This is a genomic window from Streptomyces sp. NPDC052036, assembly GCF_040680495.1.
Classification (GTDB): Bacteria; Actinomycetota; Actinomycetes; order Streptomycetales; family Streptomycetaceae; genus Streptomyces.
In genome coordinates, this window is sequence record NZ_JBFAWW010000005.1 from 1 (window position 1) to 113,615 (window position 113,615).

The following is a 113,615-nucleotide window of genomic DNA, read 5'->3' on the forward strand; positions in this document are numbered from 1 at the left end:
CATCGCAAGGCGGAGGGTCGTCCGCGTACTGGGCGTACGCGGACGGCCCCGACAACGCGGCGAGGTGCCGTGCCTGGGGGCACCTCCCAGCCGCCGGGCTGGGGGAGTCGCGGGCCAGACGGGACTTTCGAAACACGCCCTAGGGGCCCCGTCCTGCGCGGTGCGGCGCCCGTGACGGGGTGCCGCACCGGCGGTCGGGGCGGTCAGGCCAGCCCGCGTCGTGCCACCGCGGGCGGGCGGTGTCCGGCGATCGACGCCACCATGTCCAGCACCTGCCGGGTCTCCGCCACCTCGTGCACCCGGTACACCTGCGCACCCAGCCACGCGGACACCGCCGTGGTCGCCAGAGTGCCCAGGACGCGTTCCTTCACCGGCCGGTCCAGGGTCTCGCCCACGAAGTCCTTGTTGGAAAGCGACACCAGCACCGGCCAGCCCGTGGCGACCATCTCGTCCAGCCGGCGCGTCGCCTCCAGGCTGTGCCGGGTGTTCTTCCCGAAGTCGTGCCCCGGATCGATCAGCACCGACTCCCGGGGCACCCCCAGCGCCACCGCCCGCTCCGCGAGCCCCAGCGTCACCTTCAGGATGTCCGCCATGACGTCCTCGTACGTCACCCGGTGCGGACGGGTCCGCGGCTGTGCACCCCCCGCGTGCGTGCACACCAGTCCCACCCGGTGGCGGGCAGCGACCTCCGCGAGCCGGGGATCCACCCCGCCCCAGGCGTCGTTCAGCAGATCCGCGCCCGCCTCGCACACCGCCTCGGCGACCTCGTGCCGCCAGGTGTCCACGCTGATCACCACCTCGGGGAAGCGGCGCCGCACCTCGGCGACGAAGCCGACCGTGCGCCGGGCCTCCTCCTCGGCCGTGACCTCCGCGCCCGGCCCGGCCTTGACCCCGCCGATGTCGATGATCGCGGCGCCTTCCGCCACGGCCTGTTCCACGCGCGCGAGGGCGGGTTCGTCGCGGAACGTGGCCCCCTGGTCGTAGAAGGAGTCCGGGGTCCGGTTCACGATCGCCATGATCACCGGCTCGTGTGCGCCGAATTCCCGCTTGCCCAGCCTGAGCATCCGCTGTGACCTCTCCCGGTGCGTCCTGTTCCTCGGCCGCCTGCGACCCTAATTGTCAGCGTCGCATGGCACGATCGGACCCGGAGACATTCGACAGCTGCACTTCCGTTCCCGGCGCACTCGGCGCCGGCACCGAGCGTGGGGACCTCAGTGATGCTCATGTTCTTGTTCCTGGTCGTCGCGCTCGCCGTCGTGGTCGCCGCGGTGACACTCGCCGTGGTGGGCGGCGGCGAGAGCACCTCTCTGCCCGAGGCGGAGCCCGACCGGTTCGACGACCCGCTGCCGCCGGACCGCCCGGTGAGCCGCGCGGACGTGGACGCCCTGCGCCTCCCGCTCGCCGTCCGCGGGTACCGCATGGCGGAGGTGGACGACGCGCTCGGCCGGCTCGGCGCCGAGATCGCCGAGCGGGACGCCCGCATCGCCGACCTGGAGTCCGCGCTCGCCGGGGCCCGCGCGGCCGGACACGGCCACGACCGGCCGGCCGAGGGAGACCCGCAGTGAGCCGCGCGGCCGAGGCCGGGCCCGACGGTGTGCTGCGCTGCCCCTGGGCCCTGTCCGCCGAGGAGTACGTGGCCTACCACGACGAGGAGTGGGGCCGCCCGGTCCACGGCGACGACGCGCTGTACGAGCGGCTGAGCCTCGAAGCCTTCCAGTCGGGCCTGTCGTGGATCACGATCCTGCGGCGCCGGGAGGGCTTCCGGGCCGCCTTCGCCGACTTCAGGATCGTCAAGGTGGCCGCGTTCACCGAGGCCGACCAGGAGCGCCTGCTCGCCGACACCGGCATCATCCGTAATCGCGCCAAGATCGAGGCGACGCTCGCCAACGCGCGGCTGCTCGCCGAGTGGGCCCCGGGCGAGCTGGACGAGCTGATCTGGTCGTACGCCCCCGACCCGGCCTCCCGCCCCGCTCCCCGGACCCTCGCCGACGTCCCGGCGGTCACCGCCGAGTCGACGGCCCTGTCCAAGGAGCTGCGCAAGCGCGGTATCCGCTTCGTCGGCCCGACGACGGCGTACGCGCTGATGCAGGCGTGCGGCCTGGTCGACGACCATCTGACGGACTGCGCCGCCCGGAGCAGTTGACCGCGACCGACGCGCACAGTCCGTATCCGTGTCGGCGCTTGTCGGTCGCGGGGTTGCGGGCCCGCGCGCGGGCCGGACGGCCTCAGCGGCCCCGATAGACGGGCTTCTCCTTGTTCACGAACGCCTGCACCGCGATCCTGTGATCCTGAGAGGCCCCCGCGCGCGTCTGGAGTTCGTCCTCCTTCTCCAGGGTCTCGTCCAGGGAGTGGGAGAGCCCGTAGGCGAGAGACTCCTTCAGCGCGGCGTACGCCAGCGTCGGCCCCTCGGCCAGCTGCCGCGCGGTCTTCTCCGCCTCGGCGCGCAGCTCGGACTGCGGGACCAGCCGGTTCGCGACGCCCCACTCGAACGCCTGCTGGGCGCTGATGCTGCGCGGGAAGAGCAGCAGGTCAGCGGCGCGGGAGGGGCCGACGACCCGCGGCAGGGTCCAGGAGATCCCGGAGTCCGCGGTGAGCGCGACGCCCGCGAAAGAGGTGTTGAAGGCCGCCGTGTCCGCGACGATGCGGTAGTCCGCGGCGAGCGCGAATCCGAAGCCCGCCCCGGCCGCGACCCCGTTCACGGCCGCGACCACCGGCTTCGCCGCTCCCGTGAGCGCCCGCACGATGGGGTTGTAGTGCTCGTGCACGGTGCTCATCACCCCGGAGTCGGAGCCCGCGTCCTGCGTCTGGAGCAGACCGATGTGCTCCTTGAGGTCCTGGCCCACGCAGAACGCCCGCTCCCCGGCCGCGGTGAGCAGGATCGCCCGTACGGCCCCGTCGGCCGCCGCTTCCTGTGCCGCGTCCCGCAGGGCGACCTTGGCTTCGATGTTCATCGCGTTCATCGCCTCGGGACGGTTCAGCGTGATCGTCGCGAGTCCGTCGCTCACCTCGTAGAGCACGGTGTCGGCCATGGTGGTCCTCCGGTGTCACGGTCCGTCGTACCGGTCGGTACGTCCTGTGTCCGAGGGACAGCATGGCGGAGATCACCGGCCACGGCCCGGACCGGACGTGTGACCTGCGTCAAATAATGCCGGCCCGCCTCCGGCCGGCAGATCTCCGTGCGGTGGCGCAGTATCACAGCCGCATCGCCGAATTGAGTGGTTTTGGTCGGGCGTGTTGCTCAAGCGATGCCGACTGATGTTGGTCATCGGGTCCTGAGATGCGGGATAATGGCTTGGAAGCAATGTGTTCGATGCCGGTGTCGCGTGTCCCCCGAGGGGTCGCGTGCCCTTCTCAGGGCTGTCGGCTGACGATGAGCTGGTTTCAGGAAGGGGAACGAGCATGGCGGCCATGAAGCCGCGGACGGGCGACGGCCCGCTCGAGGTGACCAAGGAGGGGCGGGGCATCGTCATGCGCGTTCCGCTCGAAGGCGGCGGTCGGCTCGTCGTCGAGCTGACCCCTGACGAGGCCGACGCGCTCGGCGACGCCCTCAAGAAGGTCGTCGGCTGAGGCGCAAGCGACCCCGAACTCTCGGCTTCCCCGGCATCGTACGCGGTGCCGGGGTCTGCTTTTAGGCCCGGCTCGCCCTCGGCGTGCCCCGGGGCCTGTTCGTCCCGCTCAGCGCTTGACCGCGCACAGCAGTCCGTCGCCCACCGGGAGCAGTGACGGCACCAGCTCCGGGCTCTCGCGGACCGTGCGCAGCAGTTCCCGCAGCCGCAGTACCTCGGTGGGCTGCGGTCCCGAGTCCACCGTGCGGCCTTGGGCGAAGGCACCCTCGAAGACGACGAGTCCGCCGGGCCGCAGCAGGCGCAACGATTCAGCGAGGTAGTCGAGCAACTCCAGCCGGTCGCCGTCGCAGAAGACGAGGTCGTAACCGGCGTCCGCGAGCCGGGGCAGCACGTCCAGGGCGCGGCCGGGGATGAACCGGGCCCGGTTGCTGGCGAAGCCGCAGGCGCGGAACGCCTGGCGGGCGAACTGCTGGTGCTCCGGCTCCGGGTCCACCGTGGTCAGTACGCCGTCCGGCCGCATGCCGTGCAGCAGATGAATCCCGGAGACACCGCATCCGGTACCGATCTCCGCCACCGCCTTCGCGTCCACGGTGGCGGCGAGCAACCGCAACGCGGCGCCCGTGCCGGGCGACACCGAGCGCAGCCCTGCGTCGCGGGCCCGGTCACGGGCCCAGCGCAGCGCTTCGTCCTCGGCGACATAGGCGTCGGCGAACGCCCAGCTCGTCTGCCGGTTGCCGGTAATGGCCCTCTCCTGTCCCCGTGATTGCCTGGGCGTGACTGTATCCGTTGGCCCCGGGAACCCGCAGATGGGACCAGACGTTTGGAAGAGTGGGAAAGGCAGCGGGGGAGGGACGGGGGACGACCGGTGGGCCTGGACGTCGAGCAAGTGCTGACGCAGCCGCATCAGCGCACATCAAATTCTCGTAAAACCGCTTATCCGGAGCTAACGGGCGAGGTGGCTATGGTAGGGGCTCCACTGGACACCACCAGAGCCGACAGGGGAGGTGCGGCTGCGCCTGTGGATCGGGGAGGAGTGCTTCGGCGCCTTCTCAGGTCAGCGGGTGAGCCGAAATCCGTGACCGACATCGCTGACACGCACCACGCAGCAGACACCGCGCAGACCGCGACCTTCGCCACCGACGCGGACTCGCAGGCGTGGACTCCGCCCACCTGGGAGGAGATCGTCAGCATGCACAGCGGCCGGGTCTACCGGCTGGCCTACCGCCTGACCGGAAACCAGCACGACGCCGAGGACCTGACCCAGGAGGTCTTCGTCCGGGTCTTCCGCTCTCTGTCGACCTACACGCCCGGCACGTTCGAGGGCTGGCTGCACCGCATCACGACGAACCTCTTCCTGGACATGGTCCGCCGCAAGCAGCGCATCCGCTTCGACGCGCTCAGCGAGGACGCGGCCGAGCGGCTGGCCAGCCGGGAGCCCACCCCGCAGCAGGTCTTCAACGACGCGCACTTCGACGCGGACGTCCAGCAGGCCCTGGACACCCTCGCGCCCGAGTTCCGCGCGGCCGTCGTCCTGTGCGACATCGAGGGACTGTCCTACGAGGAGATCGCCGCGACCCTGGGCGTCAAGCTCGGCACGGTCCGGTCCCGTATCCACCGCGGTCGTTCGCAGCTGCGCAAGGCCCTGGCGCACCGCTCGCCCGAGGCCCGCGCCGAGCGGCGCACCTTCATGGCCCGGGTGCCCGCGCTGGGGGGAGGGGGCGCGACCGCGTGAGTGGATCCCGTCGCCCCACACCGGCAGAGCAGCACCTGGGAGACCGCCTCTCCGCCCTCGTGGACGGAGAGCTGGGTCATGAGACGCGCGAGCGGGTGCTGGCGCATCTGGCCACCTGCGCGAAGTGCAAGGCCGAGGCCGACGCCCAGCGCCGGCTGAAGAACGTCTTCGCGGAGGCGGCCCCGCCGCCGCCCTCCGAGAGCTTCCTGGCCCGTCTGCAGGGCCTGTCCGCGGGAGGTGACGTCGACGGCGGTGGCACGCCGCTCGGCGGGAGTGATTTCGGCAGAAGACCACCGTCGGCCGTCGGGCTGCCCCCGGCGACCGGCGTCTTCGGAGTGAGGGGTGAGCCCTTCGGCTATGTGCCGACGGGACCCCACGCGGCGCCGGCCCCTTCAGAGGACCGGACGTTCCCCGGGGACCGGGGCTTCCGTATCCATCACGTCGGACGCCCGGACACCGAGCGCCCGTCCTCACGCGGGCGGCGGTTCGCCTTCGCCGCCGCGGGCGCCGTGTCGCTGGCCGCGATCGCGCTCGGCGGGGTGTCGATGGGCGTCCCGGCGGACACGAGCGCGGAGGCACGCGGTTCCGGCACCGGAAGCAATGTGACCCCGATGCGTTCACCGGGCACCGGCAGCGGCGGCGGCACGACGCCCGACACGGGCCGACGCCGGGCCGTAGGGCCGCTGATCGGTCAGCGGGCGCTGAGCCAAGGTCCCGTCGCCTCCATGAGCGCGTCGGCCCCGCTGCTGCCCGGGGGTCCTTCCCCGGACGTGCGGGACGCCTCGGAGATCGGTGCCCTGACGGCTCCCGTGGTGGCCGGAGCCGCCGCGATGTCCCCGCTGATACGCCCGCTCACCGAGACCGCGCCGCTCACGCTGACCTCCTGGTCTGCGGCCCCGGGGGTCACGGCTCCCGGGCTGCTCATGGCTCCGGTGCCGGCCACGTCCGCCGGCCCGTCACCCTCGGCCTCCCCGCCGCTCGCCCACTGACCCGAGCGACTGCGCGTCGGCCCGCGGACCTGGTTGAATCCGTGGTGAACCGCGCCCGCGGACGAGTTCCGGGCGCGGCATCGACGTGTCAGCGGCGACCGGCGGCGCCGTCGTGGTGGGGGCCGGGTGTGGGGGGAGCATGAGCGAGGGGAAGCCGGGCCCGGCGGGCGGCGCCGAGAAGCGGGCGCCCGAGGTACGGGACGGTGAGGGGGCCCAGGGGCTCCCGGACACGCCGGGAAGCGGGCCGTCGGACGGGGACTTCGAATTGGAGCGCCCTGCGGCGGTGGGCTCCTGGGGAGCCGGTGCCGAGGGGGACTTCGAGCTGGAGCACCCGGCGGCGGCGTCCGGCGGAACCCGGGGCGAAGGCGACGTCGAGTGGGAACGTCCCGCGACCGTGCTGCCCGGGGGAGCCGAGGGGGACTTCGAGCTGGAGCGTCCCGGGGCGGTGGCCGCCGGGGCGGCCGAGCGGGAAGGTCCCTCCGAAGGCGACGGCTTGGTGCCCCGGGCGCACGGCGACGAGCTCGCCGCCCCGGACGGCCGCCTGCGGCCCTTCCCCGACTCCGACCCCTACGACACCCCGCCCTACGGCACACCGGGCCCCTGGGCCCCCGCCCCGCCGGTCCAGCACCCGGCAGCGGCACCCTCTGCCCTCACGAACGGGACGCCCCCGCCCCACAACACCCCGCCGGCGCCGGGCGCCCCGCTCCCGACCGCGCCCAGAAGCGAGACCCCCGCCTCCGCGTCCCCCGCCCCGGTCGGGGCCTCGCCCGGATACACCCCCTGGCAGAACTACGATCCCTGGGCCCCCCAGCCCTTCCGGCAGCACGGGCCCGTCGTCACCGCTCCCCAGCCACGGCGCAGGCGGCTGCGCAGAGGCCTCGTCCTCGGGGCCGTAGTGATCGCGCTGGTCTCCGGAGGAGTCGGCGGTGTCGTCGGCGCCGCCCTGGAACGCGACGGCGACCTGGCGGGCGACGTCCGGCTGCCGCAGGCCGGGAAGGAACCCGCGGGGCGCGCCCCGGACAGCGTCGCCGGGATCGCCGCCCGCGCGTTGCCCGGCGTCGTCACCCTGCACGTCAAGGGCGACGGCAGCGAGGACACCGGCACCGGGTTCGTCCTCGACGCACGCGGTCACATCCTCACCAACAACCACGTCGTCCAGCCCGCGGGAGCGAACGGCGAGATATCGGTGACGTTCAACGGCGGCGAGACCGCCAAGGCCACCGTCGTCGGCCGTGACACCGGCTACGACCTCGCCGTCGTCCAGGTCAGCGGCGTCCGGGGCCTGACGCCCCTGCCCCTCGGCAACTCCGACAACGTCGAGATCGGCGATCCGGTCGTGGCCATCGGCGCGCCCTTCGACCTCGCCGGCACGGTCACCTCCGGGATCATCAGCGCCAAGGAACGGCCCATCACGGCCGGGGGCGAGAAGGGCGACGCAAGCGATGTGTCCTACGTCGACGCCCTGCAGACCGACGCCCCCATCAACCCCGGCAACTCCGGCGGCCCCCTCCTCGACTCCCGGGGCCGGGTCGTCGGCATCAACTCCGCGATCCGCTCGGCCGACGACAGCACCGACCAGAACGGCCGCGCGGGGTCCATCGGGCTCGGCTTCGCGATCCCTGTGAACCAGGCCCGGCGCGTCGCCGAGGAACTGATCAACACCGGACGGGCCAGCCACCCCGTGATCGGTGTGACGCTCGACATGAACTTCACCGGGGACGGCGCCCGCGTCGCCGCCAAGGGCACCGGCGGCGGCCCCGCGGTCACCGAGGGCGGCCCCGGTGACCGGGCCGGCGTCAAGCCCGGCGATGTGATCACCCAGATCGACGGGGCGCGCGTCCACTCCGGGGAGGAACTGATCGTCAGGACCCGCGCGCACCGCCCAGGCGACCGCCTGGAGCTGACCGTGGTCCGCGGCGGCGGGCAGCGCAGGATCACGCTCGTCCTCGGTTCTGCGGGCGGCAACTGACCCCAGCCGCACAGGAACAGGGACGAAAACCGCTCCACAAGGCAAACATCCCGGAAAACCCGACGTGTACACGCGGTCGAGAAGGCGGGGACGGTACCGATCCGGCGGGAACGCCGGGTACCGTGGATTCGGCCCGGACCACGGAAGACCCGCCCCACCACCGAGGGCCGCGGACCGAGGACCTCGCAAGGAGCTTCAGGTGTTCAATGACATAGGACCACTCGAGCTGATGACGCTCGTTGTCCTCGCCGTGCTCGTCTTCGGTCCGGAGAAGCTCCCGAAGGTGATCCAGGACGTCACACGCACCATCCGGAAGATCCGGGAGTTCTCGGAGAGCGCCAAGCAGGACATCCGCAACGAGCTGGGTCCCGAGTTCAAGGACTTCGAGTTCGAGGATCTCAACCCCAAGACGTACATCCGCAAGCAGCTGGAGAGCGACGACCTGGGGCTCAAGGAGATCCGCAACGGCTTCGACCTGAAGAAGGAGATGGCCGAGGTCACGGACGCGGTGCAGGGCCGTGAGTCCGAGTCGCCGTCCGGTTCGTCGTCCTCGGCCGCCGGCGGTGCCGTCGACATGACGAAGAAGCCCGAGAAGCCGGGCCCCGACGAGCGCCCGCCGTTCGACGCGGACGCCACCTGAGCCCTCCACGACATCCGCGGGCGGCCGGTCGGCCGTCCGCGAAGACGTGCGGAGACATGCGCAGAACGTGACGCAGGCCATACGCCCTTCGGCGCGCGTGCGGCCGTATTGCGACGTCCAAGAGGCCGTATGCGCCGGGCGTTTCGCCGTGCTTCGGACCGCGGTGGCTATGCTGCCCAGTTGTTGTGCGGACCGATTTTCGGAGCGAGGACGCCCGTGGGGGGCGGGCCGCTCGGGTCCGACGAGAGCGAGGAGGCGTCCGGGCAGATGGAGACGACGAGTCGGGTGGGCGCGCAGGCGCCCGCCGCGGAGGGCGGAGTGCGGCTCCCCTACGCCCGGGGCACGGTCGACGGTTACCAGCAGGCGTCGTTCCCGTGGTACGGCCTCGACGAGGCCTTCACGGGCCCGCGCTGGCTGATGCAGGTGGCCACCGCCGCCGACGGGTCCGTGGAACACGGGTCGGTCGGACACGGCGACGAGCCCTCCGTGCGGCACGAGGCCACCGAGGACAAGGAGCGGTTCGCGGTCGTGGTGACCGTCGCCGCCAACCCCGTACGGCGCAGCGCCGACGGCACCGGGCTGCTGGAGGCCACCTCGGTCTCGTCCGCGGCCTGGCTGGCCGGTGTGGGCCTGCTGTCGTTCACCTGGCCCGGCCAGCTGGATCACGGTCTGCGGGACGACTGGCTGGAGCAGCAGACCGAGACGGCGTGGGTGCTCGCGGACGACCTGACCGGTCCCGACTGGTCCACCCTGTCCCTGCCCGTGGACGGTGTGCCGACGCCGTTCCACTATCGGGAGTCCGAGTTCGGCTGGGTCCTCGCCGGGACCACACAGGCCGGGGTGCACGTGGGAGCGTACGGCCGGGGCATGAGCGCCTACGGACTGGGCTTCGCGATGATCAAGGACATCCAGGCCTACGTCGTTTAGCCGGGTGTACGAGGAGGGGGGCGCCGTCGCGGTGACGGCGCCCCCTTCCTCGTGGCCGAGCCGGCCAAGCCGACCGAGCCGGTGCTCGTGGCGTCCTAGAACTTGTTCTTCGGGGTGATCCCCAGCGACAGGCCCGACAGGCCGCGCTGCCGGCCCCCGAGCTTGCCCGCGATCGAGCGCAGGGCCGAACCCGCCGAGGACTCCGGGTCCGTGAGGACCACCGGCTTGCCCTCGTCGCCGCCCTCGCGCAGCCGGACGTCGATCGGGATGGAGCCGAGCACCGGGACCGTGGTGCCCGTGGTGCGGGTGAGGCCGTCGGCGACGAGCTGGCCGCCGCCCGTGCCGAAGATGTCCACCATCTCGCCGCAGTGCGGGCAGGGCAGCCCGGACATGTTCTCGACCACGCCCACGATCTTCTGGTGGGTCTGCACGGCGATGGAGCCCGCCCGCTCCGCCACCTCGGCGGCCGCCTGCTGTGGGGTGGTGACCACCAGGATCTCCGCGTTCGGGACCAGCTGCGCCACCGAGATCGCGATGTCGCCGGTGCCCGGCGGGAGGTCCAACAGCAGCACGTCGAGGTCGCCCCAGAACACGTCCGCGAGGAACTGCTGGAGTGCGCGGTGCAGCATCGGGCCACGCCAGACCACCGGTGCGTTGCCCGGGGTGAACATGCCGATCGAGATGACCTTCACACCGTTCGCCTGGGGCGGCATGATCATGTTCTCGACCTGGGTCGGACGGCCGTCCACCCCCAGCATGCGCGGCACGCTGTGGCCGTAGATGTCGGCGTCCACGACACCGACCTTCAGTCCGTCGGCCGCCATCGCCGCCGCCAGGTTGACCGTCACGGAGGACTTGCCGACGCCGCCCTTGCCGGAGGCCACCGCGTACACCCGGGTGAGCGAGCCCGGCTTGGCGAAGGGGACCTCGCGCTCGGCCTGGCCGCCGCGCAGCGCCGTCGCCAGCTCACGGCGCTGCTCGTCGCTCATCACGTCGAGCGTGACGTCGACCCGGGTGACACCGTCGACGCGGGAGACCGCGTCGGTGACGCGCTGGGTGATCGTGTCGCGCATGGGGCAGCCGGAGACCGTCAGGTACACGGTGACCGCGACCGCTCCGTCCGCGCCGATCTCCACCGATTTGACCATCCCCAGTTCGGTGATGGGTCGCTGGATCTCGGGGTCGTTCACCGTCGCCAGTGCCTCGCGCACCGCGTCTTCCGTAGCCATAACCACGATGGTACGGCGCCCGGCCGGGCCCTCGGAAAGGCCCGTCAGCGGTCGTCTACATCACGTCCGCCCGCGCGTTCCGCCGGGAATACGCCGTGCCCGTCGGGACGCCGGTACTCCTCCAGCTCCCTCATCAGGTCCTGAAGTTCGGAGCGCATCCAGTCGCGGGTGGCGACCTCGCCGAGGCCGGTGCGCAGCGCGGCCACCTCCCGGGTCAGATACTCGGTGTCGGCGATCGACCGCTCGTTCTGCTTGCGGTCCTGTTCGAGGTTGACCCGGTCGCGGTCGTCCTGGCGGTTCTGCGCCAGCAGGATCAGCGGAGCCGCGTAGGAGGCCTGCAGGGACAGCATCAGGGTCAGAAAGATGAACGGGTACGGGTCGAAGCGCAGGAAGTGCGGGGCGCTGATGTTCCAGACCAGCCAGATGGCGATCACGACCGTCATCCAGACGATGAACCGCCCGGTCCCGAGGAAGCGGGCGATCCGCTCCGACATGCGCCCGAAGGCCTCGGGGTCCCACTCCGGCAGCACCCGGGTGCGCCGGGGCTGCGGCTGGTCGAGCCGGATGCGGGCGCGGGCGGCCGTCGCGCCGGCGGGCGTCTTCTCGCGCTCAGGTGCCATGCGCGGCCTCTTCGTCGCTCAGATCGAACTCCGCCTCGCGCCAGTCCTCGGGCAGCATGTGGTCCAGTACGTCGTCCACGGTCACCACGCCGAGCAGCGCGCCGGACTCGTCGACCACGGGCGCCGCGACCATGTCGTAGGTGGCGAAGAACCCGGCGACGATTGGGAGCGCGGCATCCGGCGACAGGGACTGGAGGGTGTCTTCGACGAGGGCGCTGACCAGGGTGTACGGCGGGTCGCGCAGCAGCCGCTGGAAGTGCACGGTGCCCAGGTACTTGCCGGTCGGCGTCTCGTCCGGCGGGCGGCAGACGTACACCTGGGCGGCCAGGGCGGGCGACAGATCCGGATTGCGGACCCGGGCGAGCGCGTCGGCCACGGTCGCGTCGGGCCGCAGCACGATCGGCTCGGTCGTCATCAGGCCGCCCGCGGTCTTCTCCTCGTACGCCATCAGACGGCGCATGTCGGCCGCGTCGTCGGGCTGCATCAGGCTCAGCAGCCGCTCCTTCTCGTCCTCCGGCAGCTCGGCGAGCAGATCGGCGGCGTCGTCGGGGGCCATCGCCTCCAGGACGTCCGCGGCGCGCTCCTTCTGGAGCTTGCCGAGGATCTCGATCTGATCATCCTCGGGCAGCTGTTCGAGGACGTCGGCGAGACGGTCGTCGTCGAGGGCCGCGGCGACCTCGGCGCGGCGTTTGGCGGACAGATGGTGCAGCACATTGGCTAGGTCGGCGGGCCGCAGCTGCTCGAAGGTGGCCAGCAGGCTCTCGGCGCCCTGCCCGTGCTCCTCCAGGGAGAACCCGGTGACGGCGGACCACTCGACCGTGAGCGTCTCGCCCTTGCTGCGCCGGAACGCCCCGCCCTTCCCCTTGCGCACGAAGACCCGGTCGACCTCCCACTCACGGCGGGCCGGCAGCTGCTGCACGGAGAGGTCGAGGACGGTGACCTCCTCGTCGGTCTCCACGAGCCTGACGCGCCGGTCGAGCAGATCCCCGAAGACCAGCCGCTCGGTGGGCCGCTGCTCGAAGCGCCGCACGTTCAGGACGCCGGTGGTGATGACCTGGCCGGACTCGATGCCGGTCACCCGGGTCATGGGCAGGAAGATACGGCGGCGGGTGGTCAGTTCGACGACCAGCCCGAGCAGCCGCGGGGGGCGCCGGCCCACGCGCAGCATGCAGACGAGGTCGCGCACGCGGCCCACCTGGTCGCCGCTGGGGTCGAAGACGGCGACGTCGGCCAGGTGCGAGACGAAGATGCGAGAGGCGCCAGCCGCCATGCCCGCCGCCTCCTGTTCCTGCCGTTCCGTCCGTTCGGCTGGGCTTCAGGCTAGTCCGTCCTGTTGTCGTACGCCCTGGCGAGAGGTGCGGACGGACTGACTCCGGAAGGCCCCGCGGGCACCGGTACTCTGCGGTAGGCCGACGAGGACTTCCGCATGAGAGGCAGCCCCACCCGTGACTGCAATCCCCCAGGGTCGTACCCGCAGGGCCGCACTGGTGAGCGCGATGTGCGCGCTGGTCGTGACGGGCGCGGGGCTCGCGGGATGCAGTGGCGGCGACCCGGACGCGGGGACCAACGGGGTGGGGAAGCTGCCGGCCGACAAGATCGAGAGCCGGACGCGTACGGCGGCCAAGTCCGCGTCGGCGCTGCGGCTGTCCGGGACCGTCGTGAGCAACGGCGCCACATTCACCCTGGACATGCGGCTGAAGGGCGACGGGGGCTCCGGATCGGTCACCTCGAAGAACGGCACGTTCCGGCTGCTGCGAGTGGGGGAGCACCTGTTCCTCAAGGCCGACGCCGCGTTCTGGAACCACGAGAGCGGCAAGGGGGACGGCGCGGGCTCGACGGCCGCCGCGAACAAGCTCGACGGGAAGTACGTGAAGGTGCCGTCCGGTGATCCGGCCTACCAGCGTTTCAGCGGGTTCACCGACAAGGACGTGCTGCTCGACGGGCTGCTGACGCTGCACGGCACGCTCGCGACGGACGGCCACCATGAGCAGAACGGTGTCCGCACGGTCCGTATCACCGGCGACAAGGGCTCCGGCGGCACGCTGGACGTCTCCCTGGAGGGCGCCCCCTATCCGCTGCTCCTGGTACGGGCCGGCAACGCGGGGACGCTGCGCCTGTCGGACTGGGGGAAGGACTTCGCGCTTCAGGCGCCCTCGAAGCAGGAGACGGTGGACTACGGGAAGCAGTTGCCGTCTTCCTAGCCGCCGTGCTCATGCGGCCCGGTGAACGGTCAGCGGCGCTTGCGCCGCAGCAGGCGCGGCAGGGCCGCCGGGATCGGACGGCGGGTCACCGCGGGGCTCGGCGGCGGGGGAGCGGCCTGGGAGTCGGACGGCAGCGGGAGCGTCGCGCCCCGCGGCTCCAGGCGCAGCACCCGGCACTCGCGGCGCCAGCGCTCGGGCATCTCCTCGCCGTCGGGAGCGTTCAGCCGCTTGCCCTTCAGCTCGGCGACCGTGGCCTCCCACTCCGGCGATCCCGGGGCCGGCTCCACCACGCGCGCGGGCCAGGTGACGATCCGGCCGCCCTTGTCCTTGCTGCGGACCGTGACGACCGCGTCGCCCCCGTCGGTCAGGCCGGGCAGCGGCTGCTCGCCGGGTCCGTCGCCCACCACGCACGCGGCGCCGTCGTGCCATACATGCCACAGCGCACGCGCGGGCGTGAGCTGGGTGTGCGCGCCGTCGGACGGCACGGCCTGGACCCAGATCAGCCCGGACTTCTTGGTGGCCTCCTCGACGAGGGCCCTCTCGAGCAGCTCGCTTGTCATGCGCTCAGCCTAGTGTGCCTGTCGGGGCACTGGTGTCCTGACAAAGGCGCTGGTCGGCCCCCTCACAGCCAGCCGTTCCGCTTCAGCGTGCGGTGGATGCCGACACAGATGGCCACGGTGATGCCCATGATCACGGGGTAGCCGTACTTCCAGTGCAGCTCGGGCATGTACTTGAAGTTCATGCCGTACACACCGCAGACCATCGTCGGTACGGCGATGATCGCGGCCCACGCCGTGATCTTGCGCATGTCCTCGTTCTGCGCGACGGACGCCTGTGCGAGGTTGGCCTGGAGGATCGAGTTCAGCAGCTCGTCGAAGCCGAGGACCTGTTCCTGCACCCGGGCGAGGTGGTCGGCGACGTCGCGGAAGTACTTCTGGATGTCGGGGTCGATCAGCCGCATCGGCCGCTCGCTCAGCAGCTGCATGGGCCGCAGCAGCGGAGCCACGGCCCGCTTGAACTCCAGCACCTCACGCTTGAGCTGGTAGATCCGGCTCGCGTCGGTGCCCCGGGGGGTTCCCTTCCGGCCGGGCGAGAACACCTCCGTCTCCACGTCGTCGATGTCGTCCTGCACCGCGTCCGCCACCGCGATGTATCCGTCGACGACATGGTCGGCGATCGCGTGCAGCACGGCCGAGGGGCCCTTGGCCAGCAGCCCGGGATCCTCCTGCAGTCTGCGCCGCAGCTGCCGCAGGGAGCCCTGCCCGCCGTGCCGGACGGTGATGAAGAAGTCCCGCCCGGTGAAGCACATGACCTCACCGGTCTCGACGACCTCGCTGTTGGCGGTCAGCCGGTCGTGCTCGACGTAGTGGATGGTCTTGAAGACGGTGAAGAGGGAGTCGTCGTACCGCTCCAGCTTGGGGCGCTGGTGCGCCTGCACCGCGTCCTCCACGGCCAGCGGGTGCAGTCCGAACTCGCTTGCGATTCCGGCGAATTCCGCTTCGGTCGGCTCGTGCAGGCCGATCCACACGAAGCCGCCGTCGCGCCGTACCAGCCGCATCGCCTCGTGCGGGGTCAGCGGATTCGCCGACTCCATCCGCACCCCGTCGCGGTAGACGGCGCAGTCGACGACGGCGGAGGGCGTTGCGGGGTCCCGCGTGGTGTCGTACGCGCCGGTCTCCTTGCGCAGTGCGGGGCGGGACGGGCGGACCGCGGCGCGCAAGTCACGGATCATGGACATGGCAGGCTCCTTCGCAACGGGCAACGAAGGCCTCGGCGACGGGTGGAACTGCCCGGAATGGGGACGTCCTGACGATTCGTCTCCGCCATTTCGACAGGAGAGGTTTGGCACGTCCACAAAGCGGGGAGCACCGCACCGTCGCGGTCTTGGGCTTCGCTACGGGTTCAGATCAGACAGATCAGGTGAAACGAAACGAAGTGCTCTTCCGCGGTGCGCGGCGGGATCCCGGGCGGGTCCCCCGGGGATCCGCACGAAAACGTGGCGCGCAATGGAGAGGTGGCAGCCGGCCAGAGCAGCTACATCAGCGGTCGGAAGAGCGGGTGGTACTGCACGGTCGACTTCGATCCATGCCAGCCCCACCTCCTCCGGCCGGTCCCTGGTGAGGGACGATCCATCTCCCGCAAGGGAGTCTCACGGTGTCGGGACTCGATCGCACCGCTTCTGCGGGCTGCCCGACCACCGGCCAAGAGTATCAGCCGACCGAAGTGTCAAGGTGCTGCTTTGCCTGGTACTGACGAGTTCTATGCTCGCCGCATGGTTGATGTTCTTCCTCTGGTCGAGGCCCGGTTGCGCACCGCGCTCGGCGAACCGGACGCCCGCGCGGCGGTCACCTTCCTCGGCACGGACCGCATCGAGGTACTGCGTTTCCGGGACGACTCCAAGGAAGGCGCCGTCCTGCGCTACGCCACTCTCGGGATGTCCGCCCAGCCGATGACGGACCCCGCCGCGATGCTCGCGGACCCCGTCAAGGGCCCCCGGGCCGAGCTGGTGCTGTCCGTCCGGGGCGGCCTCGCCGACACCGACAAGGTGCTCCGCCCCCTTGCTGTCCTGGCCGCGTCCCCGCAGGTCGAGGGCGTGGTGCTGGCCCCCGGCGCGTCGCTGGACGTCGGTGAACCGCTGTGGCCGGGCGCCCCGTTCAGCTCCGTCCTGGTCGCCGAGCCCGGCGGTCTCGTCGAGGACCTGGAGCTGGATCCGCCCCTCGACCCCGTACGGTTCCTGCCGCTGCTGCCGATGACCTCGAACGAGGCCGCCTGGAAGCGGGTGCACGGCGCTCAGGCCCTTCAGGAGCGCTGGCTGACGAACGGGACGGACCTGCGGGATCCGTCCCGCAGGTCCGTCCCTCTGGACTGACTCCACAGTGAGCAAGCTCACCCAACCGGTGGCCGGGAAAAGCCAGTTGGGTCAGCCGGTCAGCCGGTCAGCCGGTCAGCCGGTCAGCCGGTCAGCCGGTCAGCGGGTCAGTCGGCGAAGACGCTGACGCTGTCCTGTGTGGCGTGGCGCGGCTCCAGTTCCTCTATGTCGTGTGTGAGCGCGTTCCGTCGTACGAGGACCACGAGCGCGCCCAGGAGGGCGGTGGCCGCCGCCATCACGAACGGCAGGTGGATGTCGCTCCACTCCTCGATCTTCGGCGCGAGGTAGGGGGCGGCCGCGGCGGCGAACCACCGCACGAAGTTGTAGCCGGCGCTCGCCACCGGGCGCGGAGCGTCGGAGACCCCGAGAGCCAGCTCGGTGTAGACCGTGTTGTTCACGCCGATGAAGGCGCCGGACAGGATGGTGCAGACGACGGCGGTGGTGTGGTCGCCGTAGCCGAGCACGGCGACGTCGGCCGCCAGCAGCACCAGGGAGCCGCCGAGCACCTTCAGCGAGCCGAAGCGCTTCTGCATGCGCGGCGCCACGATCACCGAGAAGACGGCGAGCAGCAGGCCCCAGGCGAAGAACACGGCACCCGACTTGTACGGCGTCATGTTCAGTACGAAGGGCGTGAAGGCCAGCACGGTGAAGAACGTGTAGTTGTAGAAGAACGCGGAGACCGCCGCGGAGGCGAGGCCGCCGTGGCCGAGCGCCTTGACCGGGTCGAGCAGTGAGGTCTTCCGCGCCGGCCTGGGCTGCTCCTTCAGGAACGCCGTGATGCACAGGAAGCCGATCGCCATCAGGGTGGCCGTGCCGAAGAACGGGTAGCGCCAGCTGATGTTGCCGAGCAGGGCGCCCAGCAGGGGGCCGCAGGCCATGCCGAGGCCGAGGGCCGACTCGTACAGCAGGATCGCCGCGGCGCTGCCGCCGGCCGCCGCGCCGACGATGACGGCGAGGGCCGTGGAGACGAACAGCGCGTTGCCGAGGCCCCAGCCGGCCCGGAAGTCGACGAGCTGGGTCACGGAGTGCGAGGTGCCCGCGAGGCCCGCGAAGACCACCACGAAGGCGAGCCCGAGGAGCAGCGTCCTGCGGCCGCCGATGCGGCTGGAGACGAAGCCGGTGACCAGCATCGCGACGGCGGTGATCAGGAAGTACGAGGTGAAGAGCAGGGATACCTGGCTGGGCGTCGCCTGAAGGCCCTTGGCGATGGACGGCAGGATCGGGTCGACGAGTCCGATGCCCATGAAGGCGACGACGGACGCGCCCGCGGTCGCCCACACGGCCTTGGGCTGGCGCAGAATGCCGCCGGCCCCCGCGTCGAACGGATCCGCCCCGGCCGCCGGGGCGGCGGGCGCTCCTGTACTGCTGCTCATGAGTGTCCTCGCAGTCCTCGGTGATGGTCGGCCTGCCGGGCCGGCCCGGTGCCGGGCCAACGGTCGGCCTGATAGTTGGCTTATACACATATTAAGTTAGGGTGGCTAATAAATGCAAGCTGCATCTACTCCGGGCCGGTGAAGGGCGACGTGCGGGCACACGCCGGACGGGTGATCGTCCTTGACGCGGCGCGGGACGGGGAGGACCGTGGGGGCCTATGAGGGGCGAACCCAGTTGCCCGAAGTGTGGTGGCCGGGTCAGGGCTCCCGGACTCTTCGCCGATTCCTGGCAGTGCGATGTGCACGGGCACGTGCATCCGCTGCAGCCCGTGATCCCGCCCAGCGTCGAGGCCCTCAGCGTCGTGGTGCACCGTGCCCGGGTGCCGGTGTGGATGCCGTGGCCGCTGCCGGTGGGCTGGCTGTTCACGGGTGTGGGCTACGCAGGTGACGACCGCAGCGGCGGCCGTGCGACCGCCGTGGCCTGCTCGGGTCCCGGGCCGCTCGGCGGCGTGGGCGAGCTGATCCTCGTCGCCGAGGAACTGGGCGTGGGTCTCGGCGCGCGCTACGCGGGTGTCGACGGCCCCGATCCCGGCCCCTATCTGAACGTCGAGAAGCCGCCCCAGGCCAAGGTGCTGGCCGCCGGACGCCCCACCCCGTTGTGGCATGTCTCGGGCACCCCCGACGACCGGGCGGTCTTCGCGGGCGAGGCGCGCGGCCTGTGGCTGTGGGCGGTGGTCTGGCCCGAGCAGACGGGCATGCTGATGTACGACGAGCTGGTGCTGACCGATCTGCGCGACGCGGGGGCAGAGGTGGACCTGCTGCCGATAGGGGCACTGTCACCGCGCCTGCTCGAACCGTGAGAACCGGGTGGTGCGCGTAGGGGGCGCTGACCGGCTGCGGGTGTGACGGGGACGCCGAAAATCCCGTTATCCTTGAGCGTCCCCTTCCGTCCCGTCACCGCCTGGAGTCCGTGTCGTGCGCATCGATCTGCACACCCACTCCACCGCGTCCGACGGCACGGACACCCCGGCCGAGCTGGTGCTGCGCGCCGCCGCCGAGGGGCTGGACGTCATCGCGCTCACCGACCACGACACCACCCGCGGCCACGCGGAGGCGATCGAGGCGCTGCCCGAGGGCCTCACTCTCGTCACCGGCGCCGAACTCTCCTGCCGGTGGAACGGCATCAGCATGCACATGCTGGCCTACCTCTTCGACCCCGAGGAGCCCCGCCTGCTCGCCGAGCGCGAACTGGTCCGGGACGACCGCGTCCCGCGGGCCCAGGCCATGATCGCCAGGCTCCGGGAGCTGGGCGTGCCGATCACCTGGGAGCAGGTGTCCCGGATCGCCGGCGACGGCTCGGTCGGGCGCCCGCACCTCGCCTCCGCCCTGGTCGAGCTGGGTGTGGTGGACAGCGTCTCGGACGCGTTCACGCCCGAGTGGCTGGCCGACGGCGGGCGTGCGTACGTCGAGAAGCACGAGACGGATCCCTTCGAGGCGATCCGGCTGGTCAAGGCCGCGGGCGGAGTCACCGTCTTCGCGCACCCGGCCGCCTCGAAGCGGGGGCGGACCGTGCCGGAGTCCGCCATCGCCGATCTCGCCGCCGCCGGGCTCGACGGCATCGAGGTCGACCACATGGACCACGACCCGGCGACCCGGGCGCGGCTGCGCGGCCTCGCGCAGGAGCTGGGACTCCTCGCCACGGGCTCCTCCGACTACCACGGCAGCCGCAAGACCTGCCTCCTCGGCGAGTACACCACCGATCCCGAGGTGTACGGAGAGATCACCCGCCGGGCCACCGGGGCGTTCCCGGTCCCGGGGACCGGTGGACGCCGTGGCGTCCAGCCCTTCCGCAGCCCGCTGTAGCCCTCCGCAGTTCCCTCCACCCCCCTCTGTCCCGGAGGCACCCGGCGTCCGCCGCCGTGCCCCGCCCTGCCGCGCCCTCGGCGCGGCGACCGCCCCCAGCGGCCGTGGCCCGTCCCTTGCCGCGCGTCCGCTCCGAACCTCTGTGCAAGGCCCCCATGTTCGACGTCGCCGTCTTCGGCTCCCTGTTCCTCACTCTCTTCGTGATCATGGATCCCCCCGGGATCACCCCGATCTTCCTCGCGCTGACCGCCGGCCGTCCGGCCAAGGTGCAGAAGCGGATGGCGTTCCAGGCCGTCTGCGTGGCCGGCGGCGTCATCGCCGTCTTCGGTGTGCTCGGCCATCAGATCCTGAACTACCTCCATGTCTCCGTACCCGCGCTGATGATCGCGGGCGGACTGCTGCTCCTGCTCATCGCCCTCGATCTGCTCACCGGCAAGACGGACGAGCCGAAGCAGACCAAGGACGTCAATGTCGCCCTCGTGCCGCTCGGCATGCCGCTGCTGGCCGGCCCGGGTGCGATCGTCTCGGTGATCCTGGCGGTCCAGAGGGCCGACAGCGTGGGCACCCAGGTGTCCGTATGGGCGGCGATCCTGGCGATCCACGTCGTGCTGTGGCTGGTCATGCGCTACTCGCTGCTGATCATCCGGGTGATCAAGGACGGCGGCGTGGTCCTGGTGACCCGGCTCGCGGGCATGATGCTCTCCGCGATCGCCGTGCAGCAGATCATCAATGGGATCACCCAGGTCATCCGCGCGAGCTGAGCGACCGGGCGGGGCCCGGAACGCGCGAAGCCCCGTACGGACGTTCCGTACGGGGCTTCGAAGTCTGACCGTGGTGAGGTGTGCTTACGAGGCGGTCGGGTCGGCCGGGCGGATCCACAGTCGCTGCCCGATGGCGGCGGCTTGCTGAACGATCTGCTTGACGGAGGCGGCGTCCACGACGGTGGTGTCCACGGGCGTACCGTCGACGTCGTCGAGTCGCATGATTTCGAAGCGCATAGGGCTTCTCCCTTCGTCTGGTCATCCTCCTGAGGAGAACTACTGGTGTGCGGAGCGCGGGACGTCGTTGCCCGCGTCCTGATGTAGTCAACGGGGTGCGTGTTACAAACATTCCCTACGCTAAGGAAATTTTTCGAGTCGCTAATTACTGACCGGTAGGTCGGTGGAAAGATGCAGGTCGCGGTGGTGGGCCTGGATTCATGGGACACCGATCGGGACCGGTTGTGTTCGCAGCGTGACCGCCAGGACAATGGAGGCATATGAACGACGACCTGGCGGCGCTCGGCGCCCGTATCGACCGCACCAACGAGCTGCTCCAACGCATGCTGGCCGAAGTGGCGAAGACGCCCTCGACCCATGCGATCTTCGTCGACGCCGGCTATCTGTACGCGGCGGCGGGACGGCTCGTCGCCGGGACCGAGGACCGCCGGGCCTTCGACCTCGACGCCGAAGGGCTGATCGAGGCCCTCATCGACAAGGCCCGCTCGATCTTCGCGGACAGCCGACTGCTGCGCGTGTACTGGTACGACGGCGCGCGACGCCGTATCCACACCGCGGAGCAGCAGTCCATCGCCGAACTCCCCGATGTCAAGGTGCGGCTCGGCAACCTCAACGCCAACAACCAGCAGAAGGGCGTCGACTCCCTGATCCGGACCGACCTGGAGTCGCTGGCCCGGCACCGGGCCATCAGCGACGCGGCCCTCATCGGCGGCGACGAGGACCTGGTGTCGGCGGTCGAGGCGGCGCAGGGGTACGGGGCGCGGGTGCACCTGTGGGGGATCGAGGCCCCCGAAGGCCGCAACCAGGCGGAGCCGCTGCTGTGGGAGGTCGACAGCCAGCGCACCCTCGAACTCGAATTCTTCAAGCCGTACGTGACCCGGCGGACGGCCGCGGCGTACGAGGCGTCCTCCGCGGCCCGTCCCACGCGCGAGGACGTCCGCTTCGTGGGCGCGCAGATCGCGGCGAAGTGGCTCTCGGCGCGAGGCCGGGAGTCACTGGCGGACCTGCTGCCCGGACACCCGTATCTGCCGGGCTCCGTCGACCAGGATCTGCTGGTGGAGGCGGAGGGTCTGCTCCAGTACTCCCTGCGCGGCCAGTCGGACCTGCGGCGCTCGCTGCGGGACGGCTTCTGGGAGTACTTGCAGGGGCAGTACTGACCTACGTCGGCCCCCGGAGGGCGTCCGCGGGCGGAAACCGGCCGTTATGCGTGCCGGTCCCAGAAGGCCGCGAGGGCCTCGGCCGTCGGTTCGGGCCGGTCCGTGTTGGGGGAGTGCTCCGCGTGCGGCACCACCGTGCGACGGGCGCCCAGCCGGGCCGCCATGTCGTCCAGCAGAGGGATCGGCCAGGTGTCGTCGCGATCGCCGGACAGGACGTGCACGGGCAGGCCGACGGCGGCCAGCTCGGCCACACGGTCGGGCTCCTCGCACAGCTGCCGGCCCGTCGCCAGGAGCTGGGCGGGGCTGTTGCCGAGCCAGCGGCGGCGCAGGTCCTCCCCGTCGGCGAGTCCCTCGTCGATGTCCGAGGCGTCGGCCTCCCCAGGGGGGTCCATGGCCTGGACGGCATCCCAGACCTGGGCCATGTCCAGGAGGGCGAGGGCCTCCCGCAGCTGCTTCACACGCTGCTGCTGAGGGACGGAGATCTCGGCGGGGCCGGACGCCATGAGGGTGAGCGAGACGAAGGGAGAGGCGTCCAGGATGACGGCGGCCCTGGCGATCTGACCGCCGAGGGAGTGTCCGAGGAGATGCACCGGCGCACCGAGGGCGCGCGCCTGCGCGAGCACGTCCTGGGCCAGCTCGCTCTGCGCGTACGGGGCCTCGTCGTCCCGGGGCCCGGGGGACTCGTACTGACCCCGCCCGTCGACGGCGACCGTCCGATACCCGGCCGCCGCGAGCAGGGGCTGCACGACGATGAAGTCCTCCTTGCTCCCGGTGAAGCCGGGGAGCAGCAGGGCGGTTCCCTTCACCCGCGAGGTCGCCGCGTCCGCCGTGAGCACGGCGAACTCGCCGCGCTCCGTGGCGAGCCGGTGGGCCCGGACACCGGGGGGCGGGACAAAGCTGGGGGGACGACTCATGGGGGGAGGCTACCGGGCGCTCGGGGGACGGCGGGGGCGGGGGCGGGAGACGTCCAGGTGTACGGGGCGGCAAGAACGCCGATGGCCCGCCCCGGTGTGGGGACGGGCCATCGGCGTTTCTGCTGTCCGGCTGTCTCAGCCCTCGGCGGCCTCGGCGGTCTTGCGCGTACGGCGGCGCGGCTTGGCCTCCGCGTCGTCCGCCTGCGCCGGGATCTCCGCCTCCATGGCTGCCGCCGCCTTGCGGGTCCGGCGCCGCGGCTTGGCCTCGGCCTCCTCGTCCGCCTGCGCGGGGATCGCGGCCTCGGCCTCGACGGCCTTGCGGGTGCGGCGGCGCGGCTTTGCCTCCGCGGTCTCCACAGCCTCGGTGGCCTCGGCGGGAGCCGCTTCCGCGGTCTTGCGGGTGCGGCGGCGCGGCTTGGCTTCCGCGGCTTCCGCGGTCTCCACCGTCTCGACGACGGCCTCGGCCGCCTTGCGGGTACGGCGCGGCTTGGCCGGAGCCTCGCCCTCGACCGTGTCGACGACGGCCTCGGCCGCCTTGCGGGTGCGGCGGCGCGGCTTTGCCTCCGCGGTCTCTACAGCCTCGGTGGCCTCGGCGGGAGCCGCTTCCGCGGTCTTGCGGGTGCGGCGGCGCGGCTTGGCCTCCACGGCCTCCACGGCCTCCACGGTGTCCACGGCGACCGTCTCGGGCGCGGCCTCGGCGGTCTTGCGGGTGCGGCGGCGCGGCTTGGCCTCCACGGCCTCCGCGGTGTCCACAGCGACCTCCGCCACAGCGGCCTCGGCGGTCTTGCGGGTGCGGCGGCGCGGCTTGGCCTCCACGGCCTCCGCGGTGTCCACAGCGGCCTCCGCGGCGGCGGGAGCGGTCTCCGTGAGGTCGGCGGGGGCGGCCGGAGCCGTCTCCGCGGCCTTGCGGGTCCGGCGGCGGCGCGGCTTCACCGGCTCGGTGGTGGCCACCACGGCCTCGGCCGCCTCCGGTACCGCCGTCGGCGTCACCGCGACGGTCTGCTCCACCGTCTCCGTCACCGCGACGGTCTGCTCCGGCGTCGCCCCGCCGCGCGTGCGGCGACGGCGGCGCGGTGTGCGCGACTCCACGGCCTCGGCCGTGTCGTCCGGCGTGCTCGTGACCTCCGGCGCGCCCGTGGCGGCCGACGGGTCCAGCGGCGTTCCGCCCCGGGTACGACGGCGACGGCGCGGCGTACGCGCCGGACGCTCCTGTTCCGCGGGCGGGCTCGAGGCGCGGCGACCGCGCGGCCCACGGCCGCCCGTCTCGCCGAGGTCCTCCAGCTCCTCCGCCGCGAGCCCAGCGCGCGTGCGCTCCGAACGCGGCAGCACACCCTTCGTGCCCTCGGGGATACCGAGGTCGGCGAAGAGGTGCGGGGAGGTGGAGTAGGTCTCCACCGGGTCGTTGAAGTTCAGCTCCAGCGCCTTGTTGATCAGCTGCCAGCGCGGGATGTCGTCCCAGTCGACGAACGTGATCGCCGTACCCGACGCGCCCGCGCGGCCCGTACGGCCGATGCGGTGCAGATAGGTCTTCTCGTCCTCGGGGGACTGGTAGTTGACGACGTGCGTGACGCCCTCGACGTCGATGCCGCGCGCGGCCACGTCGGTGCACACCAGCACGTCCACCTTGCCGTTGCGGAACGCCCGCAGCGCCTGCTCGCGCGCGCCCTGGCCCAGGTCGCCGTGGACCGCGCCCGACGCGAAGCCGCGCCGCTGGAGCTGCTCGGCGATGTCGGCCGCCGTCCGCTTCGTACGGCAGAAGATCATCGCCAGTCCGCGGCCCTCGGCCTGCAGTATGCGGGCGATCATCTCCGGCTTGTCCATGGAGTGCCCGCGGTAGACGAACTGCTTGATGTTCGCGACCGTCGCGCCCTCGTCGTCCGGCGCCGTGGCGCGGATGTGCGTGGGCCGGGACATGTAGCGGCGCGCGAGGCCGATGACCGCGCCCGGCATGGTGGCCGAGAACAGCATGGTCTGGCGCGTCGGGGGCAGCATGTCGATGATCTTCTCGACGTCGGGCAGGAAGCCCAGGTCGAGCATCTCGTCGGCCTCGTCGAGCACCAGGCACTTCACGTGCTTCAGGTTCAGCTTCTTCTGGCCGGCCAGGTCCAGCAGGCGGCCCGGGGTGCCGACGACCACGTCCACGCCCCGCTTCAGGGCCTCGACCTGGGGCTCGTACGCCCGGCCGCCGTAGATCGCCATGACCCGCACATTGCGCGCCTTGCCCGCGGTGAGCAGGTCGTTGGTGACCTGTGTGCACAGTTCGCGGGTGGGGACGACGACGAGCGCCTGGGGGGCGTCGGTGAGGGCCTCGGGCTTCGCGCGGCCCGCCTCGACGTCCACGGGGACGGTCACGCGCTCCAGGAGGGGGAGACCGAAGCCGAGCGTCTTGCCCGTGCCGGTCTTCGCCTGGCCGATGACGTCAGTGCCCGAGAGGGCTACGGGGAGCGTCATCTCCTGGATGGGGAAGGGATGGATGATGCCGACGGCTTCCAGGGCCTCGGCCGTCTCGGGAAGGATTCCGAGTTCTCGAAAAGTCGTAGTCAGGGTGCTGCCTCTTCTGTGTATGCGGTGCGAGGCGAGCGCGGGGGTCGTGACCGTGCCGGATGACGTCGGCCGCTTGGGGGACGGGCCTGTGGCACACGGGACCACGCCGACGCTCCAGCGCTCGTACCGCTGAGGGTCCCTCCGGATGCCGTACGCACGCTGTCGCACGGGCGAGGAGAGCTGTCGGGTCGGAGCCGATCGGGCCACCGACCGGGCATCCTCATACATGCGGCCCGTCGAGATACGTCAACGTACTCAGCAGGCGCATTACCACCATACCCCGGAATCACGCACACGCGATGGCCGATTCGGTCACGTAGTCGTCGTCACAGTGATTGACCAGGGCCTTCCGGGGGGCGGTGAGCGGGCTATTGTGCGCTTCATGACGACGCCTGACAACGCCACCGAGGCATCCGCCGAACCCACCGGAGTCGCCGCCCAGGACTGGGCGACGGCCTCCGTCGACCCCCACTACCGCGCCGCGGTCGTGGACCTGCTCGGCGCCCTGGCGTACGGGGAGCTGGCGGCGTTCGAGCGGCTCGCGGAGGACGCGAAGCTCGCGCCCACACTCGCGGACAAGGCGGAACTGGCCAAGATGGCGTCCGCGGAGTTCCACCACTTCGAGCAGATCCGCGACCGGCTGACCGAGATCGGCGTCGGCCCCACCGAGGCGATGGAGCCGTTCGTCGCGGCCTACGACAGCTTCCACAAGCAGACGGCGCCCTCGGACTGGCTGGAGGGGCTCGTCAAGGCGTACGTGGGCGACTCGATCGCCAGCGACTTCTACCGTGAGGTCGCGGCGCGGCTCGACGCCGACACGCGCGGGCTCGTGCTCGCCGTGCTGGACGACACCGGGCACGCGAGCTTCGCCGTCGAGAAGGTCCGCGCCGCGATCGACGCCGACCCGAGGGTGGGCGGCCGGCTCGCGCTGTGGGCGCGACGGCTCATGGGCGAGGCCCTGTCGCAGTCCCAGCGCGTGGTCGCGGAGCGGGACGCCCTGTCGACCATGCTGGTCGGCGGCGTCGCGGACGGCTTCGACCTCGCCGAGGTCGGCCGGATGTTCTCGCGCATCACCGAGGCGCACACCAAGCGGATGGCGGCCCTGGGCCTGGCGGCCTGACGGCGGCCTGCCCCAGGACCCGCCGGGCCCGGACACATGCGGGGCGGTCCGGTGACGATCACCCGATCACCGGACCGCCCGAGCGTGTCGTCGGAGTCGGAGCCGGACCCGAGGGGGCAGCCGGAGTCGGACCCTGAGCCGGGGCCGGCGCGGACGCCGGTGCCCCCGGTGCCCGGTCCCGGAGGCCACGGTCTCAGGCCGTGGCGGACCGGCGCCGAAACCGTTCCGCAGGCCGCAGCAGCAGGGACAGGGAGGCCGCTGCGACGACCAGGGCGCCCAGGAGGATCACCAGCAGGCCTACGGCGCCCAACGCGCTGTGGGTGACGAAGGCGCCGAAGAGGGCACCCGCCACGCCCGTCGACAGCACCAGGGCGCGGGCCGGCAGCCGGTGGGGCAGCCGCTGCGCGGCGACCCAGGCCAGGGCGAGCCCGAGGACGGCGGAGCCGAGCGCTTCCAAGAGCATGAGTGATTCCCTCCCGCACGGCTGCTGCCAGGGCAAATCGGTCGTAGCCGGTCCTACCCGTGGCGCACTGAAGGCAATCATCCGCTGTGTGCGGGATGTGCTCCATCTGTGCGCGTCGCATACAGGCGCAGGGACCGTCGGACCCTGGGAGGCAAGGGCGAGGAAGGGGCCCGGCGGCTTGTGCCACCGGGCCCCTTCACTGCTCCGTTCGGATCTACAGCGTGCCGAATCCCACCTTGCGGGGGGCCGGCTCGCCGATCTCCACGTACGCGAGACGGTCGGCCGGGACCAGAAGCTTGCGGCCGTGCTCGTCGACCAGGCTCAGCAGAGCCGACTTGCCGGACAGCGCCTCGGCCACGACGTGCTCCACCTCCTCGGCGGTCTGACCGCTCTCCAGAACGATCTCGCGGGGCGCGTGCTGCACGCCGATCTTGACCTCCACGGCTTAGTCCCTCCGACGGTCAGTGATGTGCGCGGCCGTCCGCGCCGTACCAGCACACATTAGCCCGGTGAGGGGACGTACACGCTCTGCCCCGGAACGCCAGGAGCGAACAGCCGACGGGAACAAACGACCGTGCGGCCCCACCAGATGGCTCCGCACGGCCCGGTTCAGCGGTGGTGCCCGGTCCGGCTCAGTGCTGCTGCTCGCTGCTGTGCAGCGGGAAGCCCGCGATGCCCCGCCAGGCCAGGGACGTCAGCAGCTGCACCGCCTGGTCGCGCGGCACGCTGCGGTCACTGTGCAGCCAGGACCGCGCCACGACCTGGGCGAGGCCGCCGAGCCCGGAGGCCAGCAGCATCGATTCGGCCCGCGACAATCCGGTGTCCTCGGCGATGACGTCGCAGATCGCCTCCGCGCACTCGATCGTGACCTTGTCGACGCGCTCGCGCACGGCGGGCTCGTTCGTCAGGTCCGACTCGAAGACCAGCCGGAACGCCCCGCCGTCGTCCTCGACGTACGCGAAATAGGCGTCCATGGTGGCCCGGACCCGCTGCTTGTTGTCCGTCGTCGACGCGAGCGCGGCCCGCACGGCCTGCAGCAGGGCCTCGCAGTGCTGGTCCAGCAGGGCCAGGTAGAGATCGAGCTTCCCCGGGAAGTGCTGGTAGAGCACCGGCTTGCTGACGCCCGCGCGCTCGGCGATGTCGTCCATCGCGGCCGCGTGGTAGCCCTGCGCCACGAAGACTTCCTGTGCGGCGCCCAGCAGCTGGTTCCGTCGGGCACGGCGCGGCAGGCGAGTGCCCCGCGGGCGCGCCGCCTCTGTCTGCTCGATGGCTGTCACGCCGCCTCCCAAAATCGTCCACATGCGGTGTGCGCCGCGCCGCCATCGTACTTTTCGGTAACCGTGCTGTGCGCGGTGCGAGCGCAGAATTTCATGGACCGGACGTCGATGAAACCCGTCCGGAGTGCCCCGAACGGGGACGGGCCGGACGGATCGCCGCACCTGTGCCGGCCGGCGCAGGGCGGTTCCGTGCCTCGCGCACCCGGTCTCTTCCCTCGCGCCCTACCTCACGCGAGGGCTCTGTCCGGGGTGCTCGTCCGGCTCCAGGTGATCGTCTTCTTGCCTCACCGATACCAAAATCGATCGCGTGTTCCACCGGTGCTCACCGATAGTCGTCCTCGTCTAGGGAGACGACGCGCTTCTGCTCCACGAGGTCCGCCTCGTTGGCGCGCAGGATCTCCTCCTCGGTCAGCTGCTCGTCCCGCTCCGGGGCGAGCTCCTGGTGCTGGGCGGCGGCGTCGTTCTCCGGGGCCTCCACGTCGAGTTCGTCGGCGACGGTCTCGTCGTCCTCGAACGTCTCGGGATCAGTGGGGTCTACGGTCATGGCGGGCTCCCTTCCCAGAACTCCTGAACGGTTCCTGAAGAGGCAGGGTCCACATGCGGGTGCCCTGATATGAGCCTAGGAGACACCCGATTCGGATGCTATGTGTGGTGAAGGGGCTCTTCGGTGTCGTCCGACGTGGTGCGGTGGCCGGCCTGCCGGACCCTTCCGTTTGTGACGGCGAACACAGGAGCCACTGTGTGATCGTCTCGTAACATTGCCGCATGTCTTCGACCGAGTTGCCGTCCGTTCCGGCCGCCAATGTACTCCCGAGGGTGGCGCCTGTCCGGGTCGAGGAGGGCGAGCGGCTCAGGTCGGTGGGGCTGCCCGGAATGACGCTGACGGTGCGGTCGAGACCGCCGCGGCGCGAGGGCCTGCCGCCCGCGCTGTACGTCCACGGCCTCGGCGGTTCCTCCCAGAACTGGTCGGCCCTGATCGCGCTGCTGGACGGGCTCGTCGACAGTGAGGCCCTCGATCTGCCGGGCTTCGGTGACTCCCCGCCGCCGGACGACGGCGACTACTCCGTCACCGGGCACGCGCGCGCGGTCATCCGTTACCTCGACGCGGCCGAACGCGGGCCCGTACACCTGTTCGGCAACTCGCTGGGCGGGGCCGTCGCCACGCGCGTGGCGGCCGTTCGGCCCGATCTCGTCCGTACGCTCACCCTGGTCTCGCCCGCGCTCCCGGAGATCTTCGTGCAGCGCGGCGCGGTTCCCACGGGGCTGCTGGCGCTGCCCGGGGTCGCGGCCCTCTTCACTCGGTACACCAAGGGATGGACCGCCGAGCAGCGCGTCCTCGGGGTCACGGCACTGTGCTATGGCGACCCCGGGCGCGTCACCCCCGAGGGCTTCCGCAACGCGGTCGAGGAGATGGAGCGGCGGCTGCGGCTTCCGTACTTCTGGGACGCCATGGCACGCTCGGCGCGCGGCATCGTGAACGCGTACACGCTGGGCGGCCAGCACAGTCTGTGGCGCCAGGCGGAGCGGGTCCTCGCGCCGACCCTGCTGGTCTACGGCGGCCGGGACCAGCTCGTGGCGTTCCGCATGGCCCAGCGCGCGGCGCGCGCCTTCCGCGACTCCCGGCTGCTGACCCTGCCGGAGGCGGGACACGTGGCCATGATGGAATACCCGGACCTGGTGGCCAGGTCCTTCCGCGAACTCCTCGCGGACTCGGGCGAGTTGCCCGAGGGGGCCAGCGTCCGCGACAGCGGCGCGGTACAGGGCGGATTCGAGTCCGGCGGTGCCGGGGCGGGGAGCTGAGGCGCGGCGTGGGACGGCACAGCCGCAAGGGGCGGGGCGACAAGAGGAACACGGACACGGGCACGGTCCCGGGCATACCGGCGCCGGCCCCGTCGGCTCCGTCGGTCCCGCCGGTCTTCGGCACCACCGACACGACACCGACGACGGTCGGCAGCACACCCCCAGGCCCCAGGCGGACGCCCGGCGCGACGGCCCCCCGGGACGCGACGGCACCCGGCCGGGTGCCGGCGGGCCCGGCCGCGCCGCGAGGCGCGCGCCCCGCGGCCGACGGCACTCCCGCGCGCGGTGTCCCGCGCCCCCCGGACGGCACCCCGGCCCACGGCATGCCCCGCTTCCCGGCCGACGGCACCCCCGCCCAGGGCACCCGCGCCGTCCGCGGCGGTCACCCGCAGCAGCGTGAAGCCGGGGGCGGCTGGGGCGAGTTGGGAAGCGGGACAGGGTCCCAGGCGGCGCCCGGCGGGCGTCCCGCGCCCCGGGTCCCGCGCCAGCGGACGGGCCCCGGCCCCCGCCAGGAGTACCTCGACGCCTTCGCTCAGGACGCCCCCGACCGGGACGACGACGTCTTCGCGCCTCGCCGCAAGGGCGCCGACGCCCGTGCACCGCTCACCCGTGACCGCGTTCCCGGGACGGAGGACGCCCGCACCGGCGGCCCCTCGACGACTGAGGACGGCGCGGAGTCGGCGGGCGCGGCGGGCGACACCTCCCGTGGCGGATCCCGCAAGGGGCGTACGTTCGCCGGTATCGCCGCAGCCGCCGTCGTCACCGCGCTCGCCGTCGTCGTCGCCGGTCAGTTCGTCGGCCGACAGGGCGGCACCGCCGTGCGGTCGTCCGCCACCGGCCAGGCCCGCGACGCCCACGGCTCCGGCCTCGACGGCAACGGCAGCCCGAGCCCGTCCGCCTCGCCCAGCGCGACACCGCTGACCTACGAGCAGGCCATGGACCGCACCTACCCGCTCTCCGCCAAGCTGAAGGGTCCGGACACCTTCTCAGCGGTCCCCGGCTCGGACGAGGCGCCCGGCACGGGACGCAAGTACACCTACCGCGTGGATGTGGAGAAGGGGCTCGGCCTCGACGGCCGCCTCTTCGCCGAGGCCGTCCAGAAGACCCTCAATGACGACCGCAGCTGGGCCCACCACGGCGCCCGCACCTTCGCGCGCGTCTCCTCCGGCAAGCCCGACTTCGTGATCACGCTCGCCAGCCCGGGCACCACCGCCGCCTGGTGTGCGAAGTCGGGCCTGGACACGACGGAGGACAACGTCTCCTGCGACTCGGCCTCCACCGAGCGCGTGATGATCAACGCCTACCGCTGGGCGCAGGGCTCGACCACCTACGGTGACAAGATGTACGCCTACCGTCAGATGCTGATCAACCACGAGGTCGGCCATCGCCTGGGTTACGGCCATGTCACCTGCGACAAGGACGGCGAGCTGGCCCCCGTCATGCAGCAGCAGACCAAGTTCCTCGACCACGACGGAATCCACTGCCTGCCCAACCCCTGGCCGTTTCCCAGGAGTTGACAGGAGCCGCTTTCGTCACATTGACACGTGGGGAAAGTTCGTTCATATTTCTTCGCATGTCGCACCGTCACGCCCCCGTTCGCGCCGCCATCGAGCTGGCGCTCATCGGCGTGACCCCTCTGTGTGTGGCCGACATTCTCTGTCGCTGACGCCCCGCCTCCGGCGTGAGCGTCGCGTTCTCACCTCCCTGTGAATCCCCGTGAAGTGCTGCGGACTCCCTGTCCGCACGGCTGCACGGTTCTCGACGACCTGACGCCGGGGCTGACGTCTGTCCCTCCCCGTCTCATCCCTCGTCAACCCGTCTCGCATGGCGAGACACCCCTCGAGAGGTCGTCATTCCGATGCGTCAACCGTCCGTCATAGCGCGCCGCCTGGCAGCGGCATCCGTAGGCCTGGTCGTGGCAGCGGGCGCCGTCGCCTGCGGGCCGAAGGACAACGATGGCAAGGGCGCCGGTGGCGACTCCACCCCGCACAAGGGCGGCACCCTCACGGTCCTGAACTCCGACCCTCAGACCGACTTCGACCCGGCGCGCCTGTACACCTCCGGCGGCGGCAACGTGCCCTCCCTGGTCTTCCGCACGCTCACCACCCGCAACCGCGCGAACGGCGCGGCCGGCGCCAAGGTCGTCCCCGACCTCGCCACCGACACCGGTCGTCCCAACAAGGACGCGACCGTGTGGACGTACACCTTGAAGACGGGCCTCAAGTACGAGGACGGCACCCCGATCACGTCCGCCGACATCAAGTACGGCATCGAGCGCTCCTTCGCGCCCGAGCTGTCCGGCGGCGCGCCCTATCTGCGGGACTGGCTGGTCGGCGCGGCGAACTACCAGGGGCCGTACAAGGACAAGAAGGGCCTCTCGGCGATCGAGACGCCGGACGACCGCACGATCGTCTTCCACCTGAACAAGCCCGAGGGCGAGTTCCCGTACCTGGCCACGCAGACGCAGTTCACGCCCGTGCCGAAGGCCAAGGACACCGGCACCAAGTACGAGGAGCACCCGATCTCGTCCGGCCCCTACAAGGTCGTGAAGAACGAGAACGACGGTGAGCACCTGGTGCTGGAGCGCAACAAGTACTGGTCGTCGGCCGTCGACGACCAGCGCAAGGCCTACCCGGACGAGATCGACGTGAAGTCGGGGCTCGACTCGTCGGTGATCAACCAGCGGCTGTCGGCGTCCCAGGGTGCGGACTCGGCCGCGGTCACCACGGACACCAACCTCGGCCCGGCCGAGCTCGCCAAGGTGACGGGCGAGAAGGACCTCGCCTCGCGCGTCGGCACCGGGCACTTCGGCTACACGAACTACATAGCGTTCAACCCGAAGGTCAAGCCGTTCGACAACATCAAGGTGCGGCAGGCGATCTCGTACGCCATCGACCGGTCGTCCGTGATCAACGCGGCGGGCGGCAGCGCGCTCGCCGAGGCCGCGACCACCTTCCTGCCCGACCAGAAGGCCTTCGGCTACACGCCGTACGACCTCTTTCCGGCGGGCGCGGCCGGCAACGCGGCCAAGGCCAAGGAGCTGCTGAAGGAGGCCGGATACCCGAACGGGCTCACGGTCACCCTGACCCACGACAACGCCCAGAACTTCAAGACCAGCCCCGAGATCGCGACCGCGATCCAGGACGCCCTCAAGAAGGCCGGCATCACGGTCAAGCTCCAGGGCCTGGAGGACAACAACTACTCCGACACGGTCCACAGCGTGAAGACCGAGCCGGGCTTCTTCCTCACCACGTGGGGTGCCGACTGGCCTTCCGGTGGCCCCTTCCTCGCCCCGATCTTCGACGGCCGCCAGATCGTCAAGGACGGCGCGAACTTCAACACCGCCCAGCTCGACGACCAGTCGGTCAACGACGAGATCGACGCGATCAACAAGCTGACGGACCTCAACGCCGCCGCCGAGCGGTGGGGCGCGCTGGACAAGAAGATCGGCGCGCAGGCACTGACCGTGCCGCTGTTCCACCCGGTCTACAAGCGCCTGGTCGGCAAGGACATCAAGAACGTCGTGATCAGCGACTGGACCGGTGTCCTGGACATCTCCCAGGTCGCGGTGAAGTGACGCCGTGAGCGAGGCACTTGTCGCCACCCAGGCCCCCGAGGCGTCCGCCTCGGGGGCCTCGGGGGCTCGTCAGTTCTGGCGGCGGCTGCGTGCGCAGCGGGCCGCCATGGTCGCGGCGGGGGTCGTCGCGCTGCTCGTCCTGGTCGCACTCGCCGCACCGCTGCTCACCGCGATCGAGGGCCAGGACCCGACGACGTACCACCCGGTCCTGGTGGACTCGGCACGCGGCGGCGTGCCCATCGGCTCGCTGGGCGGCATCAGCGGCGATCACTGGCTCGGCGTCGAACCGCAGACCGGGCGGGACCTGTTCGCACGGCTGGTGTACGGCGCGCGGGTCTCCCTGGGGGTCGCGCTGGCGGCGACCACCGTGCAGGTCGTCCTCGGTGTCGTCGTGGGCGTCACGGCCGCGCTCGGGAACCGTTGGGTCGATCAACTGCTCAGCCGGATCACCGAAATCATCGTCGCCATGCCGTTGATCATCATGGCCCTGGCGCTGCTGGCCGTCGTGCCCGGAAGTTTCCCGAGGCCTGTTCTGGTCTCGCTCATCATCGGGTTCGTCGCCTGGGGCACCATCGGCAAGATCGCCCGCGCCGCGACGCTCTCCCTCAAGAACCTCGACTACGTGGCCGCCGCACGACTCAGCGGCTGGAGCACCTGGCGGATCGCCCGCCGGGAACTGCTGCCCGGCCTCGCCGCGCCCGTCATCACCTACGCCGCGCTCATGGTGCCGAACAACATCGCCATCGAGGCCGCGCTCTCCTTCCTCGGCGTCGGCGTGAAGCCCCCGACCCCGTCCTGGGGACAGATGCTCACCTCCGCCAACGTCTGGTACCAGGCGGCCCCGCAGTACCTGCTGCTGCCGGCGGGCGCCCTGTTCGTGACCGTGCTCGCGCTCACCGTCCTCAGCGACGGCGTCCGCACGGCCCTCGACCCGCGCGCGGCTTCCCGGCTGCGCGTCGGCACGGGCCGCAAGCGGGAGGCGAAGCCGGGTGCGCAGACGTCGGGTGCGGCGAAGTCGGAGGCGCCGACGCCGGTCGCGCAGAAGCCGGGCGGCGTGCAGGAGGCGCAGTCATGAGTGGCTTCGCCGGATTCGCACTGCGCCGGACCGTGGGCGTGGTGATCACCCTGCTCGCCATCTCGGTGATCGTCTACGTCGTCTTCTACGCCACTCCCGGCAACGTCGCCCAGATCACCTGCGGCCCGCGCTGCTCGCCGGAACAGGTGCACCAGGTCGCTCAGCAGCTGCGGCTCGACGACCCGCTGTACGTGCGGTACTGGCACTTCCTGGAGGGCATCGTCGCCGGCCAGGACTACTCGACCGGCACGTCCGTCGAGCACTGCTCGGCGCCCTGCCTCGGACTCTCGTATCAGACCGACCAGCAGGTCACCCAGATCATCCTGACCAAGCTGCCCGTCAGCCTGTCGCTGGTGATCGGCGCCATGGTGCTCTGGCTGCTGCTGGGCGTCGGCACCGGCATCCTCTCCGCCTGGCGGCGCGGCCGGTTCACCGAGCGCGCCCTGACCGGACTCACCCTGGCGGGCATGTCCACGCCGGTCTTCGTCATCGGTCTCCTCCTGATCATCGTGATCTGCGGGCAACTGGAACTGCTGCCGTTCCCGGAGTACGTCTCCTTCTCGGACGATCCCGAGCAGTGGGCCTGGAACCTCCTGCTGCCGTGGCTCACCCTCGCGCTCGCCGAGGCGGCCTACTTCGCCCGGCTGACCCGGGCGTCGATGCTGGAGACGCTCGCCGAGGACCACATCCGGACCTTCCGGGCCTACGGCGTCGGCGAGCGGTCGATCGTCGGCCGGCACGCGCTGCGGGGCGCGCTGGCGCCGATCATCGCCCTGAACGCCAACGACCTCGGCAGTTCCGTGGGCGGAGCCGTTCTCATCGAGACCCTCTTCGGCCTGCCCGGCATAGGCCAGGAACTCGTCCACGCCGTCACCGTGGTCGACCTGCCCGTCGTCGTCGGCATGGTCCTGGTCATCGGCTTCTTCGTGGTCCTCGCCAACGCCGCCGCGGACGTGCTGTACGCGGTGGCCGACCGACGGGTGGTACTGACGTGAGTCTCGTCCGAGTCACTGATCTGACCGTTGAGTTCGGCGACCTGCGCGCCGTGGACGGGCTCTCCTTCGGGCTGGAGGCGGGCGCCGCCCTGGCCCTGGTCGGCGAGTCCGGCTCCGGCAAGTCCACGGTCGCCTCGGCCCTGCTCGGCCTGCACCGCGGCACGGGCGCTCGGGTCGGCGGCTCGATCGAGGTCGCCGGCACCGACCTACAGGCCGCCTCCGACGCCGACCTGCTCAGGCTGCGGGGCGCGAAGGCGGCGATGGTCTTCCAGGACCCGCTGTCCTCCCTGGACCCGTACTACGCGATCGGCGACCAGATCGCCGAGGTGTACCGGGTGCACACCCGCGCCTCCCGGCGCGCCGCACGCGCGCGTGCCGTCGAGGTGCTGGACCGGGTCGGCATCCCGGACGCGGCACGGCGCTCGCGCTCACGCCCGCACGAATTCAGCGGCGGTATGCGCCAGCGCGCCCTGATCGCCATGGCACTCGCGTGCGAGCCCGAGCTGCTGATCGCCGACGAGCCGACCACCGCGCTGGACGTGACCGTCCAGGCCCAGATCCTCGACCTGCTGCACACCCTGCGACAGGAGACCGGGATGGGGCTGCTGCTGGTCACCCATGACGTGGGAGTCGCCGCCGAGAGCGTCGACGAGGTGCTCGTGATGCGCCACGGCAGAGCCGTCGAACACGGCCCGGTCGCCGGCGTGCTGGGGGAGCCCCGTGAGGAGTACACAAGGGAGCTGCTGGGCGCGGTGCCGCGCGTGGACGCGCCCCGCGTACGCGCGGGCGCCGCCTCCGACGAGGTCGTCATCGAGGCGTCGGGACTGCGGCGCGAGTTCGGGCGCGGCAGGCGGAGCTTCACCGCCGTGGACGACGTGTCGCTCACGGTGCGGCGCGGCGAGACCCTCGGCATCGTCGGGGAGAGCGGCAGCGGGAAGACCACCCTGGGCCGCATGCTGGTCGGACTGCTGGAGCCCACGGCCGGCGAGGTCCGCCACGCGGGCGCGGTCCGTTCCGGGGTGGACCCGTCCGTCCAGATGGTCTTCCAGGACCCCGTCTCCTCCCTCAACCCCCGCCGCAGCGTGGGCGAGTCGATCGCCGACCCGCTGCGGGCACGCGGGGAGAAGGACGAGGGGCGCATCCGGGGCCGCGTACGCGAACTGCTGCGCCGGGTGGGGCTCGACGAGACGCACTACGACCGCTATCCGCACGAGTTCAGCGGCGGACAGCGCCAGCGCGTGGGCATCGCGCGGGCCCTCGCCGCCGAGCCGCGCGTCATCGTCTGCGACGAGCCGGTCTCGGCGCTCGACGTCACCACCCAGGCGCAGGTCGTGGCCCTGCTGGGCGAGCTGCAACGCGAACTGGGTCTCGCGCTCGTCTTCGTGGCCCACGACCTCGCCGTCGTGCGCCAGGTCAGCGACCGGGTCGCGGTGATGCGGCGCGGGCGGATCGTCGAGTACGGGCCCGCCGACGAGGTCTACGACGCCCCCCGCGACCCGTACACCAGGCAGCTGCTGGCGGCCGTACCGGCCCTCGACCCCGCGGTCGCGGCCGAGCGGCGCGCCGCCCGGAAGGTGCTCGCGACGGTGTGAGTCCTCTCGTACGACGGCCGGCCCCCGGCCGGCCGTCGCACGGGGCAGCACGGCCGAACGAGTCCTTGACACGAGTGAACGCGGTCCGCACGCGAAAGTTACGACCGTTCACCCCTTTTGGTGGCGCGATGGACAACCGTCCGTCGCGCCACCGCCTTGTCCGCTTACGTTCGTCCCGCTGGGAGCCGCCGGCACAACGGTGGCTCCTCATACGGGAGATCGGGGGTGCACTCGTGCGCATCGGACTGCTTACGGAGGGTGGCTATCCGTATGTGAGCGGTGACGCCAGGCTCTGGTGCGACCGCCTCGTGCGCGGACTCGGGCAGCACGAGTTCGACATCTACGCGCTCAGCCGCACCGAGCGGCAGGAGGCAGAGGGCCGGCTCCCGCTGCCGCCGAACGTCGAGCGGGTGCTGACGGCCCCTCTGTGGACCGCGCGGCACGACCGGGCCGCCCACGGGCGCCGGGCGCGCCGCCGGTTCGCCGAGACGTACGCCGAACTGGCCGCCGCCCTCTGCACCGCACCGGAACCAGGAGCGCCGCAGGACACCCCGGGAGCGGCCGGCCCTGAGGCGGACCGTTTCGGCAGTGCCCTGTACACCCTCGCCGAACTCGCCCGCGACGAGGGCGGACTGACCGGCGCCCTGCGCTCCGAGGCCGCCGTACGCGCCCTGGAACAGGCCTGCCGCGCGCCGCGCGCCCTGCGGGCGGCGCGCACGACGCGCGTCCCCGAGCTGCTGCAGACGGCCGCGCATCTCGAACGCGCCCTGCGCCCCCTCTCCCTCGACTGGTACGAGGACGACGCGCTCGGCTCGGTGGACCTCTGCCACGCCACCGCCGGCGGCACCGCGGCCCTGCCCGGACTGCTCGCCCGGCACTTCGCCGGAATCCCGCTGCTCGTCACCGAGTACGGCGTGCACCTACGGGCGCACTACCTCGGAACCTCGCGCGAGACACCGCCCGCAGTGCGCGCCCTGCTCGCCTCCTTCCACCGCCTGCTGGCCGCCGAGGTCTACCGCCGGGCCGCGTGCATCACCCCCGGCAACACCCACGCGCGCCGCTGGCAGGAACGCTGCGGCGCCGACCGCGACAAGCTGCGCACCGTCTACCCCGGCATGGAGGACGCCCGCTTCACCGAGGTGGGCGAGGCGGCCGACCGCGCGGACCCCCGCACGCTGGTCTGGGTCGGCCGCGTAGAACCGGCGAAGGACCTGATCTCCCTGCTCCACGCCTTCGCCGAGATCCGCAAGGAGGAGCCGAGGGCCCGGCTGCGGATCGTCGGGGCCCCGGCGGGCGCCGAGGGCACCGCCTACCTCGGGCACTGCAGGGCGCTGGCCGCGCAGCTCTTCCCCGACGAGGCCGACGGCGTGCACGACATCGGTGACAACCCGGTGTCCTTCGAGGACATCGGCGGCCCGGAGCTGCCCGGGCTCGCGGAGGCCTACGCGGCGGGGGCGGTCGTCGTCCTGTCGAGCGTCGTCGAAGGCTTTCCGATCAGCCTCGTGGAGGCCATGTTCTGCGGCCGGGCGACGGTGTCCACGGATGTGGGCGCCGTCGTGGAGGCCATTGGCGGTACGGGCCTCGTCGTTCCACCGCGCAACCCGCGGGCCCTCGCCGAGGCGTGCCTGGCGCTGCTGTCCGACCCCGAGCGCCGTGAGCGCCTCGGCGCGGCCGCCCGGGCCCGCGCCCTCGAACTGTTCACCGTCGAGCAGAACGTCATGGCGTTCCACGACCTGTATCTGGAGGTCGTCTCGCACTCGCCCGTCCGCCGGGTCCTTGTGGACGCCGACGGCGAACCGCTGCCCTTCGCAGTCCCGGCGGAGGCCCATCTGCCCGGCCACTGGACCGCCCCGCGGCTGCCGCGCGGCCGGCCGCGCTGGGCGTGGGCGCCGGGCGAGACGACGGCACCCGTGCGCGCCACCGGCCCCCAGGAACCCGTCCCGGCGGCGGAGGGCGTGCGATGAGCGACGTAGGAGAACTGGACCGCCGCCCCGGCACCCCGGACAGCCCTTGGGACGCGGCGTCCTGGGAAGCCCTCACCGATGAGGAACGGACGCAGGCCGACGACGCCCCCGGGCCTCAGGCCGCACCGGAACCCGCTCCCCAGGCCGCACCGGAACCCGCTCCCCAGGCGGCCGACACCACCGGCCCCCCGTCCGCCGGGGAGGCCGACCCGGCCCGCAGGCCGCCCGCCCGCCGGGGCGCCGTCGACCCCGTCAAGGCCCTGCTGCACCGCCACCGTGACCTGTGCGAACGGGCCGTGGACCCGCTGGAGATCGTGGCCGGTCTAGAGGCCCACGGCCTCACCGACCGGACCGCCGCCCGCTTCCACCACCGGGACCTGTTCTCGCTCGCCGAGGAGATGTACGCGCGCGTACCCCGCGATGGCGACCGGCCCGCCCCACCGACCACCCCGGCCGACGCCCCTCGTGAGCCCCGCGTGTGGGCCCTCCCGGCGCTGCTCCCGGGCGCCCTGGCCACGGCCACCGTCATCGGGCTCCGGCTCACCGACGGCAGGATCCGCCTCGCCGTCTGCGCGCTCGGCGTTCTCGCCGTCGCACTCGGACTCCGCGCGGCCCTCGCCCACGGCCCCCTGCGCGTCCCCGCACACCGGGCACGCGCCGCCACGCGCGCGTGGACCTGCTGGCTCCTCGCCTACGCCCTGCTCGGCGACGGCCTGCTGCGCGCCGCCCAGGACGGCGGCCCCGACGGCCCCGTGCCCCCGGCCACCGCCCCGGTCCTCGCCCTCGTCCTGGCCGTGGGACCGGCCGCCTGGTGCGCCCGCCTCCTCGCGCTGCGCGCCCGCCGCCGGCTCGCCGCCAGCCGGGGCCTGGAGGACTTCACGTCATCGGTCACCCCGCTCCTCCTCGGCACCGTCGCGCTCTTCCTCTGCGCACTGACCGCCCTGCTCACCGTGTGCGCGGTCGTCCTCCACGAGCCCGCCGCCTACGCCGGAGCGGGCGCCCTGGGCGCGCTCCTGATGCTCGCCCGGCTGCTCACCGCCCATGGCTTCGGCCGCGCCCCGGCCGCCGCCCTCGGCGCCGCGGCCGCCGTCGAGGCGACCGCCCTCGCCACGGTCTTCGCCGGCCGGCTCCCCGGCTGCGGAGTCCTGGCCACCCCGGTGCGCGCCCTGACCGACACCCTCGGCACCGACGCCGTCCCGGCCCTGGCCTGCGCCCCGGTCGCCCTGGCCCTGCTGGTCCATGCGATCCGCACCCTGACCCGGGCCTCGGCCCACGCCCGGCCCCCCGGGTCCCCCTGAGCCCGGCCCATGGCATCCCCACCGCCCTGAGCCCCGGCCCACCGGCGCCCCCAGGTCGAGGTCATGAGCCGCCACCACCGCGCGGGACCCGGTCCCGCCCCTCTTGCTCCCGCGGGGCCGACACCGCGGGCCCCTCTCATCCCACGGCACCACCCCTGAAGGAGAACCCCAGATGATCACCTCCCGAACCGGAGAATCCGCCCCGGGAGCCGCCCGATGAGGGTCCTGCTGATCGGAGCCAACGGATATCTCGGCCGCTTCGTCGCCGACCGTCTGCTCGCCGACCCGGCCGTGCAGCTCACCGCGCTCGGCCGCGGTGACGACGCCGACGTACGGTTCGACCTCGCGTCCGGCAGTCCCGGCGCACTCACCCGCTTCCTGGACGCCGTGCACCCCGGGGTCGTCATCAACTGCGCCGGAGCCATCCGCGGCGGCGCCCGTGAACTCACCCGGCAGAACACCGTCGCCGTCGCCACCATCTGCGAGGCGCTGCGCCGCAGCGGCTGCGGGGCCCGACTGGTGCAGATCGGCTGCGGTGCCGAGTACGGGCCGAGCCAGCCCGGCTCCTCCACGGCCGAGGACGCCGTCCCGCGACCCGGCGGCCCGTACGGCGTCAGCAAGCTCGCCGCCACCGAACTCGTCCTCGGCTCAGGCCTGGACGCCGTCGTGCTCCGGGTGTTCTCGCCCGCCGGGCCCGGCACGCCCGCCGGATCCCCGCTCGGCCGGCTGGCCGAGGCGCTGCGCCGTGCCATGCAGGCGAGCGACGGCGAACTCAAGCTCGGCGGCCTCGGTGTGCAACGCGACTTCATCGACGTACGCGATGTCGCCCGCGCCGTCCACGCCGCGTCCCTCTCCGCCGCCCAGGGCGTGATCAACATCGGCTCGGGCCGCGCGGTGCGCCTGCGGGACGCGGCCGCCGTCCTCGCCCGGGTCGCCGGCTACGGCGGGAACCTGCACGAACTCGACGGTCCCCCCGGACCGATGCGAACGGCCATCGGCCACCCCCGCACCGAACCGGAACACCCGGCCCCGGTCGCCTACCCCTACCCGGACGGCTGCGGCAGCTGGCAGCAGGCCGATGTGCGCACCGCCCGCGACCGGCTCGGCTGGCGCCCCCGGATCAGCCTGGAGGAATCCCTCGCCGACATCTGGATGGAGGCGGCATGCCGCATCTGACCAGCACCACCACGGGCACCGCGAGCACGGACCTGGGCGCCGGCCTCGGCATCCCCGGGTATGCGCACCCCCTGGTCGCCCCCCTGGAATGGGACGCGCTCACCCGGCCGGGCGCCCCGGTGCACTGGGCCGTCCTCAATGTGAGCGGCGGCCCGGGTACCCGCCTCGACCCGCACTGCCTGGAGGCCACCGGACGCCTGCACACCGTGGGCGTCCGTGTTCTCGGTCACCTCGACCTCGTCCAGGGCACGCGGCCCTTCGGCGAACTGATCTCCGAGGCACACCGCTTTCTCGACTGGTACGGCGTCGGCGGCTTCCTCCTGGACCGGTGCCCGAGCGAACGTGCCGTGCTCCCCGAAGTCCGCCGCCTGATCACCACGCTCCGGGCCTTCCTCGACCACGGGCACATCGTCCTGGGACACGGCACCCATCCCCATCCCGGATACGCCGAGAACGCCGACCAACTGGTCACCTTCTCCGGCACCTGGAACGACTACCGCTGGTCGCAGGTGGCCGAATGGACCGCCGACTACCCGCCCGAGCGGTTCTGCCACTTCGTGCACGGCATACCGCGCGGCCATCTCGACGAGGCGCTGCGCATCGCCCGTTGGCAGGGCGCCGGCACGATCTGGTTCACCGACCGCGCGATTCGCGGCGGCCGCACGGACCCCTGGGAGGCCATGCCCGGGTACTGGGACGACATCGTCTCGCGCCTCGGAACAGGTGTCTCGGAATGAAGAAGGGCGTGGCAGTGTTACGGGGAGAACAACCGTAGTGATCGACCGACCAACGGAGTCCCCGTGTCGCTGCCACCCCTGGTCGAGCCGGCTGACGAGCTCACCGTAGACGAGGTCCGCAGGTACTCCCGCCACCTGATCATCCCCGATGTCGGGATGGACGGGCAGAAGCGGCTGAAGAACGCCAAGGTGCTCTGTGTGGGCGCCGGCGGTCTGGGCTCGCCGGCGCTGATGTACCTGGCCGCGGCGGGCGTGGGAACGCTCGGCATCGTGGAGTTCGACGAGGTGGACGAGTCGAACCTCCAGCGGCAGATCATCCACAGCCAGGCCGACATCGGCCGTTCCAAGGCCGAGTCCGCGCGTGACTCGGTCAAGGGCATCAACCCGTATGTGAACGTGATCCTTCACGAGGAGCGGCTCGAGGCCGACAACGTGATGGACATCTTCAGCCAGTACGACCTGATCGTCGACGGTACGGACAACTTCGCGACCCGCTATCTGGTCAACGACGCGTGCGTGCTGCTGAACAAGCCGTATGTGTGGGGCTCGATCTACCGCTTTGACGGCCAGGCCTCCGTCTTCTGGTCGGAGCACGGTCCCTGCTACCGCTGCCTCTACCCGGAGCCCCCGCCGCCGGGCATGGTTCCCTCCTGTGCCGAGGGCGGCGTCCTCGGCGTGCTGTGCGCGTCCATCGGCTCCATCCAGGTCACCGAGGCGATCAAGGTCCTCACTGGCGTCGGTGACCCGCTGGTCGGCCGACTGATGATCTACGACGCCCTGGAGATGCAGTACCGCCAGGTCAAGGTCCGCAAGGACCCCAACTGCGCGGTCTGCGGCGAGAACCCCACCGTCACCGAGCTCATCGACTACGAGGCCTTCTGCGGCGTTGTCTCCGAGGAGGCCCAGGCGGCGGCCGTCGACTCGACGATCACTCCCAAGCAGCTCAAGGAGTGGATCGACGACGGCGAGAACATCGAGATCATCGATGTCCGGGAGCCGAACGAGTACGAGATCGTCTCCATCCCGGGCGCCCGGCTGATCCCGAAGAACGAGTTCCTCCTGGGCACGGCCCTGGAGGGCCTCCCCCAGGACAAGAAGATCGTCCTGCACTGCAAGACGGGTGTCCGCAGCGCGGAAGTCCTCGCCGTCCTGAAGTCGGCCGGCTTCGCGGACGCGGTCCACGTCGGCGGAGGCGTCATCGGCTGGGTCAACCAGATCGAACCGCACAAGCCTGTGTACTGATCAGCCTTCCGGCTGCCCGGCAAGACTGATGAAGCCCACGGCCTCTGACCCGTTCAGAGGCCGTGGGCTTCTGTCGTTGTCGGTCGGTGGCGGCTGTGACACTCACTACGAGCGTGATATCGCTGCGCGCAGATCGTCGTTCAGGGAAATCTTGATCGAGGCTTTCCCGGGGTCCGAGCGCATCATCTCGGAATAGAGAGCCCGTACCTCGTCGAAACGTCCTCGCTTGAGGTAGATGTCGATTGCCTGGCCCAAGTGGTCCGCGTCCTTGTCGGCTTCGAGGGACATGTATTCATCGACGACCTGCTCCGCCAGGTCAAGGAGTTCCCGGGCCTCGTACACCATCGAGAGATTATATTTGTAGGCGATCTCTCCGGGGTTCTTCTGGATCGCCGTCAGGATGTAGCGCTGAGCTTCCTCGTACTGCTTCGAAGAATGGAACAGCATTCCAATCTGATTCGCGAGAAACGCCTTGTCCCGATCGCTGACGTTCTCGTCCTCCAGGAGCGGCACCACATAGCGCTTGAGTTCCTCGATGCCCTCGGCGGTGCGGTTCGTCACGCGATAGAAGTTTCCGAGGGAGGCGATGCCGGCGTTGACGGAGTCGGAGTCGATGCTTCCGTCGTTGTTGTTGAGCATGTCCCGAATGAGAGCGACGCTCTCCTCATGCCCTCCCGCGGCGAGCATGCTCGCGCATGTGATCACCATGGAGGGGTCGTTTCGCAACCTGGCCAGCCGCTGCAGGGCCACGTACGCACCGACCTGGTCGCCGTTGGCGAGCGCCGTCAGGAACTTCTCCTCCGGGTTGGCGAAGATGTCCTCCAGTCCCCCCATCGGGTTCGCCGGGAGGGGAGAGGCGGAGACTCCGCCCCGTGAGCTGGCCATGAGGTTGTCTATTTTCCGCTCCATGCGCTCCAGCGCGAGCGCCAGCGAGGTGGTGGTGACTCCGCTGGCCGCCGTGGGGTATCCGGCTGCCTCGAACTGGTCGACCGTCCTCCTGACCTCCTCGATGGCGCGACGAGTCGACCGGGGGTTGGAGAGATCGTACTGAATGGTCCGAATCCCCGAGACATCGAAGGGAAGTTTGTCGCCCACTCTGATGAGCTGAATGAACGGCTTCGCGGCTTCATGGCGTCGGCCGCACTCATAGAAGACGTTCGCGTTGTGGCCGGTCAGATCCACAATGCAGAGTTCTGCGTTCTGGACGAGACTGATCACCTCGCTGTTGATCTCACCGGGCCCCACGAGCATGTCGGCCCGGACCACATAGAATCCGTACATTTCGAGGGCAGGCTCGATCAGGAGCTCGAAAACGTCATCCGCCCAGAGTCTGGTGTCGGACCCCATGTCGCCGATCGGTGAAATGACGAAGCAAGTCTTGAGGTTCTCCGCCATGAGTCAACCCCCCATATCCGCTTTCCTCGCTACGGCTCGGCGAGCTCGCTCGTGAGCCGTATGGGATCGGGGATATACCCGAGGCACTGTCCGACAAACCCGGAAAGATGGATTCCATTTTTCAATTCAATGATCAGGTCGTACAAGTCCTCGAATGTGGGTCCGTAGGTCGAACGATGGTCTGAAGGTGACCTTCCGTTCCACGGTGACCGTCGTCATCAGGAGCAGACCTTGCCGTCGTTCGGGACCGTGTTGTTCAGCAGGTACGCGTTCACGGCCGAGTCCACGCATGTACTTCCGCTCCCGTACGCTCCGTGGCCCTGGCCCTTCCAGGTCAGCTCGACGCCGACACCCTGGCCCAGCCCGTCGGCCATCCTGCGGGCGCCCTCGTACGGTGTCGCGGGATCCCCGGTGTTGCCCACCACCAGCACCGGAGCGGCTCCCGGCGCGCTGACCTCCGGGTGGTCGAACTCTCCGGTCACCGGCCAGTTGTGGCACCAGCCGGCCGCGTCCCAGCCCAGGAAGTCGCCGAACACGGGGGAGATCTTCTCGAACTCCGGCAGCAGCGCTCTCACCTGCCCGGCCGTCGGCCGCTGTCGGTCGTCCAGGCAGGAGATGACCCGCTGCGAGTGCGTCGTCGTGCCGTAGTGCCCCGCCGCATCGCGGTCGTTGTACTCATCGGCCAGGCGCAGCAGCTCGGAGCCGTCGCCGCTCTGTGCCGAGGCGAGGGCGCTGGTGAGGACAGGCCAGCTCTCCTTGGTGTAGAGCGGCAGCACGATGCCGGTGAGGGCCAGGGTCTGGGTGAGCTTGCGTCCGGACGACGTCGGCAGCGGCTTGGCGTCGATCCGCTTGAGCAGTTTCGCGATCTTCTGGGTGCCCTGCTGGGGGTCCTGGCCCGTCGACTTCAGGTAGTTGTCGAGCGCGCGCTGGAAACCAAGGGTCTGGTTCTTCGCCTGGCCCAGGATGTCGGCGGTCGGGTCGACCACGGCGTCCAGCACCAGGCGCCCCACCTTTTCCGGGAACAAGTGGGCGTACACACCGCCCAGTTCGGTGCCGTACGAGATGCCGAAGTAGTGCATCGTCCGGTCGCCGAGGACCTGGCGCATCAGGTCCATGTCGCGCGCGGTGTCGGTCGTCGACACATGCGTGAGCAGCTTGCCGGCCGCCCGCGCACAGCCCTGGCCGAAGTCGGTGGCGTCATCGAGGTAGGCCTTCACCTCGGCGTCGTCGTCCGGTGTGGCGTCTATGGCCTCGGCCGCCTGGATCGCCTTGTCGCTGCGGCAGCGGATGCCCTCGCTCGCGCCGACCCCGCGCGGATCCCAGCTCACCAGGTCGTATCGCTTGTGGAGTTGGGAGACCAGGCTCGCGTACGACGGCATCGTCGAGACGCCGGAGCCGCCCGGGCCGCCGAAGTTGAACAGGAGCGAGCCTGTGCGGTTGCCTCCGGTCGCCTTGGACCGGATCAACGCGAGGCCGATCGTCTCGCCGTCCGGCTTCGACCAGTCAAGGGGCGCCTTCATCGTCGCGCACTGCCAGCCGCCGCCCTGGGCCGATGCGCCCTTGCAGCCGCTCCAGGTGAGCTTCTGGGCAGTGAGCGAGGCGGGCAGTCCCGGGTGATCGCCGTCTTGCGGTGCCGGCGTCGACGCGCCGGAACTGCCCTTGCCGTCGTCCGCGCGTGAGCCGGACGAGCCGGACGAATGGGCCGAGCCGCTTCCGCAGCCGGTGATCAGCAGGGCGGCCGCGACCGCGGCCGTCCACCGTACGACACGTGACATGTGCACCCCCCTCACCGGCTCTCCGCTCGGAGCGGCGGAGAGCAGTCAGGCCATAGTAGGCGGACCGAGCGGGGCCTATGGCTGCCTGTGGAAAACAGTCTGACCTGCACTTTTCCTCCGAACGCGGTGTCGGCCGGGGCAAGGGGCCCGCTGCGCGGGGGCCCGGTGGAAGCGGGGATCCTCATGACGGGGAGTCGCCGGGGATCAGGTGCAGACGATGCCGGCCCGGGGGACCTTGCCGTTCAGCAGGTAGTTGTTGACGGTGTTCTGCACGCACTTGTCCCTACTGTCGTACGAACCGTGCCCCTGGCCCTTGTACGTCAGCTCGACACCGACACCGGCTCCGAGCGCCTGCACCATTCGCCTCGCCCCCTCGTACGGGGTCGCCGGGTCGCCGGTGTTGCCGACCACGAGGATCGGCGCGGCGCCGGGAGCACTCACGTCCGGGTGGGTGGCGGCCCCGGCCACCGGCCAGTTCGTGCAGCTGATCAGACCCCAGGCCAGATAGTCGCCGAACAGCGGGGAGGCCGCCCGGAACTGCGGCAGCTTCGCCTTCACGTCGGCGATGGTGTAACGAGGCTTCTCGTCCGCGCAGTTGATCGCGATGTTCGCGGGGACCAGATTGCTGTACTGGCCGTTCTCGTTGCGCCCGTTCATCGCGTCCGACAGTGCCATCAGCAACTTGCCGTCACCCGCGTACGCCTGCTTCAGGCCGTCGGTGAGATATGCCCAGAAGTCCTTGGAGTACAGGGCCTGCGCGATGCCGTTGGTGGCCGCCGTCTGGGTCAGGCGGCGGGGGAAGATGCCGGGCAGGGGCTTCTTGTCGAGGTCCTTCAGCAGTTTGGCGATCCGGTTCTCGACGTCCTGCGGGGTGCGGCCGACCGGGCAGCCAGTGCTCTTGGAGACGCAGTCCCGGGCGTAGTTGTCCAGCGCGAGCTGGAAGCCCTTGGCCTGCCCCAGCGAGGCCTGTACCGGGTCCTCCGTCGGGTCGACGACCGCGTCGAGGACGGCCCGTCCCACGTTCTTGGGGAACAGGTGCGCGTAGACGGCGCCCAGTTCGGTGCCGTACGAGATGCCGAAGTAGTACAGCTTGGAGTCGCCGAGCACCTTGCGCATCAGGTCCATGTCGCGGGCGGCGTCGGTGGTGCGCACATACGGCAGGACGCGCCCCGAGTTCAGCCGGCAGGCCTGGTTGAACTGCCGGGTGTTGTTCACGAAGGTCTTCTGCTCGGCCGCGGTCTCGGGCGTCATGTCCTGCTGGAAGTACGTGTCGAGCTGCTGGTCGTCCTCGCACTTGACGCCCGCGCTGCGGCCGACTCCGCGCGGGTCGAAGCTCACCAGGTCGTAGCGGGTGCGCAGGGTCTCGTAGTCCTGGGCGAAGGCGGGCAGCGCCGTGACCCCGGAGCCGCCCGGGCCGCCGAAGTTGAAGACGAGGGAACCGATCCGTTTGTCCGGGGGGCCGCTGGCCTTCGCCCGGATCAGCGCGATCCCGATGGTGCCGCCGTTGGGGTTGTTCCAGTTCAGGGGCGCCTGCATGGTCGCGCACTGCCACTTTCTCCCGCTCGGCAGGGGAGCGGGGGCACTGCCGCCGCCCTCCGCCTCGGACGGCGCGGGGCAGTCCTTCCAGATCAGCTTCTGACTCGACAGCTCTCCGTCCGCGAAGCTGCCGGCGCACCCCGCCATCAGCGAGGGCAGGACGACGGCGGTGGCGGTGAGGGCTGCGGTGCGGATGCGGAGTCGGTTCGGCATGCTCCCATCCTGCGACCGTGCGGGGCGGAGCGCTCGGGGCGTGAGCCGGGCGGGTGAGTGGCCGCCTTCGCGACCGGCCGCCCTCCACGACCCGCGTGAGAACGGCCGTCAGCCCTCGCGCGTCTAGTGTGATGCGCCAGAAATCGTCTCCGTCGCTCATACCTTCCGCACCCTGCAACGACTGGCCCGGGCCCCCAAAGACGTGGCGTCGGCCTGAGCCTCTACCAGGCCGTCCGCGAGCTACAGACACTCCTCGCAGTCTGGACCGGCGCCTGCCCGACCTGCCACCGCGACATACCCACACCAATACAGACCTGACCAAGCCCTACTAGAGCGCTTGCTTGCGCGACAGATGGTTGAAGGACAGCCACCCGGGCAGTACCGGCAGCCACAGCGTCAGCAGCCGGTAGAGCAGCACCGCGGGCGCCGCGACCTCCTTGGGCAGGCCGACGGCGATGAGACCCACCGTGAGGGTGGCCTCCACCGCGCCCACGCCGCCAGGGGTCGGGGCGGCCGAACCCAGCGCGTTGCCCGCCAGGAACACGACCGCCACGCTGGCCAGGCTCAGCGAGGTGTGCTCCTCGTGCCCGAACGCCCGGATCGAGGCGTCCAGGCACATCACGAAGCACGCGGTCAGCAGCAGCATGCCGCCGATGCCGGTGATCAGCTTCTGCGGCCGCTGCAACACGTCGAGCATGCGTGGCACGACACCGGCGAACAGCGACCTCACGCGCGTGACGACGAACTTCCGCATGAACGGCACGGACGTCACCACCAGCACGAGCACCGCGACCGTCAGCAGACCGGCGATGACCGTACGGGACGGCGACAGCGACGGGGTCTTCTCGGTGCCTGTGAGATAGCCGAACGAGAGCAGCATCAGCACATGGCAGCCGAGTCCGAACAGCTGCGAGGCGCCCACGCTCGCCACTGCCAGCCCCGGCCGCACGCCCGCCCGTTGCAGGAAGCGTGTGTTGAGCGCGACACCGCCGACCGCCGCGGGCGCCACGATCTTCACGAAGGACCCGGCGACCTGCGCCGCCACGGTGCGCCAGAACGGCACGCGCTCGGGCACGAAGCCGAGCAGCGCCATCGCCGCCGCGACATAGCTCAGCGCGGAGAAGAACACGGCCGCCGCCACCCAGCCCCACTCGGCATTGGCGAAGAGCGTGCCGAACTCGATATGGGTGAGCTGCGTCAGCAGGAAGTACGCGCCGATGGCACCGGCCATGAAACTGAGCAGCGTGCGCGGCCGCACCCGCTCCAGGCGGGCCGGTTCGACCGGCGCCTGGGGCCTGATCCGCAGCACCTGGTGGCGGATCTGGGTGAGGAGATCCTCCTCGCGTGCCTCCTCCAGCGCCTCGTCGATCGCCCGTTTCTCGGCCCGCTGCTCGGCGCGTACGGACTTCTTGTCGAGCTTGTCGGGGACGGCTCCCGGCGTGTCGCCCGCCTCCGCCGCGCGGGCCAGTTTCGCCTGCCGGGAGGCCTCCAGGACCGCCCCTCGCTCGCGCTCGGCCCGCTCCCGGGCCAGTTTCCGCAGGGTCGCGCGCGTGGAGCGCGTCAGTGCGATCGGCTGCAGCATGGGCAGGCAGCCGGCGACCGCGTCCGGGCCGAGCACGGCGACCGCGGAGGCCACCGCCCGTTCGGCGCCGACCCGCAGTCCGAGTGTGGCCAGCAACTGCGCGATGTCCATGCGCAGCACCAGATCGCCGGCCGCGATCTCGCCACTGCGCAGATCGGTCAGGATGACGGTGCCGGAACGATCCACCACGATGGCGTCCCCGGCGAGCCGGCGGTGCGCGATGCGCCGCGACTGAAGTGCCCGCACCTGGTGCCAGGTGTCGTGCAGCAGCTCGTCGGTGATCTCCTCGTCGGCCAGCTGGTCCAGCGTGCGACCGCCGGTGTGCTCGTAGACGAGCATCACCGCGTCGGGACCCAGTTCGGAGGTCGCGATCAGTCTGGGCGCGTTGGCACCGGCCGCGATGGCCGCGTAGGCGAGGAGCGCCTCCTGCTCCAGGGCTTGGCGCAGCGACTGCAGGCTGCTGCGGGTGGTGATTCCGCGCAGCGTCAGCCGCCGCCACACCCGGTAGAAGAAGCCCTGTGCCTGCTGCTCGCGGTCGACGACCGTGACGTCCAGGGGCGGCCCGTCCTCCAGCGTGACGAAGTAGCGCCGGCCGCGGTCGCCGGTGTCCGCTGTGTCGGGCGTCTCCTGGCGCGCCGCGCTCACGGGGCGGAAGCCCACGGTGCGCAGACCCGCCATCAGGGTCCGCCCGGTCGGCTGTACGTTCGGCGAGCCGACCGCGTACAGCGTCCCGGCCGCGACGCTCCAGCCGATCAGCACCGTCAGGATGATGGAGAACGGTGTCGTGTAGCCGGTGACCAGCATGGAGAAGGCGTCGAGCAGCAGCACCACCCACAGCACGGCGCGCCAGCGCGGTCTGCGTGACATGCCCACCGCCGTCATATAGGCGATGACGGGTGCGAGATAGCCGTGCACCGGGTCGGTCAGGGCATGGATGTCGCCGGGGGAGGGCTGGGTGAGCGCGTCCTGGATCGAGGGCGGTGCGGCCCTGGCGACCCACAGGTCCGTGGCGAGTGTCACTCCATGGGCGAGGACGGCCGCGAGGACGCCGTCGGCGATGCGCAGACCGTCCCGCTTGATCAGCCGTTCGATCGCGAAGGCGACCGGCACCAGCAGGATCGCGATGCTCGACGCCAGACCCGCGATCTTGATCAGCAGATCGGGTGCCTGTCCCGTGCCCTTGTTGATGTCCTGTTCGAGACCCGAGGTGGTGCCGTGCGCGAACGCGGCGATGGCGAGCAGCACCGCGATCGCGAGGATGCCCACCAGAAGGCGCATCAGATCGGAAGGACGGTGCACGCGCGCGGGGAGCAGCGGTTCGTCGCCCTCCACCTCGTCGTTGGGGGCGTCGGCGCAGCCCGCCTCCGGGTCGGACGGCTGGTGCGCGTCGTCCGCGCGCCGCTGTACGTCCTTCTGGGGCTCACCGTGCTCGGGCGCCTTGTCCAGCGAGACCAGTGGGGCCTGAGGGGCCTCTGTGTCCTCCGCCTTCCGCGCGTCCGCGCCTGCCTCGTGGCCTGCGGCGGCCTTGTCCGGGCGCGACGAACCCTCAGAGGTGCCCTCCGCTCCGTCGGGGTGCACGCCCTGCTGTTTCATCGTCTCTTCTTGGTCTCGTATCACCGGTCACCGCCCGCACGATGGTGGCATGCCGACCCGACACACGGGGGCATCAGGGTGCAAATGCGGGGGCGCACAGTCTGCCCCAAGCGCCGGGACAGGGCGAGGGCCATGCCCGGCCGCTCTCTCCTCACATTGTCGGTGGCGTGAGGCAGGATGGGGCGGATGAGCGAGCGGAGCCTTCCGGAGGATGCCCTGCCGGAATACGCGGAACGGGTCCTTGACCTGGCCGAACGCATCCCACCGGGGCGCGTCATGACGTACGGGGACGTCGCCGAGTGGCTGGAGGAGGGCGGGCCGCGCCAGGTGGGCCGTGTGATGGCCCTCTACGGCGGAGCCGTCCCTTGGTGGCGGGTGGTCCGCGCCGACGGAGCGCTGCTCGCGGGGCACGAACTGGACGCTCTCGGCCACTACCGGGACGAGGGCACCCCGCTGCGGGAGGCCGGCCGCGCGTCCGAGGGGCATCTGCCGCGCCTGGACATGAGGCGGGCGCGATGGGACGGCGACGCATGCGCGAAAGGTCACATCTGACAGCTTCCGGCATCGGACGCGGTGGACGGGGAGCCCTAGCCCGTTCGAGGGAAGCGCGGCACGTCCGTGACATGCCGTACGTTCGTGCGGTGAGGGACAGACGTGACAGGAGGGACCTCCGGGAACGAGGGGAAGCCCTGCTTCCGCAACCTTCCCCGGCGTAGCGTCAACGGCGCGCGTCCCCCTCATCCCGCGGCCACCGCTCTCCCCGCGCGGGGATCCCGCCTCCCGCGGCCCGACCACAACCCCTCACTGGCGGTGCCCCGCACCGCCAGTGACAAGCCCGAGCACGACCACCAGGACCGGCGAACCACGTGAGCTCCTCTTCCTCCACCAGGCGCCTGCCGCACCCCTCGGTGCGGCAGGGGAGCCGTGGCGCTTACCGACTGGTGCGTACCCCGCCCGTCCGGGTGGATCCCCCTCGACTTGACGCACCGCAGCGCGCGGTGGTTGACCACCGGGCCGGCCCTCTGCTCGTGCTCGCGGGCCCGGGCACCGGCAAGACCACCACGCTGGTGGAGTCCGTGGCCGCCCGGATCGCCCGTGGCGGCGACCCCGAGCGCATCCTGGTGCTCACCTTCAGCCGCAGGGCCGCCGTCGACCTGCGCGACCGCATGGCGCTGCGCGCGGGCGCGGCCCACGCCCCGCAGGCCACCACGTTCCACTCGTTCTGCTACGCCCTGGTCCGCGCCCACCAGGACAGCGACCACTTCGTCGAACCGCTGCGGCTGCTGTCCGGCCCCGAGCAGGACGTGGCCGTGCGGGAACTTCTCGCCGGGCAGCCCGACCTGGAGCGCCTCGGTCTCGCGCATCTGCGCTGGCCCGACGAACTGCGCGCCTGCCTCACCACGCGCGGCTTCGCCGACGAGGTGCGCGCCGTGCTGGCCCGCAGCCGTGAGTTGGGCCTCGACCCGGAGGCGCTGCGCCGCTTCGCCGGGCGCACAGGCCGCCCCGACTGGGAGGCCGCCTCCGCGTTCCTCGCCGAGTACCTGGACGTCCTCGACCTCCAGGGAGTGATCGACTACGCGGAGCTGGTCCATCGCGCGGTGCTGCTGGCCCGCCGCCCCGAGGTCGCCGAGCGGCTGGCCGCCCGGTACGACGCGGTCTACGTCGACGAGTACCAGGACACCGACCCGGCCCAGGTCCGGCTGCTGCACGCCCTTGCGGGCCACGGGCGGACCCTGGTGGCCTTCGGCGACCCCGACCAGTCGATCTACACCTTCCGGGGCGCCGACGTGGGCGGGATCCTGGACTTCCCGCACACGTTCCCCTGCCCCGACGGCACCCCGGCGCCCGTGCACGTCCTCAGGACCTCCCGCCGCTCCGGCGCCGCCCTCCTCGGCGCCACCCGGCTGCTCACCCAGCGCATGCCGCTCACCCGCCTCCCGGCGGACAAGGTGCGCGCCCACCGGGAACTCGCGGCGGTACGGGACGGGGGCCGCGTCGAGGTCCACACGTACCCGACGCCAGGCACGGAACTGGACAACATCGCGGACATCCTGCGCCGGGCTCACCTGGAGGACGGCGTCCCGTGGAGCGAGATGGCCGTCCTCGTGCGCGCCGGAACCCGCACCATCCCGACGGTCCGCCGCGCCCTCACGGCTGCCGGAGTGCCCCTCGACATCGACGGCGACGACCTGCCGCTGCGGCACGAACCCGCCGTGACACCCCTACTGACGGCGCTGCGCGCGGTGGCCCGCACGGAGGCCGCGCACATACGTCCTGAGAAGGACGCGCAGGATCACCCCGCAGAGACGCAGGATCACCCCGAAGAAACGCGGAACCACCCCGAAGAGACGCAGGAGACGGCTCGTACCGGAGTGTGGCTCGACACCGAGACCGCGCTCACCCTCCTCACCTCGCCCCTCGCCGGTATGGACGCCGCCGACCTGCGCCGCCTGGGCCGTGCCCTGCGCGAGGAGGAGCGGGTCGCCGGCAACCCCGTACCGCCGCCCTCCGACCAGCTCCTCGCGCGGGCCCTGGCCGAACCGGAGCGCCTGGTGGCGCACGATCCCGCGTACGCGCGCGGAGCCCAGCGCCTGGGCGCACTGCTCGGAAAGGCACGGGAACGGCTCGCGGGCGGCGGCACGGCCGAGGAGGCCCTGTGGGAGCTGTGGAACGGCACACCGTGGCCCAAGCGCCTGGAGAGCGCGTCCCGACGCGGCGGCGCCGCGGGCCGCAACGCCGACCGTGACCTCGACGCCGTGTGCGCCCTGTTCGCGACCGCGGCGCGCGCCGAGGAGCGCACCGGCGGCCGGGGCGCCCTCAACTTCCTGGAGGAGGTCGAGGCCCAGGACATCGCCGCCGACACGCTGACGCGCCGCGCCGTGCGCCCCGACGCCGTACGACTGATGACCGCCCACCGCTCCAAGGGCCTCCAGTGGCGCCTGGTCGTCGTCGCCGGCGTCCAGGAAGGCCTGTGGCCCGACCTGCGCCGCCGCGGCTCCCTGCTGGAGGCCGACCGCATCGGCCGCGACGGACTTGCCGAGCCCCTCACCCCCGGCGCACTGCTCGCGGAGGAACGACGCCTGTTCTACGTCGCCTGCACCCGCGCGCGTGACCGCCTCGTCGTCACCGCCGTGAAGGGCCCCGCCGACGACGGGGACCAGCCCTCCCGCTTCCTCACCGAGCTCGGCGTCGAACCCAGGGACGTCACCGGCCGTCCGCGCCGCCCGCTGTCCGTCGCCGCGCTCGTCGCCGAACTGCGCGCCACGACCGTCGACCCGCGCGTCTCCGACGCCCTCAGGGAGGCCGCCGCCCGGCGGCTGGCCCGGCTCGCCGCGCTCGCCGACGACGACGGCCGGCCCCTCGTGCCCTCCGCGCACCCCTACCGCTGGTGGGGCATGTGGGACCAGACCGAGAGCAAGGTGCCGCTGCGCGACCGCGACCAGCCCGTGGCGCTCTCCGGCAGCGCGCTCGACCAGCTCGCCAACACCTGCGCCCTGCAATGGTTCCTCGGCCGTGAGGTGAAGGCCGACGCGCCCGCGACCGCCGCCCAGGGCTTCGGCAACGTGGTGCACGTGCTCGCCGACGAGGTTGCCTCCGGACGCACCCCCGCCGACCTCGACGTCCTCATGGCACGCCTCGACTCGGTGTGGAACGCGCTCGCCTTCGACGCACCTTGGAAGTCCGGCCAGGAGAAGCAGAACGCGCGCGTGGCGCTCGAACGCTTCCTGAGGTGGCACGTCGACTCGAACAGCGTCCGCGCCGGACGCACCCCGGTGGCCAGCGAGCACGACTTCGACGTCACCCTGGCGGCGGGCGACTACCAGGTGCGCATCCGCGGCTCCATGGACCGCGTCGAGACGGACGCCGAGGGCCGCGCCTACGTCGTCGACTTCAAGACCGGCAAGCAGGCGCCCAGCGCCGCCGAGGTGGCCCGCCATCCGCAGCTCGCCGTCTACCAGCTGGCCGTGCGCGAGGGCGCCGTCGACGACGCCTTCGACGGGCTGCGGCCCGAACCGGGCGGCGCCGAACTCGTCCAGCTCAGGCAGGGCGCCGCCAAGAAGGACGGCGGCGACACGCTGCCCAAGGTGCAGGCCCAGGAGCCCCTGCACGGACAGTGGATCGGCGAACTGCTGGCCACCGCCGCAGGCAAGGTCCTCGACGAGCGGTTCTCCCCGACCACCGGGCAGCACTGCACGCACTGCGCCTTCCGCGCCTCGTGCAGCGCACGACCGGAGGGCCGCACCGTCGTGGAGTGAGCACGGCGAGCGAGCCGAACCGGGGGACCGGGCGAGCACGGTGAGTGAACACCTCCGAGTGAGCACACCGTGTGACCTACCGCACCCGGCGCTTCGACCAGGGCTTCTTCCGCCCCGGCGGACGATCCGGCGCCCGCTGTCAGTGCCCACCGTTAGCCTCTCCGACGTGCCCGCCCGTATCAATGACCCCGAGCAGCTCAAGGAGCTCCTCGGCATCCCGTTCACCCCGGAGCAGACGGCCTGCATCACCGCGCCGCCCGCCCCGCAGGTGATCGTGGCCGGAGCCGGATCGGGCAAGACCACGGTGATGGCGGCCCGCGTGGTGTGGCTGGTGGGCACCGGACAGGTCGCACCCGAACAGGTCCTCGGCCTGACGTTCACCAACAAGGCGGCCGGTGAACTCGCCGAGCGCGTCCGCACGGCACTGGTCAAGGCGGGCGTCACCGACCCGGACGTCATCGACCCCGACAACCCGCCCGGCGAACCCGTGATCTCCACCTATCACGCCTTCGCGGGCCGCCTGCTGACCGACCACGGCCTGCGCATCGGGCTAGAACCGACCTCCCGGCTGCTCGCCGACGCCACCCGCTACCAACTCGCCGCGCGCGTGCTGCGCGAGGCCCCCGGCCCCTACCCGGCGCTCACCCGCTCCTTCCCCGACCTCGTCAGCGACCTGCTCGCCCTCGACTCCGAACTGTCCGAGCACCTCGTGCGACCGGAGGACCTGCGCGCCTACGATGCCGAACTGCTGCGCACCCTGGAGGGCGTCCGCCTCACCAACGCCGATCTGCGCAAGGTCCCCGAGGCGGCCGCGGCCCGCCGGGACCTGGCCGAGCTGGCCGGCCGCTACCGCGCGGCCAGACGAGAGCGCGACCTCCTCGACTTCGGCGACCAGATCGCCCTCTCGGCGGCCCTCGCCCGCCTCCCCGAGGTGGGCCGCATCCTGCGCGAGGAGTACCGCGTCATCCTGCTCGACGAGTACCAGGACACCTCGGTGGCCCAGCGCGTCCTGCTCGCCGGACTCTTCGGCGGCGGCACCGGCCACCCCGTGACCGCCGTCGGCGACCCCTGCCAGGCGATCTACGGCTGGCGCGGCGCGTCCGTCGCCAACCTCGACGACTTCCCCGAGCACTTCCCGCACGCCGACGGCCGCCCCGCCACCCGCCAGGCACTCAGCGAGAACCGCCGCAGCGGCGGCCGCCTCCTCGACCTTGCCAACGGCCTCGCCGAGCCGCTGCGCGCGCTGCACGCGGGCGTGGAAGCCCTCCGCCCCGCCCCCGGCGCCGAGCGCGACGGACAGGTCCGCTGCGCCCTGCTGCGCACCCACGCCGAGGAGATCGACTGGATCGCCGACTCCCTCGCCCACCTCGTGCGTACCGGCACCGCGCCCGGTGAGATCGCGGTCCTGTGCCGCACGGCGACCGACTTCGCCCAGATCCAGAGCGCGCTCGTCGCCCGCGACGTCCCGGTCGAGGTCGTGGGCCTGTCCGGACTGCTGCACCTGCCCGAGGTCGCCGACCTCGTCGCGGTCTGCGAGGTCCTCCAGGACCCCGGCGCCAACGCCTCCCTCGTCCGCCTGCTCACCGGCCCGCGCTGGCGCATCGGCCCCCGCGACCTCGCCCTGCTGGGCCGGCGCGCACGGCTGCTCGTGTCCTCCGCGCGCGTGGCCGCCGACGACGACCCGGACCGCCGGCTCGCCGCGGCCGTCGAAGGCGTCGACCCCTCCGAGGTGATCTCGCTCGCCGACGCCCTCGACACCTTCCTCGAACTGCCCATGGAGGCCGGCCGCGCGGACGAGGGGTTGCCGTTCTCGCCCGACGCGCGCGTACGGTTCGCCCGCCTCGCCACCGAACTGCGCGAACTGCGCCGCTCCCTCGCCGACCCCCTGATGGACGTCCTGCACCGGGTGCTCGCCGTCACCGGCCTGGAGGTCGAGCTGTCCGCCTCCCCGCACGCACTGGCCGCCCGCCGCCGCGAGACCCTGTCGAACTTCCTGGACGTCGCCGCGTCCTTCGCGGCCAACGATCCGGACGCCACCCTGCTGGCCTTCCTAGGCTTCCTGCGGACCGCCGCCCAGTACGAAAAGGGCCTCGACAACGCCTTGCCCGGCGGCGAGAACACCGTCAAGGTCCTCACCGCGCACAAGTCCAAGGGCCTGGAATGGGACGTCGTCGCCGTCCCCGGACTGGTCAACGGCACCTTCCCCAGCAGCCAGGGCCGCGAGAAGTGGACCGCCCAGGGCAAGGTGTTGCCCCACGCCCTCCGCGGCGACGCCGACACCCTGCCCGACATCGAGTCCTGGGACTCCCGGGGCATCAAGGCCTTCCACGAGGCCATGAAAGAGCACCAGCACACCGAGGAGCTCCGCCTCGGCTACGTCACCTTCACCCGCCCGCGCTCCCTGCTGCTCGGCTCCGGCCACTGGTGGGGGCCCGCGCAGAAGCGCCCCCGGGGGCCCTCCGCCTTCCTCCAGGCTCTCCACGACCACTGCGCCGCCGGCCACGGCGAGATCGAGGTGTGGGCCGACGCGCCCGCCGAGGACGAGGAGAACCCGGCACTGCACGAGGCCGCCGCCGACCACGCCTGGCCGCTCCCGCTGGACGAGGAGGCCCTCACGCGCCGCAGGGCGGCCGCCGAGACGGTCCTGACCCATCTGGAGCAGATCGCGTCGCAGGACACGTCCGCGTACGACGAGCCGTCCGCGTACGACGACCCGGAGTGGCCGCCACCACCGGACGACGAGGACGACCGCGGGCCGGACGACGACGGCCACGGAGCGTACGACGAGGCCTCCTACGACCCGTACGGACCGGATGACGAAGCCCCCTACGACCTGTACGGGCCGGACGACGAAGACCTCTACGGACCGGACGACCGGCCGAACCACCGCCCGTCGGGCCCGCCGCCATCGCCACCTCACGCGCGCGTGCCCCTGGACGCCTCCACGCCGCCGGACGCGCCTGCGCGCGTGGCCGCCCCCACCCCGACCCTCCCGCGCGCCCGCCGGCACCCCGCCGAGGACACCCCTGCGCTGACCCCTGAAGAGGCCCGCACCATCGCCTCCTGGGACCGCGACCTGGACGCCCTCACCGGGGAACTGCTGCGCGCCCGTACGGCCGTCACCGACGTACCCCTGCCGTCGTCCCTGACCGCCTCCCAGGTACTGCGGCTGGCCGCCGACCCCGACGGGCTCGCGCAGGAACTCGCGCGCCCCATGCCGCGCCCCCCGCAACCCTCGGCGCGCCGAGGCACCCGCTTCCACGCCTGGGTCGAGGCACGCTTCGAGGAACTGCGCCTTCCCATGCTGGAGCCGGACGAGCTGCCCGGCGGCGAGGCCGAGATCGCCGATGAGCGCGACCTGGAGGCCCTCAAGGACGCCTTCGAACGCACGCCCTACGCGCACCGCACCCCCTATCGCATCGAGGCCCCCTTCCAGATGACCATCGCCGGACGCGTCGTCCGAGGCCGCATCGACGCTGTCTACCGGGTGGACGACACGGACGGGACCTTGTACGAGATCGTCGACTGGAAGACCAGCCGCACCCGCAGCGGCGACCCGCTCCAGCTCGCCCTGTACCGGCTCGCCTGGGCCGAACGGCAGAACGTGCCCGTTCAGAGTGTCAAGGCCGCGTTCCTCTACGTCCGCAGCGGCGAGGTCGTACACCCCGAGGGCCTCCCGGACCGGGCCGCGCTGGAGGCACTGCTGCTCGGGGAGCCCGTCCGCGAGGAACCGGCCGACCAGGGTGCCGGCGCGGGCCGATAGGCTCGGGAGCATGAGCGAGACCCCGGACAGTGCCGTCCGCACGTACATCGACAGCCACCGCGCCGCCTTCCTCGACGACCTGGCCGAGTGGTTGCGCATCCCGTCGGTGTCCGCCCAGCCCGAGCACGCGGCGGACGTGCGCCGCAGCGCCGAGTGGCTCGCCGCCAAGCTTCGCGACACCGGCTTCCCCACGACTGAGGTCTGGCCCACCGAGGGCGCCCCGGCCGTCTTCGCCGAGTGGCCCGCCGAGGACCCGCAGGCACCCACCGTCCTCGTCTACGGCCACCACGACGTACAGCCCGCCGCCCGCGAGGACGGCTGGGACAGCGACCCCTTCGAACCGGTGATCCGCGAGGGCCGCCTCCACGCGCGCGGGGCCGCCGACGACAAGGGCCAGGTGTTCTTCCACACACTCGGCATCCGCGCCCACCTCGCCGCCACCGGCCGTACCGCCCCCGCCGTCCACCTCAAGCTGCTCATCGAGGGCGAGGAGGAGTCCGGCTCCCCGCACTTCCGCGCGCTGGTCGAACAGCACGCGGACCGGTTGGCCGCCGACGCCGTGATCGTCTCCGACACCGGCATGTGGTCCGCGAACACCCCCACCGTCTGCACGGGCATGCGCGGCCTCGCCGAATGCGAGATCGTCCTGCACGGTCCCGGCCAGGACATCCACTCCGGCTCCTTCGGCGGCGCCGTCCCCAATCCGGCCACCGCGGCCGCCCGCCTGGTCGCCGCCCTCCACGACCAGCACGCGCGCGTGGCGATACCCGGCTTTTACGACGGCATCATCGACCTCACCGACCGGGAACGCGCCCTCTTCGCCGAGCTCCCCTTCGACGAGGAACAGTGGCTGCGCACCGCCAGGTCCACCGCCACCCACGGCGAGCAGGGCTATTCCACCCTGGAGCGCATCTGGGCCCGCCCCACCGCCGAGGTCAACGGCATCGGCGGCGGCTACCAGGGCCCCGGCAGCAAGACGATCATCCCGTCCTCGGCCATGGTGAAGCTGTCCTTCCGGCTCGTCGCCGGACAGGACCCCGACCACATCGAGAAGGCCGTCCGCGACTGGGCCGCCGACCAGCTGCCCGCCGGGATCCGGTACGAGATCACCTTCGGCGCGGCCACCCGCCCCTGCCTGACCCCCCTCGACCACCCCGCCCTGCAGTCCGTCGTACGCGCCATGGGCCGCGCCTTCCAGCAGCCGGTCCGCTTCACCCGTGAGGGCGGCTCGGGACCCGCGGCCGACCTCCAGGACGTCCTCGGCGCCCCTGTCCTGTTCCTCGGCATCTCCATCCCCTCCGACGGCTGGCACGCCCCCAATGAGAAGGTCGAACTGGACCTGCTTCTCAAAGGCGTCGAAACCGCCGCATACCTTTGGGGCGACCTCGGGGAGAACTGGCGCGATGCCCACTGACGATCTCGCGGGCCGGACGGTCGGCCGCACGGGCCGCGGGGCACGGCACACTGGAAGAGCCGCACCGCGCGCCCAGGACCCGCCGGATCCGTTCCCACCCCAGCCGAACGTCCCGCTGAACCGCCCGCCGAAACAACCGTTCCACCGGGGGAGTTGGAAGCAACCGTGACCACCTGGACCGACCACAGCGCCGACCGGCCCATCTCGCTCACCGCTCCGAGCGGCATCGACCGGGCCGCCCACCACCGGCTCGACGAGGCCTGGCTGGCCGCGGCCTGGAGCCACCCCACCACCCGCTGCTTCGTGGTCTCGGGCGGCCAGGTCCTCATCGACGAGACGCCCGACGGCCGCACCGAAGTCGTCATGACCCCCTCCTTCGAGGCACCCCTCACCGAGGCCCACCGCTACTTCCTCGGCACCGACGAGGACGGCGTCAGCTACTTCGCACTCCAGAAGGACGCCCTCCCCGGCCGCATGGACCAGTCCGCCCGCCCGGCCGGTCTGCGTGAGGCCGGACTGCTGCTGTCGCCCCGCGACGCAGGGCTGATGGTCCACGCGGTCGCCCTGGAGAACTGGCAGCGGATGCACCGCTTCTGCTCGCGCTGCGGCGAACGCACCGTGATCGCGGCCGCCGGACACATCCGCCGCTGCCCGGCCTGCGGCGCCGAGCACTACCCGCGCACCGACCCCGCGGTGATCATGGCCGTCATCGACGACGAGGACCGCATCCTCCTCGGCCGCCAGGTGCACTGGCCCGAGGGCCGCTTCTCCACCCTCGCGGGCTTCGTCGAACCGGGCGAGTCCATCGAACAGTCCGTCCGCCGCGAAGTCTTCGAGGAAGCGGGCATCTCCGTCGGCGAGGTCGAGTACATGGCAAGCCAGCCCTGGCCCTTCCCGTCCAGCCTGATGCTCGGCTTCCTCGCCCACGCCACCAGCACCGACATCAACGTCGACGGCGACGAGATCCACGAGGCCCGCTGGTTCTCCCGCGAGGACCTGCGCGCCGCCTTCGAGTCCGGAGAGGTGCTGCCCCCCTACGGCATCTCCATCGCCGCCCGCCTGATCGAACGCTGGTACGGAAAGCCCCTCCCGACGCGGAGCGTGTGACTCGTCCCACACCGCCACGCGAGCGAGCCGCTTCGGGGCCCTGTCCTCACCGTGCGGTCACGGGAGGAGAGGGCGCCCCTGAACGGCCGCCTTGAAGTGCTCATCCGTGAGTGCGTCCTCACCGTGCTCGGCGGCGAAGGCACGCACTCGGCCGAGGGGGCTGTCCGCCGGGGGCGGCTCCTCGCTGATGGTGACGCCGAGGATCTGCGCCCAGAAGGCTGCGCCCACGTCTTGCGGGTCGTTCATGTCCATGCCGCGCACGGTAGCCGGGGGGTCTGACAGCGGGGCGGCCCGGACGGCACACAAAACCCCCGATCAGCCGGTGAGGCCGTCGGGGGTCGTGTGGGGCGTGCGGGTCAGGCGGTGAGGGCCTGCTTCACCTGGGCAAGGCTCGGGTTCGTCATCACGACCTCCTTGCTGCCGGAGGAAGGAACCACGCGAACAGTGGGAACCGTCTGGTTTCCGCCATTCATCTTCTCCACGAAGGCCGCGGACTGCGGGTCCTGCTCGATGTTGATCTCGTTGTACGTAATGCCCTCACGGTCCAGCTGGCTCTTCAGCCGACGGCAGTAGCCACACCACGAGGTGCTGTACATCGTCACAGTGCCCGGCATGTCGGTCGCGCTCCTTCACGGCTAGGGATGCGTGCTGTGCTTGCTCGCTCAGAAGGGAACGTGTGTGAACGTTCCACCATTCCCGCCACCCCTCCGGAGCCCCCGGCACCGTCCGCATCCTGCCGCGCGCCGCACGGACACCCCGGCACCACCCACCCGTGCCTTCACTCGGCAGCCTCCCCGGCATTCGTACGACCGCAGCAGTCCCCCTGTGGACAACCGCCGCACCCGCCTCCAGGGACCTGGCAGCATGGCGGGGTGACAGCAGCAACGCACTCCACCCTCTTCCCGCCGGTTCCGGACTCGGCCGACGCGGTGCTCGAAGGGCTCGACCCCGAGCAGCGCGCCGTGGCGACCGCCCTGCACGGCCCGGTGTGCGTGCTGGCAGGAGCCGGCACCGGCAAGACACGAGCCATCACCCACCGCATCGCCTACGGAGTCCGGGCCGGCATCCTCCAGCCGCCCAGCGTGCTCGCCGTCACCTTCACCAACCGCGCCGCGGGCGAGATGCGCGGCCGCCTCCGCCAGCTCGGCGCCGCCGGAGTCCAGGCCCGTACGTTCCACTCCGCGGCCCTCCGCCAGCTCCAGTACTTCTGGCCGAAAGCCGTCGGTGGCAGCCTTCCTCGCATCATCGACCGGAAGATCCAGGTCGTCGCGGACGCGGCCGCCGCCTGCCGCCTCCGCCTCGACCGCAACGAACTGCGGGACGCGACCGCCGAGATCGAATGGTCCAAGGTCACCCAGACCGTCCCCGCCGACTACGCCGGCGCGGCCGCCAAAGCCGGCCGTGAAGCCCCCCGCGACCCCGCCGAGATCGCCCAGCTCTACGCCGCCTACGAAGACCTCAAACGCGAGCGCGCGGTCATCGACTTCGAGGACGTCCTCCTGCTCACCGTGGGCATCCTCCAGGACCGGCACGACATCGCCGAAGCGGTCCGCGCCCAGTACCAGCACTTCGTCGTCGACGAGTACCAGGACGTCAGCCCCCTCCAGCAGCGCCTGCTCGAACTGTGGCTCGGCGACCGCGACAGCCTGTGCGTCGTGGGCGACGCCAGCCAGACGATCTATTCCTTCACCGGAGCCACCCCCGACCATCTGCTCGACTTCCGCCTCCGCCACCCCGGAGCGACCGTCGTCAAACTCGTCCGCGACTATCGCTCCACCCCCCAGATCGTCCACCTCGCCAACGGCCTCCTCGCCCAGGCCCGCGGCCGCGCGGCCGACCACCGGCTCGAACTCGTCTCCCAGCGCGACCCAGGGCCCCACCCCGTCTACACCGAATATGCGGACGAACCTGCCGAGGCCGAAGGCGCCGCCCGCCGCATCCGCGACCTGCTGGCCTCCGGCATACCCGCCGCGGAGATCGCGATCCTGTTCCGCACCAACTCCCAGTCCGAGATCTACGAACAGGCCCTCGCCGACGCCGGAATCCCCTACCAGCTCCGCGGCGCCGAACGATTCTTCGACCGCCCGGAGGTGCGCAAGGCCGGTATCGCCCTGCGCGGCGCCGCCCGCTTCGGAGCCAACGACTCCCTCCTCGACGACGTCGTCGACCTGCCCTCCCAGGTCCGCGCCGTGCTGTCCGGCGAAGGCTGGACCCCCACGCCCCCGGCGGGATCGGGAGCCGTCAGAGAGCGCTGGGAGTCCCTGGCCGCACTCGTGAACCTCGCCCAGGACTTCGCCGCGGCGCACCCCCGCGCCACCCTCGCCGACCTCGTCGCGGAGCTCGACGAACGCGCGGGCGCTCAGCACGCCCCGACCGTCCAGGGCGTCACCCTCGCCTCCCTGCACTCGGCCAAGGGCCTGGAATGGGACGCCGTCTTCCTCGTCGGCTGCGCCGAGGGCATGATGCCGATCACCTACGCCAGAACCGACGAGCAGATCGAGGAAGAGCGCCGTCTGCTCTACGTCGGCGTCACCCGGGCGAGAGAAAACCTGCACGTCTCCTGGTCCCTGTCCCGCGCACCGGGCGGCCGTCCCAACCGGCGCCCCAGCCGCTTCCTCGACGGACTGCGCTCCGGCTCCGCCGCCACCGTCGGCCGCCCCCCGTTCGGCGGCGCCGGCGGAACCGGTGGCATCGAACGCGGCTTCGGCGCCCTCCCCGCCAGCAGCGCCCCACGTCGGACCAGCAGAACCCCTGCCCGCTGCCGGGTCTGCGGGCGCACTCTGTCCGAGGCCGGCGAGATGAAACTGATGCGCTGCGACGACTGCCCCTCCGACATGGACGAGGGGCTCTACGAAAGGCTGCGCGAGTGGCGGGCGCAGCAGGCCCAGCGCAGCGGACAGCCCGCGTTCTGCGTCTTCACCGACCGAACCTTGATCGCCATCGCCGAAGCCGCCCCCGACGACGAGGGGGAACTGGCACGCATCCCCGGAGTCGGAGTCCGCAAGCTCAACCGCTACGGCGCCGATGTTCTGGCCATCTGCGCAGGTGGCGACGGAAGCCGTGAAGGCAGCGGCAGCTGACAGCAACTCGTCGAAAAAATAGTTTGCGCATGCCCCAGCAATCCCCATAGGTTCTTAGCCACGGGGACGGCGGCCTTCTCGAAGGCCCCGATTCCGTGCTGTACTTATGTATCCGTCGGACTGGCTCACCCCCAGTCCTCTGAGACGCCGAGAGGAGGCGATTGAAGTGATCAGCATCAAGGCCAGCTCCACCCGCACCGTCAAACTGACCGATCACTCGGTCGTCTCCGCGTGCATGCTCGGCGCCTCGGTCCTGGGCACCGGTCTGTCCGGCATTTCTGCCGACCGCCCGGCGTCCGCCCTGTCTCTCGCGGGTCTTCCCATCCGTGAGCGCAATGAGCGACCGACCAAGGCACTGGAAGCAGTAGTGGCACAGGCACATGCCTATGCCTTTGCAGCGGCCGGTGCCGGATTCCGGAAGCAGACGCAGCACCACCTGATGTGGGCCTTCCGTGGGCCAGAACCCTGGAGTGATCCAGCCTGATTGCCGATCAGGCCGGCGCCTTCAGGGCCGCGGAACCCCATCCGGGATCCGCGGCCCTTCTGTTTTCCCTGAACGGGGAGAGCGGACCGAAGGGGCCTCGGGACAAGAAAAGAACCCGGTACCACGCCGCCACCCGGCCCAACAGGGCCGGAACGACCAGACGAGGAAGACGACCCGTGCAACTCGAAGCGCACGCCCCGTCCGTACCGCCTTCCGAAACGATCCCCCCGCCCGGCCTCACGGAGGACTCCACCTTGATCCCGCTCACCGCGCTCACCGCGCTCGACGACGCCATCGAGAACCTCGGCGTACCCGTCCCGTGCCGCTCCTACGACCCGGAGGTCTTCTTCGCCGAGTCGCCGGCCGACGTGGAGTACGCCAAGTCCCTCTGCCGCACCTGCCCGCTGATCGAGGCCTGCCTCGCCGGCGCCAAGGAGCGGCGTGAGCCCTGGGGCGTCTGGGGTGGCGAGCTCTTCGTCCAGGGTGTCGTCGTCGCCCGGAAGCGGCCGCGTGGCCGCCCGCGCAAGAACCCGGTCACGGCATGAACACCACAGGAACGATCGATCGCCCCCTCACGCACGACCCCAAGAAGCAGGCCCCGATGAAGCCGTCCACCAACGAGCCCGCAGGCTCCGCGACCCCAGACGTCACCACCACAGGCGCGAACGCCTCGCGTCAGAACAGGACCCGAGAGATGCAACTCATCCCAGAAGCCTTGGCTCGCGCGCATATGCGCGAGCGACTGCACGAGGCCGAGCAGGAACGCCGGGCCGTGCGCCTGGTGATGGCCCGCCGGATGCAGCGCAAGGCCGAGCGCGCCTCGCTGCGTGCCCGGCGTGCGCTGGCCATGGCCGTGATGCAGTAGCCGACCACCGTCGGCGGCGGGAAGACCCGACGGGGGCCGGTCCGAACGGACCGGCCCCCGCAGTGCGTTGACTCAGAGCTCCGCACGGAGCTCGCGGCTCGTCATGCCTCGACCGCCGGTTCCTCCTCCGGCAGGAAGCCCGGGAGCCACTCCTCCAGTTCGTCACGGAGCCGGACCGTCGCGCCCAACTGGCACAGCACGCCGATCGTGCTCAGGGTCACCCGGTGGATGAGCAGGTACGCCGGGGGCAGGTTCAGCTGCTTGCCCAGCTGGTAGGCGGGGGAGCGCGGGTCGGCGATACGGGCCGCCTGGCTGCGCATCCAGCCGCGGGTGAAAGTGAACTCGTCCGCCTGGGCGGGCTCGATGATCGGCAGGAGGTAGTCGAGGACCGCATCGGGGTCCAGAGCGATGGACTCCTTGACGAAACCCTCCTCACGGAGGAGCTCGTAGACCGACTGGGCGTCGCCCTCGATGGCCATGCGCAGGGACGGACCGATCGGGGTGGGCAGACCGCCGGGGAGGCGGTCGACCGTGCCGAAGTCGAGGACGCCGAGGCGCCAGTCGTCCTTCCGGGTGGCGCCGGGCACCAGACGGAAGTTGCCCGGGTGCGGGTCGGCGTGCAGAAGGCCCGTGCGGGCCGGGCCGGAGAAGAGGAAACGGGCCAGCAGCTGACCGGCGCGGTCGCGCTGCTCCTGGGTGCCGTCTGCGATCACCTCCGACAGCGGTATACCGTCGACCCACTCGGTCACCAGGATCTGCTCGCACTGGTGCACCACATCCGGCACCGTCACGTCCGGGTCGTCCGCGAACTCCTCCGCGTGCGCCCGTTGCGCCTGTGCCTCCAGGCCGTAGTCCAGCTCCTCCGAGACCCGGTCGCGCAGCTCGGTGATCAGCGGTTTGATGTCCATGCCCGGGATGAGGGGGCCGAGCAGTCGGGCGAACCGGCTGAGTTGGTTGAGGTCGGAGAGCAGGGCCTCCCCGGCGCCCGGGTACTGCACCTTGACCGCGACCTCGCGGCCGTCGTGCCACACCGCGCGATGGACCTGGCCGATGGACGCGGCCGCCGACGGCTTGTCCTCGAACTTCTGGAACAGTTCGTGCCAGTCGTGGCCGAGGTGCTCTTCGAGCACGGCGTGCACCGTGCGGGTCGGCATCGGCGGGGCCGCCTCCTGAAGCTTGGTCAGGGCGGCCCGGTAGGGCCCGGCGACCTCCTCGGGGAGCGCGGACTCGAACACGGACAGGGCCTGGCCGAACTTCATGGCACCCCCTTTCAGCTCACCCAGCACCTTGAACAGCTGCTCGGCGGTGCGCTGCTGGAGTTCCCGGCCGACGATCTCGGCCGATTCCCCGACGATGCGTTTGCCCAGTCCCCACGTGGCCCGCCCGGCGAAGCCGAGCGGCAGCGCGGCGAGCTTGGCGGTTCTGGTGACCGCCTTCCGGGGAAGATCAGACATGCGCCCTCCAAGTCCCAGACAGCCGTGCCGCGTGTGCCCTACGGGACGAGTTCCTCGACGGTCGTTGCTCCGCCATTGTCTCGTGCGGCTGCCCGTCCTTTGAGGTGTGTTCCTCGTTACCTTTCTCCGCCGAGCCGCACCCGCATGCGGGGTGCGGCCACACGGGTCGGGTGTGCCAGTGCAGCCGCGGCACGGAAGTCTCCCAGCGTGCGCCGGCGCTGGAGGGCGCGTCGCCGTCGAGAAAGGCGAGCGCGTGTCCGGCGGCGACTCCGGCAATTGCGGTGGCCAGGGCCAGGTCACAGGCCTGGACCTGCCGTGGGCGTCCGGAGCGCCACTGCGCGACCAGCCGGGGCCAGGTCTCGTCCCGGTCGGTGCGGGCCCGGTCCAGGCAACCCGCGCAGGCCGTTTCACCCGGCAGGACGAAGGGGCCTACGACTCCCGTGCCCTCCACGACCCCGGCGTACAGATGGGGCGTACCGGAGGCGATCAGTGGTTCGGCGGTGAACGGGTCGGGTGCGTGGACGTCCAGACCGTCGCGTGGGGCGAGGATCACCAGGGAGAAACCGGGGCCCGGGTCGTCGCGGGGTGAGCGCCGGGAGACGCGCTCCCGGCGTGGCGGCCGGTCCGGGGCGGCTGCTCGCACGGCACGGCGGGCCGTGTCCTCGCGGCGTGCCCCGATCGAGTCGGCCGGGAGGCCGCCCGGTGCGACGTCCCACGGCTCGACGCAGCCGGTGTCACGGACGTCGATCTCGCCGACGCCCGCGCCCGCGAGCAGCGAGGCGAGGACGGCTCCCACCCGGCCCGCCCCGCGGACCTGGACGCGATGGCTGCGGCGCGCGGCCAGACGTCGGGCGGGCTCGCCCGGTGCGCGGGCGACGAGCGACAGGGATGCCAGGTCGGGCCGTAGGCGGTCCAGGACGCCGGCCTTCGCGCGCAGTGCGTCGGCCCCTGGGCCGCCTCCCGTGGTGTCGTCCAGCAGGCCCGAGCCGGACAGGTTGTCGACCAGGGCGTCCACATGCCCGTCGGGCAGGCCCATGCGGTGGGCCTCTTCGCGCAGCATCGGCAGGCCACGGGTGCCGTCGAGCAGGCCGAGGAAGCTGCCCGTCGCGGTGTCCACGGGCCCCAGCACTATGGCGTGCGCGGGTGCCATCCCGAACTGCACGGTGTTCAGATCGCGCCAGCCGCGCCGCAGCGCGGGCTTCACCATCGGATGCATGAGCGGCCCCCGTAGCTGTCGTAGGTCCCTGTTCGTCGGCGGGTGTTCGATGTGCTGACGGATGCCAGGATGCCCCCGCCGGCCGGGGGCGTGCCGAAAGTTGTCCACAGGTGGGGGTGTTGGTCGTACTATCAAGCGCATGGGGTGTGGATCGGCACGGAACCGTTCCCGAGGGGGGACTTCCCGCTGGTGCAGCGGGTAACGTCGGGGCGTGCCCGCCGATCCACTGCACCGCGCCGGAAAGCCACAGCGCAGCAAGACCAGCCAGCCGCCGAGCGGCTCGGGGGCGAGCGCGATCGAGGTTCGCAGGAGCGCGCGTCGCCGTAGAACGGTCTCCGCGTACCGCGAGGGCGATCGCACCATCGTGCTGATCCCCGCCCGGATGTCCGAGGCGGAGGAGCAGCGCTGGGTGACCGTCATGCTCGACAAGCTCGCCGCTCAGGAGAGCAAGCGCGTGATCGGCGATGTGGAGCTGGCCGAGCGCGCGGAACGGCTGTCGACGCAGTACTTCGACGGGCGGGCGCGGCCCGCGTCGGTGCGCTGGGTCACCAACCAGAACACGCGCTGGGGCTCCTGCACCCCGTCCGAGGGCAGCATCCGTCTGTCGCACCGGTTGCAGGGGATGCCGGAGTACGTCGTGGACTATGTCCTGCTGCACGAGCTGGCGCATCTGCTGGTGCCCGGGCACGGGCCGCGGTTCTGGCGGCTGCTGGAGGCGTATCCGCGCACGGAACGAGCCCGTGGCTATCTGGAAGGGGTCGTCGCGGTCGGCCGGCTGCCGCACGAGGCGGTGCCTCCCGCCGAGTAGCCGGGGCCGTCGTCGTCCCTCTTGCCGGGTGCCGTCCGTGAAGCGGTTGTGTACCGGGTCTGTACCGGCTGCGTCCGCTGTGGGCGATTGCCGTTAGCCTGGCGCGACGTGTTCACATTCGGAATGGGGGACGGTCGTTACGCATGGCCAGGGAATTCCAGCGCGGCCACAAGGCCAGGATCAGTGACCTCACCGCGGGCACGGATCTGTACGTAGGCGTGCAGATCTCCGGGCCCGGGCTGACCTTCGACATCAGCTGCTTCGGTCTGGACGGCGACGAACGGCTCTCGGACGACCGGTACTTCGTCTTCTTCAACCAGCCCAAGTCGCCGGAGGAGGCCGTTCAGCTGCTCGGGCCGCAGGCGGGCGACACGGAGTCCTTCCGGATCACGCTCGACAGGATCCCGCCGCAGATCCAGAAGCTGTCCTTCACGGCGACGCTCGACGGCACCGGGCAGATGTCGCAGATCGGCCCCGGATATCTGCGCATTGTGGCGGGCGGCGAGGAAGTTGCCCGATACCCGTTCAGCGGCGCGGAGTTCAGTACCGAGCGTGCGGTCATGCTCGGCGACTTCTATCTGAAGGACGTCTGGCGGTTCGCCGCGGTCGGCCAGGGCTTCGACGGCGGGCTCGAGGCGCTGCTGAAGAACTTCGGCGGTGAGGTCCTCGAGGAGGAGCAGCCGTCCGCGCCGCAGGAGCCGCAGCAGCCGGCGACCGGTGCGGCTCCCGGGTTCGCCCCACCGGCCCAGGCATCCGCGCCGCCCACGTTCGGTGCCCCGGCCGCGCCCCCCGCGCCGCAGGGCTTTCCGCCGCCCCCCGCGCCCGCCCCGCCGGCGCCCGTCCCCGCACCGCCCGCACCCTCCGTGCACGCCGCGCCCACCATCGTCGCGCCCCTGACCACGCCGCCCGGCGGCACCGTGCCGCCGCCCCCGGGCCCCGCGCCGTACGCCCAGCCGCCCGGGCAGCCGGGCCCGCCCCCGGGCTACGGCGGCCAGCAGTCCGCCACCATGCCGCCCGGCTACGGACAACAGCCCCCGTCGCCTCCCGGATACGGTCAGCAGCCGCCCTACGGCCAGGTTCCCGGCCAGGCAGGCGCTCCCGCCCCGTACGGCGCTCCCCAGGGCGCCCCCCAGGGCGCTGCCGGTGTGGCCGCCGCGCTCCAGGCGTACAAGGAGACCCCCACCGGCCAGCGGTGGACCCAGCAGAACAAGAAGCTCGTCCGCGTCGACCTCGGCATCGGCGGCCAGCCCGTGCTGGCGCGACAGGGCAGCATGGTGCTCTACCAGGGCAAGGTCGACTTCAACTACAAGGGCGCCGGTTTCGCCGGACGCATCGTCGGCAACGCCACCGGCCAGGAGATGCAGCTGATGCGCTGCACGGGCCAGGGCCAGGTGTTCTTCGCCGAGAACGCCACCCATCTGCACCCGATCGAGCTCCAGGGGGACGCGATCTGCGTCTCCGCGGAGAACGTCCTCGCCTTCGACGAGTCCCTCCAGTACGAGGTCCGGCGCATCGAGGGACACGGCATCCCCGGCGGCGCGCTGTTCACGATGCAGTTCCAGGGGACCGGCACGATCGTCGTCAAGACGCACGGCGCGCCGGTGGTGCTGCCGGTCACGCCGACGACGTTCGTGGACTCCAACGCCGTCGTCGCCTGGTCGGCGGCCGCCCAGGTGATCGTCTCCAGCCAGGTGCGGATGCGCCGCAACGCCTACCCGGGGGACACCGGGGAGGGCGTCAACCTTCAGTTCCGTGCCGCGCCCGGCAATTTCGTCGTCGTCCAGCCCTACGAGGTCTAGAGGGAGCCCGTCATGAACCAGCCGCTCGCGGGCTTCGCCCCCGCACCCGTCACCGCCCGCATGGAGAACCACGGCAGCCACATGCTGAAGGTCGCCATGCAGACCGGGAACGACCTCTTCGCGCGTGTGGGGTCGATGGTCGCCTACGAAGGGTTCGTCACCTATGAGCCCAACCCGCCCGCCGTACGCCAGATCGCGCGGGACTGGCTCACCGGTGAAGGCGCGCCCCTGATGAAGTGCTCCGGGGACGGCCTGCTCTACCTCGCCGACTACGGGGCGAACGTCGTCGTCATCAACCTCGGCGGCGACGCGATCTCCGTCAACGCCACCAACCTGCTCGCCTTCGACGCGCAGTTGCAGTGGGGTATCGAACGCGTCAAGGGGCTCGCCAAGTTCGCCGGACAGGGCCTGTGGAACACGAAGATCTCCGGTCAGGGCTGGGTCGCCCTGACCTCCCGGGGCACGCCGATCGTCGTCGACTGCGGCGGCGGTGAGGACGAGACGTACGTCGACCCGGACGCCCTCGTCGCCTGGTCCCCGAACCTGAAGGTGAAGGGCAAGCGCAGCTTCAAGGCGCAGTCGCTCATCGGGCGCGGCAGCGGCGAGGCGTACCAGATGGCGTTCTCCGGGCAGGGCATCGTGGTCGTCCAGCCCAGCGAGGACAGCACCGACCGCCTCCGGATCCGGGGCTGAGGGGGAACCGCACACCATGCAGAGCACGCTTTTCGGCTACAACGAGCAGCAGACCCAGGAGCGCTACAGTCTGCAGAACCCGCAGCTGCTGCGCGTCCTGCTGGAGGGCCACGACGACATCCTGGCGCGCAAGGGCACCATGGTCGCCTACCAGGGGCTCATCGAGTTCGACGCCGAGTACCAGAGCAGCGGCCAGCACCGTGCGCGCGCCCACACCGGCGAGGGAGTGGACCTGATGCGCTGTCACGGGCAGGGCACCGTCTACTTCGCCAATCTCGCCCAGTACGTCCACGTCATGGACGTCGAACGGGACGGGCTCACCGTCGACAGCAGCTATGTGCTGGCGATGGACTCCTCGCTGCACCACGAGGTCATCGCCGTGGACAGCCAGTACGGCATCTCCGGCTCCGGCAAGTACCAGCTCAACATCACCGGGCACGGCAAGGTCGCGCTGATGACGTCGGGCGCGCCCCTGCTGATGCAGGTCACGCCCGACAAGTACGTCAACTGCGACGCGGACGCGATCGTTGCCTGGTCCACCGGCCTGCGGGTGCAGATGCAGGCCCAGACGCACACCTCAGGGGTGTGGCGCCGGCGCGGCAACACCGGTGAGGGCTGGGAGCTCAGCTTCATGGGCAGCGGCTTCGCGCTGGTGCAGCCCAGCGAACTGCTGCCGCCGCAGAACGCGGTGATCGGGCAGGGGCTGCGCGCCCAGTACGGCATGGGTCAGCACGGGGCACGGGCGCAGAACCAGGGCAACGTCTGGAGCTGACCGCCCGGAGTCCGGGGACCGTGTAAGGGGCGACCGTGTAAGGGGCGACCGCAATGGCGATCGCCCCTTACACGCATCCATACCTGACGTCACAGCCTGGCGCGCGTCGTCTCCAGCAGACGTACGACCGAGTCGTCCGCCACGGCCGCCACCTCGTCGTAGGCGAACCAGCGCAGGTCCAGCGATTCGTCGCTGATCGCCTCGACGGCCCCGGCCGGAGCGAGCGCCGCGTACTGGACGTCGAGATGCCAGGCGCACGGAGTGTGATGACGGTCCAGGCGCACCGGACCGCCGGGCAGCAGGGCCAGCCCCGCGATGCCCGACTCCTCCGTGGCCTCCCGCAGGGCGGCGGCCGCCAGCGTCGCGTCGGACGGCTCGCAGTGGCCGCCCATCTGCAGCCACATCCGCAGCTTCCCGTGCAGGGTCAGCAGCACCCGGTCGCGCTCGGGATCGATCACCAGGGCGCTCGCCGTGACATGCCCGTCACGGCAGGCCTTCCACATGCCGTCCGGATGCGTCGCCAAGTGGTCCAGGTAGACCTGGCGCAGCTCTTCCTGGCCCTCGTAGCCCTTCAGGACGAGGACCGCGTCGTCGTGGAGGCTCACTCGGCGTCGTCGCCCTCGGCCTCGCCGTCGTCCTTCTTGGTCAGGTCGGTCTTCCCGGCGGAGCCGCCCGCCGCCTCGCCGAGCATCTTGTCCAGCTCGGAGAAGTCGAGCTGCTCACGGTGCACAAAGCCGTCCGGGTCGTCCAGGTCGGACGCCGTGGGCAGCATGTCCGGGTGCGCCCACAGGCCGTCCCGGCCGTCCACGCCCCGCGCGTCGGTGAGCGAGGCCCACAGACGGGAGGCGTCCCGCAGCCGACGCGGACGCAGCTCCAGACCGATCAGCGTGGCGAACGTCTGCTCGGCGGGGCCGCCCGAGGCGCGACGGCGACGCAGGGTCTCGCGCAGCGCGTCCGCGGAGCCCAGGCGCGGCTTCGCCGCGGCGTGCACCACCGCGTCCACCCAGCCCTCGACCAGCGCCAGCGCCGTCTCGAGACGGGCCAGGGCCGCCTTCTGCGCCGGTGTGTCCTCCGGCTGGAACATGCCCTGCTGGAGCGCCTGCTGCAGCTCCTCCGGGTTCTGCGGGTCGAACTGGCCGACCACGTCCTCCAGCTTGGCCGTGTCGACCTTGATGCCGCGCGCATAGCCCTCGACCGCGCCGAACAGGTGCGAGCGCAGCCACGGGACATGGGCGAACAGACGCTGGTGGGCGGCCTCCCGCAGGGCGAGATACAGCCGCACCTCTTCCTGGGGCACGCCCAGGTCCTTGCCGAGCGCCTCGATGTTCAGCGGCAGCAGCGCGGCCTTGCCGGCCGGGCCGAGCGGCAGACCGATGTCGGTGGACCCGACGACCTCGCCGGCGAGCACACCGACGGCCTGCCCGATCTGCGTGCCGAACATGGCGCCGCCCATGGAACGCATCATGCCGATCAGCGGGCCCGCCATGGCCTGCATCTCCTCCGGCAGGACGTCGCCCATGGCCGCGCCGACGCGCTCGGCGACCGGGTCGACGAGCTCCTTCCACACCGGCAGGGTCGCCTCGACCCACTCCGCGCGGCTCCAGGCCACGGCGGAGCCGGCGCCGGACGGGAGCGACGTCACATCGTCGAGCCACAGGTCGGCGAGGCGGACGGCCTCCTCGACCGCGGAGCGCTCGCCGGGGCTCACACTCGCGTCCTTGGTGCCGTCCGGGGTGCCCTGGGAGACCGTCTGGCGGGCGATCTGCTTGGCCATGTCCCAGTTCACCGGGCCGCCCTCGTAGGAGAGCATCTGGCCCAGCTGCTGGAACGCGGCGCCCAGGTCGGTGGGGTTCAGGGAACCGAACATCGCGGCGAGCGGGTTGTCGGCGCCGGCTCCGCCGGCTCCGGGGTGCCCGAAACCGAACGGGTTGGCCGGTCCCTGACCACCACCGCTCTCCTGGTCCTTCTTCTTGCCCTCGTCGCCGTTCTCCGGCTCCTCCGGCGGAAGGCCGAATCCGAATGGGGTGTCACTCACGGGATTCCTCGGCTGGTAAGGCCACCGGCTTTCTCCGGCGGCTGGCTGCCCGACAACACACCCAGCGTAGACACCCCGGCGCGATCGGGCCTGGGTGCTTCACCGACACCTGGGCTGCGGCAGGATGGATGCCACCTGGTACGGCCGCGTGTGCCGCGCCCGTACTGAAGACAACCGCTGGAGACGCCCGGTGAGTTCCCCAGATCCACAGGTTCGCGCAGCGCGAAACCATTCGGCCCGCCCGTCGCCCGACGACCGCCGCCGCCCGGCGGCGCAGCGCGGCGACCAGGCGCCCGCCCTCCGTGGGCCCGTCGTCGCGGTCACCGGCGCCGCGTCCGGCGTCGGCGCGCTGCTGACCGAGCGGCTCGCCGCGTCCGACGCGATCAAGCAGGTCATCGCCATCGACGAGCGGCGCGGGGAGTGCGCGGCGGCGCAGTGGCACATCCTGGACGTGCGGGACCCGGCGATCGCCGACAAGCTGCGCGGCGCGGACGTCGTGGTGCACCTGGCCCTCGACCTCGACCTGGAGACGGATCCCGCGGCGCGCACGGCGTACAACGTGCGCGGGACGCAGACCGTGCTGACCGCCGCCGCGGCCGCCGGGGTGCACCGGGTGGTGCTGTGCACCTCGGCGATGGTCTACGGGGCGCTGCCGGACAACGAGCTGCCGCTCTCGGAGGACGCCGAGCTGCGGGCCACGGCGGAGGCGACCGGGGTCGGGGATCTGCTGGAGATCGAGCGGCTGGCGCGGCGGGCGCCGCGCGCGCACCCGGGACTCAATGTCACCGTGGTCCGGCCGTCCGTGCTGGTCGGCGGCACGGACACAGCGCTGACCAGGTATTTCGAGTCGCCGCGGCTGCTGGTGGTGGCGGGGTCGCGGCCGGCCTGGCAGTTCTGCCATGTCGAGGACCTGTGCAGCGCCCTGGAGTACGCCGTCCTGGAGAAGGTGGAGGGGGAGCTCGCCGTCGGGTGCGACGGATGGCTGGAGCAGGAGGAGGTCGAGGAGCTGAGCGGGATCCGGCGGATGGAGCTGCCCTCGGCGGTCGCCCTGGGGGCGGCGGCCCGGCTGCACCGGATCGGACTGACGCCCTCGCCCGCCGGGGACCTCGCGTACACGATGTACCCGTGGGTGGTCAGCGGCAGCCGACTGCACGACGCCGGATGGCGGCCCCGGTGGACGAACGAGGAGGTCCTCGCGGAGCTGCTGGAGGAGGCCTCCGGGCGGCACACCGTGGCGGGCCGGCGGCTCGGGCGCAAGGACGCGACGGCGGCGGGTGCCGCGGGTGCCACGGTGGCTCTGCTCGGTGCGGCCGCGGTGGTGCGGCGGGCGCGCAAGGCCCGTCGGCGCATCTGAGGATCCGCTCCTCGCGCGCGTGCCGGCGGATCTCTCGCTTCCTCGCCCCGGAGGTGTACGGCACGATGGGGGCATGGCACCCCACAGCAACCACCCCGGTGAGCGCGCGGCGGACGATCCGATCAAGTTGCTCGCGATCCGCGACACCCCCCTCTCTCTCGACGAGGTCTTCCGGGCGGTCGGGGACGACGCGGCCGGCGGGACGGCGCTGTTCGTCGGGACCGTGCGCAACCACGACGCCGGGGCGGACGTCGAGGAGCTGGCGTATTCGAGCCACCCCAGTGCCGAGGCGGAGATGCGGCGGATCGCAGAGAAGGTCGCCGCCGACCATCCGGTGCGGGCCCTCGCGGCCGTGCACCGCGTCGGGAACCTGAGGGTCGGCGACCTCGCCGTGGTCGTCGCCGTGGCCTGCCCCCACCGGGGCGAGGCCTTCGAGGCGTGCCGCAGGCTGATCGACGATCTCAAGCACGAGGTGCCGATCTGGAAGCACCAGACGTTCTCCGACGGGACGGAGGAATGGGTGGGCGCGTGCTGACCCCCGGGCGCCGCCCGGCGGCGCCGTCCGCCCCCGGCGCACTCCTCTCATAGGGTTAACCGAGCTCTCACCGGTCTCCGGTTGCGTAACCGCACCCCTGACGCGAGCGTTGACAAGGCGGATGGTTAATCTGCTGATCAGTCAGTTGCGGTCGCTCATGGGGTTGGGAGGTCGGCATGGCGGCGCTCGCCTGGTTGCTGATTCCGCTTTTGGCTGCGGTCGGTGCCGGACTGTGGGGCGGCTGGGCCGGCCGTCATCGCAAGACCGCGGGTGACGGCTCCGAGCTGGCCGGATACGCGCGCTTCCGCGAGGCCATGGAGAAATCCCACTCCGGCACCTGAGAGCTCCCGCCCGAGAGGCCGCCCACACGGATGGGACAGCCCCGGGGGTGCACTGACAGGACCTTCCCGTACTGTCGTTCCATGCCACGCCGCACCGCGACGATGCTCGCCTCCACCCTGATGCTGATCGCGCTCCTGTGCGCGGGAGTGTTCATCAAAGTGCCGTACTCGGAGATGTCCCCGGGGCCGACGGTGAACACCCTCGCCGAGCACGACGGCGAGCCGGTGCTGCAGATCTCCGGGCGCAAGACCTATCCGACGACCGGCCATCTGAACATGACCACGGTCCGGGTCACCAGCGCCGACTACAACATGAACCTGGTCGAGGCGGTCTACGGCTGGCTTGCGCACGACGACAAGGTCGTCCCGCACGACACGCTCTACCCGGACGGCAAGACCGAGCAGCAGTCCACCCAGGAGAACGCCGAGGAGTTCTCCCAGTCCCAGGAGAGCGCCAAGGTCGCCGCCCTGAAGCAGTTGGGCGTCCCCGTGAAGTCCTGGGTGATCGTCGCCACCGTCCTCAAGGACTCCCCCGCCGAGGGCAGGCTGCACGCCGGTGATGTCATCAAGGCCGTGGACGGGACGCCCGTGAAGGGGCCCGACGACGTCGCCAAGCTGGTCACCAAGCACAAGCCGGGACAGGACGTCGTCTTCACGATCCTGCCCGCCAAGGAGCAGGCCGCCGCCGAGAAGGCGCAGAAGACGGCCACCACGACCCAGGACGTGACGATCACCACGGCGAAGTCCCACGACAGCGGCCGGCAGCGAGCCATAGTCGGGATCTCCGCCGGGACCGACCACACGTTCCCGTTCACGATCGACATCAAGCTCGCCGACGTCGGCGGTCCCAGCGCGGGGCTGATGTTCGCCCTCGGCATCGTCGACAAGCTCACCCCGGACGACCTCACCGGCGGGAAGTTCGTGGCCGGCACCGGCACCATCGACGACGACGGGCACGTCGGCCCGATCGGCGGGGTCGAGATGAAGACCGTCGGCGCGCGCGAGAAGGGCGCCCAGTACTTCCTGACGCCCAAGGACAACTGCGCGGCCGCCGCCAAGGACACCCCCGAGGGCCTCACCCTCGTCCGGGTCAACACCATCGGCGACGCCCTGAACGCCCTCAAGGACATCCGCACCGGCAAGACCGCCGACCTCCCGAAGTGCACCACCAAGGGCTAGAACCAGGGCGCACGAGCAGGCTCCGCGCTCCCGGGCGCGGCAAGGGCGTGTACGACGGCGGGGGCGCCCCCTGATCATCAGGGGGCGCCCCCGCCGTCGCAGCACGCGCGGGCCTCAGTCCGCGAACGTCGCCGTCAGCGCCTCCGCGAGCCCCGGCACCAGGTCCGGGCCGGTCAGCACCTCCGTCGGCGAGTCCTTCTCGCGCAGCCGCAGCGCCGACTCACGCGCGCCGTCCCGCAGCACCGCCACCGTCATCCGCACCTCCTGGCGGTCCGGGTGCTCGGCGACCCACCGGGCGAGCTTCTTCTCGCTCAGCCCCTGCGGGACCGAGGCCTCCGCGGACGGCGGCAGCATCAGCCGCTCCACCGCGAGCGCGCAGCCGACCACCGCGTCGGGCCAGGCGATGGTGGCGAGGAACTCGTCCAGCGGGCTGTCGGCAGGGATCTCCTCCTGCTCGATCGGGGTGAGGCCCGCTGACTCGGACTCGTTCTCCAGACCGAGCTGGGCCGCGAGCGAGGGTTCCTGGGTCCGCAGCCGCGCGGTGTCGACGAGGGCGAAGAGGCGAGCGGGCTGGTCCCACCCGAGGCCGGAGACGTACTCGTCGATCTCGAGCACGGCCCGGGTGAGGGGACTCGCTGCCATGGGAGTGTTGGACATGGTCACAATCCTGCCTCGTTCCTCACTCCAACCCGGAATCGGGAACCGAGTAAAGCGCCAGTAAGTTGCATAGGTGAGGCTCCGCGATGGTGGAGCCTCATCCCTGGTCCGCGTTCACGGGGGCCTGACGGATCAACACGGATCAACAGACAACTTCGAGGTGCGCACCTTGGCTTTCCAGATGCCGGACCGCGGCGGAGGCCCGACGGGGCCCCGGATCAGAGTGGGCCGCCCGTCCGGGCGCGCCCGGACCCTGCTCATGACACTGGGGGTCCTCGCCGTCCTCGGTATGGCGTTCGTCATGTTCGCCGGCTTCTGGACGGACTGGCTCTGGTACCGGTCGGTGAAGTACTCGTCCGTCTTCACGACCACGCTGTGGACCAAGATCGGGCTCTTCTTCGTCTTCGGTCTGCTGATGGCGGCCGCGGTCGGCTTCAACATCTGGCTCGCCCACCGGATGCGTCCGCCGCTGAGCGCCATGTCCATGGAGCAGCAGAGCCTCGACCGCTACCGGATGGGGATCGCGCCCTACAAGCGATGGCTGCTCCTCGCGATCACCGCCCTGGTGGGCCTGATCGCGGGCGCCTCCGCGGCCGGCCAGTGGCAGACCTGGCTGATGTGGGTCAACGGCGTGCCCTTCCACCAGAAGGACCCCCAGTTCCACCTGGACGTCTCCTTCTACGCCTTCGACCTGCCCTGGTACCGCTTCCTGCTGGCCTTCGGCTTCGCCGCCACGGTGCTGTCGCTGATCGCCGCCGCGCTCACGCACTACCTGTACGGCGGCCTCAGGCTCACCTCCCCGGGAGCGCGCGCCACGGCCGCCGCGACCGGACACCTGTCGGTGCTGCTCGGCGTCTTCGTCGCCCTGAAGGCCGTCGCCTACTGGCTCGACCGGTACGGACTCGCCGTGAAGTCCAGCGACTTCAAGGCGACCGGCGACTGGACCGGCCTGAGGTACGTCGACGCGAACGCCTACCTGCCCGCCAAGACCATCCTGTTCTGCATCGCGGTCATCTGCGCGCTGCTCTTCTTCGCCACCCTGTGGCGGCGCACCTGGCAGCTGCCCGTCATCGGCTTCGGCCTGATGGTCCTGTCGGCGATCCTCATCGGCGGGCTGTACCCGGCGATCGTGCAGAAGTTCCAGGTCCAGCCGAACGAGCAGGCCAAGGAAGCGCCGTACGTCGCGAAGAACCTCAAGGCGACCCGCGAGGCCTACGGCATCGACGACGCCCAGGTCACCGAGTACGACGGCACGAGCACCACCAAGGACAAGGACAAGCTGCGCACGGACGCCGACGCCACGGCGAGCATCCGCCTGCTGGACCCGAACGTCGTCTCGCCGACGTTCCAGCAGCTGCAGCAGATGAAGAACTACTACGCCTTCCCGACCAACCTGGACGTCGACCGGTACACCAAGGACGGCAAGGACCAGGACACGGTCATCGGTCTGCGTGAGCTGAACCTGGCGGGCATCCCGAAGCAGAACTGGATCAACGACCACTTCCGCTACACCCACGGCTACGGTGTGGTCGCCGCCAAGGGCACCACCGCCGACGGCAACGGCCAGCCCGTGTTCACCGAGTCCGACCTGCCGTCCTCCGGTGATCTGGGCACCTACGAGCAGCGGATCTACTACGGCGAGAAGACCACCGAGTACTCGATCGTCGGCGGTCCCCAGAAGGAGATCGACTACTCCGACGACAGCGGCGAGAAGACCACCTCCTACCAGGGCAAGAGCGGTGTCAGCCTCTCCGGCCCGATCAACCGGGCCGCGTACGCGGTCGCGTTCGGGGAGCCGCAGATCCTCTACTCCGGAGCCATCGGCGACGGCTCCCGGATCCTGTACAACCGCACGCCCAAGCAGCGTGTGGAGGCGGTCGCACCCTGGCTGACCATCGACGGCGACGCCTACCCGGCGGTCGTCGACGGCCGGATCCAGTGGATCGTCGACGCCTACACGACGACGAACGGCTATCCGTACGCCTCCCGTACGACGCTCGGCGACACGACGGCCGACTCGCTCACCGCGGGCAACACCCAGCGCGCGGTGATGGCCCAGCAGAACCAGGTCAACTACATCCGCAACTCGGTCAAGGCGACCGTCGACGCCTACACCGGCGAGGTCAAGCTCTACCAGTGGGACACCGAGGACCCGGTGCTGAAGACCTGGATGAAGGCGTTCCCGGGGACCGTGAAGTCGCGGAGCGACATCTCGCCGTCGCTGATGTCCCATCTGAGGTACCCGCAGGACCTGTTCAAGGTCCAGCGTGAACTGCTCACCCGCTACCACGTCAAGGACGCGCAGACGTTCCTCAGCGGCAGCGAGGTGTGGCAGGTGCCGGACGACCCCACCAACAAGTCGGGCAACGCGGTGCCGCCGTACTACCTGAGCATGAAGATGCCCGACCAGTCCGCGCAGGCGTTCTCGCTGACGACGACGTTCACGCCGAACGGCCGCGACAACCTGAGCGCCTTCATGTCGGTCAACGCCGAGGCGGGCAGCCCTGATTACGGCAAGATCAGAGTCCTGAAGCTGCCGACGAGCAAGACGGTAGACGGCCCCAAGCAGGTCCAGAGCCAGTTCAACTCCGAACAGGACATCGCCGAGTCGATCAGGCTTCTCAAGGGCGGTGACTCGGACATCGAGTACGGCAACCTGCTCACCGTCCCGATCGACGGCGGCCTGCTGTACGTCGAACCCGTCTACGTGCGCGGCGGCGGCCTCAAGTACCCGCTGCTGCGCAAGGTGCTGGTGACCTACGGCGGCAACACGGCGTTCGAGGACACCCTCGGCCAGGCGCTCGACAAGGTCTTCGGGGCACAGGCGTCGACCTCCCCGCCGGGGACCGGGACCACCAACCCGCCGCCATCCGGCAACCCGACGGTCCAACAGGCGCTCCAGGACGCCCAGAAGGCGTACGACGCCGGCCAGGAGGCCCTCAAGAAGGGTGACTGGGGAGCGTACGGGCAGGCGCAGAAGGACCTTCAGGACGCGCTGAAGCGGGCCGAGGAGGCGCAGTCCAAGCCCGGCAAGGCCACGGGCGGCAGCAGCGGCGCACAGGCCGGCGCGACTCCGTCCGCCGGTCCGAGCGGCTCGCCCAGCAGCGCGGCCAGCGGTTCACCGAGCAGCGGCCCGAGCAGTTCGCCGAGCGGTTCGGGCGGCGGCTGATCCGAGAGCCCTCCCGCGCCGTGATAAGGTTGCATCACAACGGCGCGGGGTGGAGCAGCTCGGTAGCTCGCTGGGCTCATAACCCAGAGGTCGCAGGTTCAAATCCTGTCCCCGCTACTGAAGTCGAGGGCCCGGATCCTGATCAGGATCCGGGCCCTCGACGTGTGCGGACGCACGACGGGGCGTGCGAAGACACGACGAGGCGTACGGCGTGACCTGGCGACTCATGTGAAGTGGGGCGGAATGCAGGGGCAGTTGGCCACTCTGTGTTTGACTTGTCTCTCTGTGGGCATGTCGACAAAACGCTGAAGTGACCTCACTGGCTGCGGTATACCAGGTGTACCCAGGTTGCAGGTGGTGCGACGATGGACGTTATGGGGGACAAGGCAACTCTGTTCGAATCAGGGCGAATTGTGCAGCCCGCCGAGCGGGACGAGGTGGGCGAAAAAGGCGAGGCCGTCGAGACCGGGGAGGCCGTCGAGGAGGTGCGCAACCGGCTCGCCGCGGAGGCCGGCGACATCGAGGCGATGAGCGTCCTCGGGGCGATGCTGCTGCGCCGTGGCGATCTGGACGGGGCCGAGCCCCAGCTGCGCGCCGCCACCTCCGCGGGTGACCGTGCCGCGGCCAACAACCTGGGTGTCCTGCTGCACCAGCGGGGATACGCCGACGAGGCCGCGGGCTGGTGGCGGGTCGCCGCCGTCGCCGGGTCGGCCGCGGCGGCGCACGCGCTCGGACGGCACCACCGTGAGCGCGGCGACGAACCCGCCGCGGAGTACTGGCTGCGCCAGTCCGCGGAACAGGGCCACACCCTCGGCGCGTACGCGCTCGCGGATCTGCTGGAGCACCGCGGTGACGAGGGTGCCGAGGGGTGGATGCGGGCCGCCGCCGAGCGCGGGCACCGCGAGGCCGCCTACCGGCTGGCGCGGACACTGGACAGCAGGGCCTTGGAGGTCCAGGAGACCGGTGGTGACAACGGTGTCAGTGCGTCCGGACTGGAGGAGGCCGAGCAGTGGTACCGGCAGGCCGCCGCGCGCGGACACCGCCGGGCCGCGCTGCACCTCGGGGCGATCCTGGAGAAGCGGGGGGAGCTGAAGGAGGCGGGGCGCTGGTATCTGACGAGCGCCAAGGACGGCGAGGCGCGGGCCGCCTGCGCGCTCGGCTTTCTGCTGCGGGACGCGGGGGACACCGAGAGCGCCGCCGTGTGGTGGCTGCGGGCCGCCCAGGAGGGCGACGGCAACGCGGCGAACGCGCTCGGGGCGCTGCACGCCGAGCGTGGCGAGACGCAGACCGCCGAGCGCTGGTACCGGGCCGCGATGGACGCGGGCGACATCAACGGCGCCTACAACCTGGCGCTGCTCTGCGCGGAGCAGGGACGCACCGCGCACGCCGAGCAGTGGTACCGGCGGGCGGCGTACAGCGGGCACCGCGAGGCGGCGAACGCGCTCGCCATCCTGCTGCTGCACGGCGGGGACACGGCGGGCGCCGAACCGTGGTTCTCCAAGGCGGCGGAGGCGGGAAGCGTCGACGCCGCCTTCAACCTCGGGATTCTGCACGCCGGACGCGACGACGACGCGACGGCGCTCGCGTGGTACGAGCGGGCGGCGGCCGCCGGGCACACCGAGGCGGCCCTCCAGGTCGGGATCGCGCGACTGCGGGAGGGGGACGAGCAGACGGCCGAGCGGCATCTGCGGTGCGCCGCCGGGGGCGGCAGCGCCGAGGCCGCCTACCGGCTGGCCACCGTGCTGGACGCACGCCGGCCGCCCCCGCCCGCCCATGAGCTGGGGGAGCCGTCGTACGAGAAGAGCGAGTGCGAGGAGTGGTACGAGCGGGCGGCGACGCAGGGGCACCGGCGGGCGCAGGTGCGGGTCGGCATGCTGGCCGCGGCGCGGGGTGATGTCGTCCAGGCGGCCCGATGGTACCGGGAGGCGGCGGAGGGCGGATCGCGCAACGGGGCGTTCAACCTGGGGCTGCTGCTCGCCCGGGAGGGGAGCGAGCCGGAGGCGGCGCTGTGGTGGACGCGGGCGGCGGACGCGGGCCACGGCCGGGCGGCGCTGCGGCTGGCCCTCGTGTACGCACGACGGGGAGAGCTGGCGGAGGGGCAGCGGTGGGCCGACCGGGCCGTGTCGCTCGGGCCGGCCGAGGTGTCCGAACGGGCCGAGCGGCTGCGGGACGCACTGCGGCAGGAGCTGTCGGCGTGACGACCTGTGCGACCCCCGGCGGCGAGGGCCCGGCGGGCCCCGTCCCAACCACGGCGACCCCGCCCCGTGGAAGCGATTTGCCTCTGTCGGCGCTGTTGACGTAACGTTGCGTTCACCGACGCGGGGTGGAGCAGCTCGGTAGCTCGCTGGGCTCATAACCCAGAGGTCGCAGGTTCAAATCCTGTCCCCGCTACTGAAGGCCAGGGCCGGAATCCGAAAGGGTTCCGGCCCTGACGCGTATACGGCTGCCGATCGCCTGTTTCGAGCGCCGGCGCACCGCTTTCGGCCGTCGGGGAACAGGCCGAATCCCGCCCCCCGGTCGATGAGTACGCGAGCGAGCCCTGGGGAAGATCACCCGCCATGGACGCGGCCCGCACAGCAGACAGCCCCGGCACCTGTGCGGTGCCGGGGCCTTCGGGGGAGCCGTGCTTATGCCGTCACGCAGTCCGGGCACAGCCCGCGGTACGTCACCTCGACGTCCGAGACCGTGAAACCGAAGCGCTCCGAGGTCGGAAGGTCGGCCATCGGGTCGCCCGTCGTATGGACGTCACGGATCGCGCCACAGCGAGCGCAGACCAGGTGGTGGTGCGGCTGGTGGGCGTTCGGGTCGTACCGCTTGGCGCGCTTGTCCGTGGCGACCTCGAGGATCTCGCCGAGGGACACCAGCTCACCCAGCGTGTTGTAGACGGTCGCCCGGGAGATCTCGGGCAGCCTGACGACGGCCCGAGCATGCACCTCGTCGGCCGTCAGGTGGACGTGTTCACCGTCGAGGACCTCGGCCACGACACGTCGCTGCGCGGTCATCCGCCATCCGCGTCCGCGCAGCCGTTCCAACAGGTCACTCATACAGACCAGCCTAACAGCAAGGGGACCAGGTCCCGAATGGGTGTGACTTTGGAGCTTTGCTTGACTTAGACATTGTCCATTGTAGGATCGAGATCGGGTTTGGCCAAGCGACAGGGTTGGTCAGAAACGACGCAGGAGGCGCAGTGACGCAGGGACCGCTCACGACGGAAGCCGGTGCTCCGGTAGCCGACAACCAGAACAGTGAGACCGCGGGCGTCGGCGGCCCGGTTCTCGTTCAGGACCAGCACCTCTTCGAGAAGCTGGCGCACTTCAACCGGGAGCGCATCCCGGAGCGTGTGGTGCACGCCCGTGGCGCGGGCGCCTACGGCACCTTCACGGTCACCGCCGATCTCACGCCGTACACGCGTGCCAAGTTCCTCACCGAGGCCGGCAAGGAGACCGAGGTCTTCCTGCGCTTCTCGACCGTGGCGGGCAACCTGGGCGCCCCGGACGCCGTCCGTGACCCCCGCGGCTTCGCGCTGAAGTTCTACACCGAAGAGGGCAACTACGACCTCGTCGGCAACAACACCCCGGTGTTCTTCGTCAAGGACGCCATCAAGTTCCCCGACTTCATCCACACCCAGAAGCGCGACCCCTACAGCGGTTCGCAGGAGCCCGACAACGTCTGGGACTTCTGGGGCCTGTCGCCCGAGTCCACCCACCAGGTGACCTGGCTCCACGGCGACCGCGGCATCCCGGCGTCCTACCGCCACATGAACGGCTACGGCTCGCACACGTACCAGTGGAACAACGAGGCGGGCGAGGTCTTCTGGGTCAAGTACCACTTCAAGACCGACCAGGGGATCAAGACCCTCACCAACGACGAGGCCAACAAGCTCGCCGGTGAGGACCCCGACTCCCACCAGCGCGACCTGCGCGAGGCCATCGAGCGCGGCGAGTTCCCGAGCTGGACCGTGCAGGTCCAGATCATGCCGGCGGCGGACGCGGCGACCTACCGCTTCAACCCGTTCGACCTCACCAAGGTGTGGCCGCACGAGGACTACCCGCCGATCGAGATCGGCAAGCTGGAGCTCAACCGCAACCCGGAGAACATCTTCGCCGAGGTCGAGCAGTCGATCTTCAGCCCCGCCCACTTCGTGCCGGGCATCGGTCCCTCGCCGGACAAGATGCTCCAGGGCCGCCTGTTCGCCTACGGCGACGCCCACCGCTACCGCGTCGGTGTCAACGCCGACCACCTGCCGGTGAACCGCCCGCACGCCGCGGAGGCGCGCACCAACTCCCGTGACGGCTACCTGTACGACGGCCGCCACAAGGGCGCGAAGAACTACGAGCCGAACAGCTTCGGCGGCCCGTTCCAGACGGACCGTCCGCTGTGGCAGCCGTTCGACGCCTTCACGGCCGGCACCGGCACCCACGAGGCCCCGGTCCACGCCGAGGACAACGACTTCGTGCAGGCGGGCAACCTCTACCGGCTGATGTCGGAAGGGGAGAAGGAGCGCCTGATCGGCAACCTTGCGGGCGCCATCTCGAAGGTCTCGCGCGACGACATCGCCGAGCGCGCGATCAACAACTTCCGTCAGGCCGACGGAGACTTCGGCAAGCGCCTGGAGGCCGCGGTCCAGGCCCTGCGCGGCTGACCCGGGTTGGACCGCTTGTCGTAGGGGACGGGCCGGACTCCCTTGAGGGGGTCCGGCCCGTCCGCGTGCCCGCGGCCGGTCGGAGGGGTGTCCGCGGGCGCTCCGAACAAAACTGGGCGCCCAGTTTGTTCGGAGCTCTGAGAGCGGCTCTAACGGGCCGCGGCGGGCACCCGCTGTCGGGCCGGGGCCCAGCAGCGGATGATGTCGCGGACCGAGACGACCCCGACCGGTTCGTCGCGGTCGAGCACGATCAGATGCCGGAAGCCGCCGTGGGCCATGGCGGCCGCGGCCTCTTCCAGGGTCCATGTGGGCGTGGCGAAGACCACGTCCGTGGTGGTGTGGGCATCGGCCCGCTCGGTGTCGGGGTTCTGGCCGAGGCCGACGGAGTTCAGGATGTCACGCTCGGTGAGGATGCCGAGACCGCCGGCATCCGGATCGAGGACCACGGCCGCGCCGACGCGGCGGGCGGACATCAGGGTTGCTGCCTGGCGCAGGGTGTGTGCGGGGCCGATGGTGAGGACCATCGTGCTCATGGCGTCGCGGACGAGCATGGACGAAGCCACCTCCTGGGGTGTGCGGAATGCACTGGTTCAGGGCCCCGGATCCGATGGATGCCGCCCGCCGGAGGCGCCTGCTCCGCGCTTCACAAATTCACAAGTGGGGGATTTCCAGGGTCGCAGGCAAAGCGCGGGTCAACAAGAGGGCGCGCGTCGTGAGTTCAGGGGCGCTCGCGGTGCACAACAGCACCGATGGCAGCAGCCATGGCGGCACCGAGGGCAGTGACGACGTCTAGTAGCGGCCGCTCAGATAGTCCAGCAGGGTGTCGTGGAGCAGCCCGTTCGAGGCGGCCGCATTGCCGCTGTGCGGGCCCGGGCGGCCGTCGAGACCCGTGAAGGAGCCGCCGGCCTCGGTCACGATGATCGCGTTCGCCGCCATGTCCCACAGGGAGAGCTCCGGCTCGGCACAGATGTCCACCGAGCCCTCGGCGACCATCATGTACGGCCAGAAGTCGCCGTAGCCGCGGGTGCGCCACACCGCGCGCGTCAGGTCCAGGAAGCCGTTCAGCCGCCCCTGCTCCTCCCAGCCGGACAGCGAGGAGTACGCGAAGGAGGCGTCGGACAGCTCCGCGACGCGGGAGACCCGCAGCCGGGACGCCGAGGACAGGCTGCGGCCGGTGAACGCGCCGTGTCCCTTGGCGGCCCACCAGCGGCGGCCCAGCGCGGGCGCGGAGACGAGGCCGACGACGGGCTGGTAGCCCCCCTCGCCCGCCTCCGTCAGGGAGATCAGGGTGGCCCAGACGGGCACTCCGCGTACGTAGTTCTTGGTGCCGTCGATCGGGTCGACGACCCAGCGGCGCGGCCCCGTGCCCTCGATGCCGTACTCCTCGCCGAGGATCGCGTCCCGCGGCCGGGCGCGCTGCAGCTGGCCGCGGATCAGCTCCTCGGCGGCCTTGTCGGCCTCGCTCACCGGTGTCATGTCCGGTTTGGTCTCGACCTTGAGGTCGAGGGCCTTGAACCGGGCCATGGTCGCGGCGTCCGAGGCGTCCGCGAGCACATGCGCGAGCCGCAGGTCATCGAGATAGTCGGGCATGAACGAACCGTATCCGCCCGTTCCGGGGCACGGCCAGACGACCCGGGGATCTTCGAGAACTCCCCGAGGTCCTGGCCGTCTCGCCGCCCCGGCCGTGCGCCGCCGTGACCAGGCGCGGTGGCAGGATCACGGCGTGTACGGGACCCTGGGCGCCCCCTTGCACCGCCGCGAACCCTTGACAGTGCTGGTCCGCACGTCAAATCTGTGCGTCAGAGCCGCCGGCCCGAGGGGGGCGATGATGCCTGCAGCGCGGGAATCCCTGCTGGACGCCGCTTATACGGCGCTCGCGCGTCGCCCGTGGGCCGCCGTGCGCATGGTGGACGTGGCCGTGGCGGCCGGTGTCTCCCGCCAGACCCTCTACAACGAGTTCGGCAGCAAGGAGGGGCTCGCCCGGGCCCTGGTGCGGCGGGAGGCGGACGGCTATCTCGCCGGTGTCGACCGGGCGCTGGCCGTGCACACGGGCCCCCGGGAGCGGCTGGCCGCGATCGCCGAGTGGATGACCTCCGCCGCCCGCGGCAACCCCCTCGTGCGCGCCATGCTCACCGGCTGCTGGAGCGAGCGGCTGCCCGCACCGACGCTCTCGGCGGTGCCGTCCACCTCCGCGGTGCCCGCGCAGCGCCGGGCCGACGGGCCGCTGCCCTCCCCGGCGGACTTCGTGTCCCTGGTCCGCGACCGTGCCGTCACGGCGGTGGCCGGACCGGTGCCGGCCAAGGCGGAGGCGGCGGAACTGACCCGCGTCTGCGAACTGGTCGTACGGCTGTCCCTGTCCTGTGTCGCGGCCCCGCCGGGGGAGGGCGGGGTCACGGAGCTGGTGCGCCAGGCCCTGCCGGGGCCGGTGCGCTGAGAAGGCGCCCGGCGGTCCCGGCATCCGGAACGGGGGCGTTCCTCAGTGGGCCGACCCGGACAGCTGCAGGCCGATCACGCCCACGATCACCAGCGTGATCGAGGCGAGCTTCAAGGTCGAGACCAGGTCGCCCAGGAAGATCATGCCGTAGATCGCCGTTCCCGCCGCGCCGATCCCGGTCCACACCGCGTACGCCGGGCCCACGTCCAGCTTCTTCAGGGACAGGGTGAGGAGGCCGAAGCTGCCGAGGGCGAAGCAGCAGAACGCCACCGTGGGCCAGAGTCGGGTGAACCCGTGCGAGAGCTTGAGACAGACGGCGAAGCCGGTCTCCAGGAGTCCGGCCACGATGACCAGCAGCCACGCCATGTCTCGTCCTCCCGCGTACCCACGTCGACTGCCTTGTTGGTCGGTCAGGTCCGGTGCGAGTAAAGCAATTACCTGCCTGCGGCGGACGCAAACACGAGGAGGCCGGACGCGAGGAGTTCGATCACGGGGAACGCCGGACGCCGAGCGCGACCGGAGGAGGGCGCCAGACCCCCGTCAGGTCTTGTCAGTCAGTCCCCCTCAGTCCCTCTCAGTCCCCCTCCCTCCGCTCGCGCGTGGCCAGCAGCCGGCGCAGCGAGTACAGCCGTGCCGGGTCCGCGTGCCCGTCGGCCACCCAGGTGTCCAGCGCGCAGTCCGGCTCGTCGTGGCTGCACGCCCGCGGACAGCCCTCGGTGCCGGGCTCCAGGTCCGGGAAGGCGTGGATGACGCGGGAGGGATCGATGTGCGCGAGGCCGAAGGACCGCACCCCCGGGGTGTCGACCACCCAGCCGTCGCGACCGTCCCCCAGGGGCAGCGCGAGCGCCGACGTCGTGGTGTGCCGCCCGCGGCCGGTGACCGCGTTGACATGGCCCGTCGTGCGCCGCCGGTCCTTGGGCACCAACGCGTTGACCAGCGTCGTCTTGCCCACACCGGAGTGCCCGACGAACGCCGTGACCTTGCCGTCCAGAAGTTCGTGCACCCGGCCCGCCGCGCTGCCGCTCTCCAGCTCCTCGCGGCTGGTGACGACGTACGGGATGTCCAGTGCCCCGTACAGCTCCAGGAGCTTGTCCGGCGGGGCGAGGTCGGACTTCGTCATCACCAGGAGCGGTTCGAGGCCGCCGTCGTACGCGGCGACCAGACAGCGGTCGATCAGCCGCGGGCGCGGCTCCGGGTTGGCGAGGGCGGTGACGATGGCCAGCTGGTCGGCGTTGGCGACGACCACGCGCTCGTACGGATCGTCGTCGTCCGCCGTACGGCGCAGGACGGAGGCGCGTTCCTCGATGCGGACGATGCGGGCGAGGGTGTCCTTGGTGCCGGACAGATCGCCGACCAGGGCGACGCGGTCGCCGACCACCGCCGCCTTGCGGCCCAGTTCCCGGGCCTTCATCGCGACGACCGCACGGTCGTCGACGAGGCAGGTGAGCCGGCCGCGGTCGACGGTGAGCACCATGCCCTCCGCCGCGTCCTCGTGCTTGGGCCGGATGTGCGTACGCGGCCGGTTGCCCTTGCGGTTCGGGCGGCTGCGGATGTCGTCCTCGTCGGTGTGCTTGCCGTAGCGGCGCATGATCTCGGTCCGCCCGTCAGTTCCCGAGCATCCCGGCCCACAGCTCGGGGAAGTCCGGCAGGGTCTTGGCCGTCGTCGCCACGTTCTCGATCCGCACGCCGTCGACCGCGAGACCGATGACGGCGCCCGCCGTGGCCATCCGGTGGTCGTCGTAGGTGTGGAAGACGCCGCCGTGCAGGGGGCGCGGGCGGATGTGCAGGCCGTCGGCGGTCTCGGTGACGTCGCCGCCCAGCTCGTTGATCTCCTTGGTGAGCGCCGCCAGCCGGTCCGTCTCGTGCAGCCGCAGATGGGCCACCCCGCGCAGGGTCGACGGGGAGTCGGCGAGGGCCGCGACCGCCGCGATGCCCGGGGTCAGCTCGCCGACCTCGCTCAGGTCCACATCAATCCCGTGGAGGGCACCCGAACCGGTGAATTCGAGGCCGCGCTCGGTCAGCGCGCAGGCACCGCCCATCTCGGTGAAGATCTCGCGCAGCCGGTCGCCGGGCTGGGTCGTGCGGGCCGGCCAGTCCGGGATGACGACCTTGCCGCCGGTGACCAGCGCGGCCGCGAGGAACGGCTGGGCGTTGGAGAGATCCGGCTCGACGGTCAGGTCCCGGCCCAGCAGGGCGCCCGGCGTGACCCGCCAGACGTTCGGCTCGCCGCCCGACTCCGGGGTGTCCACCTGTGCGCCCACCGCGCGCAGCATGTCGACGGTCATACGGATGTGCGGCATGGAGGGCAGCGTCGCGCCGGTGTGCCGGACCTCGACGCCCTGGTTGAAGCGCGGCGCGGACAGCAGCAGGGCGCTGACGAACTGGGACGAGGAGGACGCGTCGACGGACACCGGGCCGCCGTCGAGCGCGCCGCCGCCGTGCACGGTCAGCGGCAGGGCGCCGCGGGCGTCGTCGTCGATGCGGGCGCCGAGGACGCGCAGGGCGTCGATCACGCCGTTCAGGGGGCGCTCGTAGGAGCGGGGGTCACCGTCGAAGCGGACGGGACCGTCGGCGAGCGCGGCCACCGGGGGCAGGAAGCGCATCACGGTGCCGGCGTTGCCGACGTCGACCGTGGCCGGGCCCTGCAGCGCGGCCGGGATCACCCGCCAGGTCTCGCCGGAGCCGTCGGGGCCGACCCCCTCCTCGATGCCGACGCCCAGCGCGCGCAGGGCACCGGCCATGAGCAAGGTGTCGCGCGAGCGCAGGGGGCGGCGCAGCCAGCCCGGCTCGGAGGCGAGCGCGGCGAGGACGAGCGCACGGTTGGTGACCGACTTCGACCCGGGCACATGCACCGTCGCGTCGACGGCTCCGCTCGCGTGCGGGGCGGTCCAGAGGGCGGTCTGTGCGGGGTTCACGGTCATGCGCCCCACTGTAGTGGCTGGGCCGCTCCGTAGATCTTGATCAAAAACGGCGAAACCGGAGCGAAACCCTGGTCTGGTAGGGGCCCGGAACGTGCAGGTGCGGTCGTCAGAGTCGCAGCAGCCACTGTGCGCCGCCCATCAGCGAGCACAGCGACACCACGTGGAACAGGAAGAGCCACATCCCCGCCGGTACATGGGTGAGCCGGGACAGCTGGTCCGCGTCCGAGTCCCCGGCGCCCCCGCGCGAGCGCTTCGCCTGCAGCTCGAAGGCCGGGCGTACGCCGCCCAGCAGCAGGAACCACACCACCGCGTACGCGAACGCCGCCTGCACCTGGGGACCGGCCAGCCAGGACACCAGCAGGAAGGTGCCGCCGGTGAGGACCACGGTCAGCGCCCCGTACGCGTTGCGGATCATCACCAGCACGGCCAGCAGCAGCGCGGTGGCCAGCCACAGCAGCAGTGTGATGTGCCCGGCGGCGAGCAGTGCCGCGCCGCCCAGACCGAGCAGCGGGGGAGCGGTGTAGCCGGCGGCGGCGGTGAGGATCATGCCGAGGCCGTACGGCTTGCCACGGCTGACGGTGAGGCCGCTGGTGTCGGAGTGGAGCCGGATGCCGGTGAGAGTACGGCCGGTCAGCAGCGCGATCAGCCCGTGGCCGCCCTCGTGCGCGATGGTGATGGCGTTGCGTGCGATCCGCCAGGCGCCCCGCGGGACGACCACGGCGAGCGCGGCGACCAGGGTGGCGACCGCCACCCACAGGTCGGGATCAGGCTGACTTCCGAAGATCCGGTCCCACAGGTCGGGGAGGGCGCTCAGTGAGGTCGAGGCGAGGCTGTCCATTGCGGTGGGTGGCTCCTGGGCTGTGGGCGGATCTGGCAGGGTGGCACGTATGTGCGGACGGTATGCAGCGAGTCGCAGGCCCGAGGATCTCGTAGAAACCTTTGACATCGAGATGGGGGAGCCCGAGGAGACTCTGGCGCCCGATTACAACGTGGCCCCGACCAAGCAGGTCTACGCGGTTCTGGACCGTCCCCTGAAGGACGCCGCCGACAAACGGCCGGTTCGCCAGTTGCGCAGGCTCACCTGGGGCCTCGTCCCGTCCTGGGCCAAGTCGCCCGAGGGCGCCGCGCGGATGATCAACGCACGCGCGGAGACGGTGCACGAGAAGCCGTCCTACCGCCGTGCCTTCGCCGCCCGCCGCTGCATCGTCCCCGCCGACGGCTACTACGAGTGGGTCACCGGCGTCCAGGAGCGTGATCTGGAGGTCGAGGGCCGGAAGAAGCGGCCGCGCAAGCAGCCGTACTTCGTGCTGCCTGCCGACGGCTCGGTCTTCGCGATGGCCGGTCTCTACGAGTTCTGGCGGGACCGGACGCTGCCGGACGACCACCCGCGCGCCTGGTGGGCGACCTGTTCGGTGATCACGACGGAGGCCGAGACGACCCCGCTGGCCGTCGCCCCCGCCGACGGCCCGGGCTCCCTGGCCGACATCCATCCGCGGATGCCCCTGATGCTGACCCCCGACCGCTGGGACGCCTGGCTCGATCCCGCCCGCACCGACCCGGACGACCTGCGCTCCCTGCTCCAGGCGCCGCCCGCCGGCCTGATGCGCGCCTACCCGGTCTCCACGGCGGTCAGCAATGTCCGCAACAACGGCCCGGAGCTGCTGAAGGAGCTGGAGGCCCCCGAGGAGGGCACACTCTTCTGACGTGTCCCGAGGGGACGCGTGACCGAGGCGGACAGGCCGCGCAGGGCGGCCGGAGGGCGGCGGACGTGACGGATGCGACGCAGAGCGTGGAGACCGAGGCCGGTACGGCCCGTGTCACCTGGCACCGGGCTCGCACGGCCACGCTGGTGCTCGCCCTCGGCCATGGCGCCGGGGGCGGCGTCGAGGCGCGCGACCTCCAGGCGCTCGCCGGGGTCCTGCCCGCGCACGGGGTGACCGTGGCCCTCGTCGAGCAGCCCTGGCGCGTCGCCGGCAAGAAGGTGGCCCCCGCGCCGAAGACGCTGGACGCGGGCTGGCACGGGGTGTGGCCCGCCCTGGCGGAACCCGGGCTGCCCGTGATCGCCGGCGGGCGCAGCGCCGGGGCCCGGGTCGCCTGCCGCACGGCCGCCGCTCTCGGGGCGGCCGCGGTCCTCGCGCTGAGCTTCCCGCTCCACCCGCCGGGCCGGCCCGAGAAGTCCCGCGCCGACGAGCTGCTGGGGGCGGGTGTGCCCACCCTGGTGGTCCAGGGCGGCCGGGATCCCTTCGGCCGACCGGAGGAGTTCCCCCAGGGGTCGTACGGGCTCGTCGAGGTGCCGTACGCCGATCACGGCTTCGCGGTCCCCAAGCGCGCCGAGCTCGGCCAGGAGCAGGCCCTGGAGATCGTCACCGAAGCCGTGACGAAGTGGGCCATGTCACTTGAGTCGCCCGCGTGACGCCCGGGAATGTTGCGGGGCGGACCACTGTTGTGCGGAATCAGACAGCACCGGCCGTGCTGCACCGCACGACGAGAGGAAGTCCGCCGCATGGGTTCGACCATCTGCCCGAGCCGTAGCAGCAGCGTTGACCTGGACTGGACGGTGCTGCACGCGACGAAGGCCGCCTCTGTTCGGGCGGCGGCGAGCAAGGGTGTTCGTCTATCCTCCGATCTCAGTGGGACCGGTTTCGGTTCTGCCACGTCGCTGGAGGAGGTGGGTCCGGTCACCGGTACCGACGCAGGGACCGAACACGGCCAGGCGGAGCAGCCCGAGGGCCGGGGGACGAGCGCTGAGTCGTCCGCCGCGCGCAGTGCGCGCTTCGAGCGGGACGCGCTGGAATTCCTCGACCAGATGTACTCCGCCGCGCTGCGCATGACGCGCAACCCGGCGGACGCCGAGGACCTGGTGCAGGAGACCTACGCGAAGGCGTACGCGTCCTTCCACCAGTTCCGCGAGGGCACCAACCTGAAGGCCTGGCTGTACCGGATCCTCACCAACACATTCATCAACTCGTACCGCAAGAAGCAGCGCGAACCCCAGCGCAGCGCGGCCGACGAGATCGAGGACTGGCAGCTGGCGCGGGCCGAGTCGCACATGTCGACCGGTCTGCGCTCCGCCGAGTCGCAGGCGCTCGACCACCTGCCCGACTCGGACGTCAAGGAGGCACTGCAGGCGATCCCCGAGGAATTCCGCATCGCCGTCTATCTCGCGGACGTAGAGGGCTTTGCGTACAAGGAGATCGCGGACATCATGGGGACACCCATCGGTACGGTGATGTCCCGGCTGCACCGGGGCCGCCGTCAACTGCGCGGCATGCTCGAGGACTACGCCCGCGAGCGCGGGCTGGTCCCGGCCGGCGCCGGAGAGTCGGACGAAGCGAAAGGCTCGGGCTCATGAGCTGCGGAGAGCCGCACGAGACGGACTGCACTGAGGTCCTCGACCATCTCTACGAGTTCCTCGACCGTGAGATGCCGGACGTGGACCGCACGAAGATCCAGCACCACTTCGAGGAATGCTCGCCGTGCCTTGAGAAGTACGGTCTGGAGCAGGCCGTGAAGAAGCTGGTCAAGCGGTGCTGCGGCCATGACGATGTGCCGAGTGACCTTCGGGCGAAGGTCATGGGCCGCATCGACCTGATCCGTTCGGGTCAGACGGTGCCCGAGCACGATGTGACGGCGACGCCACGGGAGTCCTGAACTCCTGACCGTGCGAGTCCTTGAACCCTTGTTCGAGGCAGCGGTCAACCCTTGACGGTTCGTCACCCGAACGCGCTAATCCGTGGGTCAGGGGCCCACGGATTCCCCCCAAAGCCACCCTCCCGGGCCGCGCTCCCCTCTAGGCTCCCGAGCCTGAACGGGGCATGACCGGACCCACCCGGTCCGGGACAACGGCGCGGGTACGGGGGAGGTACGCCATGGGGCCGGTCCGGCCGTCGGCAGGCGCCTACGTAGGCTGCGCCGTCCTCGGCGCCCTGGTGTGCATGGCCCCCCTGCCGGACCTCTCGGTCTCCTGGCGGGCGGTCGCGCTGCTCGCCGCGCTCTACGTCGGCTGCGAGCAACTGCCACTGCCCCGGGTCCTCGGCCGTACCCGAGCCGGACGGACCACCCCCACGCCCCCCGGCGGCCACCGGGCCCTGGAGGGCATGGGCACCTTCTACCCCGTGCTGCTCGCCGGGGCCTTTCTGCTGCCGCCTGCCGCCGCCGCGCTCGTACCGCTGCCCGGTGCCCTGGGGGCCCATGTCGCCGAACGGCCGTCCTGGCCGCGCCGGGCCTGGCGGGCCGCACGGCTCTCCCTCGCCGTAGGGGCCGCGTCCCGCGTCCACTGGTCCCTCGGCGGGCACACCGCGGTGACCGGCCCCCACTTCCCTCACGCCCTGCTGACCGCCGCGGCCGCGGTCGTGGCGTTCTGCCTGGTGCTCACCGCCCTCGACGGCGGCATCCTGGCGCTCGGCGTGGGAGCACCGCCCGCGCCCTCACGGCAGCGGGGCAGGGCACCGGCGCGCACCGCCTGGCGCGGGCTGTTCCTGCGCTCCCTCGCGCCCGTCGCCGTGCACGGACTGGCCGGGCTGATGATGGCCGTGCTGTGGCGCAGCCCCTACGGGCCGGTGACCGCACTGCTCGTGCTGCTGCCCATGTACGTCTCCTGCTGGGTCTTCGCCCAGTACCACCGGGAGCGGGCCGCCCACCAGGCGACGATCCGCGCGCTCGTCCAGGCCGTCGACCTCAAGGACGGCTACACCCGCGGCCACAGCGAACGCGTCGGACAGGCCTCCATGATGATCGCGCGGGAACTGGGCCTGGACGACCACCGAGTGGAGGTGCTGCGGTTCGCCGGGATCCTGCACGACGTGGGCAAACTCGGCGTACCGACCCGGCTGTTGCGCAAGGACGGACCGCTCACCCCCGAGGAGCGCCGGATCATCGAGCTGCACCCGGAGTACGGCCATGAGATCGTCCGCGGCATCGGGTTCCTCGGCGAGGCACGGTCCGCGATCCTCCACCATCACGAGCGGCTCGACGGCACCGGATATCCCTACGGGCTGAGGGGCGGCCAGATCCCGGAGTCCGCGCGGGTGGTCGCGGTCGCCGACGCCTTCGACGCGATGACGTCGACCCGCTCCTACCGGCGCGCCCGGCCCGTCGCGGCGGCGCTGGAGGAATTGCGGCGGTGCGCGGGCGCCCAGTTCGACCCGGCGATGGTGCACGCGCTGATCCGCGCGCTGGAGCGGTGGGGGTGCCTCGGCTCGGACGAGACCGGGAACCGCCAGGGCTGGTACCCGGCGGTGACCGCCGACGAGCAGCACGGGAACGAGCAGCAGGGGAACGTACCACCGCCGGCCCTGCCCGCGGCCGGTCAGCCGGCCGGGCGGGGGCACGGCGGGGGCGGCGCATGACCGCCGGCCGCCTCCCTCTCGTCCTCGCCCGCACGACCGCCGCGCTGCTCGCCGTCGGCTGTCTCGGCCTGACCCTCTGGCACGGCCTGGAGGAACCGACCGCCGCCCTCGCCTTCGGGGTGCTCATCGCCGTGGGGGAGCTGTCCCGGTGGAGCGGCAGCGACGAGCGGGAGCCCGCCCCCCTCGGCGCGGCCGGGGCACTCTCCTACGCCCTGCTCGGGCAGATCGCCGGGCGGCCCACCCACCACGGGGTGTCGCAGGTGGTCACCGTGGTCCTCGCGGCCGCCCTCGCCGGCTGTGTCCTGCATGTGGCCCGGGGCCGCGGCTCCACCGCCGACCACCTCACCCGCCGCCTGCTGACCGTGGGCTTCGCCGCCCTCTGCTTCCAGCCGGTCTACCGCCAGGTGGGACCGCACGGCTGGGGCGGACCCGCGTACACCCTGCTGGTCGTCGCCCTGCTGGTGCTCACCACCCTGTGCGACGCCGTGCTCGCCGCCGCCCTGGCGCACTCCCGCACCCGCTGGCCGTTCGGGCCGCTGCTGCGGGACGAACTGCGCGCCCGGCTCGGCATCGGCTCCGCCGTCTGCGCGACCGGTGCCGTGATGTCGCCGGCCGTCGCGGTGGTGGGCCTGTGGGCGCTGCCCGTGTTCTCGCTGCCGTTGCTGCTCACCCAGCTCTCCTACCGGCGCTACGCGGCCGTGCGCACCACCTACCGGCAAACCATCGCCTCCCTGGCGCGCGCCACCGAGATCGCCGGGTACACGCCCCCCGGGCATGCCCGGCGGGTCGCCGCGCTCAGCCGGGCCGTCGGCCGTGAGCTGGGCCTGAGTGAGCCCGAGCTGACCGTGCTGGAGCACGCGGCGCTCATGCACGACATCGGGCAGCTCAGCCTCGTCGACCCGGTGCCGGCGGGCGCCACCGCCGCGCTGCCCGCCGAGGAACAGCGGCGCATCGCGCTCCTCGGCGGCGCCGTCGTCCGGCAGACCGGGGTGGACGCCGAGGTCGCGGTCGTCGTGGAGCGGCAGGCGGACCCCTACCGGGACCAGCCGGTCAGCGCCAGGATCGTGCGGGCCGTGAACGCCTACGAGGAGATGGCGCGGGAGGGCGCGGGCCCCGGGGGACCGCTCAGCGCGCTGGAGCGGCTGCGTCTCGCCGGTGCGCGGGACTATGAGCCCGAGGTCGTGGAGTCACTCGCGAGGGTGTTGCAGAGAGACGGTCTGACCTTGCCGACAGCGGGGTAACCCATGGGTAATGAGCGCCCGTCCGGCGGTACGTGGTTGGATGCGAGGAGAGGGTGTTCGGGGGCACTGCTCGCGCGTGACCCCGTAAACGGCAGGGAAACCGGCAGGCGGGAATCGCAAGGGACTGGCAGGCGGGAATCGTGAGGATCTTCGGGAAGGGACGGCACCGGCCCTCCGCCTCCTGGCGGCAGGCCACCGACCGCGCGTTCACGCTGATCGGCGACGGCCGGTACGAGGACGCGGGCGCGCTGCTGACCCGCGCCGCGGACCTGGAGCCGTGGCTGTCGGAGTCCTGGTTCAACCTCGCCCTGCTGCACAAGTTCCGCCACGACTGGGAGCAGGCCCGCGCGGCCGGACTACGCGCCGTGGCCCTGCTCGACCGGGAGACCGGCGCACCGGACTGGTGGAACGTGGGCATCGCGGCCACCGCCCTGCAGGACTGGCCGCTGGCCCGCCGCGCCTGGCAGGCGTACGGGCTGCGGGTGCCCGGCGGGGCCGCCGTCTCCAGCGAGCCCGCCGGGATGGAGCTGGGCAGCGCCGCCGTACGGCTGTCGCCGGAGGGCGAGGCCGAGGTCGTGTGGGGGCGACGCCTGGATCCCGCGCGGATCGAGGTGCTGTCCATCCCGCTGCCGTCCTCCGGGCGCCGCTGGGGCGAGGTCGTGCTCCACGACGGGGTGCCCCACGGGGAGCGCACCACGAGCGCCGGGCACGCCTATCCCGTCTTCGACGAGATCGAGCTGTGGGCGCCCTCGCCGGTGCCCACCTGGGTCGTACTGCTGGAGGCCGCGACCGAGGACGACCGGGACGCCCTGGAGCAGCTGGCCGCCGACGCCGGTTTCGCCGCCGAGGACTGGTCCTCGTCGGTGCGGCTGCTGTGCCGCGCGTGCTCCGAGTCCCGGATGCCGTCCGACGAGGGCGACGGCGAGCACCTCGATCCGCACGATCACAGCGAGCCCGGGCACCCCGGACCGCTGGGGCACCGTACGAACGGGCAGCTGTGGGTGCCGGAGCGCGAGTGCGGCATCGCGGCGCCCGACTCGCTGGTGCGGGGGCTGCTCGACGGCTGGGTGGCGGACAGCCCGGACTCCCGTGACTGGCGGGACCTCGAAGAGGTCTGCTGACCAGCGGCCCGGCCCGTGAATCCCGGGGAAGCACCCGGGCGTGCCCCGTAGTCTGTACTGGCAGGATTTCCCAAGGTTGCAGGAAGGCGTACGTCGGTCATGGCGCAGCAGGACACCGATCAGCAGCACGCGGGCGTGCTCCCCGTGGACGACGAGGGCTTCGTCATCGACACCGAGAGCACCGAGGAGCGTGAGACGGCCTGGCGCGAGCGCGGCACCTCGCGGCCGATCACGGTCGTCGGGAACCCGGTGCTGCACAAGGAGTGCAAGGACGTCACGGAGTTCGGCGCGGAGCTGGAGCAGCTGATCGCGGACATGTTCGCCAGCCAGCGCACGGCTGAGGGCGTGGGCCTGGCCGCCAACCAGATCGGCGTCGACCTGAAGGTCTTCGTCTACGACTGCCAGGACGACGAGGGCGTGCGCCACGTCGGCGTCGTCTGCAACCCCAAGCTCGTCGACCTGCCCGCCGACCGGCGCCGTCTCGACGACAGCAACGAGGGCTGCCTGTCCGTCCCGACCGCGTACGCGCCGCTCGCCCGGCCCGACTACGCCGAGGTGACCGGCCAGGACGAGAAGGGCAACCCGGTCAAGGTGCGCGGTACGGGCTACTTCGCCCGGTGTTTGCAGCACGAGACGGACCATCTGTACGGCTACCTGTACATCGACCGGCTGTCCAAGCGCGAGCGCAAGGACGCCCTGCGGCAGATGGCCGAGAACGAGCCCCGCTACCCCGTGGTGGCCAACGACTGAGGTCCCTCACCGACGACGCCTGGCCGGGCATCGCTCCCGGCCAGGCGTCGTTCATGTGTGCGTCGCACATTCGATCCTGTGTGCGTCTGAACTGACCCATATTCAGTCACACAAGGGATATTCTCGGCACGGTCGGAGATGGGTGAGCCAAATCCGTTCCCAGACCGGTCAGTTGTGGTGCTGAATGGAAAGCGCGGGGATACGCAACGGCGCGCGCCCGGCACGGCGGGAGGGGCGTGACGCCAACCGGCGGCTGAGAGGGGTTTGTTCGTGCCAGCTTTCCCACACAGCACTTCACCGACGACGATCGCGGTCGCGGTTCCACCGGCGCTCTGTTTGCCGGTCATCGAGACCGCGTTTCCTCGTCGACTGCACCCGTATTGGCCCCGTCTGCAGGAGAAGACGCGTTCCTGGCTGCTGGAAATGCGGCTCATGCCGGCGGGCAAGGTCGAGGAGCACGCCGACGGGCTCCGTTACACCGACCTCATGGCGGGGTACTACCTCGGGGCCCCCGACGAGGCCCTGCAGGCGATAGCTGACTACAGCGCGTGGTTCTTCGTCTGGGACGACCGCCACGACCGTGACATCGTCCACCATCGGCCGACCGCCTGGCGGACGCTGAGGCTCCAGCTCCATACGGCCCTGGACGCACCCGGGCACCATCTGCACCATCCCGATCCCCTGGTCGCAGGGTTCGCGGACAGCGTGGGGCGCCTGTACGCGTTCCTGGGCGAGGGGTGGAACGCGCGCTTCGCCCGGCACTTCCACGCGGTGATCGAGGCGTACGACCGGGAGTTCCGCAATCGCATCCGCGGGACCGTCCCGACGGTCGAGGCCTACCTGGAGCTGAGGCGGCTGACCTTCGCGCACTGGATCTGGACCGATCTGCTGGAACTCGGCGCGGGATACGAACTGCCGGACGCCGTTCGGAAACACCCCGCATATCGGCGGGCGGCTCTGCTCAGCCAGGAATTCGCCGCCTGGTACAACGATCTGTGCTCGCTCCCCAAGGAAATCGCGGGAGACGAGGTCCACAATCTCGGGATCAGTCTCGTGCAGCACGAGGGGCTGACGCTCGAAGAATCCATCGAGGAAATGCGCCGGCGGATCGAGGAATGCATATCCGGTTTCCTTGCCGCAGAAAAAGAGGCACTACGGTTCGCTGATTCCCTCGCGGACGTCTCCGTGGAGGGAAAGGAAATGAGCGATGCCGTGAAGGCGATCGTCGCAAACATGCGGAACTGGTTCAGCGCCGTCTACTGGTTCCACCATGAGTCCGGCCGCTACCGGGTCGACAGCTGGGACGACCGCTCGACACCCCCGTACGTCGACAACGAAGCGGCAGGTGAGAAATGACCCTGGAATCGGTCGGTTCGAAGGTGCCCGAGGCACCTGCGCCCCCGCGTGTCGCCCCGCTCGCCGCGGGCGGCGTCCCCCTTCTCGGCCACGGCGGGCAGCTCTTCCGGGACCCGCTCGGCTTTCTGGGCCGGCTCCGCGACGACGGCGGTGTCGTCCGGCTGAGGCTCGGACCCAAGACGGTGTACGCGGTCACCACCCCCGCGCTCGCCGGGGCCCTCGCGCTCAGCACCGACTTCCAGATCGGCGGCCCGCTGTGGGAGTCCCTGGAGGACCTGCTGGGCAAGGAGGGCGTCGCCACCAGTAACGGTCCGCTGCACCAGCGCCAGCGACGCGCCATCCAGCCCGCCTTCCGGCTGGAGGCCGTCCCCGGCTACGGGCCGGTCATGGCCGAGGAGGCCCGCGCGCTCGTGGAGCGCTGGCGGTCCGGCGCGACCATCGACGTCACGACGGAGTCGTTCCGTGTGGCCGTACGCATCGCCGCCCGATGTCTGATGGGGGGCACCTACATGGACGAGCGCGCCGACCGCATCTGCGCCGCGCTCGCCACCCTCTTCAGCGGCATGTACCAGCGCATGGTGATACCGCTCGGACCGCTGTACCGCCTGCCGGTTCCGGCCAATCGCGCATTCAACCGGGCACTGGCCGATTTGCATCTCCTGGTCGACGAGATCGTCGCCGCCCGCCGGGCATCCGGTCTAAAGCCGAACGATTTGCTCATGGCTTTGCTGGATGCGAAGGACCACAACGGTGAGCCCATTGGGGAACAGGAGATCCACGACCAGGTCGTCGCCATAGTCACGGCCGGGAGTGAAACAGTGGGCTCCATGGTCATGTCGCTTCTCCAGGTGCTCACGGATCACCCGGAACAGGCGGACAAGATCCGCGACGAAGTGAAAGCCGTGACGGGCGGCCGACCCGTCGCATTCGAGGACGTCCGGAATCTGACGTACACCGCCAATGTCATCGTCGAGACAATGCGGCTGCGCCCCGCCGTATGGATTCTGACGCGGCGGGCCGTGACCGAAACCCAGCTCGGCGGCTATCGCATTCCGGCCGGGGCGGACGTCGTGTACAGCCCCTACGCCATCCAGCACGACGTCCGCTCCTACGACCGGCCGGAGCTGCTCGACCCCGACCGCTGGCTCCCGGAACGCGCCAAGGACGTCCCGAAGTACGCGATGACCCCGTTCGGGGTCGGCAACCGGAAGTGCCCGGGGGACCACTTCTCGATGGCCGAACTCACCTTGATCATGGCGGAGGTGGCGTCCGCCTACCGTTTCGAGGAGGTGCCCGGGTCCGACCCGAGGCTCCGCATCGGCATCACCCTCCGCCCGCGCAGGCTGCTGCTCAGGGCGCTGCCGAGGTGACCTTCCGGGCGCACGTTCAGGCGGCCCCGGGGCCCCTGAACGTGCGCCGGTAGGCGGCCGGCGTCGTCCCCAGGGCGCGCCCGAACTGATGGCGCAGCGCCGCCGCCGTGCCGAATCCGGTGCGGTCGGCGATCGCGTCCATCGTCTCGTCGGTGCGCTCCAGCAACTCCTGGGCCCGCAGAACCCGTTGACGCAGGATCCAGCGGTACGGGGTGGTGCCGGTCTCCTGCTGGAAGCGGCGGGCGAAGGTGCGCGGGGACAGGTGCGCCCGGGCGGCCAGCTGCTCGACGGTCACCTCCTGGTCGAGATGGCGCTCCATCCACACCAGCACCTCCGCGACCGTGTCGCACTGCGACCGCGGCAGCGGCCGCTCGATGTACTGGGCCTGGCCGCCGTCGCGGTGCGGCGGCACCACCATCCGCCGGGCGATCCTGTTGGCCACCTCCGACCCCTGCTCCTTGCGCACGATGTGCAGACAGGCGTCGATCCCGGCTGCTGTGCCCGCGGAGGTGATCACCGGGTCCTCGTCGACGTAGAGCACATCCGGCTCGACGACCGCCCGCGGGAAGCGGCGCCCGAGGGCGTCGGCGTGCCGCCAGTGCACCGCGCACCGCCGCCTGTCGAGCAGTCCGGCCGCCCCCAGCACGAAGACGCCGCAACAGACGCTGAGCACCCGGGTGCCGCGCGCGACGGCCCGGCGCAGCGCGTCCAGCAGTTCCGGCGGGTACTCCCGGCTCGCATAGGTGTCTCCGGCCGGCACGGCGATCAGATCGGCCTCCTCCAGCCGCTCCAGTCCGTGGGGCGTGGACACGGTGAATCCGCAGTGGGTGCCCAGCGTGGGCGCCTCGGCCGAGGCGACCGCGAAGTCGTACACGGGCAGCCCCTCGTCGCTGCGGTCGATGCCGAACACCTCGCACACGACGCCGAGTTCGAAGGGGTGCACTCCGTCGAGAAGGACGGCGACGACGTTCTTCAGCATGCTGCCAGTGTGCCCGGTAAGTGGCAGTAATTCGAGGGTGGAGGGCAGTCCTGCCACTGTCAGGAGCGTCGGCCGTGAACGACAGTTACCGCATGAACGCATTCACGGGATACGCGACCGTCCTGCTCCTGCTCCTTCTGCTGGCCGGACCGGCGTTCGTGGGCCTGCTCCACGAACGCCGGATCGACCGTCAGCTGAGGGCGGCCGAGACTCAGAAGTCCTCGTCCAGGTCGACGGTGCCCTCCACCGCCACCTGGTACGCCGAGGGACGCCGCTCGAAGAAGTTGGTCAGCTCCTGAACACCCTGCAGCTCCATGAAGGCGAAGGGGTTCTCCGAGCCGTAGAGCGGGGCGAAGCCGAGGCGCGTGAGACGCTGGTCGGCGACACACTCCAGGTACTGGCGCATCGAGTCGGTGTTCATGCCGGGCAGGCCGTCACCGCACAGATCCAGGGCGAACTGCAGCTCGGCCGCGACGGCCTCCCGCAGCATGTCGGTCACCTGCTGCTGGAGCTCGTCGTCGAAGAGGTCCGGCTCCTCCTTGCGGACCGTGTCCACGACGTCGAAGGCGAACGACATGTGCATCGTCTCGTCCCGGAACACCCAGTTGGTGCCGGTGGCCAGACCGTGCAGCAGACCCCGGCTGCGGAACCAGTAGACGTACGCGAAGGCGCCGTAGAAGAACAGGCCCTCGATGCACGCGGCGAAGCAGATGAGGTTGAGCAGGAAGCGGCGGCGGTCGGCCTTCGTCTCCAGGCGGTCCAGGTTCTCCACCGAGTCCATCCACTTGAAGCAGAACTCGGCCTTCTCGCGGATGGACGGGATGTTCTCCACGGCCGCGAAGGCGGCGGTCCGGTCCTCCGGGTCGGGGAGGTAGGTGTCCAGCAGCGTCAGATAGAACTGGACGTGCACGGCCTCCTCGAACAGCTGGCGCGACAGATACAGGCGCGCTTCCGGGGAGTTGATGTGCTTGTACAGCGTCAGCACCAGGTTGTTCGCGACGATCGAGTCGCCCGTCGCGAAGAAGGCCACCAGACGGCCGATGAGGTGCTGCTCGGCCGGCGTCAGCTTGGCGAGGTCGGCGACGTCCGAGTGGAGGTCGACCTCCTCCACGGTCCAGGTGTTCTTGATGGCGTCCCGGTAGCGCTCGTAGAAGTCGGGGTAGCGCATCGGGCGCAGGGTCAGTTCGAAGCCCGGGTCGAGCAGATGGGTGTTACGGGTCATGTCCGTCGGCGCGAAGCGCCGTCCTCCAGGGGGGATGGTCGGGTGGCGGGCGGGAGTGAGAGCTTCGGCGCTCTTACTGGCAGGCTTCGCAGGACTCGGGGTTCTCCAGGGAGCAGGCGACCGCGTCGGGGTCGACGGCCTGCTGCGCGGGGATGGTGGCGGGGGCCTGAGCCTGGGCCGCGCGGGCGATCCGGGTCGCCGGGCGCGAGCGCAGGTAGTACGTCGTCTTCAGACCCTGCTTCCAGGCGTACGCGTACATCGAGGAGAGCTTGCCGATGGTCGGCGTCTCCAGGAACAGGTTCAGGGACTGCGACTGGTCCAGGAACGGGGTGCGGGCCGCGGCCATGTCGATGAGCCCGCGCTGCGGGATCTCCCAGGCGGTGCGGTACAGCGCCCGGACGTCCTCGGGGATCCACGCGAAGCCCTGCACCGAGCCGTTGGAGTCGCGCAGCGCCTCACGGGTGCGCGCGTCCCAGACGCCCAGCTCCTTCAGGTCCTGCACCAGGTACGAGTTGACCTGGAGGAACTCCCCGGACAGCGTCTCGCGCTTGAACAGGTTGGAGACCTGCGGCTCGATGCACTCGTACACGCCCGCGATGGAGGCGATGGTCGCGGTCGGGGCGATCGCGAGGAGCAGCGAGTTGCGCATGCCGACCGCGGCGATCCGCTCGCGCAGGGCCGCCCAGCGCTCGGGCCAGGTCAGCTCGACGCCGTAGTGGTCGGGGTGCAGGACACCCTGGGCCGTACGGGTCTTCTCCCAGGCGGGCAGCGCGCCGTTGCGCTCGGCCAGGTCGGCGGAGGCCTCGTACGCGGCGAGCATGATGCGCTCGGCGATCCGCGTGGACAGGGCTTTGGCCTCGGGCGAGTCGAAGGGCAGACGCAGCTTGAAGAAGACGTCCTGCAGACCCATCGCACCCAGGCCCACCGGGCGCCACTTGGCGTTGGACCGGCCGGCCTGCTCGGTGGGGTAGAAGTTGATGTCGACGACGCGGTCGAGGAAGGTGACAGCGGTGCGGACCGTCTCGTCCAGACGCTTCCAGTCGATGTCCCCGCCGTTCACGAAGGCCCCGAGGTTGACCGAGCCCAGGTTGCAGACCGCGGTCTCCCCGTCGTCCGTGACCTCCAGGATCTCCGTGCAGAGGTTGGAGGAGTGGACGACATGGCCCGCGGTCGCCGTCTGGTTGGCCGTCCGGTTGGCGGCGTCCTTGAAGGTCATCCAGCCGTTGCCGGTCTGCGCGAGGGTGCGCATCATGCGGCCGTACAGGTCACGGGCGGGGATGGTCTTCCTCGCGAGCCCTGCCGCCTCCGCCGTGCGGTAGGCGGTGTCGAACTCCTCGCCCCACAGGTCGACCAGCTCCGGCACGTCCGCCGGGGAGAACAGCGACCACTGCTCGTCGGCGTTGACCCGGCGCATGAACTCGTCCGGGATCCAGTGCGCGAGGTTGAGGTTGTGCGTACGCCGGGCGTCCTCACCGGTGTTGTCGCGCAGCTCCAGGAACTCCTCGATGTCGGAGTGCCAGGTCTCCAGATACACCGCGGCCGCGCCCTTGCGCCGGCCGCCCTGGTTCACGGCGGCGACGGAGGCGTCCAGGGTCTTCAGGAAGGGGACGATGCCGTTGGAGTGCCCGTTCGTGCCGCGGATCAGCGAACCGCGGGAGCGCACGCGGGAGTAGGCGATGCCGATGCCGCCGGCGTGCTTGGAGAGGCGGGCGACCTGGTGGTAGCGGTCGTAGATGGAGTCCAGTTCGTCCAGCGGGGAGTCGAGCAGATAGCAGGACGACATCTGCGGGTGACGCGTACCGGAGTTGAACAGCGTGGGGGAGGAGGGCAGATAGTCGAGGCGGCTCATCAGCCCGTAGAGCGCCGCGACCTCGTCCACCGCGCGGGCGCTGTCGTCCTCGGCGAGACCGGCGGCGACACGGAGCATGAAGTGCTGGGGCGTCTCGATCACCTGGCGGGTGATCGGGTGGCGCAGCAGATAGCGGCTGTGCAGGGTGCGCAGCCCGAAGTAGCCGAAGCGGTCGTCGGCGGCGGGGTCGACGAGGGCGTCCAGCCGGGCGGCGTGCCCGCGCACGAAGGCGGCGGTCCGGTCGGCGACCAGGCCCTCCCGGTGTCCCACGGCGATGGACTCGGTGAACGACGTGACGCCCTGGGAGGCGGCCTCGGCGCGGACGGAGATCGTCAGCAGCCGGGCGGCCAGCCGGGAGTAGGCGGGGTCCTCGGAGATGAGGCCGGCGGCCGCCTCCGTGGCCAGCTCGCGCAGTTCCGTCTCGTCCGCGCGCACCGACCGTCCGCGCAGCGCGGCGGCGGCGACCCGGCCGGGGTCGGTGTCGGGGAGGTCGGCGGTCAGTTCCGTCAGGGTCCGCAGCAGCGCGGCACCGGGACCGTCGGTCTCCTCGGTCACCGCGATCGACACCGAAGCCGGTGTCGCTGAAGCCGGATCGGCTGGCGCGATGGTCACGTGGGGCTCTCCCTCGCTCGGCTCGGGGCCTGGCGGAGGGCGGGGGCAGCTCACGAGCGCGCGCGGGCGTCGCGTCCACCGGCCCATCCCACGAGGCCCGGACGTCAGGCGCCCGGACCGGTCGGTCGGGCGCACTGTCGGCAGGTCCTCGGACTGACGCTTGTGCCGCACCGCCCTGAGGACGGACATGCACAAGTACACCGTTGCGGGACAGTTCCGGATTCGCACCGGATTCCCCTGCGGCGACAGCGAGCATGAGCATACATCTTGTGCCGGGTCGCGAGGCCACCCCCAGATGTTGTGCCGTGTCGGCTCCGGAGCGTGTCAGAGTGTCAACGCATAGGTGAGCAGCCTGAGGTCGAACAGGTCCGGAAGCGGGTTCCAGTCCCGCTCCGGTGTACGAAGGAAGCCGAGGCGTGCGTAGATCCGGTGGGCGGTGTGCATGGTGCGCTGGGTGGACAGCACCACGCGCAGACAGCCGGGGACCGTACGGGCGCGGTCGACGCAGGCCCGCACCAGGGCCTCGCCGGTGCCGCGCCCCCGGGCCGCGTGGTCGACGGCCAGCATCCGTATCTCCGCCTCGCCGGGACCGGCGATGTCGGCCATGGGCCCGCCCGCCGGGACGAAGGTGACCCCGCCGAGCACCCGGTCGCCCTCCACGGCGACCAGCACCTCGGCGGCGTCGGCCCGCTTGGCCACGTCTCTCAGCTCGTCGAGGTAGGAGTCGCTCTCGCCGAAGTCGAGCAGCCCGTCCCGGAGGTAGGCCTGAGCGGTGATCTCGCCGAGGGCGGCGTACTCCTCGGGCAGTGCCTGGCGGATGGTGAGGTCCATGGGGCCGAGTGTGCCCGACGGGAACGACAGCGGGCCGCCGGATTTCTCCGACGGCCCGCCCGCTACGGGCCCCTGTGGCCCGGGACCCGTCGTCCTAGTGGGACGTACCGGCCGTCGCCGGAGGCAGTTCCACCTGCACCCCGGCGTCGCCCGCGTCCGCCGTGTAGTCGTCCGGCCTGGTCTCGTCGACTCCCTCGGGGGCCTTCACGGCCTTCAGGACGAAGGTCAGGACCACTGTGACGAGGACGTTCATCACGAACGCCGTCATACCGATGTAGCCGATCTCACCGATGCCCGGGATCTCCTTCGCCGAGCCCCCGAAGTGCTTCTGCGTCGGGGAGGCGACACCGTACGCCGCGAGGGTGCCGTAGACCATGCCGACCGCCCAGCCCGCGAGCAGCGCCCAGCGGTGGAACCAGCGGGTGAAGAGCCCGCCCACCAGGGCCGGGAAGGTCTGCAGGATCCAGATGCCGCCCAGCAGCTGGAAGTTGATGGCAACCGTCTTGTCCATCGTCAGCACGAAGACCAGGGCGCCCACCTTCACCAGCAGCGACACGATCTTGGAGACCCGGGTCTCCTCCTTCGGTGTGGCGTCCGGCTTGATGAAGTCCTTGTAGATGTTGCGGGTGAACAGGTTGGCGGCCGCGATGGACATGATGGCCGCCGGGACCAGCGCCCCGATGCCGATCGCCGCGAACGCCACGCCCGCGAACCAGTCCGGGAACATGTCCTCGAACAGCTGCGGAATGGCCAGCTGTCCGTTCTGTACCTTCACGCCCGCCGCGATCGCCATGAAGCCCAGCAGCGCCAGCAGACCCAGCATCAGCGAGTACAGCGGCAGGATCGTGGTGTTGCGGCGGATCACCTCACGGCTGCGCGAGGACAGCGTCGCCGTGATCGAGTGCGGGTACATGAACAGCGCGAGCGCGGAGCCCAGTGCGAGCGTCGCATAGGTCCACTGACCCGTCTCCGGCGGTGCGAGGGCCCCGCGCGGCTTCCCCGTCAGCGGATTGGTCTGCGCGAACGCATGGCCCGCCTTGGCGAAGATGTCGTCGAAGCCGCCCAGCTTGATCGGGATGTAGATGATCGCCACCGCGATGACGATGTAGATCAGCCCGTCCTTGACGAACGCGATCAGCGCGGGGGCCCGCAGACCCGACGAGTACGTGTACGCGGCGAGCACGCCGAAGGCGATCAGCAGCGGCAGGTCCTTGACGAACCAGTTGGTGTTCTCGCCGCCGCCCACGCCCATCACGTCCAGCACGGCCTGGATGCCCACCAGCTGGAGTGCGATGTACGGCATCGTCGCCAGGATGCCGGTGATCGCCACCGCCAGCGACAGCCCCTTGGAGCCGAACCGGCCGCGTACGAAGTCGGAGGTGGTGACGTATCCGTGCCGATGCGACACCGACCACAGCCGGGGCAGGAAGGTGAAGATCAACGGGTAGACGAGGATCGTGTACGGCACCGCGAAGAAGCCCGACGCGCCGGCCGCGTAGATCGCTGCCGGTACGGCCACGAAGGTGTACGCCGTGTACAGGTCCCCGCCGAGCAGGAACCAGGTGATCCAGGTGCCGAACGACCGGCCGCCGAGGCCCCACTCGTCGAGGCTGTGCTCGTTCTCGGCCTTGCGCCAGCGGGCCGCCAGGAAGCCCAGCACGGTGACGGCCAGGAAGAAGAAGACAAAGACGCCGAGCGCGACGCCGTTCACGCCGTTCTTCACTGCGACGCACCCCCCTCGCGGTCGGCGCGGGCGCGCTGGTCACGGCGCCACAGCTGGTAGGCGGTCATGGTCAGCGCCGTGGAGATCAGCACCCACAGCATCTGGTACCAGTAGAAGAAGGGGATACCGATGAAGGCGGGATCGGTCTTGGCGTAGGAGCCGACCCACAGCATGGCGACAAAGGGTGCTACGAGACAGAGGGCGATGACGACGCGCACGGGCGTCACTGTCGCCTCTCTTGTCACATCCGACTGATCTGACATCTGGTGGCTCCGTCCCCTCACAGTTCACCTGTGTAATGCGCAGGCAATCTAGGTGACGGTGTGCCGGGGCGGAAGACCTCGTCCGGATATCGGCCCTCAACAGCGGAGAATGGCCGCCGGGCGGCTCACTCCTGGGGCCGCTTGAGCCTCGCCACGAACTTGTAGCGGTCCCCGCGGTACACCGACCGCACCCACTCCACCGGGTTGCCCTGCCCGTCCAGCGAGTGCCGGGAGAGCATCAGCATCGGCAGGCCGACATCCGTGCCGAGCAGGCCCGCCTCACGGGGGGTGGCCAGCGAGGTCTCGATGGTCTCCTCGGCCTCCGCGAGATGGATGTCGTAGACCTCCGCGAGCGCCGTGTAGAGGGAGGTGTACTTGACCAGCGAGCGGCGCAACGCCGGAAAGCGCTTGGCGGACAGATGCGTCGTCTCGATCGCCATGGGCTCGCCGCTCGCCAGCCGCAGACGCTCGATGCGCAGCACCCGGCCCCCGGCCGCGATGTCGAGCAGCCCGGCGAGGGTGTCGTCGGCGGTGATGTAGCCGATGTCCAGCAGTTGCGAGGTCGGTTCCAGGCCCTGGGCGCGCATGTCCTCCGTGTACGAGGTGAGCTGCAGCGCCTGGGAGACCTTCGGCTTGGCGACGAATGTGCCCTTGCCCTGGATGCGCTCCAGCCGGCCCTCGACGACCAGCTCCTGCAGGGCCTGGCGTACGGTCGTGCGCGAGGTGTCGAACTCCGCGGCCAGTGTGCGCTCGGGCGGTACCGGCGTTCCGGGCGCCAGCGTCTCCGTCATCTCCAGCAGATGCTTCTTCAGACGGTAGTACTTGGGCACGCGCGCGGTGCGGACGGTCGCCCCGCCCTCGCTCTCCGCACTGCTGACGTCGGTGCTCATGGTCTGCCTTCCCGGCTCCGGATGCCGAAGCGACCGGCACTCCGTCGGTCGCGGCTCACATCGTGGCACGGCTTGATGCGGGGGGTGCCCCGCATGTTCCGCGATCCCCGTCACGCGTCCGGGGATCCCCTCTGTATACCGTCGGCACTCCCGCTGGTCTAGTCCACCGCCCCGAAGTGGTCCAGTCGGGCAGGCCTCGCTGGCCTGCCCTTTTTGCTGGGTTCCTACTTAAAGGTCCTTGCATATGTAGGTCCCATAACGGACGCCCGGACCGCGCCGAACACCCTTGACACACCTATTGGTCTGGGCCAAGCTCCCCCGTACTGGTCTACACCATTGGTCCAGGTCCCGGCCCCACGGGCGGTACTCGTCATCAAGTCGCCGCGGGGACAAGGGGGGTTGGTGGCATCCCTGAGGAGGGTGGGCGTGAAGCGCAAGCTGATAGCCGCGATCGGAATCGCGGGCATGATGGTCTCCATCGCGGCATGCGGGAACGGGGACAACAAGTCCGGGGGGTCGGACGCCAAGGAACTCACCGTCTGGCTGACGGTCGACGCGCAGAACAACTGGCCCACGCTGGTGAAGGCCGCGGACGACGCCGTGGCCAAGAAGCACCCCGGTCTGAAGATCAAGCACGAGTACTACGGCTGGCCGGACAAGAACGCCAAGCTCGACGCGGTCCTCGCCACGGACAAGGTGCCCGACGTGGTCGAGATGGGCAACAGCGAGATGCTCAGCTACATGGTCAAGGGCGCCTTCGCCCAGGTGGACCCGGCCAAGTTCGACAACTCCGGCCAGTGGCTGGACGGCCTGAAGACCTCCGTCACCTACGACGGCAAGACCTACGGCGTCCCGTACTACGCGGGCGGCCGGGTCGCCAACTGGCGCAAGGACATCGCCGCTTCGGTGGGCATCAAGACGCCCCCGAAGACGTACCAGGAGCTGACCGCCGACCTGGACAAGATCCAGAAGAAAGAGGGCGACAAGTTCAACGCCTGGTACCAGCCGACGCGCGACTGGTACGCGGCGATGTCCTTCGTCTACGACGCGGGCGGCTCCATCGCCAAGGAGGAGGGCGGCC

Annotated in this window: 100 protein-coding genes, 2 tRNA genes and 1 riboswitch (1 of these 103 running past the window's edge); of the genes, 61 read left to right on the plus strand and 41 right to left on the minus strand. The window is 71.2% G+C overall.

Annotated elements, in window-relative coordinates:
- Nucleotides 1-203: 203 nt before the first annotated feature.
- On the minus strand, nucleotides 204-1,064 hold the full coding sequence (gene folP / locus AB0L95_RS09850) for a dihydropteroate synthase (protein WP_365159666.1): 861 nt from the start codon (nucleotides 1,062-1,064) through the stop codon (nucleotides 204-206).
- 153 nt (nucleotides 1,065-1,217) lie between these two features.
- On the opposite strand from folP, the gene AB0L95_RS09855 reads away from it, so the two are divergent.
- Nucleotides 1,218-1,565, plus strand: coding sequence for a DivIVA domain-containing protein (locus AB0L95_RS09855; RefSeq protein ID WP_365159669.1), 348 nt, complete (start codon nucleotides 1,218-1,220; stop codon nucleotides 1,563-1,565).
- Nucleotides 1,562-2,143, plus strand: coding sequence for a DNA-3-methyladenine glycosylase I (locus tag AB0L95_RS09860; RefSeq protein ID WP_365159672.1), 582 nt, complete (start codon nucleotides 1,562-1,564; stop codon nucleotides 2,141-2,143). The genes AB0L95_RS09855 and AB0L95_RS09860 overlap by 4 nt, the downstream gene beginning before the upstream one ends.
- Nucleotides 2,144-2,225: 82 nt before the next feature.
- Here AB0L95_RS09860 and AB0L95_RS09865 read toward each other — a convergent pair whose 3' ends face one another.
- Entirely contained in the window at nucleotides 2,226-3,029 is an 804-nt protein-coding gene (locus AB0L95_RS09865; RefSeq protein WP_365159674.1) for an enoyl-CoA hydratase-related protein, read from the minus strand.
- A gap of 370 nt (nucleotides 3,030-3,399) precedes the next feature.
- On the opposite strand from AB0L95_RS09865, the gene AB0L95_RS09870 reads away from it, so the two are divergent.
- A complete protein-coding gene (locus tag AB0L95_RS09870) occupies nucleotides 3,400-3,567 on the plus strand; it encodes a DUF3117 domain-containing protein (RefSeq protein WP_003966491.1) in 168 nt (55 codons plus the stop codon).
- Between the two features lie 108 nt (nucleotides 3,568-3,675).
- Here the strand turns inward: AB0L95_RS09870 and AB0L95_RS09875 are convergent, their stop codons facing one another.
- Complete coding sequence (locus AB0L95_RS09875) at nucleotides 3,676-4,374, minus strand: O-methyltransferase (RefSeq protein WP_365160381.1); 699 nt, start codon at nucleotides 4,372-4,374, stop codon at nucleotides 3,676-3,678.
- A 153-nt stretch (nucleotides 4,375-4,527) separates the two neighbouring features.
- Here AB0L95_RS09875 and sigE point away from each other — a divergent pair, with 153 nt between their 5' ends.
- The 5 genes from sigE to AB0L95_RS09900 all read left to right on the plus strand — a co-directional run bounded on the left by sigE (nucleotide 4,528) and on the right by AB0L95_RS09900 (nucleotide 9,823).
- Nucleotides 4,528-5,298, plus strand: coding sequence for an RNA polymerase sigma factor SigE (gene sigE, locus AB0L95_RS09880; RefSeq protein WP_365159676.1), 771 nt, complete (start codon nucleotides 4,528-4,530; stop codon nucleotides 5,296-5,298).
- Nucleotides 5,295-6,287, plus strand: a complete 993-nt coding sequence (locus AB0L95_RS09885) for a zf-HC2 domain-containing protein (RefSeq protein WP_365159679.1) — start codon at nucleotides 5,295-5,297, stop codon at nucleotides 6,285-6,287. Before sigE ends, AB0L95_RS09885 begins: the two co-directional genes overlap by 4 nt.
- A gap of 139 nt (nucleotides 6,288-6,426) precedes the next feature.
- A complete protein-coding gene (locus tag AB0L95_RS09890) occupies nucleotides 6,427-8,256 on the plus strand; it encodes a trypsin-like peptidase domain-containing protein (protein ID WP_365159682.1) in 1,830 nt (609 codons plus the stop codon).
- A gap of 199 nt (nucleotides 8,257-8,455) precedes the next feature.
- The gene (locus tag AB0L95_RS09895; RefSeq protein WP_365159685.1) at nucleotides 8,456-8,896 is read left to right on the plus strand and encodes a sec-independent translocase; all 441 of its coding nucleotides are present in this window, start codon (nucleotides 8,456-8,458) and stop codon (nucleotides 8,894-8,896) included.
- Nucleotides 8,897-9,163: 267 nt separating this feature from the next.
- Nucleotides 9,164-9,823, plus strand: coding sequence for a hypothetical protein (locus AB0L95_RS09900; RefSeq protein WP_365159688.1), 660 nt, complete (start codon nucleotides 9,164-9,166; stop codon nucleotides 9,821-9,823).
- A 95-nt stretch (nucleotides 9,824-9,918) separates the two neighbouring features.
- On the opposite strand, the gene AB0L95_RS09905 is transcribed toward AB0L95_RS09900, so the two are convergent.
- From AB0L95_RS09905 to AB0L95_RS09915, 3 genes are read right to left on the minus strand one after another with little or no spacing between them, the layout of a single operon-like run.
- On the minus strand, nucleotides 9,919-11,052 hold the full coding sequence (locus AB0L95_RS09905) for an Mrp/NBP35 family ATP-binding protein (RefSeq protein WP_365159691.1): 1,134 nt from the start codon (nucleotides 11,050-11,052) through the stop codon (nucleotides 9,919-9,921).
- A gap of 44 nt (nucleotides 11,053-11,096) precedes the next feature.
- Nucleotides 11,097-11,672, minus strand: coding sequence for a DUF1003 domain-containing protein (locus tag AB0L95_RS09910; RefSeq protein ID WP_365159694.1), 576 nt, complete (start codon nucleotides 11,670-11,672; stop codon nucleotides 11,097-11,099).
- Complete coding sequence (locus tag AB0L95_RS09915; protein WP_365159697.1) at nucleotides 11,662-12,942, minus strand: CBS domain-containing protein; 1,281 nt, start codon at nucleotides 12,940-12,942, stop codon at nucleotides 11,662-11,664. Before AB0L95_RS09915 ends, AB0L95_RS09910 begins: the two co-directional genes overlap by 11 nt.
- A 175-nt stretch (nucleotides 12,943-13,117) precedes the next feature.
- On the opposite strand from AB0L95_RS09915, the gene AB0L95_RS09920 reads away from it, so the two are divergent.
- A complete protein-coding gene (locus AB0L95_RS09920) occupies nucleotides 13,118-13,873 on the plus strand; it encodes a hypothetical protein (RefSeq protein WP_365159700.1) in 756 nt (251 codons plus the stop codon).
- A 29-nt stretch (nucleotides 13,874-13,902) separates the two neighbouring features.
- Here the strand turns inward: AB0L95_RS09920 and AB0L95_RS09925 are convergent, their stop codons facing one another.
- Both AB0L95_RS09925 and AB0L95_RS09930 read right to left on the minus strand, forming a co-directional pair.
- Nucleotides 13,903-14,433, minus strand: a complete 531-nt coding sequence (locus AB0L95_RS09925) for a hypothetical protein (RefSeq protein ID WP_365159703.1) — start codon at nucleotides 14,431-14,433, stop codon at nucleotides 13,903-13,905.
- Between the two features lie 62 nt (nucleotides 14,434-14,495).
- Nucleotides 14,496-15,611, minus strand: coding sequence for a magnesium and cobalt transport protein CorA (locus AB0L95_RS09930; protein ID WP_365159705.1), 1,116 nt, complete (start codon nucleotides 15,609-15,611; stop codon nucleotides 14,496-14,498).
- 534 nt (nucleotides 15,612-16,145) lie between these two features.
- Here AB0L95_RS09930 and AB0L95_RS09935 point away from each other — a divergent pair.
- Entirely contained in the window at nucleotides 16,146-16,742 is a 597-nt protein-coding gene (locus AB0L95_RS09935; RefSeq protein WP_365159708.1) for a suppressor of fused domain protein, read from the plus strand.
- 107 nt (nucleotides 16,743-16,849) lie between these two features.
- Here the strand turns inward: AB0L95_RS09935 and AB0L95_RS09940 are convergent, their stop codons facing one another.
- Nucleotides 16,850-18,115: an MFS transporter gene (locus AB0L95_RS09940; RefSeq protein ID WP_365159711.1), complete on the minus strand. Its 1,266-nt coding sequence runs from the start codon at nucleotides 18,113-18,115 to the stop codon at nucleotides 16,850-16,852.
- A 218-nt stretch (nucleotides 18,116-18,333) separates the two neighbouring features.
- On the opposite strand from AB0L95_RS09940, the gene AB0L95_RS09945 reads away from it, so the two are divergent.
- The 3 genes from AB0L95_RS09945 (at nucleotide 18,334) to AB0L95_RS09955 (ending at nucleotide 20,739) form a co-directional block, all read left to right on the plus strand.
- Complete coding sequence (locus AB0L95_RS09945) at nucleotides 18,334-18,975, plus strand: DUF6758 family protein (RefSeq protein ID WP_365159714.1); 642 nt, start codon at nucleotides 18,334-18,336, stop codon at nucleotides 18,973-18,975.
- 115 nt (nucleotides 18,976-19,090) lie between these two features.
- Nucleotides 19,091-19,978 carry a PHP domain-containing protein gene (locus AB0L95_RS09950; RefSeq protein ID WP_365159716.1) on the plus strand — a complete coding sequence of 296 codons (888 nt, stop codon included), beginning with the start codon at nucleotides 19,091-19,093 and terminating at the stop codon, nucleotides 19,976-19,978.
- Nucleotides 19,979-20,133: 155 nt separating this feature from the next.
- Nucleotides 20,134-20,739, plus strand: coding sequence for a MarC family protein (locus tag AB0L95_RS09955; protein WP_365159719.1), 606 nt, complete (start codon nucleotides 20,134-20,136; stop codon nucleotides 20,737-20,739).
- 84 nt (nucleotides 20,740-20,823) lie between these two features.
- Here AB0L95_RS09955 and AB0L95_RS09960 read toward each other — a convergent pair whose 3' ends face one another.
- Nucleotides 20,824-20,976 (minus strand): hypothetical protein, encoded by a 153-nt coding sequence (locus AB0L95_RS09960; RefSeq protein WP_311693028.1) that lies wholly within the window; start codon nucleotides 20,974-20,976, stop codon nucleotides 20,824-20,826.
- Between the two features lie 260 nt (nucleotides 20,977-21,236).
- On the opposite strand from AB0L95_RS09960, the gene AB0L95_RS09965 reads away from it, so the two are divergent.
- Nucleotides 21,237-22,133: an NYN domain-containing protein gene (locus AB0L95_RS09965; RefSeq protein ID WP_365159722.1), complete on the plus strand. Its 897-nt coding sequence runs from the start codon at nucleotides 21,237-21,239 to the stop codon at nucleotides 22,131-22,133.
- 44 nt (nucleotides 22,134-22,177) lie between these two features.
- Here AB0L95_RS09965 and AB0L95_RS09970 read toward each other — a convergent pair whose 3' ends face one another.
- A complete protein-coding gene (locus AB0L95_RS09970) occupies nucleotides 22,178-23,047 on the minus strand; it encodes an alpha/beta hydrolase (protein ID WP_365159725.1) in 870 nt (289 codons plus the stop codon).
- A 135-nt stretch (nucleotides 23,048-23,182) separates the two neighbouring features.
- Nucleotides 23,183-25,498, minus strand: a complete 2,316-nt coding sequence (locus AB0L95_RS09975; RefSeq protein WP_365159728.1) for a DEAD/DEAH box helicase — start codon at nucleotides 25,496-25,498, stop codon at nucleotides 23,183-23,185.
- Nucleotides 25,499-25,964: 466 nt separating this feature from the next.
- Between AB0L95_RS09975 and AB0L95_RS09980 the strand changes: the two genes are divergently transcribed.
- Nucleotides 25,965-26,711 carry a ferritin-like fold-containing protein gene (locus AB0L95_RS09980; RefSeq protein ID WP_365159731.1) on the plus strand — a complete coding sequence of 249 codons (747 nt, stop codon included), beginning with the start codon at nucleotides 25,965-25,967 and terminating at the stop codon, nucleotides 26,709-26,711.
- A 193-nt stretch (nucleotides 26,712-26,904) separates the two neighbouring features.
- Here AB0L95_RS09980 and AB0L95_RS09985 read toward each other — a convergent pair whose 3' ends face one another.
- The 4 genes from AB0L95_RS09985 to AB0L95_RS10000 all read right to left on the minus strand — a co-directional run bounded on the left by AB0L95_RS09985 (nucleotide 26,905) and on the right by AB0L95_RS10000 (nucleotide 28,995).
- Nucleotides 26,905-27,174, minus strand: a complete 270-nt coding sequence (locus AB0L95_RS09985) for a hypothetical protein (protein ID WP_355918350.1) — start codon at nucleotides 27,172-27,174, stop codon at nucleotides 26,905-26,907.
- A 214-nt stretch (nucleotides 27,175-27,388) separates the two neighbouring features.
- The gene (locus tag AB0L95_RS09990; protein ID WP_234514282.1) at nucleotides 27,389-27,616 is read right to left on the minus strand and encodes a DUF3107 domain-containing protein; all 228 of its coding nucleotides are present in this window, start codon (nucleotides 27,614-27,616) and stop codon (nucleotides 27,389-27,391) included.
- A gap of 190 nt (nucleotides 27,617-27,806) precedes the next feature.
- Entirely contained in the window at nucleotides 27,807-28,451 is a 645-nt protein-coding gene (locus tag AB0L95_RS09995; RefSeq protein ID WP_365159735.1) for a TetR/AcrR family transcriptional regulator, read from the minus strand.
- A 322-nt stretch (nucleotides 28,452-28,773) separates the two neighbouring features.
- Nucleotides 28,774-28,995 (minus strand): hypothetical protein, encoded by a 222-nt coding sequence (locus tag AB0L95_RS10000; protein WP_365159738.1) that lies wholly within the window; start codon nucleotides 28,993-28,995, stop codon nucleotides 28,774-28,776.
- Between the two features lie 221 nt (nucleotides 28,996-29,216).
- On the opposite strand from AB0L95_RS10000, the gene AB0L95_RS10005 reads away from it, so the two are divergent.
- From AB0L95_RS10005 to moeZ, 12 genes are all read left to right on the plus strand, one after another.
- Entirely contained in the window at nucleotides 29,217-30,251 is a 1,035-nt protein-coding gene (locus AB0L95_RS10005; protein WP_365159741.1) for an alpha/beta hydrolase, read from the plus strand.
- An 8-nt stretch (nucleotides 30,252-30,259) separates the two neighbouring features.
- Entirely contained in the window at nucleotides 30,260-31,768 is a 1,509-nt protein-coding gene (locus AB0L95_RS10010) for a DUF3152 domain-containing protein (protein WP_365159744.1), read from the plus strand.
- A 56-nt stretch (nucleotides 31,769-31,824) separates the two neighbouring features.
- Nucleotides 31,825-31,917 carry an Ms4533A family Cys-rich leader peptide gene (locus AB0L95_RS10015; RefSeq protein WP_311693007.1) on the plus strand — a complete coding sequence of 31 codons (93 nt, stop codon included), beginning with the start codon at nucleotides 31,825-31,827 and terminating at the stop codon, nucleotides 31,915-31,917.
- A gap of 192 nt (nucleotides 31,918-32,109) precedes the next feature.
- Complete coding sequence (locus AB0L95_RS10020) at nucleotides 32,110-33,828, plus strand: ABC transporter substrate-binding protein (protein ID WP_365159747.1); 1,719 nt, start codon at nucleotides 32,110-32,112, stop codon at nucleotides 33,826-33,828.
- Between the two features lie 4 nt (nucleotides 33,829-33,832).
- Nucleotides 33,833-34,903: an ABC transporter permease gene (locus tag AB0L95_RS10025; protein ID WP_365159750.1), complete on the plus strand. Its 1,071-nt coding sequence runs from the start codon at nucleotides 33,833-33,835 to the stop codon at nucleotides 34,901-34,903.
- A complete protein-coding gene (locus AB0L95_RS10030) occupies nucleotides 34,900-35,898 on the plus strand; it encodes an ABC transporter permease (protein WP_365159753.1) in 999 nt (332 codons plus the stop codon). The genes AB0L95_RS10025 and AB0L95_RS10030 overlap by 4 nt, the downstream gene beginning before the upstream one ends.
- A complete protein-coding gene (locus AB0L95_RS10035) occupies nucleotides 35,895-37,490 on the plus strand; it encodes an ABC transporter ATP-binding protein (RefSeq protein WP_365159756.1) in 1,596 nt (531 codons plus the stop codon). Before AB0L95_RS10030 ends, AB0L95_RS10035 begins: the two co-directional genes overlap by 4 nt.
- Before the next feature lie 233 nt (nucleotides 37,491-37,723).
- Entirely contained in the window at nucleotides 37,724-39,454 is a 1,731-nt protein-coding gene (locus tag AB0L95_RS10040; RefSeq protein WP_365159758.1) for a DUF3492 domain-containing protein, read from the plus strand.
- A complete protein-coding gene (locus AB0L95_RS10045; RefSeq protein WP_365159761.1) occupies nucleotides 39,451-40,752 on the plus strand; it encodes a hypothetical protein in 1,302 nt (433 codons plus the stop codon). Before AB0L95_RS10040 ends, AB0L95_RS10045 begins: the two co-directional genes overlap by 4 nt.
- Before the next feature lie 216 nt (nucleotides 40,753-40,968).
- Nucleotides 40,969-41,928: an NAD-dependent epimerase/dehydratase family protein gene (locus AB0L95_RS10050; protein ID WP_365159764.1), complete on the plus strand. Its 960-nt coding sequence runs from the start codon at nucleotides 40,969-40,971 to the stop codon at nucleotides 41,926-41,928.
- Nucleotides 41,916-42,665 (plus strand): spherulation-specific family 4 protein, encoded by a 750-nt coding sequence (locus tag AB0L95_RS10055; RefSeq protein WP_365159766.1) that lies wholly within the window; start codon nucleotides 41,916-41,918, stop codon nucleotides 42,663-42,665. Before AB0L95_RS10050 ends, AB0L95_RS10055 begins: the two co-directional genes overlap by 13 nt.
- 63 nt (nucleotides 42,666-42,728) lie before the next feature.
- The gene (moeZ, locus tag AB0L95_RS10060) at nucleotides 42,729-43,907 is read left to right on the plus strand and encodes an adenylyltransferase/sulfurtransferase MoeZ (protein WP_365159769.1); all 1,179 of its coding nucleotides are present in this window, start codon (nucleotides 42,729-42,731) and stop codon (nucleotides 43,905-43,907) included.
- Between the two features lie 105 nt (nucleotides 43,908-44,012).
- On the opposite strand, the gene AB0L95_RS10065 is transcribed toward moeZ, so the two are convergent.
- The 4 genes from AB0L95_RS10065 to AB0L95_RS10080 form a co-directional block, all read right to left on the minus strand.
- On the minus strand, nucleotides 44,013-45,302 hold the full coding sequence (locus tag AB0L95_RS10065) for a hypothetical protein (RefSeq protein ID WP_365159772.1): 1,290 nt from the start codon (nucleotides 45,300-45,302) through the stop codon (nucleotides 44,013-44,015).
- 218 nt (nucleotides 45,303-45,520) lie between these two features.
- Entirely contained in the window at nucleotides 45,521-47,077 is a 1,557-nt protein-coding gene (locus tag AB0L95_RS10070) for an alpha/beta hydrolase (RefSeq protein WP_365159775.1), read from the minus strand.
- A 204-nt stretch (nucleotides 47,078-47,281) separates the two neighbouring features.
- Nucleotides 47,282-48,826, minus strand: a complete 1,545-nt coding sequence (locus tag AB0L95_RS10075) for an alpha/beta hydrolase (protein WP_365159778.1) — start codon at nucleotides 48,824-48,826, stop codon at nucleotides 47,282-47,284.
- A 328-nt stretch (nucleotides 48,827-49,154) separates the two neighbouring features.
- Complete coding sequence (locus AB0L95_RS10080) at nucleotides 49,155-52,001, minus strand: lysylphosphatidylglycerol synthase domain-containing protein (protein WP_365159781.1); 2,847 nt, start codon at nucleotides 51,999-52,001, stop codon at nucleotides 49,155-49,157.
- 186 nt (nucleotides 52,002-52,187) lie between these two features.
- Here AB0L95_RS10080 and AB0L95_RS10085 point away from each other — a divergent pair, with 186 nt between their 5' ends.
- From AB0L95_RS10085 to nudC, 5 genes are all read left to right on the plus strand, one after another.
- On the plus strand, nucleotides 52,188-52,553 hold the full coding sequence (locus tag AB0L95_RS10085) for an MGMT family protein (protein WP_365159784.1): 366 nt from the start codon (nucleotides 52,188-52,190) through the stop codon (nucleotides 52,551-52,553).
- 314 nt (nucleotides 52,554-52,867) lie between these two features.
- Nucleotides 52,868-56,257: an ATP-dependent DNA helicase gene (locus tag AB0L95_RS10090; RefSeq protein ID WP_365159787.1), complete on the plus strand. Its 3,390-nt coding sequence runs from the start codon at nucleotides 52,868-52,870 to the stop codon at nucleotides 56,255-56,257.
- Nucleotides 56,258-56,423: 166 nt separating this feature from the next.
- On the plus strand, nucleotides 56,424-60,020 hold the full coding sequence (locus AB0L95_RS10095; protein ID WP_365159790.1) for an ATP-dependent DNA helicase: 3,597 nt from the start codon (nucleotides 56,424-56,426) through the stop codon (nucleotides 60,018-60,020).
- Between the two features lie 10 nt (nucleotides 60,021-60,030).
- The gene (locus AB0L95_RS10100; protein WP_365159793.1) at nucleotides 60,031-61,434 is read left to right on the plus strand and encodes a dipeptidase; all 1,404 of its coding nucleotides are present in this window, start codon (nucleotides 60,031-60,033) and stop codon (nucleotides 61,432-61,434) included.
- A 165-nt stretch (nucleotides 61,435-61,599) separates the two neighbouring features.
- On the plus strand, nucleotides 61,600-62,541 hold the full coding sequence (nudC, locus tag AB0L95_RS10105) for an NAD(+) diphosphatase (protein WP_365159796.1): 942 nt from the start codon (nucleotides 61,600-61,602) through the stop codon (nucleotides 62,539-62,541).
- 57 nt (nucleotides 62,542-62,598) lie between these two features.
- Here nudC and AB0L95_RS10110 read toward each other — a convergent pair whose 3' ends face one another.
- Together AB0L95_RS10110 and AB0L95_RS10115 are read right to left on the minus strand one after the other, a co-directional pair.
- A complete protein-coding gene (locus AB0L95_RS10110) occupies nucleotides 62,599-62,793 on the minus strand; it encodes a hypothetical protein (protein ID WP_365159799.1) in 195 nt (64 codons plus the stop codon).
- A 104-nt stretch (nucleotides 62,794-62,897) separates the two neighbouring features.
- Nucleotides 62,898-63,155, minus strand: coding sequence for a mycoredoxin (locus AB0L95_RS10115; protein ID WP_365159802.1), 258 nt, complete (start codon nucleotides 63,153-63,155; stop codon nucleotides 62,898-62,900).
- 258 nt (nucleotides 63,156-63,413) lie between these two features.
- Between AB0L95_RS10115 and AB0L95_RS10120 the strand changes: the two genes are divergently transcribed.
- The 4 genes from AB0L95_RS10120 (at nucleotide 63,414) to AB0L95_RS10135 (ending at nucleotide 66,970) form a co-directional block, all read left to right on the plus strand.
- Complete coding sequence (locus AB0L95_RS10120) at nucleotides 63,414-65,621, plus strand: ATP-dependent DNA helicase UvrD2 (protein ID WP_365159805.1); 2,208 nt, start codon at nucleotides 63,414-63,416, stop codon at nucleotides 65,619-65,621.
- Nucleotides 65,622-65,787: 166 nt separating this feature from the next.
- A complete protein-coding gene (locus tag AB0L95_RS10125) occupies nucleotides 65,788-66,105 on the plus strand; it encodes a hypothetical protein (RefSeq protein WP_365159808.1) in 318 nt (105 codons plus the stop codon).
- 176 nt (nucleotides 66,106-66,281) lie between these two features.
- On the plus strand, nucleotides 66,282-66,650 hold the full coding sequence (locus AB0L95_RS10130) for a WhiB family transcriptional regulator (protein ID WP_010984500.1): 369 nt from the start codon (nucleotides 66,282-66,284) through the stop codon (nucleotides 66,648-66,650).
- The gene (locus tag AB0L95_RS10135; RefSeq protein ID WP_365159811.1) at nucleotides 66,647-66,970 is read left to right on the plus strand and encodes a hypothetical protein; all 324 of its coding nucleotides are present in this window, start codon (nucleotides 66,647-66,649) and stop codon (nucleotides 66,968-66,970) included. Before AB0L95_RS10130 ends, AB0L95_RS10135 begins: the two co-directional genes overlap by 4 nt.
- Nucleotides 66,971-67,071: 101 nt before the next feature.
- Here the strand turns inward: AB0L95_RS10135 and AB0L95_RS10140 are convergent, their stop codons facing one another.
- On the minus strand, nucleotides 67,072-68,424 hold the full coding sequence (locus AB0L95_RS10140) for an AarF/ABC1/UbiB kinase family protein (RefSeq protein ID WP_365159814.1): 1,353 nt from the start codon (nucleotides 68,422-68,424) through the stop codon (nucleotides 67,072-67,074).
- Nucleotides 68,417-69,640 (minus strand): TOMM precursor leader peptide-binding protein, encoded by a 1,224-nt coding sequence (locus AB0L95_RS10145; RefSeq protein WP_365159817.1) that lies wholly within the window; start codon nucleotides 69,638-69,640, stop codon nucleotides 68,417-68,419. The genes AB0L95_RS10140 and AB0L95_RS10145 overlap by 8 nt, the downstream gene beginning before the upstream one ends.
- A 211-nt stretch (nucleotides 69,641-69,851) precedes the next feature.
- Between AB0L95_RS10145 and AB0L95_RS10150 the strand changes: the two genes are divergently transcribed.
- The 4 genes from AB0L95_RS10150 to AB0L95_RS10165 all read left to right on the plus strand — a co-directional run bounded on the left by AB0L95_RS10150 (nucleotide 69,852) and on the right by AB0L95_RS10165 (nucleotide 73,712).
- Nucleotides 69,852-70,448 carry a M48 family metallopeptidase gene (locus tag AB0L95_RS10150; protein ID WP_365159820.1) on the plus strand — a complete coding sequence of 199 codons (597 nt, stop codon included), beginning with the start codon at nucleotides 69,852-69,854 and terminating at the stop codon, nucleotides 70,446-70,448.
- 143 nt (nucleotides 70,449-70,591) lie between these two features.
- A complete protein-coding gene (locus AB0L95_RS10155) occupies nucleotides 70,592-72,247 on the plus strand; it encodes a TerD family protein (protein ID WP_365159823.1) in 1,656 nt (551 codons plus the stop codon).
- A 12-nt stretch (nucleotides 72,248-72,259) separates the two neighbouring features.
- Complete coding sequence (locus tag AB0L95_RS10160) at nucleotides 72,260-72,940, plus strand: AIM24 family protein (RefSeq protein ID WP_365159825.1); 681 nt, start codon at nucleotides 72,260-72,262, stop codon at nucleotides 72,938-72,940.
- Nucleotides 72,941-72,956: 16 nt separating this feature from the next.
- Nucleotides 72,957-73,712, plus strand: coding sequence for an AIM24 family protein (locus AB0L95_RS10165; protein WP_365159828.1), 756 nt, complete (start codon nucleotides 72,957-72,959; stop codon nucleotides 73,710-73,712).
- Nucleotides 73,713-73,801: 89 nt separating this feature from the next.
- On the opposite strand, the gene AB0L95_RS10170 is transcribed toward AB0L95_RS10165, so the two are convergent.
- Together AB0L95_RS10170 and AB0L95_RS10175 are read right to left on the minus strand one after the other, a co-directional pair.
- Nucleotides 73,802-74,317: an NUDIX hydrolase gene (locus AB0L95_RS10170; protein ID WP_365159831.1), complete on the minus strand. Its 516-nt coding sequence runs from the start codon at nucleotides 74,315-74,317 to the stop codon at nucleotides 73,802-73,804.
- Entirely contained in the window at nucleotides 74,314-75,747 is a 1,434-nt protein-coding gene (locus AB0L95_RS10175; protein WP_365159834.1) for a zinc-dependent metalloprotease, read from the minus strand. Before AB0L95_RS10175 ends, AB0L95_RS10170 begins: the two co-directional genes overlap by 4 nt.
- Nucleotides 75,748-75,937: 190 nt before the next feature.
- Here AB0L95_RS10175 and AB0L95_RS10180 point away from each other — a divergent pair, with 190 nt between their 5' ends.
- The 4 genes from AB0L95_RS10180 (at nucleotide 75,938) to AB0L95_RS10195 (ending at nucleotide 79,156) form a co-directional block, all read left to right on the plus strand.
- Complete coding sequence (locus tag AB0L95_RS10180; protein ID WP_365159837.1) at nucleotides 75,938-77,101, plus strand: SDR family oxidoreductase; 1,164 nt, start codon at nucleotides 75,938-75,940, stop codon at nucleotides 77,099-77,101.
- 73 nt (nucleotides 77,102-77,174) lie between these two features.
- Nucleotides 77,175-77,636, plus strand: a complete 462-nt coding sequence (locus tag AB0L95_RS10185) for a molybdenum cofactor biosynthesis protein MoaE (RefSeq protein ID WP_365159840.1) — start codon at nucleotides 77,175-77,177, stop codon at nucleotides 77,634-77,636.
- 176 nt (nucleotides 77,637-77,812) lie between these two features.
- Nucleotides 77,813-77,977, plus strand: coding sequence for a hypothetical protein (locus tag AB0L95_RS10190; protein ID WP_365159843.1), 165 nt, complete (start codon nucleotides 77,813-77,815; stop codon nucleotides 77,975-77,977).
- Between the two features lie 81 nt (nucleotides 77,978-78,058).
- Nucleotides 78,059-79,156 (plus strand): PDZ domain-containing protein, encoded by a 1,098-nt coding sequence (locus AB0L95_RS10195; protein ID WP_365159846.1) that lies wholly within the window; start codon nucleotides 78,059-78,061, stop codon nucleotides 79,154-79,156.
- A gap of 114 nt (nucleotides 79,157-79,270) precedes the next feature.
- Here AB0L95_RS10195 and AB0L95_RS10200 read toward each other — a convergent pair whose 3' ends face one another.
- Nucleotides 79,271-79,813, minus strand: a complete 543-nt coding sequence (locus tag AB0L95_RS10200; RefSeq protein WP_365159849.1) for a PPA1309 family protein — start codon at nucleotides 79,811-79,813, stop codon at nucleotides 79,271-79,273.
- A 181-nt stretch (nucleotides 79,814-79,994) separates the two neighbouring features.
- On the opposite strand from AB0L95_RS10200, the gene AB0L95_RS10205 reads away from it, so the two are divergent.
- From AB0L95_RS10205 to AB0L95_RS10220, 4 genes are all read left to right on the plus strand, one after another.
- Entirely contained in the window at nucleotides 79,995-82,982 is a 2,988-nt protein-coding gene (locus AB0L95_RS10205; protein WP_365160384.1) for a UPF0182 family protein, read from the plus strand.
- 43 nt (nucleotides 82,983-83,025) lie between these two features.
- A tRNA-Met gene (locus AB0L95_RS10210) sits at nucleotides 83,026-83,099 on the plus strand.
- 248 nt (nucleotides 83,100-83,347) lie between these two features.
- Nucleotides 83,348-85,180, plus strand: coding sequence for a tetratricopeptide repeat protein (locus tag AB0L95_RS10215; protein ID WP_365159852.1), 1,833 nt, complete (start codon nucleotides 83,348-83,350; stop codon nucleotides 85,178-85,180).
- Between the two features lie 119 nt (nucleotides 85,181-85,299).
- A tRNA-Met gene (locus AB0L95_RS10220) sits at nucleotides 85,300-85,373 on the plus strand.
- Nucleotides 85,374-85,609: 236 nt separating this feature from the next.
- Here the strand turns inward: AB0L95_RS10220 and AB0L95_RS10225 are convergent.
- Entirely contained in the window at nucleotides 85,610-86,026 is a 417-nt protein-coding gene (locus AB0L95_RS10225) for a Fur family transcriptional regulator (protein ID WP_365159855.1), read from the minus strand.
- 143 nt (nucleotides 86,027-86,169) lie between these two features.
- Between AB0L95_RS10225 and AB0L95_RS10230 the strand changes: the two genes are divergently transcribed.
- Nucleotides 86,170-87,624 carry a catalase gene (locus AB0L95_RS10230; protein WP_365159858.1) on the plus strand — a complete coding sequence of 485 codons (1,455 nt, stop codon included), beginning with the start codon at nucleotides 86,170-86,172 and terminating at the stop codon, nucleotides 87,622-87,624.
- Nucleotides 87,625-87,773: 149 nt separating this feature from the next.
- On the opposite strand, the gene AB0L95_RS10235 is transcribed toward AB0L95_RS10230, so the two are convergent.
- Together AB0L95_RS10235 and hisN are read right to left on the minus strand one after the other, a co-directional pair.
- Nucleotides 87,774-88,175 carry a CBS domain-containing protein gene (locus tag AB0L95_RS10235; protein ID WP_365159860.1) on the minus strand — a complete coding sequence of 134 codons (402 nt, stop codon included), beginning with the start codon at nucleotides 88,173-88,175 and terminating at the stop codon, nucleotides 87,774-87,776.
- 238 nt (nucleotides 88,176-88,413) lie between these two features.
- Nucleotides 88,414-89,214, minus strand: coding sequence for a histidinol-phosphatase (hisN, locus tag AB0L95_RS10240; protein WP_365159863.1), 801 nt, complete (start codon nucleotides 89,212-89,214; stop codon nucleotides 88,414-88,416).
- Between the two features lie 235 nt (nucleotides 89,215-89,449).
- On the opposite strand from hisN, the gene AB0L95_RS10245 reads away from it, so the two are divergent.
- Nucleotides 89,450-90,058 carry a TetR/AcrR family transcriptional regulator gene (locus tag AB0L95_RS10245; protein ID WP_365159866.1) on the plus strand — a complete coding sequence of 203 codons (609 nt, stop codon included), beginning with the start codon at nucleotides 89,450-89,452 and terminating at the stop codon, nucleotides 90,056-90,058.
- 42 nt (nucleotides 90,059-90,100) lie between these two features.
- Here AB0L95_RS10245 and AB0L95_RS10250 read toward each other — a convergent pair whose 3' ends face one another.
- From AB0L95_RS10250 to AB0L95_RS10265, 4 genes are all read right to left on the minus strand, one after another.
- Complete coding sequence (locus tag AB0L95_RS10250) at nucleotides 90,101-90,424, minus strand: multidrug efflux SMR transporter (RefSeq protein WP_365159869.1); 324 nt, start codon at nucleotides 90,422-90,424, stop codon at nucleotides 90,101-90,103.
- 208 nt (nucleotides 90,425-90,632) lie between these two features.
- The gene (gene rsgA / locus AB0L95_RS10255) at nucleotides 90,633-91,646 is read right to left on the minus strand and encodes a ribosome small subunit-dependent GTPase A (RefSeq protein WP_365159872.1); all 1,014 of its coding nucleotides are present in this window, start codon (nucleotides 91,644-91,646) and stop codon (nucleotides 90,633-90,635) included.
- A 16-nt stretch (nucleotides 91,647-91,662) separates the two neighbouring features.
- Nucleotides 91,663-92,979 (minus strand): 3-phosphoshikimate 1-carboxyvinyltransferase, encoded by a 1,317-nt coding sequence (gene aroA / locus AB0L95_RS10260; RefSeq protein ID WP_365159875.1) that lies wholly within the window; start codon nucleotides 92,977-92,979, stop codon nucleotides 91,663-91,665.
- Between the two features lie 106 nt (nucleotides 92,980-93,085).
- A complete protein-coding gene (locus AB0L95_RS10265) occupies nucleotides 93,086-93,817 on the minus strand; it encodes a M50 family metallopeptidase (protein WP_365159878.1) in 732 nt (243 codons plus the stop codon).
- A 49-nt stretch (nucleotides 93,818-93,866) separates the two neighbouring features.
- Between AB0L95_RS10265 and AB0L95_RS10270 the strand changes: the two genes are divergently transcribed.
- The 10 genes from AB0L95_RS10270 (at nucleotide 93,867) to AB0L95_RS10315 (ending at nucleotide 104,165) form a co-directional block, all read left to right on the plus strand.
- Complete coding sequence (locus AB0L95_RS10270) at nucleotides 93,867-94,682, plus strand: SOS response-associated peptidase (protein ID WP_365159881.1); 816 nt, start codon at nucleotides 93,867-93,869, stop codon at nucleotides 94,680-94,682.
- Between the two features lie 65 nt (nucleotides 94,683-94,747).
- Complete coding sequence (locus AB0L95_RS10275; protein ID WP_365159884.1) at nucleotides 94,748-95,392, plus strand: alpha/beta family hydrolase; 645 nt, start codon at nucleotides 94,748-94,750, stop codon at nucleotides 95,390-95,392.
- Between the two features lie 255 nt (nucleotides 95,393-95,647).
- Nucleotides 95,648-96,331, plus strand: a complete 684-nt coding sequence (gene sigR / locus AB0L95_RS10280; protein ID WP_365160387.1) for an RNA polymerase sigma factor SigR — start codon at nucleotides 95,648-95,650, stop codon at nucleotides 96,329-96,331.
- The gene (rsrA, locus tag AB0L95_RS10285) at nucleotides 96,328-96,630 is read left to right on the plus strand and encodes a mycothiol system anti-sigma-R factor (protein WP_365159887.1); all 303 of its coding nucleotides are present in this window, start codon (nucleotides 96,328-96,330) and stop codon (nucleotides 96,628-96,630) included. The genes sigR and rsrA overlap by 4 nt, the downstream gene beginning before the upstream one ends.
- A 218-nt stretch (nucleotides 96,631-96,848) precedes the next feature.
- Nucleotides 96,849-98,327 carry an HD-GYP domain-containing protein gene (locus AB0L95_RS10290; RefSeq protein ID WP_365159891.1) on the plus strand — a complete coding sequence of 493 codons (1,479 nt, stop codon included), beginning with the start codon at nucleotides 96,849-96,851 and terminating at the stop codon, nucleotides 98,325-98,327.
- Nucleotides 98,324-99,568, plus strand: a complete 1,245-nt coding sequence (locus AB0L95_RS10295) for an HD domain-containing protein (RefSeq protein ID WP_365159894.1) — start codon at nucleotides 98,324-98,326, stop codon at nucleotides 99,566-99,568. The genes AB0L95_RS10290 and AB0L95_RS10295 overlap by 4 nt, the downstream gene beginning before the upstream one ends.
- 140 nt (nucleotides 99,569-99,708) lie before the next feature.
- Nucleotides 99,709-100,689 (plus strand): hypothetical protein, encoded by a 981-nt coding sequence (locus tag AB0L95_RS10300; RefSeq protein WP_365159897.1) that lies wholly within the window; start codon nucleotides 99,709-99,711, stop codon nucleotides 100,687-100,689.
- Nucleotides 100,690-100,788: 99 nt separating this feature from the next.
- Nucleotides 100,789-101,439 carry a peptide deformylase gene (gene def, locus AB0L95_RS10305; protein ID WP_365159900.1) on the plus strand — a complete coding sequence of 217 codons (651 nt, stop codon included), beginning with the start codon at nucleotides 100,789-100,791 and terminating at the stop codon, nucleotides 101,437-101,439.
- A 270-nt stretch (nucleotides 101,440-101,709) separates the two neighbouring features.
- Nucleotides 101,710-102,795: an epi-isozizaene synthase gene (gene cyc1 / locus AB0L95_RS10310; protein WP_365159903.1), complete on the plus strand. Its 1,086-nt coding sequence runs from the start codon at nucleotides 101,710-101,712 to the stop codon at nucleotides 102,793-102,795.
- The gene (locus AB0L95_RS10315; protein WP_365159906.1) at nucleotides 102,792-104,165 is read left to right on the plus strand and encodes a cytochrome P450; all 1,374 of its coding nucleotides are present in this window, start codon (nucleotides 102,792-102,794) and stop codon (nucleotides 104,163-104,165) included. Before cyc1 ends, AB0L95_RS10315 begins: the two co-directional genes overlap by 4 nt.
- Before the next feature lie 16 nt (nucleotides 104,166-104,181).
- On the opposite strand, the gene AB0L95_RS10320 is transcribed toward AB0L95_RS10315, so the two are convergent.
- From AB0L95_RS10320 to AB0L95_RS10350, 7 genes are all read right to left on the minus strand, one after another.
- Entirely contained in the window at nucleotides 104,182-105,144 is a 963-nt protein-coding gene (locus AB0L95_RS10320; protein WP_365159909.1) for a helix-turn-helix domain-containing protein, read from the minus strand.
- Nucleotides 105,145-105,355: 211 nt separating this feature from the next.
- The gene (locus AB0L95_RS10325; protein ID WP_365159911.1) at nucleotides 105,356-106,366 is read right to left on the minus strand and encodes a ribonucleotide-diphosphate reductase subunit beta; all 1,011 of its coding nucleotides are present in this window, start codon (nucleotides 106,364-106,366) and stop codon (nucleotides 105,356-105,358) included.
- Nucleotides 106,367-106,439: 73 nt separating this feature from the next.
- The gene (locus AB0L95_RS10330; protein WP_365159914.1) at nucleotides 106,440-108,827 is read right to left on the minus strand and encodes a ribonucleoside-diphosphate reductase subunit alpha; all 2,388 of its coding nucleotides are present in this window, start codon (nucleotides 108,825-108,827) and stop codon (nucleotides 106,440-106,442) included.
- A 143-nt stretch (nucleotides 108,828-108,970) separates the two neighbouring features.
- Nucleotides 108,971-109,064, minus strand: a riboswitch (cobalamin riboswitch).
- A gap of 87 nt (nucleotides 109,065-109,151) precedes the next feature.
- Nucleotides 109,152-109,658 (minus strand): GNAT family N-acetyltransferase, encoded by a 507-nt coding sequence (locus AB0L95_RS10335; protein WP_365159917.1) that lies wholly within the window; start codon nucleotides 109,656-109,658, stop codon nucleotides 109,152-109,154.
- Nucleotides 109,659-109,752: 94 nt separating this feature from the next.
- On the minus strand, nucleotides 109,753-111,381 hold the full coding sequence (mctP, locus tag AB0L95_RS10340; protein ID WP_365159920.1) for a monocarboxylate uptake permease MctP: 1,629 nt from the start codon (nucleotides 111,379-111,381) through the stop codon (nucleotides 109,753-109,755).
- Nucleotides 111,378-111,644: a DUF3311 domain-containing protein gene (locus AB0L95_RS10345; RefSeq protein WP_365159922.1), complete on the minus strand. Its 267-nt coding sequence runs from the start codon at nucleotides 111,642-111,644 to the stop codon at nucleotides 111,378-111,380. The genes mctP and AB0L95_RS10345 overlap by 4 nt, the downstream gene beginning before the upstream one ends.
- A 125-nt stretch (nucleotides 111,645-111,769) precedes the next feature.
- Nucleotides 111,770-112,534, minus strand: a complete 765-nt coding sequence (locus AB0L95_RS10350) for a GntR family transcriptional regulator (RefSeq protein ID WP_365159925.1) — start codon at nucleotides 112,532-112,534, stop codon at nucleotides 111,770-111,772.
- 426 nt (nucleotides 112,535-112,960) lie between these two features.
- Here AB0L95_RS10350 and AB0L95_RS10355 point away from each other — a divergent pair, with 426 nt between their 5' ends.
- Nucleotides 112,961-113,615 carry the 5' portion of an extracellular solute-binding protein gene (locus tag AB0L95_RS10355; RefSeq protein WP_365159928.1) on the plus strand. Its footprint extends 620 nt past the window's final position, so the window shows 655 of its 1,275 coding nt (coding positions 1-655); its start codon is at nucleotides 112,961-112,963; its stop codon lies off the right edge, out of view.

What these genes read in the sequence shown, in the direction of transcription:
- AB0L95_RS09975 (WP_365159728.1), bottom strand. Translation starts at nt 25,498, where the DNA reads ATGACGCTCCCCGTAGCCCTCTCGGGCACTGACGTCATCGGCCAGGCG.
- AB0L95_RS10045 (WP_365159761.1), top strand. Translation starts at nt 39,451, where the DNA reads ATGAGCGACGTAGGAGAACTGGACCGCCGCCCCGGCACCCCGGACAGC.
- AB0L95_RS09935 (WP_365159708.1), top strand. Translation starts at nt 16,146, where the DNA reads ATGGTTGATGTTCTTCCTCTGGTCGAGGCCCGGTTGCGCACCGCGCTC.
- AB0L95_RS09970 (WP_365159725.1), bottom strand. Translation starts at nt 23,047, where the DNA reads ATGAGTCGTCCCCCCAGCTTTGTCCCGCCCCCCGGTGTCCGGGCCCAC.
- AB0L95_RS10325 (WP_365159911.1), bottom strand. Translation starts at nt 106,366, where the DNA reads ATGACCCGTAACACCCATCTGCTCGACCCGGGCTTCGAACTGACCCTG.
- folP (WP_365159666.1), bottom strand. Translation starts at nt 1,064, where the DNA reads ATGCTCAGGCTGGGCAAGCGGGAATTCGGCGCACACGAGCCGGTGATC.
- AB0L95_RS10115 (WP_365159802.1), bottom strand. Translation starts at nt 63,155, where the DNA reads ATGCCGGGCACTGTGACGATGTACAGCACCTCGTGGTGTGGCTACTGC.
- AB0L95_RS10320 (WP_365159909.1), bottom strand. Translation starts at nt 105,144, where the DNA reads ATGCTGAAGAACGTCGTCGCCGTCCTTCTCGACGGAGTGCACCCCTTC.
- def (WP_365159900.1), top strand. Translation starts at nt 100,789, where the DNA reads ATGGCGCAGCAGGACACCGATCAGCAGCACGCGGGCGTGCTCCCCGTG.
- AB0L95_RS10245 (WP_365159866.1), top strand. Translation starts at nt 89,450, where the DNA reads ATGATGCCTGCAGCGCGGGAATCCCTGCTGGACGCCGCTTATACGGCG.
- rsrA (WP_365159887.1), top strand. Translation starts at nt 96,328, where the DNA reads ATGAGCTGCGGAGAGCCGCACGAGACGGACTGCACTGAGGTCCTCGAC.
- rsgA (WP_365159872.1), bottom strand. Translation starts at nt 91,646, where the DNA reads ATGCGCCGCTACGGCAAGCACACCGACGAGGACGACATCCGCAGCCGC.
- AB0L95_RS10270 (WP_365159881.1), top strand. Translation starts at nt 93,867, where the DNA reads ATGTGCGGACGGTATGCAGCGAGTCGCAGGCCCGAGGATCTCGTAGAA.
- AB0L95_RS10075 (WP_365159778.1), bottom strand. Translation starts at nt 48,826, where the DNA reads ATGCCGAACCGACTCCGCATCCGCACCGCAGCCCTCACCGCCACCGCC.
- AB0L95_RS10080 (WP_365159781.1), bottom strand. Translation starts at nt 52,001, where the DNA reads ATGAAACAGCAGGGCGTGCACCCCGACGGAGCGGAGGGCACCTCTGAG.
- AB0L95_RS10140 (WP_365159814.1), bottom strand. Translation starts at nt 68,424, where the DNA reads ATGTCTGATCTTCCCCGGAAGGCGGTCACCAGAACCGCCAAGCTCGCC.
- AB0L95_RS10160 (WP_365159825.1), top strand. Translation starts at nt 72,260, where the DNA reads ATGAACCAGCCGCTCGCGGGCTTCGCCCCCGCACCCGTCACCGCCCGC.
- AB0L95_RS10250 (WP_365159869.1), bottom strand. Translation starts at nt 90,424, where the DNA reads ATGGCGTGGCTGCTGGTCATCGTGGCCGGACTCCTGGAGACCGGCTTC.
- AB0L95_RS10110 (WP_365159799.1), bottom strand. Translation starts at nt 62,793, where the DNA reads ATGGACATGAACGACCCGCAAGACGTGGGCGCAGCCTTCTGGGCGCAG.
- AB0L95_RS10065 (WP_365159772.1), bottom strand. Translation starts at nt 45,302, where the DNA reads ATGGCGGAGAACCTCAAGACTTGCTTCGTCATTTCACCGATCGGCGAC.
- AB0L95_RS10190 (WP_365159843.1), top strand. Translation starts at nt 77,813, where the DNA reads ATGGCGGCGCTCGCCTGGTTGCTGATTCCGCTTTTGGCTGCGGTCGGT.
- AB0L95_RS10225 (WP_365159855.1), bottom strand. Translation starts at nt 86,026, where the DNA reads ATGAGTGACCTGTTGGAACGGCTGCGCGGACGCGGATGGCGGATGACC.
- AB0L95_RS10235 (WP_365159860.1), bottom strand. Translation starts at nt 88,175, where the DNA reads ATGCTCGTCCGCGACGCCATGAGCACGATGGTCCTCACCATCGGCCCC.
- AB0L95_RS10015 (WP_311693007.1), top strand. Translation starts at nt 31,825, where the DNA reads ATGTCGCACCGTCACGCCCCCGTTCGCGCCGCCATCGAGCTGGCGCTC.
- AB0L95_RS10100 (WP_365159793.1), top strand. Translation starts at nt 60,031, where the DNA reads ATGAGCGAGACCCCGGACAGTGCCGTCCGCACGTACATCGACAGCCAC.
- AB0L95_RS10055 (WP_365159766.1), top strand. Translation starts at nt 41,916, where the DNA reads ATGCCGCATCTGACCAGCACCACCACGGGCACCGCGAGCACGGACCTG.
- AB0L95_RS09900 (WP_365159688.1), top strand. Translation starts at nt 9,164, where the DNA reads ATGGAGACGACGAGTCGGGTGGGCGCGCAGGCGCCCGCCGCGGAGGGC.
- AB0L95_RS10290 (WP_365159891.1), top strand. Translation starts at nt 96,849, where the DNA reads ATGGGGCCGGTCCGGCCGTCGGCAGGCGCCTACGTAGGCTGCGCCGTC.
- AB0L95_RS10315 (WP_365159906.1), top strand. Translation starts at nt 102,792, where the DNA reads ATGACCCTGGAATCGGTCGGTTCGAAGGTGCCCGAGGCACCTGCGCCC.
- AB0L95_RS10265 (WP_365159878.1), bottom strand. Translation starts at nt 93,817, where the DNA reads ATGGACAGCCTCGCCTCGACCTCACTGAGCGCCCTCCCCGACCTGTGG.
- AB0L95_RS10335 (WP_365159917.1), bottom strand. Translation starts at nt 109,658, where the DNA reads ATGGACCTCACCATCCGCCAGGCACTGCCCGAGGAGTACGCCGCCCTC.
- AB0L95_RS09870 (WP_003966491.1), top strand. Translation starts at nt 3,400, where the DNA reads ATGGCGGCCATGAAGCCGCGGACGGGCGACGGCCCGCTCGAGGTGACC.
- AB0L95_RS09940 (WP_365159711.1), bottom strand. Translation starts at nt 18,115, where the DNA reads ATGAGCAGCAGTACAGGAGCGCCCGCCGCCCCGGCGGCCGGGGCGGAT.
- AB0L95_RS09955 (WP_365159719.1), top strand. Translation starts at nt 20,134, where the DNA reads ATGTTCGACGTCGCCGTCTTCGGCTCCCTGTTCCTCACTCTCTTCGTG.
- hisN (WP_365159863.1), bottom strand. Translation starts at nt 89,214, where the DNA reads ATGCCCGACTATCTCGATGACCTGCGGCTCGCGCATGTGCTCGCGGAC.
- AB0L95_RS10085 (WP_365159784.1), top strand. Translation starts at nt 52,188, where the DNA reads ATGAGCGAGCGGAGCCTTCCGGAGGATGCCCTGCCGGAATACGCGGAA.
- sigE (WP_365159676.1), top strand. Translation starts at nt 4,528, where the DNA reads ATGGTAGGGGCTCCACTGGACACCACCAGAGCCGACAGGGGAGGTGCG.
- AB0L95_RS09965 (WP_365159722.1), top strand. Translation starts at nt 21,237, where the DNA reads ATGAACGACGACCTGGCGGCGCTCGGCGCCCGTATCGACCGCACCAAC.
- AB0L95_RS10050 (WP_365159764.1), top strand. Translation starts at nt 40,969, where the DNA reads ATGAGGGTCCTGCTGATCGGAGCCAACGGATATCTCGGCCGCTTCGTC.
- AB0L95_RS10165 (WP_365159828.1), top strand. Translation starts at nt 72,957, where the DNA reads ATGCAGAGCACGCTTTTCGGCTACAACGAGCAGCAGACCCAGGAGCGC.
- AB0L95_RS09890 (WP_365159682.1), top strand. Translation starts at nt 6,427, where the DNA reads ATGAGCGAGGGGAAGCCGGGCCCGGCGGGCGGCGCCGAGAAGCGGGCG.
- AB0L95_RS10145 (WP_365159817.1), bottom strand. Translation starts at nt 69,640, where the DNA reads ATGCATCCGATGGTGAAGCCCGCGCTGCGGCGCGGCTGGCGCGATCTG.
- AB0L95_RS10195 (WP_365159846.1), top strand. Translation starts at nt 78,059, where the DNA reads ATGCCACGCCGCACCGCGACGATGCTCGCCTCCACCCTGATGCTGATC.
- AB0L95_RS10200 (WP_365159849.1), bottom strand. Translation starts at nt 79,813, where the DNA reads ATGTCCAACACTCCCATGGCAGCGAGTCCCCTCACCCGGGCCGTGCTC.
- AB0L95_RS09960 (WP_311693028.1), bottom strand. Translation starts at nt 20,976, where the DNA reads ATGCGCTTCGAAATCATGCGACTCGACGACGTCGACGGTACGCCCGTG.
- AB0L95_RS10350 (WP_365159925.1), bottom strand. Translation starts at nt 112,534, where the DNA reads ATGAGCACCGACGTCAGCAGTGCGGAGAGCGAGGGCGGGGCGACCGTC.
- AB0L95_RS09930 (WP_365159705.1), bottom strand. Translation starts at nt 15,611, where the DNA reads ATGTCCATGATCCGTGACTTGCGCGCCGCGGTCCGCCCGTCCCGCCCC.
- aroA (WP_365159875.1), bottom strand. Translation starts at nt 92,979, where the DNA reads ATGACCGTGAACCCCGCACAGACCGCCCTCTGGACCGCCCCGCACGCG.
- AB0L95_RS10070 (WP_365159775.1), bottom strand. Translation starts at nt 47,077, where the DNA reads ATGTCACGTGTCGTACGGTGGACGGCCGCGGTCGCGGCCGCCCTGCTG.
- AB0L95_RS10155 (WP_365159823.1), top strand. Translation starts at nt 70,592, where the DNA reads ATGGCCAGGGAATTCCAGCGCGGCCACAAGGCCAGGATCAGTGACCTC.
- AB0L95_RS10000 (WP_365159738.1), bottom strand. Translation starts at nt 28,995, where the DNA reads ATGACCGTAGACCCCACTGATCCCGAGACGTTCGAGGACGACGAGACC.
- AB0L95_RS09855 (WP_365159669.1), top strand. Translation starts at nt 1,218, where the DNA reads ATGCTCATGTTCTTGTTCCTGGTCGTCGCGCTCGCCGTCGTGGTCGCC.
- AB0L95_RS09915 (WP_365159697.1), bottom strand. Translation starts at nt 12,942, where the DNA reads ATGGCGGCTGGCGCCTCTCGCATCTTCGTCTCGCACCTGGCCGACGTC.
- AB0L95_RS10185 (WP_365159840.1), top strand. Translation starts at nt 77,175, where the DNA reads ATGGCACCCCACAGCAACCACCCCGGTGAGCGCGCGGCGGACGATCCG.
- AB0L95_RS09985 (WP_355918350.1), bottom strand. Translation starts at nt 27,174, where the DNA reads ATGCTCTTGGAAGCGCTCGGCTCCGCCGTCCTCGGGCTCGCCCTGGCC.
- AB0L95_RS10205 (WP_365160384.1), top strand. Translation starts at nt 79,995, where the DNA reads ATGCCGGACCGCGGCGGAGGCCCGACGGGGCCCCGGATCAGAGTGGGC.
- AB0L95_RS09910 (WP_365159694.1), bottom strand. Translation starts at nt 11,672, where the DNA reads ATGGCACCTGAGCGCGAGAAGACGCCCGCCGGCGCGACGGCCGCCCGC.
- AB0L95_RS10345 (WP_365159922.1), bottom strand. Translation starts at nt 111,644, where the DNA reads ATGTCAGATCAGTCGGATGTGACAAGAGAGGCGACAGTGACGCCCGTG.
- AB0L95_RS09905 (WP_365159691.1), bottom strand. Translation starts at nt 11,052, where the DNA reads ATGGCTACGGAAGACGCGGTGCGCGAGGCACTGGCGACGGTGAACGAC.
- AB0L95_RS09925 (WP_365159703.1), bottom strand. Translation starts at nt 14,433, where the DNA reads ATGACAAGCGAGCTGCTCGAGAGGGCCCTCGTCGAGGAGGCCACCAAG.
- AB0L95_RS09865 (WP_365159674.1), bottom strand. Translation starts at nt 3,029, where the DNA reads ATGGCCGACACCGTGCTCTACGAGGTGAGCGACGGACTCGCGACGATC.
- AB0L95_RS10215 (WP_365159852.1), top strand. Translation starts at nt 83,348, where the DNA reads ATGGACGTTATGGGGGACAAGGCAACTCTGTTCGAATCAGGGCGAATT.
- AB0L95_RS10295 (WP_365159894.1), top strand. Translation starts at nt 98,324, where the DNA reads ATGACCGCCGGCCGCCTCCCTCTCGTCCTCGCCCGCACGACCGCCGCG.
- AB0L95_RS10005 (WP_365159741.1), top strand. Translation starts at nt 29,217, where the DNA reads ATGTCTTCGACCGAGTTGCCGTCCGTTCCGGCCGCCAATGTACTCCCG.
- AB0L95_RS10135 (WP_365159811.1), top strand. Translation starts at nt 66,647, where the DNA reads ATGAACACCACAGGAACGATCGATCGCCCCCTCACGCACGACCCCAAG.
- AB0L95_RS10030 (WP_365159753.1), top strand. Translation starts at nt 34,900, where the DNA reads ATGAGTGGCTTCGCCGGATTCGCACTGCGCCGGACCGTGGGCGTGGTG.
- AB0L95_RS09945 (WP_365159714.1), top strand. Translation starts at nt 18,334, where the DNA reads ATGAGGGGCGAACCCAGTTGCCCGAAGTGTGGTGGCCGGGTCAGGGCT.
- AB0L95_RS10020 (WP_365159747.1), top strand. Translation starts at nt 32,110, where the DNA reads ATGCGTCAACCGTCCGTCATAGCGCGCCGCCTGGCAGCGGCATCCGTA.